The 115,343-nt window shown below is 40.6% G+C and carries 103 protein-coding genes and 1 pseudogene (1 of these 104 cut by a window edge); 49 read left to right on the top strand and 55 right to left on the bottom strand.

What is annotated here, in order from left to right:
* Positions 1-31: 31 nt before the first annotated feature.
* The 7 genes from QI031_RS04950 to QI031_RS04980 form a co-directional block, all read right to left on the bottom strand.
* Complete coding sequence (locus tag QI031_RS04950) at positions 32-496, bottom strand: HXXEE domain-containing protein (protein WP_281484097.1); 465 nt, start codon at positions 494-496, stop codon at positions 32-34.
* Positions 497-762: 266 nt separating this feature from the next.
* A complete protein-coding gene (locus tag QI031_RS04955; RefSeq protein ID WP_281484098.1) occupies positions 763-1,530 on the bottom strand; it encodes an SDR family NAD(P)-dependent oxidoreductase in 768 nt (255 codons plus the stop codon).
* A gap of 150 nt (positions 1,531-1,680) precedes the next feature.
* Positions 1,681-3,003, bottom strand: coding sequence for an alpha/beta hydrolase family protein (locus QI031_RS04960; RefSeq protein WP_281484099.1), 1,323 nt, complete (start codon positions 3,001-3,003; stop codon positions 1,681-1,683).
* Positions 3,004-3,133: 130 nt separating this feature from the next.
* Positions 3,134-3,460, bottom strand: coding sequence for an antibiotic biosynthesis monooxygenase family protein (locus tag QI031_RS04965; RefSeq protein WP_281484100.1), 327 nt, complete (start codon positions 3,458-3,460; stop codon positions 3,134-3,136).
* A 111-nt stretch (positions 3,461-3,571) separates the two neighbouring features.
* A complete protein-coding gene (locus QI031_RS04970) occupies positions 3,572-4,480 on the bottom strand; it encodes a helix-turn-helix domain-containing protein (RefSeq protein WP_281484101.1) in 909 nt (302 codons plus the stop codon).
* 443 nt (positions 4,481-4,923) lie between these two features.
* Positions 4,924-5,814 (bottom strand): M48 family metallopeptidase, encoded by an 891-nt coding sequence (locus tag QI031_RS04975; RefSeq protein WP_281484102.1) that lies wholly within the window; start codon positions 5,812-5,814, stop codon positions 4,924-4,926.
* A gap of 188 nt (positions 5,815-6,002) precedes the next feature.
* Positions 6,003-6,878, bottom strand: a complete 876-nt coding sequence (locus tag QI031_RS04980; protein ID WP_281485934.1) for an aspartoacylase — start codon at positions 6,876-6,878, stop codon at positions 6,003-6,005.
* 408 nt (positions 6,879-7,286) lie between these two features.
* Here QI031_RS04980 and QI031_RS04985 point away from each other — a divergent pair, with 408 nt between their 5' ends.
* Complete coding sequence (locus QI031_RS04985; protein ID WP_281484103.1) at positions 7,287-8,195, top strand: LysR family transcriptional regulator; 909 nt, start codon at positions 7,287-7,289, stop codon at positions 8,193-8,195.
* Between the two features lie 19 nt (positions 8,196-8,214).
* On the opposite strand, the gene QI031_RS04990 is transcribed toward QI031_RS04985, so the two are convergent.
* The 4 genes from QI031_RS04990 to polA form a co-directional block, all read right to left on the bottom strand.
* Positions 8,215-8,949 carry an amino acid ABC transporter ATP-binding protein gene (locus tag QI031_RS04990; protein ID WP_343217844.1) on the bottom strand — a complete coding sequence of 245 codons (735 nt, stop codon included), beginning with the start codon at positions 8,947-8,949 and terminating at the stop codon, positions 8,215-8,217.
* Positions 8,942-10,432, bottom strand: coding sequence for an ABC transporter permease subunit (locus QI031_RS04995; RefSeq protein ID WP_281484104.1), 1,491 nt, complete (start codon positions 10,430-10,432; stop codon positions 8,942-8,944). Before QI031_RS04995 ends, QI031_RS04990 begins: the two co-directional genes overlap by 8 nt.
* 449 nt (positions 10,433-10,881) lie before the next feature.
* Positions 10,882-11,793 carry a DUF4351 domain-containing protein gene (locus QI031_RS05000; RefSeq protein ID WP_281484105.1) on the bottom strand — a complete coding sequence of 304 codons (912 nt, stop codon included), beginning with the start codon at positions 11,791-11,793 and terminating at the stop codon, positions 10,882-10,884.
* 18 nt (positions 11,794-11,811) lie between these two features.
* Positions 11,812-14,733, bottom strand: a complete 2,922-nt coding sequence (gene polA, locus QI031_RS05005; RefSeq protein ID WP_281484106.1) for a DNA polymerase I — start codon at positions 14,731-14,733, stop codon at positions 11,812-11,814.
* A gap of 282 nt (positions 14,734-15,015) precedes the next feature.
* On the opposite strand from polA, the gene QI031_RS05010 reads away from it, so the two are divergent.
* Together QI031_RS05010 and fabG are read left to right on the top strand one after the other, a co-directional pair.
* The gene (locus QI031_RS05010) at positions 15,016-15,489 is read left to right on the top strand and encodes a hypothetical protein (RefSeq protein ID WP_281485936.1); all 474 of its coding nucleotides are present in this window, start codon (positions 15,016-15,018) and stop codon (positions 15,487-15,489) included.
* 257 nt (positions 15,490-15,746) lie between these two features.
* The gene (gene fabG / locus QI031_RS05015; protein WP_281484107.1) at positions 15,747-16,442 is read left to right on the top strand and encodes a 3-oxoacyl-ACP reductase FabG; all 696 of its coding nucleotides are present in this window, start codon (positions 15,747-15,749) and stop codon (positions 16,440-16,442) included.
* Here the strand turns inward: fabG and QI031_RS05020 are convergent, their stop codons facing one another.
* The 5 genes from QI031_RS05020 to QI031_RS05040 all read right to left on the bottom strand — a co-directional run bounded on the left by QI031_RS05020 (position 16,443) and on the right by QI031_RS05040 (position 27,438).
* Positions 16,443-22,049 carry a response regulator gene (locus QI031_RS05020; RefSeq protein ID WP_281484108.1) on the bottom strand — a complete coding sequence of 1,869 codons (5,607 nt, stop codon included), beginning with the start codon at positions 22,047-22,049 and terminating at the stop codon, positions 16,443-16,445.
* A gap of 125 nt (positions 22,050-22,174) precedes the next feature.
* Complete coding sequence (locus QI031_RS05025) at positions 22,175-25,114, bottom strand: methyl-accepting chemotaxis protein (RefSeq protein ID WP_281484109.1); 2,940 nt, start codon at positions 25,112-25,114, stop codon at positions 22,175-22,177.
* A gap of 16 nt (positions 25,115-25,130) precedes the next feature.
* Positions 25,131-25,661 carry a chemotaxis protein CheW gene (locus tag QI031_RS05030; RefSeq protein ID WP_281484110.1) on the bottom strand — a complete coding sequence of 177 codons (531 nt, stop codon included), beginning with the start codon at positions 25,659-25,661 and terminating at the stop codon, positions 25,131-25,133.
* 13 nt (positions 25,662-25,674) lie between these two features.
* Positions 25,675-26,040, bottom strand: coding sequence for a response regulator transcription factor (locus tag QI031_RS05035; RefSeq protein WP_281484111.1), 366 nt, complete (start codon positions 26,038-26,040; stop codon positions 25,675-25,677).
* A gap of 174 nt (positions 26,041-26,214) precedes the next feature.
* On the bottom strand, positions 26,215-27,438 hold the full coding sequence (locus QI031_RS05040; RefSeq protein WP_281484112.1) for a response regulator: 1,224 nt from the start codon (positions 27,436-27,438) through the stop codon (positions 26,215-26,217).
* A 461-nt stretch (positions 27,439-27,899) separates the two neighbouring features.
* On the opposite strand from QI031_RS05040, the gene hmpF reads away from it, so the two are divergent.
* Positions 27,900-29,663 (top strand): pilus motility taxis protein HmpF, encoded by a 1,764-nt coding sequence (gene hmpF / locus QI031_RS05045; RefSeq protein WP_281484113.1) that lies wholly within the window; start codon positions 27,900-27,902, stop codon positions 29,661-29,663.
* 136 nt (positions 29,664-29,799) lie between these two features.
* Here hmpF and tilS read toward each other — a convergent pair whose 3' ends face one another.
* The 3 genes from tilS to QI031_RS05060 form a co-directional block, all read right to left on the bottom strand.
* Positions 29,800-30,783 carry a tRNA lysidine(34) synthetase TilS gene (tilS, locus tag QI031_RS05050; protein ID WP_281484114.1) on the bottom strand — a complete coding sequence of 328 codons (984 nt, stop codon included), beginning with the start codon at positions 30,781-30,783 and terminating at the stop codon, positions 29,800-29,802.
* Between the two features lie 133 nt (positions 30,784-30,916).
* Positions 30,917-31,183: a hypothetical protein gene (locus tag QI031_RS05055; RefSeq protein WP_281484115.1), complete on the bottom strand. Its 267-nt coding sequence runs from the start codon at positions 31,181-31,183 to the stop codon at positions 30,917-30,919.
* A gap of 81 nt (positions 31,184-31,264) precedes the next feature.
* Positions 31,265-31,972, bottom strand: a complete 708-nt coding sequence (locus QI031_RS05060; protein WP_281484116.1) for a LuxR C-terminal-related transcriptional regulator — start codon at positions 31,970-31,972, stop codon at positions 31,265-31,267.
* An 89-nt stretch (positions 31,973-32,061) separates the two neighbouring features.
* Here QI031_RS05060 and QI031_RS05065 point away from each other — a divergent pair, with 89 nt between their 5' ends.
* A complete protein-coding gene (locus QI031_RS05065) occupies positions 32,062-32,760 on the top strand; it encodes a DJ-1/PfpI family protein (protein ID WP_281484117.1) in 699 nt (232 codons plus the stop codon).
* On the opposite strand, the gene QI031_RS05070 is transcribed toward QI031_RS05065, so the two are convergent.
* On the bottom strand, positions 32,757-33,437 hold the full coding sequence (locus QI031_RS05070) for a helix-turn-helix transcriptional regulator (RefSeq protein ID WP_281484118.1): 681 nt from the start codon (positions 33,435-33,437) through the stop codon (positions 32,757-32,759). The genes QI031_RS05065 and QI031_RS05070 overlap by 4 nt on opposite strands.
* A 102-nt stretch (positions 33,438-33,539) precedes the next feature.
* Here QI031_RS05070 and QI031_RS05075 point away from each other — a divergent pair, with 102 nt between their 5' ends.
* The 4 genes from QI031_RS05075 to QI031_RS05090 all read left to right on the top strand — a co-directional run bounded on the left by QI031_RS05075 (position 33,540) and on the right by QI031_RS05090 (position 36,340).
* Positions 33,540-34,196, top strand: coding sequence for a DUF3386 domain-containing protein (locus QI031_RS05075; RefSeq protein WP_281484119.1), 657 nt, complete (start codon positions 33,540-33,542; stop codon positions 34,194-34,196).
* Positions 34,197-34,369: 173 nt separating this feature from the next.
* On the top strand, positions 34,370-34,720 hold the full coding sequence (locus tag QI031_RS05080) for a DUF952 domain-containing protein (protein ID WP_281484120.1): 351 nt from the start codon (positions 34,370-34,372) through the stop codon (positions 34,718-34,720).
* Positions 34,721-34,757: 37 nt separating this feature from the next.
* Entirely contained in the window at positions 34,758-34,946 is a 189-nt protein-coding gene (locus QI031_RS05085) for a DUF4089 domain-containing protein (protein ID WP_281484121.1), read from the top strand.
* A complete protein-coding gene (locus QI031_RS05090; protein WP_281484122.1) occupies positions 34,943-36,340 on the top strand; it encodes an AtzE family amidohydrolase in 1,398 nt (465 codons plus the stop codon). Before QI031_RS05085 ends, QI031_RS05090 begins: the two co-directional genes overlap by 4 nt.
* A 138-nt stretch (positions 36,341-36,478) precedes the next feature.
* Here the strand turns inward: QI031_RS05090 and QI031_RS05095 are convergent, their stop codons facing one another.
* The gene (locus tag QI031_RS05095; protein ID WP_281484123.1) at positions 36,479-36,661 is read right to left on the bottom strand and encodes a CsbD family protein; all 183 of its coding nucleotides are present in this window, start codon (positions 36,659-36,661) and stop codon (positions 36,479-36,481) included.
* A 274-nt stretch (positions 36,662-36,935) separates the two neighbouring features.
* Between QI031_RS05095 and QI031_RS05100 the strand changes: the two genes are divergently transcribed.
* Both QI031_RS05100 and QI031_RS05105 read left to right on the top strand, forming a co-directional pair.
* A complete protein-coding gene (locus tag QI031_RS05100; protein ID WP_281484124.1) occupies positions 36,936-37,796 on the top strand; it encodes a TIGR02587 family membrane protein in 861 nt (286 codons plus the stop codon).
* On the top strand, positions 37,793-38,194 hold the full coding sequence (locus QI031_RS05105) for a TIGR02588 family protein (RefSeq protein ID WP_281484125.1): 402 nt from the start codon (positions 37,793-37,795) through the stop codon (positions 38,192-38,194). The genes QI031_RS05100 and QI031_RS05105 overlap by 4 nt, the downstream gene beginning before the upstream one ends.
* A 289-nt stretch (positions 38,195-38,483) precedes the next feature.
* On the opposite strand, the gene QI031_RS05110 is transcribed toward QI031_RS05105, so the two are convergent.
* From QI031_RS05110 to QI031_RS05125, 4 genes are all read right to left on the bottom strand, one after another.
* Positions 38,484-39,251 carry a ChaB family protein gene (locus tag QI031_RS05110; RefSeq protein WP_281484126.1) on the bottom strand — a complete coding sequence of 256 codons (768 nt, stop codon included), beginning with the start codon at positions 39,249-39,251 and terminating at the stop codon, positions 38,484-38,486.
* Between the two features lie 123 nt (positions 39,252-39,374).
* Positions 39,375-39,914 carry a Dps family protein gene (locus QI031_RS05115; RefSeq protein ID WP_281484127.1) on the bottom strand — a complete coding sequence of 180 codons (540 nt, stop codon included), beginning with the start codon at positions 39,912-39,914 and terminating at the stop codon, positions 39,375-39,377.
* 310 nt (positions 39,915-40,224) lie between these two features.
* Positions 40,225-40,584 (bottom strand): hypothetical protein, encoded by a 360-nt coding sequence (locus QI031_RS05120; RefSeq protein WP_281484128.1) that lies wholly within the window; start codon positions 40,582-40,584, stop codon positions 40,225-40,227.
* A 786-nt stretch (positions 40,585-41,370) separates the two neighbouring features.
* Positions 41,371-41,784: an alr0857 family protein gene (locus QI031_RS05125; protein ID WP_281484129.1), complete on the bottom strand. Its 414-nt coding sequence runs from the start codon at positions 41,782-41,784 to the stop codon at positions 41,371-41,373.
* 461 nt (positions 41,785-42,245) lie between these two features.
* Here QI031_RS05125 and QI031_RS05130 point away from each other — a divergent pair, with 461 nt between their 5' ends.
* Positions 42,246-42,368 carry a hypothetical protein gene (locus QI031_RS05130; RefSeq protein ID WP_281484130.1) on the top strand — a complete coding sequence of 41 codons (123 nt, stop codon included), beginning with the start codon at positions 42,246-42,248 and terminating at the stop codon, positions 42,366-42,368.
* Positions 42,369-42,578: 210 nt separating this feature from the next.
* Positions 42,579-42,929, top strand: a complete 351-nt coding sequence (locus tag QI031_RS05135) for a winged helix-turn-helix transcriptional regulator (RefSeq protein ID WP_281484131.1) — start codon at positions 42,579-42,581, stop codon at positions 42,927-42,929.
* Positions 42,930-42,952: 23 nt separating this feature from the next.
* On the opposite strand, the gene QI031_RS05140 is transcribed toward QI031_RS05135, so the two are convergent.
* From QI031_RS05140 to QI031_RS05165, 6 genes are all read right to left on the bottom strand, one after another.
* Positions 42,953-43,351, bottom strand: coding sequence for a salt stress protein, Slr1339 family (locus QI031_RS05140; RefSeq protein ID WP_281484132.1), 399 nt, complete (start codon positions 43,349-43,351; stop codon positions 42,953-42,955).
* A gap of 286 nt (positions 43,352-43,637) precedes the next feature.
* Positions 43,638-44,243: a vWA domain-containing protein gene (locus tag QI031_RS05145; RefSeq protein ID WP_281484133.1), complete on the bottom strand. Its 606-nt coding sequence runs from the start codon at positions 44,241-44,243 to the stop codon at positions 43,638-43,640.
* 148 nt (positions 44,244-44,391) lie between these two features.
* Entirely contained in the window at positions 44,392-44,997 is a 606-nt protein-coding gene (locus QI031_RS05150; protein WP_281484134.1) for a vWA domain-containing protein, read from the bottom strand.
* 213 nt (positions 44,998-45,210) lie between these two features.
* On the bottom strand, positions 45,211-45,720 hold the full coding sequence (locus tag QI031_RS05155) for a DUF1499 domain-containing protein (RefSeq protein ID WP_281484135.1): 510 nt from the start codon (positions 45,718-45,720) through the stop codon (positions 45,211-45,213).
* A gap of 140 nt (positions 45,721-45,860) precedes the next feature.
* The gene (locus QI031_RS05160; RefSeq protein WP_281484136.1) at positions 45,861-46,493 is read right to left on the bottom strand and encodes a transaldolase family protein; all 633 of its coding nucleotides are present in this window, start codon (positions 46,491-46,493) and stop codon (positions 45,861-45,863) included.
* A 105-nt stretch (positions 46,494-46,598) separates the two neighbouring features.
* A complete protein-coding gene (locus QI031_RS05165; protein WP_281484137.1) occupies positions 46,599-47,207 on the bottom strand; it encodes a hypothetical protein in 609 nt (202 codons plus the stop codon).
* A 214-nt stretch (positions 47,208-47,421) separates the two neighbouring features.
* On the opposite strand from QI031_RS05165, the gene rpsD reads away from it, so the two are divergent.
* Positions 47,422-48,030 (top strand): 30S ribosomal protein S4, encoded by a 609-nt coding sequence (gene rpsD, locus QI031_RS05170; RefSeq protein ID WP_281484138.1) that lies wholly within the window; start codon positions 47,422-47,424, stop codon positions 48,028-48,030.
* A gap of 178 nt (positions 48,031-48,208) precedes the next feature.
* Here rpsD and moaA read toward each other — a convergent pair whose 3' ends face one another.
* The 3 genes from moaA to QI031_RS05185 form a co-directional block, all read right to left on the bottom strand.
* The gene (gene moaA / locus QI031_RS05175; protein WP_281484139.1) at positions 48,209-49,195 is read right to left on the bottom strand and encodes a GTP 3',8-cyclase MoaA; all 987 of its coding nucleotides are present in this window, start codon (positions 49,193-49,195) and stop codon (positions 48,209-48,211) included.
* A 414-nt stretch (positions 49,196-49,609) separates the two neighbouring features.
* The gene (locus QI031_RS05180) at positions 49,610-49,999 is read right to left on the bottom strand and encodes a hypothetical protein (protein WP_281485937.1); all 390 of its coding nucleotides are present in this window, start codon (positions 49,997-49,999) and stop codon (positions 49,610-49,612) included.
* A 131-nt stretch (positions 50,000-50,130) separates the two neighbouring features.
* Entirely contained in the window at positions 50,131-50,928 is a 798-nt protein-coding gene (locus QI031_RS05185) for an MlaE family lipid ABC transporter permease subunit (RefSeq protein ID WP_281484140.1), read from the bottom strand.
* Positions 50,929-51,428: 500 nt separating this feature from the next.
* Between QI031_RS05185 and QI031_RS05190 the strand changes: the two genes are divergently transcribed.
* From QI031_RS05190 to QI031_RS05215, 6 genes are all read left to right on the top strand, one after another.
* Positions 51,429-51,725 carry a hypothetical protein gene (locus QI031_RS05190; RefSeq protein WP_281484141.1) on the top strand — a complete coding sequence of 99 codons (297 nt, stop codon included), beginning with the start codon at positions 51,429-51,431 and terminating at the stop codon, positions 51,723-51,725.
* Between the two features lie 767 nt (positions 51,726-52,492).
* Positions 52,493-53,314, top strand: a complete 822-nt coding sequence (sppA, locus tag QI031_RS05195; protein WP_281484142.1) for a signal peptide peptidase SppA — start codon at positions 52,493-52,495, stop codon at positions 53,312-53,314.
* Between the two features lie 100 nt (positions 53,315-53,414).
* Positions 53,415-53,816 (top strand): chorismate mutase, encoded by a 402-nt coding sequence (gene aroH / locus QI031_RS05200; protein ID WP_281484143.1) that lies wholly within the window; start codon positions 53,415-53,417, stop codon positions 53,814-53,816.
* A gap of 37 nt (positions 53,817-53,853) precedes the next feature.
* Entirely contained in the window at positions 53,854-54,141 is a 288-nt protein-coding gene (locus tag QI031_RS05205; protein ID WP_281484144.1) for a hypothetical protein, read from the top strand.
* Between the two features lie 150 nt (positions 54,142-54,291).
* Positions 54,292-54,927, top strand: a complete 636-nt coding sequence (locus tag QI031_RS05210) for a Uma2 family endonuclease (RefSeq protein ID WP_281484145.1) — start codon at positions 54,292-54,294, stop codon at positions 54,925-54,927.
* Positions 54,928-54,935: 8 nt separating this feature from the next.
* Positions 54,936-55,565 (top strand): Uma2 family endonuclease, encoded by a 630-nt coding sequence (locus tag QI031_RS05215; protein ID WP_281484146.1) that lies wholly within the window; start codon positions 54,936-54,938, stop codon positions 55,563-55,565.
* 289 nt (positions 55,566-55,854) lie between these two features.
* Here the strand turns inward: QI031_RS05215 and QI031_RS05220 are convergent, their stop codons facing one another.
* The 5 genes from QI031_RS05220 to QI031_RS05240 form a co-directional block, all read right to left on the bottom strand.
* Entirely contained in the window at positions 55,855-56,697 is an 843-nt protein-coding gene (locus tag QI031_RS05220; RefSeq protein ID WP_281484147.1) for a CheR family methyltransferase, read from the bottom strand.
* Positions 56,697-57,758, bottom strand: a complete 1,062-nt coding sequence (locus QI031_RS05225) for a protein-glutamate methylesterase/protein-glutamine glutaminase (RefSeq protein WP_281484148.1) — start codon at positions 57,756-57,758, stop codon at positions 56,697-56,699. The genes QI031_RS05220 and QI031_RS05225 overlap by 1 nt, the downstream gene beginning before the upstream one ends.
* Before the next feature lie 558 nt (positions 57,759-58,316).
* Positions 58,317-59,621 carry a methyl-accepting chemotaxis protein gene (locus tag QI031_RS05230; protein WP_281484149.1) on the bottom strand — a complete coding sequence of 435 codons (1,305 nt, stop codon included), beginning with the start codon at positions 59,619-59,621 and terminating at the stop codon, positions 58,317-58,319.
* Between the two features lie 16 nt (positions 59,622-59,637).
* Positions 59,638-60,096, bottom strand: coding sequence for a chemotaxis protein CheW (locus QI031_RS05235; RefSeq protein ID WP_281484150.1), 459 nt, complete (start codon positions 60,094-60,096; stop codon positions 59,638-59,640).
* On the bottom strand, positions 60,089-62,233 hold the full coding sequence (locus QI031_RS05240; RefSeq protein WP_281484151.1) for a chemotaxis protein CheA: 2,145 nt from the start codon (positions 62,231-62,233) through the stop codon (positions 60,089-60,091). Before QI031_RS05240 ends, QI031_RS05235 begins: the two co-directional genes overlap by 8 nt.
* A gap of 131 nt (positions 62,234-62,364) precedes the next feature.
* Between QI031_RS05240 and QI031_RS05245 the strand changes: the two genes are divergently transcribed.
* The 4 genes from QI031_RS05245 (at position 62,365) to QI031_RS05260 (ending at position 65,607) form a co-directional block, all read left to right on the top strand.
* Complete coding sequence (locus QI031_RS05245) at positions 62,365-62,637, top strand: IS1/IS1595 family N-terminal zinc-binding domain-containing protein (RefSeq protein ID WP_281484152.1); 273 nt, start codon at positions 62,365-62,367, stop codon at positions 62,635-62,637.
* A gap of 172 nt (positions 62,638-62,809) precedes the next feature.
* Positions 62,810-63,175 (top strand): response regulator, encoded by a 366-nt coding sequence (locus tag QI031_RS05250; protein WP_281484153.1) that lies wholly within the window; start codon positions 62,810-62,812, stop codon positions 63,173-63,175.
* Between the two features lie 6 nt (positions 63,176-63,181).
* The gene (locus tag QI031_RS05255; RefSeq protein ID WP_281484154.1) at positions 63,182-63,790 is read left to right on the top strand and encodes a chemotaxis protein CheC; all 609 of its coding nucleotides are present in this window, start codon (positions 63,182-63,184) and stop codon (positions 63,788-63,790) included.
* A 203-nt stretch (positions 63,791-63,993) separates the two neighbouring features.
* Positions 63,994-65,607 (top strand): hybrid sensor histidine kinase/response regulator, encoded by a 1,614-nt coding sequence (locus QI031_RS05260; RefSeq protein ID WP_281484155.1) that lies wholly within the window; start codon positions 63,994-63,996, stop codon positions 65,605-65,607.
* A gap of 20 nt (positions 65,608-65,627) precedes the next feature.
* On the opposite strand, the gene QI031_RS05265 is transcribed toward QI031_RS05260, so the two are convergent.
* Entirely contained in the window at positions 65,628-67,880 is a 2,253-nt protein-coding gene (locus tag QI031_RS05265; protein WP_281484156.1) for a glycoside hydrolase family 10-like protein, read from the bottom strand.
* A 308-nt stretch (positions 67,881-68,188) separates the two neighbouring features.
* Between QI031_RS05265 and QI031_RS05270 the strand changes: the two genes are divergently transcribed.
* From QI031_RS05270 to QI031_RS05290, 5 genes are all read left to right on the top strand, one after another.
* Complete coding sequence (locus QI031_RS05270) at positions 68,189-69,229, top strand: adenosine deaminase (RefSeq protein WP_281484157.1); 1,041 nt, start codon at positions 68,189-68,191, stop codon at positions 69,227-69,229.
* 212 nt (positions 69,230-69,441) lie between these two features.
* Positions 69,442-69,651, top strand: a complete 210-nt coding sequence (locus tag QI031_RS05275; protein WP_281484158.1) for a TOBE domain-containing protein — start codon at positions 69,442-69,444, stop codon at positions 69,649-69,651.
* A gap of 520 nt (positions 69,652-70,171) precedes the next feature.
* On the top strand, positions 70,172-71,002 hold the full coding sequence (gene modA / locus QI031_RS05280) for a molybdate ABC transporter substrate-binding protein (protein ID WP_281484159.1): 831 nt from the start codon (positions 70,172-70,174) through the stop codon (positions 71,000-71,002).
* A 79-nt stretch (positions 71,003-71,081) separates the two neighbouring features.
* The gene (gene modB, locus QI031_RS05285; protein ID WP_281484160.1) at positions 71,082-72,962 is read left to right on the top strand and encodes a molybdate ABC transporter permease subunit; all 1,881 of its coding nucleotides are present in this window, start codon (positions 71,082-71,084) and stop codon (positions 72,960-72,962) included.
* Between the two features lie 705 nt (positions 72,963-73,667).
* Entirely contained in the window at positions 73,668-74,192 is a 525-nt protein-coding gene (locus QI031_RS05290) for a L,D-transpeptidase (RefSeq protein WP_281484161.1), read from the top strand.
* A gap of 350 nt (positions 74,193-74,542) precedes the next feature.
* On the opposite strand, the gene QI031_RS05295 is transcribed toward QI031_RS05290, so the two are convergent.
* Both QI031_RS05295 and QI031_RS05300 read right to left on the bottom strand, forming a co-directional pair.
* Complete coding sequence (locus tag QI031_RS05295) at positions 74,543-74,827, bottom strand: glutaredoxin family protein (protein ID WP_281484162.1); 285 nt, start codon at positions 74,825-74,827, stop codon at positions 74,543-74,545.
* A 103-nt stretch (positions 74,828-74,930) separates the two neighbouring features.
* Positions 74,931-75,755, bottom strand: a complete 825-nt coding sequence (locus QI031_RS05300) for an alpha/beta fold hydrolase (protein WP_281484163.1) — start codon at positions 75,753-75,755, stop codon at positions 74,931-74,933.
* Between the two features lie 286 nt (positions 75,756-76,041).
* Between QI031_RS05300 and tmk the strand changes: the two genes are divergently transcribed.
* Positions 76,042-76,665 carry a dTMP kinase gene (gene tmk / locus QI031_RS05305; protein ID WP_281484164.1) on the top strand — a complete coding sequence of 208 codons (624 nt, stop codon included), beginning with the start codon at positions 76,042-76,044 and terminating at the stop codon, positions 76,663-76,665.
* A 140-nt stretch (positions 76,666-76,805) separates the two neighbouring features.
* Here tmk and QI031_RS05310 read toward each other — a convergent pair whose 3' ends face one another.
* From QI031_RS05310 to QI031_RS05320, 3 genes are all read right to left on the bottom strand, one after another.
* Complete coding sequence (locus QI031_RS05310; protein WP_281484165.1) at positions 76,806-78,437, bottom strand: glycosyltransferase family 39 protein; 1,632 nt, start codon at positions 78,435-78,437, stop codon at positions 76,806-76,808.
* Positions 78,438-78,494: 57 nt separating this feature from the next.
* Entirely contained in the window at positions 78,495-79,298 is an 804-nt protein-coding gene (locus tag QI031_RS05315) for a GNAT family N-acetyltransferase (protein ID WP_281484166.1), read from the bottom strand.
* A 687-nt stretch (positions 79,299-79,985) separates the two neighbouring features.
* Positions 79,986-81,269 carry an aspartate aminotransferase family protein gene (locus QI031_RS05320; RefSeq protein WP_281484167.1) on the bottom strand — a complete coding sequence of 428 codons (1,284 nt, stop codon included), beginning with the start codon at positions 81,267-81,269 and terminating at the stop codon, positions 79,986-79,988.
* Positions 81,270-81,422: 153 nt separating this feature from the next.
* On the opposite strand from QI031_RS05320, the gene QI031_RS05325 reads away from it, so the two are divergent.
* On the top strand, positions 81,423-82,487 hold the full coding sequence (locus tag QI031_RS05325; protein WP_281484168.1) for a potassium channel family protein: 1,065 nt from the start codon (positions 81,423-81,425) through the stop codon (positions 82,485-82,487).
* 547 nt (positions 82,488-83,034) lie between these two features.
* Here QI031_RS05325 and QI031_RS05330 read toward each other — a convergent pair.
* Positions 83,035-83,358 carry a hypothetical protein gene (locus QI031_RS05330; protein ID WP_281484169.1) on the bottom strand — a complete coding sequence of 108 codons (324 nt, stop codon included), beginning with the start codon at positions 83,356-83,358 and terminating at the stop codon, positions 83,035-83,037.
* Between the two features lie 213 nt (positions 83,359-83,571).
* Positions 83,572-84,261, bottom strand: a complete 690-nt coding sequence (locus QI031_RS05335; protein WP_281484170.1) for a Ycf66 family protein — start codon at positions 84,259-84,261, stop codon at positions 83,572-83,574.
* 615 nt (positions 84,262-84,876) lie between these two features.
* On the opposite strand from QI031_RS05335, the gene gndA reads away from it, so the two are divergent.
* Both gndA and QI031_RS05345 read left to right on the top strand, forming a co-directional pair.
* Entirely contained in the window at positions 84,877-86,310 is a 1,434-nt protein-coding gene (gene gndA / locus QI031_RS05340) for an NADP-dependent phosphogluconate dehydrogenase (protein WP_281484171.1), read from the top strand.
* A gap of 346 nt (positions 86,311-86,656) precedes the next feature.
* Complete coding sequence (locus tag QI031_RS05345; protein ID WP_281485938.1) at positions 86,657-86,938, top strand: element excision factor XisI family protein; 282 nt, start codon at positions 86,657-86,659, stop codon at positions 86,936-86,938.
* 64 nt (positions 86,939-87,002) lie between these two features.
* Here QI031_RS05345 and QI031_RS05350 read toward each other — a convergent pair whose 3' ends face one another.
* Positions 87,003-88,154 (bottom strand): protein kinase domain-containing protein, encoded by a 1,152-nt coding sequence (locus QI031_RS05350; protein WP_281484172.1) that lies wholly within the window; start codon positions 88,152-88,154, stop codon positions 87,003-87,005.
* A 440-nt stretch (positions 88,155-88,594) separates the two neighbouring features.
* Here QI031_RS05350 and QI031_RS05355 point away from each other — a divergent pair, with 440 nt between their 5' ends.
* Positions 88,595-89,557: a 50S ribosomal protein L11 methyltransferase gene (locus QI031_RS05355; protein WP_281484173.1), complete on the top strand. Its 963-nt coding sequence runs from the start codon at positions 88,595-88,597 to the stop codon at positions 89,555-89,557.
* On the opposite strand, the gene ilvA is transcribed toward QI031_RS05355, so the two are convergent.
* Positions 89,554-91,065: a threonine ammonia-lyase, biosynthetic gene (gene ilvA, locus QI031_RS05360; RefSeq protein WP_281484174.1), complete on the bottom strand. Its 1,512-nt coding sequence runs from the start codon at positions 91,063-91,065 to the stop codon at positions 89,554-89,556. The genes QI031_RS05355 and ilvA overlap by 4 nt on opposite strands.
* A gap of 436 nt (positions 91,066-91,501) precedes the next feature.
* Between ilvA and QI031_RS05365 the strand changes: the two genes are divergently transcribed.
* A complete protein-coding gene (locus tag QI031_RS05365) occupies positions 91,502-92,893 on the top strand; it encodes a malic enzyme-like NAD(P)-binding protein (RefSeq protein ID WP_281484175.1) in 1,392 nt (463 codons plus the stop codon).
* 76 nt (positions 92,894-92,969) lie between these two features.
* The gene (locus tag QI031_RS05370) at positions 92,970-93,179 is read left to right on the top strand and encodes a hypothetical protein (protein ID WP_281484176.1); all 210 of its coding nucleotides are present in this window, start codon (positions 92,970-92,972) and stop codon (positions 93,177-93,179) included.
* A 329-nt stretch (positions 93,180-93,508) separates the two neighbouring features.
* On the opposite strand, the gene QI031_RS05375 is transcribed toward QI031_RS05370, so the two are convergent.
* The gene (locus tag QI031_RS05375) at positions 93,509-94,855 is read right to left on the bottom strand and encodes an NAD(P)/FAD-dependent oxidoreductase (protein WP_281484177.1); all 1,347 of its coding nucleotides are present in this window, start codon (positions 94,853-94,855) and stop codon (positions 93,509-93,511) included.
* 252 nt (positions 94,856-95,107) lie between these two features.
* On the opposite strand from QI031_RS05375, the gene QI031_RS05380 reads away from it, so the two are divergent.
* From QI031_RS05380 to QI031_RS05410, 7 genes and pseudogenes are all read left to right on the top strand, one after another.
* Positions 95,108-95,515 carry a hypothetical protein gene (locus QI031_RS05380; RefSeq protein WP_281484178.1) on the top strand — a complete coding sequence of 136 codons (408 nt, stop codon included), beginning with the start codon at positions 95,108-95,110 and terminating at the stop codon, positions 95,513-95,515.
* A gap of 175 nt (positions 95,516-95,690) precedes the next feature.
* Positions 95,691-96,464, top strand: coding sequence for a hypothetical protein (locus tag QI031_RS05385; RefSeq protein ID WP_281484179.1), 774 nt, complete (start codon positions 95,691-95,693; stop codon positions 96,462-96,464).
* Between the two features lie 771 nt (positions 96,465-97,235).
* Positions 97,236-98,921, top strand: coding sequence for a potassium-transporting ATPase subunit KdpA (kdpA, locus tag QI031_RS05390; RefSeq protein WP_281484180.1), 1,686 nt, complete (start codon positions 97,236-97,238; stop codon positions 98,919-98,921).
* Positions 98,922-98,989: 68 nt separating this feature from the next.
* Positions 98,990-101,092, top strand: a complete 2,103-nt coding sequence (gene kdpB, locus QI031_RS05395; RefSeq protein ID WP_281484181.1) for a potassium-transporting ATPase subunit KdpB — start codon at positions 98,990-98,992, stop codon at positions 101,090-101,092.
* 152 nt (positions 101,093-101,244) lie between these two features.
* Positions 101,245-101,844 carry a K(+)-transporting ATPase subunit C gene (gene kdpC, locus QI031_RS05400; protein WP_281484182.1) on the top strand — a complete coding sequence of 200 codons (600 nt, stop codon included), beginning with the start codon at positions 101,245-101,247 and terminating at the stop codon, positions 101,842-101,844.
* A 71-nt stretch (positions 101,845-101,915) separates the two neighbouring features.
* Positions 101,916-102,104, top strand: coding sequence for a hypothetical protein (locus QI031_RS05405; protein ID WP_281484183.1), 189 nt, complete (start codon positions 101,916-101,918; stop codon positions 102,102-102,104).
* 114 nt (positions 102,105-102,218) lie between these two features.
* Positions 102,219-102,449: pseudogene (locus QI031_RS05410) on the top strand (adenine nucleotide alpha hydrolase family protein); the annotation flags it as partial.
* A 128-nt stretch (positions 102,450-102,577) separates the two neighbouring features.
* Here the strand turns inward: QI031_RS05410 and QI031_RS05415 are convergent.
* On the bottom strand, positions 102,578-103,354 hold the full coding sequence (locus tag QI031_RS05415) for an Npun_F0296 family exosortase-dependent surface protein (protein WP_281484184.1): 777 nt from the start codon (positions 103,352-103,354) through the stop codon (positions 102,578-102,580).
* Between the two features lie 414 nt (positions 103,355-103,768).
* On the opposite strand from QI031_RS05415, the gene QI031_RS05420 reads away from it, so the two are divergent.
* Together QI031_RS05420 and QI031_RS05425 are read left to right on the top strand one after the other, a co-directional pair.
* A complete protein-coding gene (locus QI031_RS05420) occupies positions 103,769-105,016 on the top strand; it encodes an anhydro-N-acetylmuramic acid kinase (RefSeq protein WP_281484185.1) in 1,248 nt (415 codons plus the stop codon).
* A 93-nt stretch (positions 105,017-105,109) separates the two neighbouring features.
* Positions 105,110-105,571, top strand: a complete 462-nt coding sequence (locus QI031_RS05425; RefSeq protein WP_281484186.1) for a hypothetical protein — start codon at positions 105,110-105,112, stop codon at positions 105,569-105,571.
* Between the two features lie 102 nt (positions 105,572-105,673).
* Here QI031_RS05425 and QI031_RS05430 read toward each other — a convergent pair whose 3' ends face one another.
* The 3 genes from QI031_RS05430 to QI031_RS05440 form a co-directional block, all read right to left on the bottom strand.
* Positions 105,674-106,924 (bottom strand): bifunctional folylpolyglutamate synthase/dihydrofolate synthase, encoded by a 1,251-nt coding sequence (locus tag QI031_RS05430; RefSeq protein WP_281484187.1) that lies wholly within the window; start codon positions 106,922-106,924, stop codon positions 105,674-105,676.
* 458 nt (positions 106,925-107,382) lie between these two features.
* Positions 107,383-107,508, bottom strand: coding sequence for a photosystem II protein Y (locus QI031_RS05435; RefSeq protein WP_281484188.1), 126 nt, complete (start codon positions 107,506-107,508; stop codon positions 107,383-107,385).
* Between the two features lie 264 nt (positions 107,509-107,772).
* Positions 107,773-108,303, bottom strand: coding sequence for a gamma carbonic anhydrase family protein (locus QI031_RS05440; RefSeq protein ID WP_281484189.1), 531 nt, complete (start codon positions 108,301-108,303; stop codon positions 107,773-107,775).
* A 226-nt stretch (positions 108,304-108,529) separates the two neighbouring features.
* On the opposite strand from QI031_RS05440, the gene QI031_RS05445 reads away from it, so the two are divergent.
* From QI031_RS05445 to QI031_RS05460, 4 genes are all read left to right on the top strand, one after another.
* Positions 108,530-109,039: a TIGR02652 family protein gene (locus QI031_RS05445; RefSeq protein WP_425526027.1), complete on the top strand. Its 510-nt coding sequence runs from the start codon at positions 108,530-108,532 to the stop codon at positions 109,037-109,039.
* Positions 109,040-109,245: 206 nt separating this feature from the next.
* Positions 109,246-109,689 (top strand): VOC family protein, encoded by a 444-nt coding sequence (locus QI031_RS05450; RefSeq protein WP_281484191.1) that lies wholly within the window; start codon positions 109,246-109,248, stop codon positions 109,687-109,689.
* 139 nt (positions 109,690-109,828) lie between these two features.
* Positions 109,829-112,726 (top strand): M16 family metallopeptidase, encoded by a 2,898-nt coding sequence (locus QI031_RS05455; protein WP_281485939.1) that lies wholly within the window; start codon positions 109,829-109,831, stop codon positions 112,724-112,726.
* A 3-nt stretch (positions 112,727-112,729) separates the two neighbouring features.
* Positions 112,730-113,179 (top strand): cupredoxin domain-containing protein, encoded by a 450-nt coding sequence (locus tag QI031_RS05460; RefSeq protein WP_281484192.1) that lies wholly within the window; start codon positions 112,730-112,732, stop codon positions 113,177-113,179.
* Positions 113,180-113,324: 145 nt separating this feature from the next.
* Here QI031_RS05460 and ptsP read toward each other — a convergent pair whose 3' ends face one another.
* Positions 113,325-115,343 carry the 3' portion of a phosphoenolpyruvate--protein phosphotransferase gene (gene ptsP / locus QI031_RS05465; RefSeq protein WP_281484193.1) on the bottom strand. The gene runs 477 nt beyond the window's last position, so 2,019 of the gene's 2,496 nt are visible here — the last part of the coding sequence; its start codon lies off the right edge, out of view; the stop codon is at positions 113,325-113,327.

Consider the following 115,343-nt stretch of genomic DNA (forward strand, 5'->3'; position numbering starts at 1 on the left):
AATTTGACACGACTTGCCCAGCGGCATCGTCTTACTGAACAAAGAAAGGAAGTCTTCTAGTGACTTGCAAGACGATGGGGAAGAACATCATTAAAAATCCGAGTACTCCAGATATTGCTGCACTTCTAATCGTCAATACCTTATCCTTCCAGGCTCCGTAGTAAGCCCAGACCGCGACTGGGAGAAATAGAATAACGGCAGTGAATAGCCCTGGCGAAAAAATCTGCGTCAATAGAACTGGAACAATATGGAACAGAGTGGCATTGACTAACATAAAAGCTGGAAAAGACAGTGCCATCTCTGGCTTGCGCCAGCCGATAGCAGCGCAGGATACCCCTAGAATGATGACGAAAGCGTTGACTAAATAAAATTCGTTCCACTCGACAGGCAACTGTAGCACCTTCCCTACCCAACCTCGCCAGTCGTACATATACTCTTCAAGCATATGGAGTCCGTAGGAAATTGTAGCTATCCACAAGATATATTCACGAGACATAATCAAAATGGTTACTCTGTCGATTTTTAATCAGGTTATTCAAGTCGCTTTTAAACATTCATTCGTAAGCAGTAAGCGTGCTTGAGCCAGACATTGGGTGATACGTCTTAATTACTTGATGTTTGTTGGAATAATAGGCAGCATTGGTATTTGAACTTCTCGCCGAGTCAGTGGGTAGAAGCGATTCGTTGTCTCGTCGATTAGAGTAGCAGTCATAATTTATATTCTCTCTGTAAAGTTTGCCTTTAAAAAGATCTAATCGATCTTTAAAACATTCCGCCGTCAGCAGCCAGGGTACTGCCAGTGATATAAGAAGCATCATCGGAGACTAGAAATGCCACTACTGCGGCGATTTCTTTTGGCTGAGCCAAACGTTGCAGTGATGCCGTGGTTTTAAGCACAGTATTAGGTGGTAAATCTCTAAGGGCTGGATGAGTGTAAAACTTGGCATTCTCTTCCGCCATATCCGTTGCCGTACCGCCAGGTGCGATCGCATTGATGGTAATTCCCCGCTCTCCCAATTCAGGAGCTAGATTAAGCACCATTGCCGAAACGGCAGCCTTGCTAGCAGCATAGAGAGTATGATAAAAAACAGGAATTTTAGCACTGACAGAAGAAGTCAACACGATATGTCCACCAGAAGAGAGATGACGAGCAGCAGCCTGGGTGACAAACAATTGACCGGCAACATTCACGCTGAACACCCGCTCGAAATCTTGGGGAGCGATCTCCTCTAGCTTTCCAAAATGCTCAACTCCGGCATTACTGACCAGAATATCGAGTTGACCGTATTGCTCAACTGCTTTTTCGACTAACTGCTGAATTTGGTCAACCTGACTTATATCTGCCTGGATTGCTGTAGCTTCGCCGCCCTGCTGCTGGATTTGGTTGACAACTTCCTCAGCCTTCTCAGGGCTACGATTGTAATTGATGACCACTCTAGCACCTTCCTGAGCTAACTTCATAGCAATCTCTTTGCCGATTCCCCGACTCGATCCGGTAACAATGGCGACTTTTTTTGCTAGCTTTTTCATTGATAACTCCTTTGTTCATTTGAATGTGTTGAACTGAAATTATCAGCCCTGAGTTTATAAAACTTGAGTGAGTAATACCATTGATCGGTGGAAAGCTATCGATCGTCTTCTGCCATCTTGAATCTCCTGGCTAAAGGTTGACCATTGCAACTAGCTGCCAAAGATCAGCTTCTTCCTAGTCTGCGTGATGCCATAGGTATATTCACGCTGGTTTCCCCACGGTTCGACGTGAACCATGCCAGTTGCATCCACCTCGGTGTACATAGACTGAGCCTCAATACCTCGCACGCGATCGCTCAACCAGTCCGCCACCATCGTGTACGCTTCCGGTCCTAGCTGTCCGGCACGGCTGGCGTGTATACCGTGGTCTTCGCCTTCATAGAAGATCAAAGATTTAGCACCCGTCAGGCTGTTGAGAAAGTCGAAGGTATAGTGGGCATCGCTCAACTGGTCGTCCTCACCCGCCGCGACCAGGAATGGACACTTGATCTGCGGAGCCAGCTTGAACACGTCGAGTTTCTGAGCGATCCGGTCAAGTTCCGCTTCGTCTGTTGCGCCAGTCATGTACATGAACCGCAGTTTGAACGTTGGGCTTGCCGTTTCAAACTGCGAGAAGCCGCCGGCTTCAAAGCAGGTCATGGCGACGCCGCAGGCGAGAAAACGCGGTTCAGCCGCCGCCAGCGTGGTCGCCCAGTAGGAGCCGAAGCTAAGACCATGCACAACGATCCGACTGGGATCGATCTCTGGACGAGCAGCCGCCAAGTCGAACGCCGATGAACCCAATTTGCCGTAGGTGTCCGGGTCGTACCAGACTTCCCGAATCAGCGCCTCGCCCTGCCCCGGACCATCGATCGCCAGAACCGCAAAGCCTCGCTGCAACCACTTGTCCCCATCCATCGCCACCGACAGCTCTTTCCAGCCGTCCATACCGGAGACGATCGCAACACAGGGAACGTGATCGCCCTGCTTGTATGTTGGTGGCAGGGAGAGTATTGCTGGCACCGATCGATCCTCAAACGGCACGTCGATCTGCTCAATGTGCCGACCCGCAAGCTGGATGAACTTGGCATAGCAATCCGTCTTCTTTTGATTCAGATCGAGATTCAGAGGTGTGTTTGCCTCGATCGACCACTGCGCTCCGCCATAGAGAATGCTAGCTGTAAAAAAGTTCTCACGGGCTGTAGAATCATGTCCCTGCTTTAGTTCGGCTTCGGCGCGCAGCTCGCGGCGTCGCGCTGCGAGCATGAACTCACGTGTCATGTCGTTGTAAGTCTTGATTCGCTGGCGCAGTCCGATGAAGTCACCCTGCGAATCGTGTCCGCAAGCACTGGACATATAGCCCAGACGACCCTGATCCCAATCGGGTCCCAACAAGCTGATGATTGCATCTAATAGCCAGCGTTGTTCACAGAGCCGTTTCGCGCGGCGGGTAATATTGAGAGGCATTGTAGGCATGAGGAAAGCTCCTTTCATCGAGGGTTTTCAAGGCGTAGAGCCTTCGGCGGTCTCCTTCATGGACTGCGAACACATTTGCGGCGAACTTGTAATCGCTGTAAATAGGTTTTTAAGACTCAGGGTATAGATTCAGCAGAATTAGCGGTTGCTATAGAGGGATTCGCCAATTCACTTCGCGTATACTCTTAGAAGCGATAACTTCTTGAAAGATGCCAGGATGGTGCTCGACACCAGGAATGGTTTCTTCACCTGGTTTGTAGCTGCCGTGGGTCGCATTCCAGGCATCTGCACTTTCCCAAAGTGCAATGTTGATATATTGGAAGGTTCCATCGCCGACACCTGCGTTTTTGTGCAAGTGAGTTTCAATAAAACCGGGTGCGCTAGAGAAGACTCGCGTAGTCTCATTCCAAGCTCTCAAGAATTCTTCTTCTTTGTCTGGGGGAACGACAAAGGGATTAATTAGAGCTACTGGCATGTTTTAGCTCCTCGTTGAATGTGCATTAATTACATAACTTCTATAGCTTATGGTCGGCTATGGTGAGTTGGCTTGGATAAACTTGCTTTTGTATCGGTACGTTCTTGCGATTTAGCGAAACTGGCTAGGAGTCACCCCCAACTGACGCTTAAAGTGGCGGGCAAGATGGCTTTGATCGGTAAATCCAGCTTGCGCTGCAATCTCGGCAATCGACAGCTTTGTTGTCGTCAGCAGCCGTTTGGTTTGTTGAATACGGTGAGCGATCAAATACTGGTGCGGACTCAGCCCTGTGGATTGTTTGAACAAGCGGCTAAAGTAATAGGGACTCATTTGAACTTGCTGAGCCATTTCAAGTAGGCTGAGATTTTGGTCAGCGTATTCGTGAATGTACTCTAGCACCGTACCCAGGTGAGCCTTTGATAGACCGTCAGATGATAGCTTGGCGGTGCGCGTGTCAGCGTTTGTTTTTTGAGTTGAGTAACGCTGCAACAAGTGAACGCAAATCGCTGTCACCATCGATTCTAAGTAGAGACGATTCCATATTTCTTCTGAAGACTCAATCTGTGCTTTTAGCGCGATCGCCATTTGATGAATCAGCGGATCTTTCAGCTGAAACTGGGGTATTAATTCGAGTCCTTTAGTGTCTACTATTTCAGCAGAGGTCTGAACAAAAAATGTAGGTTCAATATATAGAGCTACCAGTTCGCTAGGCTCTTGTATCCTGATGGATGATACTGGTGTTGCTGCTGGTGTAAGACAGATATCACCCGCACCAAAGCTACCACGCTGAAGACAACCATTAAGCTTTAGCTCTTTGACAGCAGGATCGTGGTTAAGATGAACTGTCATAAAATGCTGTGTAGAGAAGTGCTTAGGCGTTTCAGCACAAGCAGACAACCGACAATACACCACCTGCATCATAGGCAAAAACACTTTCTTTTGAGAAAATCCCTCATCTGAACTTGTCAATGTATTTGACATTTCACGAGCATTCATCTGTAGGGATTTGCGTTTAGCCATGACGCTTTATAGTTGCAATTGTATATTCATGACAAATATTACCACTAAAGAAATTTTCGAGCAGGGAAAAGTTTCGTCATGAATACAAATTTATAACTTAAAGATCACTCTGTTTTTCTTTTTCTATTCCTCAAGGAACAGATTTAAGGAGTGCAACGCGAAAAAGTTGAGTCAAGCAGGATAAACCAGGAGGTAGAAAATACTGGTACTTATACTAGTTAAGAAGTACTATTATTTTGCTGCTGAAGTTCTGGATGGGTGCGCTTATATTTCATGTACATCAATTGCCGTAAAGGTTTGAAGTTTCGCACCAAGAACATACTTTTCTCAATTTCCTTTCAGAAGTTGAAAACCGTAAATTATAACTCTACGTCTCTAAAAAATTAAGCTTCATACCCCTTACTTATGTACTAAGTAGGGGGTATTGCTTTCTTCAGATTCATTTATCGTGAGACAAATCTGGAGTTTATTCGCAAAGATACTCCATCTTCTGATATATCTAATTTTAGTGATTGAGGATTATTTTTTAATCGCTCATTGCCTTCTATCCACAAAGAAAACCACAAATATTTATTCATCACTTGTTTAAGTGCATTAATTCGTTGTTGTGTTGGTGGATGACTACTATTTTCTGTATAGTCAGAAGGTAAACGCAAAAACAGATTCAAGACTCGCAGACCTGCATCTATCTCATAGCCAGCCTTAACCATATAGGTGTAACCGATTTCGTCTGCTTGAAATTCATGCTGGCGACTTAATGCTTGCATGGTGCGCTCAAATTCTTGTTTTTTCTGAATAATAATTCGTTGTTTGATTACATCTTTAGTAGCGGGTGATAGGGGAGTGTTCGATTTTCTCCATTCCTGTACAATCTCTGACTTTGCTTCTTTGAGTAATTTCTCTTTTAAATTAGTTTCTGCTTCTTCTTGCTGTGCAAAATGGCGTTGAGTATGGTGAGCTAATTCATGACTGATAATAAAAGCTAAAGCTGCATCATCACCATGTATTTGGTCTAACAAGCCTTTGTAAATTACAATTTTGTTTAACTCATCTGCGTATGCATTGGGATCATATTCATCACTAATTTGAAAGCGCCAGGGATAGTCATCAAGTCCATTAGCACGAATTACTCTTTCTGCTACGCTGTAAACCCATTGCAGATTATTATTTTTCGGTTGTACTAGTGGAGTGGAAGTTGATAAATTTGTAGTAGTTGAAAGTGATGAAAATGTAGTTAGTGCTTGTGTGACTCCTGGTGTGTTAAGGTTTAGTAAAACACTGCTGCTAACACCTAATGTAGTGATAACAAATTTGCGAATGTGTGAGGATGTCATAATCGTAAACCTCTATTTGTTTTGTTTGAATGCATTTGACTGATGTGATTTCGGCAGAACTAAAAATATTAGGAGGTAGAGCAGACAAGTCTTTGGAGGAAATATCAATGGGGGAGTTTTGTGGAAGATAAAGAGATCCCTTCGCGTAACTTTCAGCATGTATGCTACTCAAACCCCAAATCACTGTTTTAAAATATTGCCTGCTGCCGCTGAGTTATGCACATAGCAATGCCTTTTTCGTAATAAGCCGCTTCGTTAATAAAAACTGGATAGACTGTTGATGCTCCTTCGTAAGCAATGGCTTCCCCATCAAATGTTAAAAACATCGGTGCGCCTGGAGTAAGTGACTTATAGTCTTGAAAATGAAGTTGTGGATGAATCATTGCTTGAATCTCACCCGATTCATTTCTGGGATAGTCAATCGTTCCATGATGCTGATAAAAGGTGAGTTTGCTATCAAAGGATAAAATTTCTGCCTGATTATATTGCTCTAAGTAATTCAAAGCAGTGTCAATCAAAGCTTCAGTTTGCCTAAATAGATCTGCTTGCAACAGTCCTTGAGCTACTGCTCCCACCTCAATAGTGCAGCCAAATTTACAAATTGATGGTAAAGAGTATTCTTGCTCTGACTGAGGTAGGACATAAACGTTTACCAAGGGGTTTATACTTTGCAGATAAGCAGCCAGTCGCAGATTGAAAGGATGCTCGTCAGTAATAACGGTTAACCCCATATTTGCAGTCGTAGTATGGATATCTAAAATTGCGTCCACAGGAGTTTTGCCATTTGCACCGAAGAAATAATTGATTTCCTTAGCTCGGATATCTTCATAACTAGAAAGGGTCAAATCTTGCAGTTCGACTTGTTGGAAGCAACGATTGAGGTCTTTATCGATGTATCTACGTACTGCTAAAAAGGCTTTGGGGTTTGCTAACAACGTTATTGTTTCAAAGCTGGCTCGATGTACTAGATGAGGATGCTGTTCAAATTTTTTGATGAGATAAGCACCAGTAAACTCGTTTCCATGAGTTCCCCCAACAATCATAACTCGTTGAATTAAAGGTATTCTATTTGTATTCAATTTCTTGTCTCCTAGTAGTTAACGCCACGAATATAAGGATGTCACAGACTAATCGATAAATCTAGACATGGCTTAATACCTAAATAGATAAAAAATTAATCTCAAATAAATGAAAAACTGTAGTAAATTTAATCACGCCTTATAAGCACCAGTAAACTCGTTTTCATGAGTTCCCCCAACAATCATAACTCGTTGAATTAAAGGTATTCTATTTGTATTCAAATTCTTGTCTCCTAGTAGTTAACGCCAGCCACAAACATAAGGATGTCATAGCCTAGCCAATAAATTTAGACATAGTATTATGCCTAAATAGATAAAAAATTAATCTCAAATAAATGAAAAATTGTAGTAAGTTTAATCATGTCTATCTATTCATAAGGAATCAGGTTTAACATGAATCTAAATATAGAACGTCTAAGACGTTTTGTTGTTGTTGCTGAACAAGAAGAGATTAATATCAGCCGTTGTGCAAAAAAACTCCATATTACTCAGCCGGTTCTTACTAGACAAATTCAAGAACTAGAAAAAGAACTAAACGGACAACTGTTTTTCCGAACTCCTAGCTGGAAACTAACACCTTATGGCGAAGTAGTTTTCAAAGAAGCACAACACCTTCTTAGACAAGTCGAGAAATTTAAGACATTACCTCAACAAGAAGATAAAGGCGAGATTGGAAAATTAACTGTTGGCATTAATACTTCGATATCTAATGGCTTATTGCCAGATATCATCCGTGTTTTTCGCTCCAAGTTCCCAAATGTGGCTTTAGCATTTGAAGAACTTTTGTTTGAAGAAAGCTGGCGCAGACTTAAAGACAATACAATAGACTTAAATTTCGAGAATTTTTACAATTTGGCAGATGTAGACAAATCCCATTTTCTTACATATAAATTATTGAATCCAGAACCACTGGTAATGGTACTACCAACAAACCATCCCCTAGCCAATCAATCACAAGTTCAACTCTCAGATATAAAAGAAGAAAATTTCATAATTCCTTGTCACAAAAGAGCGCCAGGATTACACAAACTGATTAAGGAGGCTTGTTTACAAGTAAAATTTCCCCCGAAAGTGTTACAGGAAGCCGCATGGATGACAACAATTATCAGTTTGGTTGCAGGTGAAATAGGGGTGGCATTGCTGCCTGCCAATGTAAGGAATCTTCAGCGAACAGGTGTTGTTTATCAAAACATCTCAGGTAATTTACCTATGTTTCAAACAGCGATTGTTTGGCGAAAAGATAATCAATCGAAAATCTTGTCTAATTTTCTCAAAGTAGTCACAGAAGTTTCGTGCAAGTAGCGAGATATTCTAACTATGTTTAAAGCATTTTTTCCAAGAACTGCTGAGCGCGATCGCACCGCGGATTTTGAAAAAATTCCCTAGGAGTAGTATCTTCGGCTAAACTGCCTTGATCGAGGAACATAATCCGACTGGCAACTTCTCTAGCAAATCCCATTTCATGAGTGACAATTGCCATTGTAATCCCCGTCTCTGCTAAGGCTTTCATAACTTCCAGTACATCTTTGACCATTTCTGGATCTAACGCAGATGTTGGTTCATCAAATAAAATCATCTCCGGTTCCATTGCCAACGCCCGTGCGATCGCTACTCGCTGTTTTTGTCCCCCCGATAATTTAGATGGATAAACACCTGCTTTTGGTTCTAAACCAACTTTAGTTAATAATTCCAACCCTTTTGCTTGCGCTTGCTGCTTCTCTACTTTTTTCACTTTCATGGGGGCGTAGGTGACATTTTGCAGCACTGTCATGTGAGGAAACAAATTAAAATGTTGAAATACCATCACTAAATGTTGGCGAATTTTAGCAATGTTGACTTGGGGATGAGTAATTTCTTGTTCATGAAAGTAAATCTTTCCTTTTGTAGGGCGTTCTAGCAAATTCATACAGCGCAAAAATGTAGATTTACCCGAACCAGAAGGCCCCAAAATCGCCACCACTTCCCCTTGATAAATCTCTGTAGAAATATCTTTAAGTACTTCCAACTCACCAAAGGACTTACATAAAAATTCCGTGCGAATGATTGGATTATTCACTTTGTCTTAACCTCCTTTCTAAAGCAGCAGCACTCATAGTTAGACCCATCACCATAACGTAATAAATCAATCCTGCAAACAACAAAGGTTCAAAGTAAATATATTTATTTGCGCCGACAATTTGGGCGCTGCGTAAGATTTCAACTACACCAATAGTTGACACTAAAGCAGAATCTTTCAACAGTCCGATAGTTTCATTGACTAAGGCAGGGAGAATATTTTTTAAAGCTTGGGGTAAAATTATGTCCCACATCATCAACCAGTAGGAAACACCCATAGACATCGCCGCCTCACTTTGTCCTTTATCCACTGCTTGAATCCCACCCCGGATGGTTTCTGACATATAAGCCCCAGAATTGAGGGTAAAAGTTAATACTCCCGCCTCTAAAGCTGAAATATCATAACCTGTTAGTTGGGGTGTGGCGTAATAAACCAAAGCTAATTGCAATAGTAGGGGTGTGCCTCGAAAAACTGACGTATAAGCATTTGCAACCCAAGTCAGGGGCTTAATTCCTGTAATTTTCAACAAAGAAAGGACTGTACCCCAGAGTAACCCGAAAGTTACAGATAAAAGAGTGAACAATAAAGTTATGGGAACTCCCTGAAGAATAAAAGGAATATCAGGCAGGATTCTGGTAAAGTCTAAATTTAGTCCGCTTTTAGTAGCTGGTGAAGATGCAGTATCGGTGGTGTTATTTTGTGAAAACCACTTGGTTGCGAGTTTTTTTAGTTCACCATTGTTCTGCATTTGTTGCAGAACTTTGTTGAACGGTGCAACTAAAGCAGAACCTTGAGGAAAAGCGATCGCTGATCCACTTCCCTCTTCTGAAGCAATTACGTTAAACTCTAAATCAGGATTAGCTTGGGCGAATCCTTTAGCGACAGTATCTTCAACAATTGCCGCATCAATGCGCCCAGATTTGATTTCTTGAATTGCTTCCGGTACTTTGTTAAGTTGCTTAATCTGAATACCCGTAACTTTCTGAGCAATTTTCTTGGCATTTTGCTCTTGGATAGTTCCCAGTTGTACTCCGACTTTTTTTCCTAAAAGATCTTGCGGTTGTTTGAGGTTACTACCTTTGGGAGCAACAATCGTATCTTTAGCCTCGTAATAGATAATTGAAAAATCAACATTTTTCTGGCGTTCTGGGGTGGGAGTCATCCCAGCCATGACAAAATCTGCTCGATTTGCTTGCAGTGCTGGAATTAATCCATTGAAATCGGATTCCATTACTTTTAGTTTGAAGCCTAGTTTTTGAGCCAGAGTATTAGCAATATCAATGTCAAAACCCACAACTTGGCGATCGCCCCCCTTGGTATTATAAAATTCGTAGGGAGGATAATCTGGTGAGGTAATCATTGTCAGTGTGTCTTTGCCGATAGAAGAGGCTGCTTGCAGGGAATTACTATGATTTGAGATCACACTGATTGCCACCATCGCCGCAAACAGTAGCGTCAATAGCCATACTCTTCGTTTTTTCATAGACTTGCTAAATTATTTGAGATGCACCTTAATATTGAAATAATTTTGGGAACTATATAAATGTAACTTTTGAGCTTTTTTTCCGGAAGGAGTCAAAAGCAAGCTGTATCAACCTATATACCGAATCACTTATACAGAAAATGGGGCATAACGATTATGAAGCCCCGATGCAAATACAACTCTCGTCGAGCCGTTCCAGGATGAATCTAGAACGGCTTTTGCCTTTTGTCAGGAATTTAGCGATTTGAGAGGCTGCGAGGATTGGAGGATTTCCAACGCCAGTTGCTCATGGGGGAAACCCCCTTGGAAGAAGACCGCACTAGCTCCTTTGTAACAAACTTTTCAAGACAGAGGACGCAGAGAGAAGAAAAAATGCTTAACTTAACTGTATTGAGATAAATAGAGTAATTAGGGCTTGCTGAAAAAGTCGTGAAGAAAGAACAGAAGAATTATGTAACTTGCTGTAACCAAGCTGCTAAATCAGACACCGAGGAGAAATCCAGCAGCGCCACAGCCAAATCTTCTAACTGAATCAATGATAACTGCTGAACACGTTCTTCTAACTCAGGGGTAAGTGTACCGACTCGTTGAGGAAGTAAGCGCATTACTAATGATTTTGTTGCTTGCTGTTTTCCCTGCTCAATTCCTTCTTCCATCCAACTTGTAACTATTTGCATAACCACCTCTTGTTCTTTTGATTCCATGCTAGCAATATCGGCTTGCAACAGTCTTTGTTCTTCCGTACTCAGGCGTAAATAGGTATCAATAAAACCAGAAATTAATCGCATTCGCGCTGGATCTAATTGTAATGTTGCTAATAGACGTAAACATTCAAACTTCACTTGGCGACGTTCTGTTGATGCGATATTCATTTTTGCCATTAATGCAGCCGCTAACGGATTTTGTTGACTCAAAAAATCTCGCCAATTCAAGCGATTTAGCTGAATGACATCATAATTAAACTGTAAAATAACTTTGTTAGGAAATGTTATTTGATGCACATTTGATTCTGGAATTTTGGGAGAGTCGTAAGAAAATATCACCACTGGATATACAGGTAAGTCAAATTTTTCATACAAGCGGGCAAAATAACGAAACATCCGCTTGTCAAAGCTTGGTTGCTTATAAGATTGATTTTCAATATGAATTAAAAAATAAGACTCCTGGGTGCGAAATTTGACTTTAACAATTAAATCAGCTTCGTAACGTTCCCCAGCGGTAACATCAGTAAAAACTTCTTTATCTATAAACTCTATAGAATCATTTTCCAGATATGTTAGTACCTCTGGTAAAAACAACTCTAAGAACTCTACAAAAAAGGTAGTGAGGAGTTCCTTAAACAAGCGATCATGATCAATCATCCAACAGCCAAGTTTAACTTATTTCATCTCCATCCAATTCTCACCGGCACGCACATCTACCAATAAAGGCACACTCAACTGTACCGCATTTTCCATCACTGATTTAATTTGTGGTTGCAATTCTTCCCATTCTTGAGGAGGAACTTCAAATACTAATTCATCATGAACTTGTAATAACAAACGCGCTTGATATTTCTGTAAAACTTCATGCAATCTCACCATTGCAATTTTGATAATATCAGCGCTGGAACCTTGAATTGGTGCATTGGCAGCAGAGCGCAGTAATCCAGCGTCGTAAACACCTAAATTTTTTAATTTACTCAAGTCAATATCTTCTGGATTATTATTTTTTAGTTTGCGTAAACTATTATTAGTAAATTCAAAATAACGACGACGGCCAAGAATAGTTTCTACATAACCTTGAGCGATCGCTTCCTTTTTCATTCCCTCTAAATATCTAAAAATTTGTGGATAGCGTTCGTTAAATCGCTTGATAAATTCGTTAGCAACACCTTTATCTATACCAGTCGAACGTGAAAATCTCAGAGAACCCATACCATAAATCACACCAAAATTAATCGTCTTGGCTAATCTGCGTTCATCTGATGTGATATCTGATTTTTCAAATATTAATCTTGCTGTGACTGTATGAATGTCTTCATTTTGCTGATATGCTTGCACTAACAATGGTTCTTGACTTAAATGAGCCAAAATTCTTAACTCAATTTGGGAGTAATCAGCAGCTACCATTAACCAGCCTGGTTCCGGCAAAAATGCCTTACGAATTTGACGACTAAAAGCTGTGCGAATGGGGATATTTTGTAAATTGGGATTAGAAGAAGATAACCTACCAGTTGAGGTTGCAGCTTGATTAAAGTCAGTATGTATACGTTGCGTATCTGGACGCACCAATGCTGGTAAAGCATCTACATAAGTAGACTTTAATTTAGATAAAGTGCGGTTTTCAATAATTGCATCAACAAATCCAGTTGTATCGACTTCTTGAAGCTTTTCTAATGTTGCCGCATCTGTCGAGTAACCTGTTTGAATTTTACGAGAATATTTGGTACTCAATCCCAACTTTTCAAATAATATCTGGCTTAATTGTTTAGGAGAACCCAAGTTAAATTTCTCTCCAGCTATCTTAGTAGCTTGTGCTTCTAAACGTGCTAAATCTGTTTCTAACTGTTGTGATAGTTCTTGCAGATAAGCAGAATTAATGCGGACACCAATATATTCCATTTCTGCTAAAACTACTTCTAATGGCTGTTCTACTTCCACTAAAAGCCGATTTAAAGCAGGAACTTGTTGCAGTTCTTCACGCAATTTATGTACTAATCCAAATGTAGAATAGACATCCATCCCACAGTAATCTGCTACAGATGCAATGTCTATATCAGCAATGGTTTTTCCTTTGGGAACTAAATCCAAGTAACTTTTTGCTGACAAGCCCAAATATCGCCAAGATAAATCACTTAAGTTATGGCTAGAATCTGGATTTAGTAAGTAACTAGCCAGCATGGAATCAAATACTACTCCCGCTAACTTAATTCCTTGACAACGAAAAACTAAGCGGTCAAATTTACCATTTTGGAATGCTTTGGGATAATCAGCACTTTCTAGAATTGGGCGTAATGCTTCTAATGCTAAATCTTTATTTAAATTTTCCCCAGTTTTGTGACCAAGAGGAATATATGCAACTTCATCGGGTTCGGTTCCCCAGCAGCAACCAATTCCTACTAAGTCAGCATCTCGTGGCTCTAAATCACTTGTTTCAGTGTCCCAAGCAACGGGTACTTCGGGATTAGTCAATGTCTGCAACAGATTAACCAATTCAGTGAGTTGAGCTTCAGTGTTGATGATACGTGGTTGAATTGGCGATGCAGTTGACTGTTGTGCAGCTGCTTGTGTGTCAGCAAAACTGAAAAATGAAATATCTGCGTCTTCAAATTCTGGTTCTATATCAGTTGTTTCTAGTTTTGGTAATTCTGCAACTTTGCCACCAAAACGTTGCTGGAGTTCATTAATTTGGCTTAGAAAACGATTAAATTCTAACTTTTCTAAAATCGGAATCAGGACGCTTTCATCAAATCCTGTGAGTTTGCAATCTTCTAAATCAAGTTCTAAAGGAACATCTAAAACTATTTTGGCTAGATATTGAGATCTATCAGCATCTTCTTTACCTTCAACCAGTTTTTTATGAGTTGCTCCTTTAATTTCATCTAGCGCTGCATATATCTGTTCCAGAGAATTATAGGTACTAAGTAGCTGCACTGCTGTCTTTTCACCAATACCCTTGACCCCAGGAATATTATCTGATTTGTCGCCACAAAGAGCTTTAAAATCAACAATTTGCGTTGGTAGTACACCCAATTTTTCTTTAACTTGTTCTGTGCTAAATTCAGTGATGCTATTTGTAGAGCGCTTGAGAGCATCAGGACTGAAATTTAAAACAGTGATTTCTTTCTGTGGATCAATCAGTTGAAATAAATCGCGATCGCCTGTGAGAATTTTCACTTTATACCCAGCCGCAGTTGCTCTTTGGGATAATGTTCCCAAAACATCATCTGCTTCGTAACCAGGAGCCGTCAGAACTGGTAAATTAAAGCCAGTTAGCAACTCTTGCAGATTTTTCAAGTCTGGCACAAAATCTTCTGGTGTTCCGGGGCGATCGGCTTTGTAGGTATCGTCGGCTTCGTGGCGAAAAGTGGGTAAACCCAAATCGAAAGCTACAGCCATTGCTTGCGGCTGCTGTGTCGCCATGACTTCCAGCAGACATTTGAGAAAACCAAAACAGACACTAGTAGGAATCCCTGTCTTAGTGCGTAGTCCACCATCTCGCCCTTTGGCAAAAGCGAAGTATGAACGAAAAGCGAGGGAGTGTCCATCTACTAAGATGAACGTGGGGCGGGTTGTAATGACAGCAGAAGTTTGAGACATAGCCATATTGTAGCTACTTACTTCTGTCGCGGGAATAGTTCAGCTGATGTCATTTTATGCTCAATACCGCTAATCTACAATTTTTAGATACCGAAAGAAGTCTGATCGGTAGAAGCGCTATATATGCTTTTAGGGCTTGCCACAGGCATCAGAACTTAGGTAGAAATAAGAGATTGAGAGTTTTTGTGTTTAATTCCTAATTTTATATTGCTTGGCAAACTACACCCAAATCACTGAATTATTAGCTACTATTGTTTGGGTTTTATTACTGGTAGGGTTTTAATATCTGTGTGGTGTAAATATAGCGTTATTGCTTGTGTTAGTCTCAGTACGGCTTTATTGATAACTGGCTGTGTTGAAAAAAAAGCTTCCCAATGTCAGCGACTGATTCAGGTGGTGGATGCAGGAGATTCTCTAATTGATCAAAAAAAAGGACAGCAGGTGATCACGAGCTTTCAATTATCTAGAGATTTGGAAGCTATCACCACATCTTTAGAAGAACTAAATCTAACAGATCCCAACCTGAAAGAATTACAGAGCCAATTCTCAAAGGTGTTCGAGAATCTTAGTCAAGCGATCGCCAAAGCTTCTAAGGCTCTTGGTGCAGCTAAAACAGCTGAAGCTTCCTCATCTGGTAGAGAAAAATTACAAAATGCCAGAACAGAAATCGATACGGCGCTAACAGCAGCTAAAACTGCTGCTAAACAGTCGGATGCATTAATTAATCAACTAAATAAGTACTGTTCTCAACCATAATTTTTCTAGTCAAACGACATTTTATGTTGTTGAGGAAGAGGGAAGAAAACTCGAAAAAACTCATTCATCCTTCTTCCTTATTGATTAAATACTTTTCATTTATTTTGTGTTATCTGTTCTCTTTTAACCAAAAATTTATCTCGTTGGCTACCCAAAAAGGCAGACGAAAGGCCTCTTTTTGATTCAGCTAAATAATTGTTACCAAAACTTGGCGATCGCGTTATCTTGAAAAATGAACTTTCAGAAGTGCATCTTTCATGAGAAACAAGCAAGTTTTACTTACAGGCGGTACTGGTGGACTAGGTTTAGGGGTAACACCAGCAGTTCTCGCTCAAGGTGCAGATGTAACAGTTACTTATCGCAATTCTCAAGAAGTTGAACGCCTGAAAGGAATTATTTCACCTGCTGATTTTGCTAGACTTCATTTTGTCTACACTAATCTAGAAACAGAAGCTTCGGTAGAAGATCTCGTCAATCGTATGGGACGAGTAGATGTGTTGATTCATCTGGTGGGTGGCTTTTCGATGGGGAAAACTCACGAATATAGTTTTGATGACTGGAAACATGAGTTTGATATCAATTTAAATACAACTTTCTTGACTTGCAAATATAGCTTGAAAAGTATGTTAGCTCATGGTTATGGACGTATTGTCACTGTAAGTTCTAAAGCTGCCGTGGAACCAGCTGGACAATTAGCGGCATATTCTGCGGCTAAAGCGGGGGTGATAGCTTTAACGAAAGCGATCGCAGATGAAACCAAAGGTACTAATATTACCGCTAATGTTGTCTTACCGACTGTGATTGATACTCCTGCTAATCGCCAAGCTATGGGTACAGAAAATGCAGACGAATGGGTAAAACCTCAATCTCTGGCACAATTAATCTGCTTTTTAGCCTCTGAAGCCGCTAAAGATATTCGTGGAGCAGCAATCCCGATATATGGCAATGTTTAGTTATCCATTACTACTATTCACCAATTTCTCTCCTTTGAGCATTCGTACTGCCGCTTCTAATAAAGCTTCTTCTAAGTATGGTTTAGTAAAGTAACCGCTAGCACCTAGTTGAATTGCCATCTGTCTATGTTTATCTGCACCTCGTGAAGTTAGCATAGCAATTGGTAAATGATTGAGGCTGGAGTCTTTCTGAATGCGAGAGAGTAATTCTAGACCATCGCAACGAGGCATTTCAATGTCACAAAATACGATATCGCAAGGTAAACCAGAGCGGAGTTTATCCCAAGCTTCCTGGCCATCGCGCGCCTGTTCAACGCGATAACCTGCTTTGTTAAACGTCAAGGAGAGCAATTCTCGTACTGTAATTGAGTCATCGACAATCAGCACTGTCGGATCAATTTTCACAGCCGGGATTTCTATGACATCAGGAGTACCTTTTTGCTGCCAAAGAGTACCACCGCTATGTTTAGAAATCCGTCCTTGGAAGATATCAATGATTTCTAACACATCAGCAATTGGCATAATTCGACCATCACCCAGAACTGTTGCACCAGCTACACCAATGGGTTTAGGTGCTGGCCCTTCAAATTGCTTAATTACTATTTCTTGCTCGCTCAGTACTAGGTCAATTTGTAGAGCAATTAAAGTGTTTCCCGATCGCACCACAATAACCGAAACCATGTCATCATCTCTAGTACCGCCATAAACGCTGCCGCGAATGATTTGACGATTAAATGTCAGAAGTTCTTTGAGAGGACGGAATGGTAATACAGTATCGCGCCAAGAAATAAATGATTGTCCATCGGCGCTATGCTGGATATTTTTGACTGGTATATCAAGGGTATCTTCCACGCCGTCCATTGGGAATGCAACCCTAGCTTTATCAGAAACGCAGCACAGAGCTTTGCAAATACTTAGGGTTAGTGGCAAACGAATCGTGAATGTGGTTCCTTTATTGATGATAGAATCGGTGTTTACTGTGCCGCGAATTTCGCTAATCTCGGAGCGAACTACATCCATCCCCACACCGCGACCGGAAATCTCATCTGCTTTATCTTTGATACTAAAACCAGATTGGAACAGCAGGTCATAAACTTCCATGCGCGAAATAGTTTTTGCTTGCTCTGCTGTAATCATGCCTAGCTTGATTGCTTTAGCTTTGATTCCTTCTGTATCAATACCTGCACCATCATCACCTACAGAAATGATAGTTTGGTTTCCTTGGTGGAAAGCACGGATGGTAATCACTCCCACTGGTTGTTTGCCTGCTGCTTGCCGTACTTCTGGCATTTCAATCCCGTGAGCGATCGCATTGTTGAGCATGTGAGTCAGCGGATCGGTAAGATGATCTAAAATCATCTTGTCAATTAAGGTATCGCCGCCTTCAATAATTAACTCTACTTGTTTGCCGTACTTGATGGCATTGTCCCGCACACCTCGCCGTAAGCGATCAATAGTTTGGGAAAAAGGAACCATTCGCGCTTTTGTTAGTCCTTCTTGCAACTGGGTAGTTACTTGGCGGAATTGTCGCGCGACTCGTTCAGTTTCTTCTGTGACGAAATCAATGTCACTCGCTGACTCCCGCACCCGTACAATTAGTTCAATCATTTCCTGGGATAGGGTATGGAAAGGCGTAAACCGATCCATTTCTAATTCGCTAAAACCCCTATCTGTATCAGCATCATCAGCAGGTAAGCTTATTTCTTTAGGAGATTCTTTGGTTTTGCGACTAGCTAAAAGAGAGGCTTCCAATAGCGATCGCTCATACAATTCTTGCATTCTTGCTCCCACATCTGAAAGCTGTTGCACCTGAACCAGCAAATTATCTAGTGACTGTCGCATCCGTTCATGATCTTGCTCTAAAGTGTTACGGTTAACGACCAACTCCCCAACTAAATTGCTCATGTCGTCCAGTTGTTTAACTGGCACTTTCATCGTTTCTTCAAATTTGGCAGTCCGTCGAGCAGAAGGACGGGGGATTTTACCGATGTTTTGTTTTGCTGGTGATGAGTGGGATATGGTTTGATCTGCTTCTGCTAGCAGTTTCTCTAAGTCGCCAAATTCATCGGTTACTGGTGATGCAGTTGTCTCTGGCCGCAATTGTGGCATCTGGGAGAGCTGATCATGAGATTTCGCTGTCACTTGCTCATCATCGTCTGCACCCAATAATGCTTCTAGAGCAGCAAAATCTTCTTCTGCAATGAAACTAGGCTTAGTGTTAGGACTTACGTCTTCTTTTAGTAATGCTTCTAAATCTGCAAACTCATCCTGGATATAAGTTTCATTTTGTTGACTAACTTCTGCTAAATTTTCATCAGTTTCTAGGTTTAAACCAAATTCACCAAAATCTAAGTCTGCTAGTGCATCATCTTCAGTAGTGTCTGTAGCTAATTCCGACGTTAATAAATCATCAATTTCTGAAAAATCAGCGATCGCCTCTAGGCTATCTTCTATAATCTCTGAAGAATCACTGTTATTTTCTAAAGTTGCTGGTTGTTCAGTGTCCGACGTTAATAAATCATCAATTTCTGAAAAATCAGCGATCGCCTCTATGCTATCTTCTACAATCTCTGAAGAATCACTTGGATTTTCTTGAGTTGCTGGTTGTTCAGTGTCCGACGTTAATAAATCATCAATTTCTGAAAAATCAGCGATCGCCTCTAAACTGTCTTCTATAATCTCTGAAGAATCACTTAGATTTTCTTGAGTTGCTGCTTGTTCAGTTTCTGGTAAATCAGCGATCGCCTCTAAACTGTCTTCTATAATCTCTGAAGAATCACTTAGATTTTCTTGAGTTGCTGCTTGTTCAGTTTCTGGTAAATCAGCGATCGCCTCTAAACTGTCTTCTATAATTTCTGAAGAATCACTGCTATTTTCTAGAGTTGCTAGTTGTTCAGTTTCTGGTAAATCAGCGATCGCCTCTAAACTGTCTTCTATAATTTCTGAAGAATCACTGCTATTTTCTAGAGTTGCTAGTTGTTCAGTTTCTGGTAAATCAGCGATCGCCTCTAAACTGTCTTCTATAATCTCTGAAGAATCACTGTTCTTTTCTAGAGTTGCTGGTTGTTCAGTTTCTGGTTTGAATAAATCATCGAACGGCTGAATGTAAGTTGAATGATCTGTAGTGGTTTTTTCCTCAAGATTCTCATCACTACTATCGCCTAGAGGATGGAACAAATCAATTTCTGACTCAGCCAATGTTTGAGAAGAAGCTACAACAGATTCGTCTGTAGACAGGTTAGTAAATTCGGGGATGAAATCTAAAGTTTCTGGCTCTTGTGAAAAATTAGAAATCTCCTGCAAAGAAATATTATCATCGCCAACGGTAGAAGAAATCGTTAAGTCGCTTGTTGTTGAATCGCCAAAAAAATCATCTCCAGTATCTGGAGGTAATATCAAATCTAGCGGCTGCTCTGGCTGCTCAAAAGAGATATCAAACTCTTCTAGGTCAAAATTTGCTGTTGGCGAGGATGTGGACTGCTTATCGTCAAATATCTCACTAGAAGATGTTGCAGCAAATAAACTCTCTTCTAAGGCTTTTGCTATATCCTGCTCAAGGACGAGATCAAATTCTGACTGTTGTTCTGCGTCAGTTTCCTGGTTCCAGAAGTTGCTCAAATCATCATCTGTCTGAGAAAATTCTATTTCTGTAGTAGTTGGTGCATCAAATAAATCACCAATTTCTGACTCATTCGTAGGTAAGATGGTATTTTCTTCTGTAGCAGCAAACAGATTATCTAAAGAAAAAGCATCTGACTGAGGAACATTAGGCTTTAATTCCAGAGAATTATTAGCATTAATTTCCTCTAAATTCTCTATATTTGTAGTTTCTATAAATAAGTCATCTAAACTACTTGGTTGGTTAATAGATATTTCAATACTGGCAATAATTTCAGTTTCTGGTTGAGTAACTTCTTCAGTAGGTAGTGCTAGATTTTCATCTAGTCCTATTGCCAATAAGTCATCCATTGTATCCTGTTGATTTATCTCTTCAGGAGACTGTGGCAATTCGCTAGAGATTTCAGCTAATTTTTCTAAAGCATCAGTAGATATTGATAAATCTTGTGATTTTAAGTTCTCTTGTTCTAAAATTTTATCGCCAAATAGTAGATCTAATTCTTCTTTTTTACTTGTGCTTATTTGAGACTCATCGCTGCTTATATCTTCATCCAAGGATAGAAAATCAGCTAAATCGCTATCAACTTCATCATTATCATGATCGCTGAGTTCAATACCTAATTCACTGACATTTTTAATATCTAGAACTTCTTCTTGTTGCCAAGTTTCATCAAGTTCAGGAGTTTCACCTTCAAACAAGTCAGCTAAAGTATTTAATTCGGCTAATCCTACTTCTGGCCCGTTGTGATCATTATGTTTATTAGTAACAGCTACATCGTCTTCATTACTAAAGAACAGACTAACACTGGCAGCTTCAGAAATGTCATTTTCTGCAATATGTTCTATATTAAGCTGCTCGGATAGTTCTGTGAAACTAGTTACACTATCTGTTGGCTGTAAAACCGTAGCATCACTAACCAAATTATCTGTTTGAAGCGGCAATATTGGCTCAGATAAGTTTGGCTCAGACGTAATTAATGGTTCTGTAACAGTAGCAAGCCGTTCTTCTAGCAAATCTGTAGTTATTTCTAACAAATCGATTTCTGGAAAACTCAAAAGTGCTTCTAATTGCTGACTAATGGCAATCTCGGCTTCCCTACTTTGGTGAACTAATTCTTGAGCTTGCTTAATTTCGGTAATGACAATTTTTGCTAAAGTCAGATATGTATTTTCGGGATTAGCGATCGCACTAGCCGCCGCTTGACATAAACCACACCAGTTGGGTAAATTCCATTTCTCACCCAGAGTAACCAACTGGTGACAACATTGCTGAAGTTTTTGTCGAGATTCAGGTGTAGCTTTTTGCTTAAATAGCTGCAACATTTCCCGTAGTGCCTGTAGCACTTGGCTTTGAAACTCACCCCAATCCTTTTCTCTGCTAGCAACTGGCGTACGTGTTTCTTGAGATGGTGCAGAAAAGTTAATTTCTGTTGTAGTTGTCTGGGTATCTTCCTCCAAAAGGGGAATATCTTGGCGGAGGAAAATTTCTGTGAGTGTGCTGACGCTATCAGCAGAGGCTGGTTGTAATTTCGCTGTCGCAGTACCGTTGACTACTCCATTACTACCTTGTTGTACTAAAGTTTCCAGATGCTCATACAGCCATTTAAAAACCGGCTCGGCTTCTGACATGAGATTGTTAGCAGCTTCTTCCGACAAACCGAACGGCCCGCTTAAATGTTCTAACAGTGCCTTGAGGGTGTCGGATACACCGAGAAATAAAGACTCTAATTTTTGATCAATTTTAACTGGATGCTCTTTGAGAACTTTAAAACAATCTTCTAGACGGTGGGAGGTATGCTGGATGCTACTCAGACCAAGCATTGCCGCCCCTCCCTTGATGGAATGAGCCGCCCGGAAAACTTCGTTAACCATTTCCGGGTCGTTTAAGGTACTTTCGAGATTCAGCAACCCCTGTTCAATTGTGTTCAGGTGGTCTCTTGCTTCTTCGATGAAGTAGCCTAAAATCCGCTGTTGTTGTTCCGGCAGCATAAGCAAGGATGAAGGATAAAGGATAAAGGATTAAAGATAAAAGATGAATGACAGGGGATAAAAGCTAAAGCATGAATAAATGTTCACACTTCACACTTCATACTTCACACTTCATACTTCATCCTTTACCTGGATTCGAGGGTTTCCACGCGGAAACGCTCAACAGAGGAGATCAAGTCGCGGGATACACCTACTAGATTTTGTAAAGCCCCGGAAACTCTTTGTGCTTCCTGGGACGTTTCTTGTGCTGTTAATTCTACTGATTGCATGACGTGAGCAACGGCACGGGAAGTTTCCGTCTGTTCTACTGTGTCGCTGGTAATAGAGCGTACAAGAGTATCAATTCGATTCGCAACTTGAATAATATTTTCTAGCGATCGCTTAGCTTCTTCTGCTAATTTTGTACCTTTAATTACCTGTTGTGTGCCTTCTTCCATTGCGGTCATTACAGAGCCTGTTTCGCTTTGGATTTGCATTACAATTTGTTCAATTTCCTTCAGGGATTTCGCAGATTTATCTGCTAACTGGCGCACTTCATCTGCCACAATGGCAAATCCACGCCCAGCTTCTCCTGCCCGTGCCGCCTCAATACTAGCATTGAGTGCCAGCAAGTTAGTACGGGAGGCAATTTGGGAAATTAACGCCACAATTTTAGAAATTTCTTGGGAAGATTCCGCTAATCGCTTCACTTTGCGAGTAGTTTCAGCAACAGTTTCGCGGATTTCTAAAATACCTGCCACAGTATTTTCCACGGCCTCACCACCTTTGAGAGCAATGGTACTAGCATCGCGAGCAACTGCTTCAGCTTCTCTGGCTGCTTCCGCTACCCGCTGAATCGAGTCGGTCATTACCTGCACAGAATTTAAGGTGACACCTAACTCTTCTGCTTGGCGCAAAGCATCACTAGATAAAGCTCTAGCAAAAGTTTCAGAATTAGTTGCACCTTTTGTAACTTCTTTGGCTGCTACTTTTACTTGTTGGACAATATCCCGCAGGTTTTGAATTGTCAAGTTAAAGGCATCAGCAACGGCTCCGAGTACGTCGGCTGTCACTTCAGCTTGGACTGTTAAATCTCCTCTAGCAGCGCCTTCTACGTCGTCTAACAAGCGAATTACTTGGCGTTGCAGGTTTTCTTTGGCTTCTTCTTGTTCATCGGCTTTACGTTGGGCTTCATGGGTAGTCGTAAAAATTACCCGCGCCATTTCGTTAAAGCCAGTAGCCAACAGCCCTAATTCATCTTCAGAGTATACTGTGGCTTGCACATTCAGATTGCCTTGACGGACTGCATCAAATTGAGCTTGTAAATCCTTGGTTGTGCGGCGAATTTGTCTGAGTGTGAGACTTCCCATAAAAGCAGCGGTGGAAAATCCCGCAATGCCAGCGGCTAAAGACATTGCCCAACCTGTATTTCTGATAGATTCTCGCTGTTGGGGCAAAGAAAAATTGGCAGATGCGAAGCTGACGGTAGCTACAACCAAAGCAGAGAAAACACCCACAGTTCCAGCAACAAACCAAGGTTTCGTGTCCAAAGGAGCATTTTCTAATGGTGCTAACCAACCTTGCTCGACGCTGACGGTAGGTTCTAGCTTTGAGACATCAGTTTGAGTAAAAACTGGAACTGCTTCTTGTGCGCCTGTATGAGAGCCAGTAATTGAAAATAGTTCGTCATCGCGATCGCCTGTTTCATTTTCTGGGGTAGCATCTTTAGTCTGAGCGCGTGGACTGCCTGTTTCCATCGTACCTGAAAGCATTACCACATCACCGAAGCTAGAATCTACTTCTGCTAAGTCAAACCCAGGAATACTTCCTAAATCATCAAATTCGTCAAAGTCGTCTAAAAACTCTATATTACTTTTAGATTTTTCCCCGTTTAAGATATTGTTGTTTCGGTTGTCATCTAAGGAAAATTCTTCTGAGCCGAAAGCAGACTCAAATGCCTCAAAATCAAAACCTTCATCACTATCAAAGCTGTTTGGTTCGACTGTTATATTTTTTGGAAGTTGCTGTTGGTTTGGCAAAGCAAAATTTCCGTTCACAGATGAAAGCGTTTCTGGAAAATTTTCTTGTGCTTTTGATTGCTGTAACCAATTACTTGATTTTGATTGTGATAAATTATCTTGACTACTGTATTTTTGTGTGGAACCATCATCTGGTTCCGCTTTGCCCATTAATAAGGTTTCACCCTCTAGGCTATTTATTGGCAAGTCCAAACTTGGAATATCTGAATCTTGTTGGTTTTCTTCTACCAAGACTTCAAAAGTATTTTCTAAGCTATTGCTTGTGGATGAATTAAATTCTCCAAAAGGTGAATCATTACTATTATTGGAGTAATCTTTACTGTCAGAACTGGCATTACTATCTAAGAAATTACTATTAAATTTTGGTTCCTCAAGACTTTCTTCTAAACTATCTTCCTGCCAGAAAGCTGGTAACTCCAAGTCTGATTGCTTTTCCCAAATGTTGGCGTTTGACTCTGGCTCATCTAGATTTTGATTTAAAGCAAAAGGATCATCGCTCAAAGGCACTGAGGAATCTGAGTTTGTATTAAATGAAATACTGTCTGTAGGAATATCAAATGGACTACTTGAAGATATTTCTTCTAGGTCTACAGTTTCTGGTTCTGGGTTAAAGCAATTCAAATCAAAACTGTTATTGCTATCTGAGTCCGCAAATATCCCCAAGTCTTGCAATTCTGGTTCGTTAGATTCCAGATTATCGGCTATTCTTGAGGAATTTGTTGACTTTTCTTCGCTATTATCCTCAGTAGAAAAGTGTCCCTCAAATGGTTGTTGGTATTGACTGATATTTTCTAGACCATTATTAGCAAAACCAATAATTTCTTGATCATCAGTCAACTGCAACACTTTTTGATATTCTTTTTGTGCTACATCATATTGCTGCAAAACATAGTAAATATGACCCCGCAACAAATGACAGTTAGGGTCATCTGGGACATTTTGCACTACCTGATCAACCAAATTAGCTGCAACTTCATATTTCTGTTGCGCGTAGGCTGCACAAGCCTGTTTATATGTTTCGAGGTAATCATCTATACTTGCTGCCATTTCCTCTCTCCCAATTTCATCCTGCCCATCTTGCACTCCGTAAAATTGCCATTTGATCAAGCAGTTTTAGACACTGATTATTTTTAGCACCTATTGACCACTCTCCACGTAAAAAGGGAGCCATAGTATCGGGTAAATTAGTTGGTGGCATCAAATGCTGCACATCCAGCCAGTCCATACCACCGACTTCGTCTACCGCTAAACCGACAATTGTGTCCTGTTCTTCAATAGCAATCACCGGAATTTCAGCTCTATCTGTGTTTAACGGAGTTGCTTCACCAAGAAATTGACCCAAATCAGCCACCCAAATTACTCGACCTCGTAAATTTAGAGTACCCAAAAGTAAAGGAGAAGCATTAGGAATCGGGGTAATTCTGTCAGGACTTAGTTCCATAACCTCTCGGATACCAGTTGCTGGTAGTGCAAACTCCTGATGCGAGGGTATATAAAACCGCAAATGTAACTCACCTTCAGGACTTTCTACTTGTAATTCAGGACGGAAGTGGTCTTGACCATTGCCACTTAAAAAGTCCGGTAACTTGCCCATATTGTTTTCATCCTTATCCTCGCAGCAGTTGTTTGACTGTTCCTACCAACTCAGTTGGCTGAAACGGTTTAGCTATATAAGCATCCGCACCTTGCTTCATACCCCAATAGCGATCAAATTCTTCGCCTTTAGAAGAACACATGACCACAGGCACGTTTTGGGTTTTGGGATCGGATTTTAATCGACGGCAGACTTCATAACCGTTCATGCGGGGCATAACGATATCTAAGACCACCAAGTCAGGAGGTGTGGTTTGAATTGCTTCCAATGCCTCTACGCCGTCACTAGCATGGGTAACTTTTAAGCCAGTTGCTTTTAGGAGATCTGTAATCATCTCTCTTTGGGCGATACTGTCTTCCACGATCAGAACTGTACTCATAAATGGTTATCTACCTCCTGATGTAGACGTTCCTTTTTGGAACATTCTTTGTTCTCCCTCGTAAGTAGTTAGTGTATAAATTAAGTTTATTGATTCACTAATTTACTAGATAGTAAAGTTGTCCTGAAGTTGGCTGACTCTGTGATAACATCTTTTACTCTATCTTTTGTAGAATCAACAAGTCTTATATCTTGTCTCGGTTCCTACGCAAGTTTGTAAGTCTACATATTTTTCTACGAGCATGAGTAACTCAGTATCACCAAACGGCTTGGTTAAATAATCTGTTGCGCCAACCATACTAGCTCTGACTCGGTCAGTAAATCCATCTTTACCAGTCAGCATAATAATCGGTATGAGCCGAAATGCTGTAGATTGTCGCAGCATGGCACAAATCTCATAACCATCTAATTCCGGCATAGAAATGTCGCATAAAATCAGATCTGGCTGGAGTCGAAAAATCAAACTCAGCGCCTCCAAAGGATTACTGAGAGCGATCGCATCGTACCCTTGTTGCTGCAAGATAGATTCTACAGTTTCACAGATAGTAGTTGTATCGTCAATACATACTATCCGCACCTGATGATTTTTTTCTGTCTCCTTGTCTTCTATTTGTATCTTTAAGTTAGTTGTACCCGAATATACTAATTGCAACCAACCCTGCTGTACGTATGGATATATCACTTTAGCGACTGTCAAAATATCTCGGTTGAGATAACGAGCTAGTTGGCGTAGGGAGGTTTTACCATCCGCCCATTGTTGTAACTTACTCACAGTTGCTGCTGGCAGTGAAGAACTTAGCTGAACTATGTCAGCTATTATCGGTAATTGTTCTGGAGACTGAATATGTGGATATAATTGCTTCCATTCTTGGCGTTGTTGGGTAATTTTAGCTACTAAAGGAGCAATTTCTAAGCTGGTTAGTTGAGGGGCCAGTGCCACACCCTGAAGAAAAATGAAATTACCCTGGTGTAAACTCAGTAAGTCAAAAAGGGTCTCATGTATTAATTGGTGAATAATATTATGAGCTACTTTCGGACTAATCATATTCCGTTCTAAAAGCGCCCAGAGATAGCCATATTCTGTAGCGTGATCTAAACCTAAGGAAGCAAGTTGCTGTTCATCGAGTTGCATTTCAACTCGGTTATGTTGTAAGTAATCACTAATCCGCAACAAATTACTATCACCTTCTTGGCAATAGATAATTTGACCATTGAGGAAAAAGACAAACCAAAAACGTTGTTGACAGTTCCTAGAATGGCGATGTCTATTTGCCTTATCTTTTATTGTTTGTTCGCTGTTGTGAAAGTCGGCTTCCACTAAAAGTTGTCCAGTTCGCTGTCCCAATTCAATCAGTTGCAGGATACTGCGAATGTCAATTTCACTTAAATTTCCCCGCATTTAGCTCGAAAGCACTCCTGGTAAGTTAATTTTGTCCGTCAATTTTTTGATGTTTCTAGAAACTTCAAAAAATAAATTATCTAATATATTCAGATTCTATTTTTCTTACTTCCTCTGCTCCCCCTGCCTCTTCCCTAGTCGATGAGGTATGGGTACTCAAAATCTTATTTCCTTTACAGCTAATCCTCATCAGGGGATACATTCAGATACAATCTGTAAATTTTCGTAATAGCTTTTGACAAAGCTAGTGATACCACGGAAGTCATCATTACTGTCATCAGTAGAAAATATAAAGACGCGATTCAATCGCTTCTATAAATATCAAGTCGTGATAACTCACGTCTATAAATAGTTTTGTCTGTCTTGTTTTGCTCAACAGGGGTGAAATTAAGACAGGTTAGCAGAATTATCTCAGGTATATCTCAAGTCACAGACATTAAGTACACAAGAGGACGAACGGTGTGCTGTATTTAGCAGAATTACAAAAGCAGAAAGGCGGCTTACTGGGTGGTAGTTCCAAAACCGAACTAAAACTGCTAGCTTGTCAGCGAACCGACCAGAATTGGAGTACTGTGTCGGAGGAAGTAATTGCAGCTGAGGAAGCTAGCAAATTAAATGATGGTGCGTTGGTATTAGTAGAACTAAATCCGAATCGCCAAGTACAACGGATTCAAGAAGCGGGTCGCCCATTAGTTAATATTTTGCAAAATTTTTCTCGCCAATTAGAAAAATTTAAGCTGAAGGAAGATGAGATTGATCAGTGGAAGGAATCATTGACATTTCAGGCGCAAGAAATGAATCGCCGCGAAATGGACATGGAAGTACGCTTAGAGCAGCTGCAACAAATGGAGTCAGATTTTCAGCAACTGGAGTCCCAAAAACAGGAAGTTGAAACATCTCGTGAACAAATTGAACAGTTGCAAGCAGAAATTGAGCGCAATCGTCAAGAACTAGAAGGAGCTTGGGAACATTTACGGGGAGAGCAGCGCCGCCTTGAAGAACATCAAGCAGATTCCCAACAGGGAACAGTTTTAGATGAAGAACAAAGTCGGGTAATGAGTGAGTTACTTGAGCGCTTATCTAATCGTGTTGCTCCTACAGAAGCAGTCAGAGAACATCTTCGTTTAGCGTTTGAATTAGTCGAAACCCAGCAAGCTACTCTCAACCCACATTGGCAACAATTAGAGCAACAAAGAACTCTCGCAAATCAACAGCAAGAAGAAATTGACCGCCTTTTACAAACATTAAGCGATCGCCAGAACGCGTGGCAACAAGCACACAATTCTTTAGAACAACAAACAGTCCAACTGAAAGTAAATACGGCAACTCTTGCCAGCAAGCAAGAATACGCTCAAATAGTCAAAATACACTGGCAATATCAGGAAGATTTATATCAACAAATTCGCTCTTTTGCTGCAAGTTCTGGTAATGTGGTTTTAAGTCAAAAAATAGATGTGGAAGCTTTGCAGAGAATGCCTATAGAAGAACTGCAAAAGACTATACAAGATTTAACTAATAAGTTAGAAATAGACTCTAGCTTTGTTCATGATCAAGAACAAGAACTCAAATATAAGCAAGAAACTATCGAAGAATTACAAAATAAAATTCGCCAAGCACCTGACCAAGATCAAATTAATTTAGAGATGGAACTAACAGATGAAAAAGACCTCTACCAAATGCTTAATGAAACTTTGGTAGGTCAACGCCGTAATTTGCTACAACGGCAGAAATTTGTTAAGCAACATCAAAATGTCTTGTTAAAACGTCAAGGACAGACTGTTTCTGATACAGAAGAAGAGAACAACAATATTGATTTTAGACCAATTCTTTTACAAGTTGATACACAGCGGCAACAACAGTCCCAAGAACTCCAAAAGTTAGAACATGAAATTGAGCAAATGCGTTCTGCTATTGAGCTTGATCAAGGAATGATTGATAATCAAATTCATGAACAAGAGGAAAAGCAGCAAGAAATAAAAATGATGGAAGAAAACTTGCTGTCTTTAAGGACTGCAACGGCTGAATGCTGGGGTCGAGTGAATCTTTATCAAGAAGCATTACAACCTATTCAAGATTCCTTAGATGGGTTGCGGCAAAAGTTGCAAAATATTGGAGAATCTTTGGCTCAAGTTCAAGAAACTGGTGATTACCAACTTCAGACTATTAGCGAAATGCGTCAGACTCTGCAAAATTTGATGTCTCAGCCAGAATTATTAGCATCTTAGAAAATATGGAAGATAAAGGATGAAAAAACACTTTATACCAATTCGTAATTCGTAATTCGTAATTATGAAAGTTGGACATAATCTAGGTTTATAGGTTTGAATCTATTGCTCAATTTTAGAGAATTAGTATTATACTTCACCCTTTGTGTTTTATGTAAATCCAGTTTTCTTGTACTTGGGCGATCGCACCACCAGGAAATGGATCGGTTTGTGAACGATTAGGCGCTACAATTAAAGCTGTTAGTTTTTCAATATGTTCAAAATTAGGTGCGTCAGGAAGTATTTGTTGTAATACCTGACGCATAGTGCGGCGTTGCAATGCCAATGGTGCTGTCTGTAATATCCGCCGATTTAACCTCATGAAATCATTTTCCCCCTGTTCTGTCGCTGCTTCCCGCAACTGTTGAGCAGCTTGTTCTAAATATTCCACTTCCGCTTGCAGAAGTTCTGCTGTTTGGGCTAAGGCTGATTCGACATTGGGGTTAAAATTTGCTTGTAAATAAGGTATTAACTCTTGGCGGATACGATTACGGGCGTATTTTACATCTTGATTGGTGGAATCTTCCCAAATTGGTAAATTAAACTCTTGGCAAAACTGCTGTGTTTGTTTGCGAGTGACTTCTAAAAGTGGACGCACTAACATCATGCCTGTTTCTAATTGACGTTGCCAAGTTAAAGCTTGTAAACCATCAGCACCAGTACCGCGCATTAAGTTGTAAAGTAGGGTTTCGGCGCGATCGCTGGCTGTGTGTCCTGTAATAATATATTGATAATTATGGGTTTGGGCGATCGCACTTAAAGTTTGATATCGCCAATTACGTGCTTTAGCTTCACTATTTAGAGGTTCATTTGCTGTTTCTAAATAAAAAGATATGCCCCAATTTTGAGCTAAGTTTTTGACATGATTGGCATTAGCTTCAGAATCAAAACGCCAGCGATGATCGCAATGGGCAATACCTAAATTCCAGCCCCATTTTGCTTGTAAATCTAACAGTAATTTGATTAAACATAGAGAATCTTGTCCACCAGAAACAGCTACTAATAGGCGCTGGTTATGTTCAAATAAGTGGCGCGATCGGATGGTACGATGTATCTGTGCATGTAGGGGAGTCCATACCATTGGGGGGATAGGGGGAGATTCTTAGTTATTAGTTAATTACTATACTTTGGAATCGGACAGCAAGCCTGATATATCTAATACTCGTTCCGAAAAAATACTAGATTGTGTTGCAACTTCTATACGTTTTTTATCATCAGACCAAAATATTATCAAAATTCAATTTCCATCGTGCTAGTTGAACTTGAATGTTAACTAGTTCTTCAGCATATTCCGGTTCAATTTCTGCTGCTGTCCACTCAATCAGCCACAGAGTTTCATCTGTCACACTCTGAACAGCTTCTTTATAAGCAGTGTTACAAAATGTTTTAATTCGCGCTAAATTGGAGGCTACATGTCCTAAGCGGGTTGGTATATTATCAAATTGAAACTGTGCTTTTTTTTCATCTAAATTCTGGTTCATATCCACCAATCAACTCTTGAGTTATTTTTTTAACACGTTCTCGAATTTCTAGTTTTTGAATAATCATCGAACGTTTCTTATTCAATTTAAAATATCCTTGATTTGTGCCACCATTTCAGCACGATTTGTAACTTCCAGCTTGCGAAATATCCGTTTTAATGCTTGCTTGACTGAATTTTCTGTAATCCATAAAGTCGCACCGATTTTAGCATTAGTTAATCCCTGTGCTACTAATTCAGCAATTTGAATTTCTCGTGCTGTGAGGCGATTCTTCCCAGAATATTTTATTCTAATTTGTTGTATATCCAACGTGGCCAAACAAGCTGACAGATGAGTGCAAACAGCGCTGAGATGAGCAATATTTTGATGATGGAATGCTGGAGTTTCACCCACACGAGCAAAATAAATTGCGCCAATGAGACTACCACCGCCAACTATTGGCCCAGTCATAATGTGTTCGTGGTCATAGTATGCACAACAATTCTGATAAAGTTCGCTTTGCTTCCATCCTCCTGGAGGTAACACCATTTCCTCATGTGCCGGAGCATGATGCTCAACTACGTAGCGCAGAACTGGATCAACGGCTCGACCAACTTTTTCATAAAGTTCTACAAAAGTATCAGCATAGGGTACACCGTGGATATCAATTGATCGCTCATTGAAAAGATAAATTCCCCAACGTTGGACGCTAAAATGTTCGCCAACTCTATCCATAAAGCATAGTCTGAGTTCGCGCTGATCGCGAGCAGAGGCTAAAGCTTGGAATAGCTCATGAAGAGAATTAGCCATTGAACTGAAAATGTACCCGATTGAGGACTAGGCGGTTTTAATACTCACTTCTACCATATTTCATAATTATCATTAAAAAGAAGTTAGTAATGACAAATCCATCTAAATATCACATCGGTCTAGTTATTTTCCCCGGTATGACTCAACTTGATATCACTGGGCCTCATCAAGTATTCGCTTTGATGCCTAATGCTTCGGTCTATTTATTGTGGAAGACTTTGCAGCCAGTAACTAGCAATGAAGGCATGACAATATTGCCTACAACTACCTTTGATGATTGTCCATCACTTGATGTTTTGTGCGTTCCTGGTGGTGCGGTGGGACAGGTAGAAATGATGCGAGATGCCCAGGTGCTGGAATTTCTCCAGCAACAAGGTAAAACTGCAAAATATATTACTTCTGTTTGTACTGGCTCTTTGATTTTGGCGGCGGCTGGCTTACTACAAGGCTACCGTGCTGCTTGCCATTGGGCATTTCGTGACCAGTTAGCGATGTTGGGGGTTGAAGTTGGAACTGAAAGAGTAGTAATTGACCGCGATCGCATTACAGGCGGTGGTGTAACTGCTGGTATTGATTTTGGATTAGTAGTTGCTGCTCATTTGTGCGGGGAGGAAGCAGCTAAGTTGATTCAGTTATTGTTAGAGTACAATCCTGCACCACCTTTTAATGTTGGTTCTCCAGACAATGCTGGAGACGTTTTAGTGGCACAGGTAAAAAAACTAGGCGAAGATTTGATTGCGGCATCCCTTGCCCAGACACAGCAAACAGCTAAACTACTGAATGTTTAAACAGACTCAGAAGATATCAAATGTAGTTTTGCTACCATCTCGGTACGAGCAGAAACTCCCAACTTGCGGAACATTCTTTTGAGGGCTTGCTTGACGGAATTTTGAGTAATCCAAAGTTTTCCGCCAATTTCGGCATTTGTTAAACCCTGTGCCACCAATTCGGCAATTTCTAACTCACGGGGCGTTAGAGGACTTGGTAACAGAGAATTTGATATTTTTGGTGGTTTGGCTCTTAAGGTTGCCATTCTGGCTGATAGGTGAATGCATAAAGCACTTAAATCAGCCAAGTCATCGCCATCAAAAGCCGCAGTCCCGCGATCGCGGGTTAAGTTTAACGTCCCTACAAGTCGCCCATCACAAACAATCGGCCCAGTCATCACATGTTCGTGGTCATGGCGTGAGCAAAAATGCTGCCAATCTCCTGGGGATAAGATCGATTGTTCATGGGCGGGGGCGTGACGTTCGACTACATAGCGCCCGATGGGATTGCCTTCCATGCATACTGCGGGAATAGCCTGAGTATTAATTTCAGCTGTTGGCTGTTCATCTAGGAGATAGATACCCCAATGTTGTACGCCAAAATGCTCGCCAATTTTATCTGCTAAAGCTAGTTGTAATTCTTGCTCATTGCGGACGTTGGCGATCGCTTCAAATACGGCGTGGAGAGAATTAGGCATAAGTGTACCCAGTTGGGGTCTATGCGAGACTCAGCATTTACTTCTATGCTAATACCAGCAAAGATAAAACGCTAATCTAACTGATAACGCTAGGAGAAGCACATGACAGTTACAAAACTCTCTGCTCAGGAACTTTTCCGGGCTGCTTATGAAAACCGCTACACTTGGGATCAGAATTTCCCCGGTTATACCGCAGATATTACTTTTAAGCATGACGATCAAGTAATCACAGGTAAAGTTGTCGTCAACGCTGATTTAAAAGCGGAAGTATTGAATATAGATGATGAAGAAGCCAAAAAAGCAATTCACGGTCAAGCATGGGAAATTGCTATTCACCGCGTCCGTCGCTCTTTTGCAGACACTCACGGCGCGAATACTTTTAGCTATGGGAATACTGACGAAACTGGTGCTGTTGAAATTTTAGTTGGTGGTAAGTCTGAAGGTGATAAATACAAAGTTCGTAATAACGAAGTTTGCCATGTTCACCGTTTAATTCACGGTACTTTTGTGACAATCGACACTTTCAGCAGTCATGACACTGGGGAAGGTTATTTGTCCCACACTTACGACTCTGTGTATCATGACCCCAAAACTGGGGAACAAAAAGGTGGTAGAAGCGAATTTACCGATGAATACGAAAAAGTTGGCGACTATTTCATTTTGAATCGCCGGGAAATTCGCACTGAAACAGCAGGACAACTCTCAACTCAGGAGTTTGTGTTCTCGAATATTAAATTGTTGGAACCTGTTGCTGCTTAAGCTGTATTCTGCAATATAAATAAAAGCGATCGCCTCTTGAATTAAAGAAGCGATCGCTTTTGTTTTGATTTCAATCAATAGACCTCTTGCATAAATATCTTTTTGTCTCACGCAAAGACGCAAAGACGCAAAGAAGAAGCTAAGAATAAGGACTTTTGTAAGAAGTTTAATTTATGAACACGATCTTCCACATTACCCAACGCCAACAATGGGAACAAGCTAACCTCATCGGTAGTTATCGCGGTGATACGCTAGATAGTGAAGGTTTTATCCACTGTTCCCAAGCTAACCAAATAGTCAAAGTTGCCAATAGATTTTTCCCCAATCAATCAGGATTGGTACTACTGGCTATTGATTCTAATCAAGTTCAAGCAGAAATTCGCTATGAAGCTGCTGAAATAGGTGAACTATTTCCCCATATTTATGGTGCTTTAAATATTGATGCTGTTTATCAAGTAATTAATTTTGAACCTCAAGAAAATGGCTTTTTTGAGTTACCACCAGAAGTTACAGATTTAAAATAACAAACCGCCAAGACACTAAGAACGCAGAGGAGTTGAAATGGAAAGTCAGAGTTTGAATGTGGGTGAGTATGTTGATCGAATGGCGTTACTGTTAGATTTGCAGATTACAGATGAGTATCGAGATGGTGTAGTGGCAAATTTTGAGAAAATAAAAGCGATCGCTCATCTCGTCAATTCCTTCCCTCTACCAGAAGATATTGAAATTGCACCAGTATTTGAACCATGAATGATGCTGTATCAATAGCTGCTGCTGTCCGTGCAGGTAAAGTTAGTGCGGCGGAAGTTACCAAAGCTGCGTTAGCACGAATCGCAGCACGAGATCATGAACTCAATTGCTTTACGGCTGTGACGACAGAAACGGCTTTAGCAGATGCAGCCCAAATTGATCAAGAAGTTGCCCAAGGTAATAACCCTGGTTTGCTGGCTGGTGTGCCTTTTGCAGTCAAAAACCTCTTTGACATCGCTGGTTTAACAACTCTAGCAGGTGCAAAAATCAATGCAAAAAATCCCCCAGCAACTCAAGACGCAACCGCAGTAACGAAGCTGAAACAAGCAGGTGCTGTGTTAGTTGGCGCTTTAAATATGGATGAGTACGCCTACGGGTTTGTCACGGAAAACTTCCATTATGGCGCTACCCGTAATCCCCATGATTTACGGCGTGTAGCTGGCGGTTCATCGGGTGGTTCGGCGGCGGCTGTTGCTGCGGGTTTAGTACCGTTAACTTTGGGTTCTGATACTAATGGTTCAATTCGTGTTCCCGCTGCTTTGTGTGGGGTTTTTGGTTTTAAACCAACTTATGGACGATTATCGCGTGCTGGGGTAGCTTTATTTTCTAGTAGTTTTGACCACATTGGTCACTTTGCTCGTTCGGTACAGGATATTGCTACCGTTTTTGATGTGCTGCAAGGCGAAGACGATCGCGATCCAATTTGTACAAAGCGTCCACTGCAATCGTGTTTACCTCAACTTAACAAAGATATTTCTGATATTAGAATTGCGATCGCCGATGATTATTTTATCAAAGGTGCAGAAGCAGAAGCCTTAGCAGCAGTGCAAAAAGTAGCGGATGCTTTAAATGTGACTGAATATGTAACGCTACCAGAAGCCCATCGCGCTCGTGCGGCGGCGTTTATCATTACAGCTAGCGAGGGGGCAAATCTGCATTTAGACAAATTGCGCTTGCGTCCTCACGATTTTGATCCAGCTACACGCGATCGCTTTTTGGCTGGGGCGTTAATTCCTAGTAGTTGGTATTTACAAGCACAACGCTTCCGCCGATGGTACCGCGATCGGATTCGGGAAGTGTTTCAGAATGTGGATGTAATTCTTGCGCCAACTACACCAATTTCAGCACCATTAATTGGTCAAAAAACGATGATGTTAGATGGTGAAGAAATTCTGATCCGTCCCCATTTAGGATTATTTACTCAACCCTTATCTTTTATTGGTTTACCTGTTTTATCAGTACCAATTCAAAGTCTAAATGGTCTACCTTTAGGTGTCCAATTGATAGCTGCACCTCACAATGAAGCTTTAATTTTGCGGGTTGCATCTGTAGTAGAGGACAAAGTTATGAAAATTTCACATCCAAAAGTTTGTAGTGAGGATTTTAGTCCTTAATCTTATAAAGTGCTAATTTATATACAAGTTATCCATTCTTATTAATAAGAATGGATAACTCAACGAAGTATTCTTAATATTAAATCATTTGTAAATGTAAATAGATGTCACCCTAACATTAACTCTGGAGAAGTTAATTTAGTCAATCACTTTCTTGATTTCATCTTTGATGTTTTCTGTTGTGTGAATAACTTGGGCTTCAGCTTGCTTGGATTGCCCTTCGGCTTTGTCTGCTGGATTCCCACTTACTTCACCAATTACCTCTTGTACTTTGCCTTCAATGTTTTTGGCAGTGGCTTCTACTCTTTTTTCAACACTCATCTTTTTATTCCTTAGTTTATTTGATACACTAAACTATTAAATAGACTACCAATATTTTATATATTTTCATACTATCTTAGGGTAGAATAAGTTATGATGCATATCATTACTTTAGACAGATGCAAAATTAAATAGTATAACTGCGCTGAAAACTACCTTATTTTTATATTATAGTTTTCAGTTGTAAAGTCTATCATGGATAATTAAACCTGTTTAATATCTATTATTAACCTCAAGTTAAAAGCAAGTTTAATGGATAAGGGAAACATCAAGAGTGGTTATAAAGCATCAAAAAAATGCCTGGAAAAGCGAGATAAATGACATTATCAGGGGTGCTTGTGGAGGTTTTTTATTTGGTATTCCTCTACTGTACACAATGGAAGTTTGGTGGATTGGCTCACTTGTAAAACCACGACTAATGATGATGGCGATCGCATTAATGTTTAGTGTGGTTTTTTTACTTAACCAAACAGAAGGCTTTCGCAAACGCAGATATAGCTGGCGAACTTATGAAGCACTGATAGATACTGTAGAAGCGATGGCGATCGGATTAGCTTGTTCAGCCTTTATATTACTATTGTTACGAGAATTAACCCTTGAAACTTCTCTAAAAGAAGCCTTAGGCAAAATTATTTTTGAAAGTGTACCCTTTGCTCTTGGTGTTGCCCTAGCCAATCAGTTTTTAGGAGAAAGCAATAATAATAGTAGTGCTGAAATTTATGATGAACAAAATGGTTTAGATGCTACCCTTGCTGATTTGGGGGCAACTTTAATTGGTGCAACTGTAATTGCATTTAATATTGCTCCAACTGATGAAGTGCCTATGTTAGCAGCAGCTGTTTCTGCACCTTGGCTTTTGGCAATGATTGCCGCATCTTTAGTAATTTCTTATTGCATCGTATTTCAAGCAGGCTTTTCAGACCAAAAAAAGCGTAGACAACAAAAAGGTATATTCCAACGACCATCAAGTGAAACAATAATATCTTATTTAGTGTCTCTACTAGCAGGTGCTTTGATGTTGTGGTTTTTTCAAAAGATAACTTTCAGCGATCCCTGGACAATGTGGTTAGAACATACTTTAATACTAGGTTTACCTGCAACTATTGGGGGTGCAGCTGGTAGATTAGCATTATGACTAAAACCGAATCAGAAAAACCAAAGCGCTCATTTGCCGAGTGGGTAACATTCAGCATAGCTTTGTTAATTTTAGCTGTAATTATGAGCTTAGTGGGCTACATTTGGCTCAATGATAAAAATCAACCTCCAATCGTTTCAGTTACGAACAAACAGACAATTCGGGAAATAAATGGACAATTTTATGTTCCTTTTGAAGTTGTCAATACAGGAGGAGATACAGCCGAATCAGTTCAAATTATTGCTGAATTACAGATTAACGGCAAAGTTGTAGAGACAGGAGAACAACAAATTGATTTTTTATCCCGCGATGAAAGGGAAGAAGGGGCATTTATATTTAGTCAAAATCCCAGACAAGGTAAGTTAACTTTGCGCGTTTCTAGTTACAAGCTACCCTAAGATATTAGCTACAAAAAATTGGTCATTGTAACTAATGACCAATTACCAATCAATCAACAAAATACATAACGTAGGACTCCTATTTGAGTTTTGAACAAGATTCAGTACATATTTATAAGATTCATATTTGATTTTTGAAAAACTAAATTGGTTATGAGCTTAGCATACAGAAATTTATTTCTCAGTATACTTAGCAAGATTCAAGTACGATTCCTATATCTTCTATTAACTGTTCCTTGTTCCCTATCTACACAAATAAATTCACCGAATCAAACCAGATTACTATAGATTAAACATTTACTTTAGATTTTGACCAAACACCTTTTTCATCTTCATCATATTTTTGGTGAATAGTTTCCCAAGCAGCTTGTTCAGCAGTAAACTCATCACTTGTTTCACTTAAAACATTGTTATAACGCTCAATAAATGTGTTTTGAGCTGCTTGAGAAAGATGAGAGCGAACCTCAGGAGATAAATCTTCTGCACTGCTGCAAGGACCGGAACAAGGACGAGACAATGTTTTGTCTACTGTATGGATTTCTTCGCCACCAGCACTTTCGAGCAACAATTGAAATTCACCAGCGCGATCGCCTGGTACTTCTGCCATTAATAAAAATTCGCCAGCTTGTAAGCGAGTTTGGTAAATTGCAGCTTTATCTTCTGGCATTCCCCAAGTAGTCAGAACCGATACCAAACCTGCACCAGCACTACCTGCGATCGCTCCACTAGCAGCACCTAATAGCAAAGCACCAATCGGTCCTGCTGCTACAATTGGCCCAACAAAGGGAACAAACAGTACACCTACACCCGTAAGCAAGCTGAGGAATGAACCAAACAAAGAACCAAAAATGGCTCCTGTTCTCAATCCTCCCAAAATCACATCTTTCTTGGTAATGAAGCCAGAAATTCGAGTTTCCGACTGAAAATTTCTGCCCATTACCGAAATATGATCTCTTGGTACACCCCTGTCAAGTAAACGTTTGATAACGTCATCAACTTGCTTTTGCTCTTTGAATAAGACAGATATGGTACGTTCTGCTTGATACACTTCTGGCACTTCAATACTCCTTCAAAATCTGGTTTTTTATAGTTGATATACCCAGGAAACAATTGCAGGGAGATTCAATCTCCCTACAGACTGTTATCTCAATTCAAATTTGTGTAGTTGGCTATATATAAACTACACACCTACAGGAGCTTTAGTTCCTGCTGCGGGTTTTGCACCATTTGGCTCTACTGATTGCCCTTCTATAAATGAGCGCAGCATCCAAGCCATCTCTTCATGCTCTTCCATTAATCCGGTCAAAAAGTCAGCAGTTCCCTCGTCATGGAACTTCTCGCTAGAGTGATCGATATGCTCTCTGAGATTGCGAATAACTTGTTCGTGATCTTGCACAAGATTAGCAACCATTCCTGTGGCTGTAGGGACATCTCCAACATGTTCCTTGAGGGTAGCCATATTGAGAAATCCATCCATTGTACCTAGCGGATAACCACCCAAAGCACGGGTGCGTTCTGCTAAAGCGTCAATATTCAGAGTCAGTTTTTCGTAGTGTTCTTCCCAAAGCTGGTGCAAGCTGCGGAACTGAGGCCCAACAACGTCCCAGTGGTACTTTTTGGTTTTCACTAACAGCAGATAAGAATCTGCCAAATCTTGATTCAACAGGTTAATTACACCTTGACGCTGTTCATCTGTTAAACCAATGTTTATCGGACGCATTGCTTTCTATTCCTAACTGAACTTATATACTAAGTTCACAAAATTAGACATAATACACATCAACCAGAGGAAAGATTCTTCAAACACAAATATTTACAACTCAGGTTTCTCTTTATCTGTGTCTTCTAATAGATAAAAGCAGCTTAAGAGCGTATTTCTAGATAAACTTGTCTATAATTTTTTTCTATTTAATCATATATGACAATAGACATCTTGATTATTCATATCAAGATGTCTATCTTCAAAAGAGAGTAAATCTATCTACAAAAAGGTTTTGTGGATGAAGAGTAATTAATTCTTGGTATTATTACTACTTGTTGCCTGTGACTTTTTCTAGAAAACCCTTTACTTCTTCTTCTACACTAGTTGCACCTTGAGAATTTTCAGGGCTTTTCATCTTATCAATATCAGCATCACCCTGAACTTCATTAAGTCCTTTGTTAGACTCTTCTTGAACCTTTCTCAATCCAGGTGGTTCTGATTTAGCTAGTTCATCAGTTTTTTTCTGGGTTTCGAGTAATTGTGTAGGACCTTCATTAGGGCTACTTTGATAGCTATCGATTGCAAAAGCAGGAACCGCATTAAACAAGAACATTAATGCACAGGTAAAAGCTACAAACAACAAACGTACTGGACGTAAGGCAGATAAAGCAACAGTAAAAATCTTCATTTGCAATCCTCAAATAACAGCTTCAACAACACAGGACTAGTAAATTATAGATAGAAGCTTAAGTATTGATTAGGGTAAAAAATTAAATTACCAAACTAACAATTTATACTTCTATCACTTAGTCCTATCACAGTGAAATTTCAGTCGAAATCAATATTTTTGGTGTTTTCGCTTTGCTATAAGTAATAAACTAGAATATACTAATAAAATACTTGTTAGACATGAGCTGCGTCTTAACAAAAATATATTTTTCAATCAGATCTCACCTAAATCCATTTTTACTTGTAAGAGACTAACACCTGCATCAACCTGTGGAATGAAGTTGATTTTATTGATATTTTCTACAAAATCATTCCTTAGGCGTATCGACTGTACATAATTGAGTCTGCTTAACAACTTCGCTAGCAAAACGACTCAAAAGTATTCTTGTTATGTATAGCAACAGACACGTTATTTAGGACATCGTGTTTTGATTCAATGGGAACAGGCAACACTTCGACTACTTCGACTACGCCCTTCTCTACGAGAGGCTGCGCCAACGGCTTGCTTCGACTGCGCTCAGCAACCAACGCTCAGGCTAAACTCAGCACAAGTACGCTCAGTGCATCGCAGGCAACAGATAAATGTCTTAACAATTGCAGCTACTGTTATATTGCAAAAGCGATCGCTTAAATAATACTTTTATCTTAAAAAGTATCTTTTAATACTTAATATGCAAGTGTGTGTGTATTTATCAGAGGAGGCAGAAGTGAAAGAGCAGTTTTCCTTTTGCCTCCTTCATCTAATTCATTCGCTCATCACAGAAGCACAGGCTTGAGCTTCCTGCCAAAGTTTGTGCAAAAAGAACTCAACGCCTGAAGCGAAGCCACTGTTGGGTGCTGAGTTTATAGTAGTGACAAATACACCCATAACGCTTTCAGAACTATCTGATAACCAAGACCCCCTCAAGGTGACTTCTATATATTCGCGATCGCAAGCACACAAGGTAATGATTTTACTATCATCTCGCTTCACTTCATCTCTAAGCAAATCTACTCCTGGCAAATCTACTGGTAGTAAAAAAGAAGCCGTGCTGGGTTCAACGCACAAAATTTGCCCAACGCGCATTGCCAAAATCACTCGCTGTGCCACCCATTCCTCTGGTGACTGAGTGAGATACTCTAAATAAAAGCTCCCTTCGGTATAAGTTAATTTCAGCATTCTTTATGCTCTCCTGTTATTCCAGGTTTGCTTGCACATCTTCATAAAAATCCCTGCTTCTTGTTTAAGTGAAGCAGGGGTTAAAAATTGACCAAAAATTTTCTGGTCTTATATCGGTACAGTATTACTTCGTCTGTACTTCCCGCTTCTTTGATCCAGTTTTGGTTTTCCATTCAGCACACCAATACTGAGTGAGATATCTAAAATCATAATTACCTTTTTTAATTGGCCAATAATCTCGGCTACAACCCATAAATAAATACTCCACTTCCAAAATGGCTGATTCCCGACTGTTTCGGCATTAAAGAAGTAGAGATGTTTGCTGCGATGCGATCGCTATGTCAACATAATTCGTAATTCGTAATTACAATCAATGGGGGCTTGAACCCACAACTGATAGCGTAGCGGTAGCAAGCTTGTGAGCGTCTTAAAGACCACCAATTTTTAATTTGGTGGGGGCTATGACACCAAGTAATTACGAATTACGTAAAGCCTGCGGCATAGCTGCGCTTAGAGCGCAAGCGGTAGTAACGCAGGAGCGTCATTACGAATTAGTAATTATTTTGTCACTGCAAATCACTTGAATGTGTTCAAGTTGAAAGCCACTTTCTATTTTAACTTTCTTTTGTCAGAGTGGGAAACCCCAATAGCTGAAAGCCTTTTGGCGCTTTAGTTTTCGTTTTTTAACTAGAAATTTTAGTTATTGTTATAAAATAAAGCTTGAAAGCTTGATCAATTAACATTCTCAGAATTGGGCTTCAATTATTGTTTTTTGAGAGTGACAAAACAGGGATATGAAAGTTGAAGCAGGAAACGATAGTAGACTGACTTGTGAAGTAGAAACCACGCTCAAGGTAATTGGTGGACGCTGGAAAGTTTTGATTATTAGAGAATTAATCGCAGGCATAAAAAGATTTGGGGAGTTGCAGCGAGCCTTACCTGGAATTACACAAAAGATGCTCACTCAGCAACTCAGAGAAATGGAAGAAGATGGGATTGTCCATCGAGAAATTTACGCACAAATTCCTCCTAAAGTTGAATACTCATTGACACCTTTAGGAGAAAGTCTCAAACCAATTCTTTATGCAATGCATGATTGGGCTACTCAGCATGTGTCTCAATTAAATAATAAGCACAAAAGTTAAGTTAATTTTAAGTACTTTAGAGTTCATTCGTTACTTTGCAAATATTCAATTGCTGCCTCTAATTTTGACGGGTAGCCTTCAGCAAATCTTTCAAACCAAAGTCCTTCCGGGGAAAATGAATCTAATTTATCTAACCATTCTTTGGCACGAACTTTCAAAGTTTCTAGTTGTTTGGCTTTGATTTGTGCTTGTCGAAATTGTTCTTTCTCTAATTCTTGTTGTTTTTTCAACTCCTCAGTTTCATCTTGTGCTGCAAAATCAGCCTTAACTTCAGCTAAAAGATTATCTACTAAAGATGCAGACTTTGGTGACGATGAAATAAATTGTTTTGCCGCTTTGGATTTGGGTGGCTGTTGCTTTTCAGGTTGTACTTCATCATATTCAGCTTTGATCTGAGCTAATAGTTTATCAATAGCATCCATAATGTTTTAAATCTAATATAGCGGTTTTCTGATGAATGAAATCACCACTCTAGTCCCTAACTCTTATAGTAATCCGGTTTGATTCGGTGAATTTATTTGTGTAGGTAGGGAACAGGAAACAGGAAACAGGGAACAGTTAAGAAGGGATAGATATGTACTGAATCGTGTTCCTTAATCAAATAGGAGTCCTATAGTTCCTGACCCCTTTTCTTTAAAAAACGTCTAAACAAATGTTAAAACAGCAGACAATACAAGTCTTTTGACTTTTGCTTGATAAGCAGCGGTGCTAGTCATTAATGGCATTCAGCAGTACTTCAGATAAACTAAAATCTTCCATATCTTCCATTGTAACTGTGTCACAAATATCAAACTTAGCACCAGCGCTTTCGAGTTCATCATCTAAAACTTTTAGAAAGCGGGTTGCTTGTTGATCTGTGCCAACTTGAATAAATGAAATGCCTAGTTCTTCATCTCTATCCATGCGGCGAGAAGCTTCAATAATTACTTTCATTACCGCTTTGCGATCGTCTGGTTCACCATCAGTAACAACTAAAATTATTTCACCATTAGGTTTAGTTGTACCTGCACTTTTACGTTGAAAATAATCATCAGTTGCATGTTTTAACACAGCAGCTAAGTCTGTAGTTCCAGAAGGATCATTTTCTTGAAAAATTTGTCCTACCTTGCTGGTAGTAACATTGTCATAGCGTTTGAATCTACCAGAAAATAAATAAACAGTTATGCCATCTGGATCAAACTGCTCACACTTACTCGCTAAGGCTAAAGTAGATTCTTGGGCTGTTACCCATCTGCTTCTGCCACCCTTTTGATCTGGGGTTGCCATGCTACCGCTTTTATCAATAATTAAGGTATAGTCACGATTTTCTAGCATTTCTCAATTCTCCAATTATTTAGTTAATGGGCATTGGGCATGGAGCACTTGTACTGAGCGTAGTCGAAGTATGGGGCATGGGGCATTGGGCATGGGTAAAATTTATTTTTTTTGCTTGCCATCTCACTTGTGAAACATCCAGGATTAGTTAGTCGGTAATGGCATTCATTAATACATCTGCAAGACTCATGTCTTCTAAATCATCTAAGGTGACGGTATCGCAAATATCAAATTTAGCACCGACACCTTGTAACTGATCGTCTAAGGCTTTGAGAAACTTAGTTGCTTGGGAATCTGAACCTACTTGAATCATCGAAATTCCCAATTCTTCATCACGCTCCATTTGGCGAGTAGCGTTAATAATTACTTCAAATACGGCTTTGCGATCATCTGGTTCGCCATCTGTAATCACTAAAATTGTCTCGCCATTGGGTTTAGTTTTACCAGCAACTTTGCGTTGAAAGTAATTATTGAGGGCATCTTGGAGTACACTTGCTAAGTTTGTCGTGCCAGCAGGGTCATTTTCTAAAAATATCTGGGCGACTTTGGCTGAGGTAACATCGTCATAGCGTTTAAATCTTCCAGAAAATACATATACAGTAATGCCATCTGGGTCAAACTGTTCGCACTTTCTGGCTAAAGCAAGAGTAGACTCTTGAGCTATTTCCCATCGACTCCTGCCACCAACTTGGTCAGGGGTAGACATACTACCGCTTTTGTCAATGATTAATGTATAGTCGCGATCGCTCATCATAAGATTCCTTGTAGTAATACCCTGTGGTTCTAGTCTAGTCTAGGGTTCCATTGTACTGACAGAGGATTTAAGCTTCTTAATGACTTTTGTTACTTATTGGCTACTCAAGATTATCTCTGTGATATAGGAATGGGGCATAGGGCATAGGGCATTAGGCACTTGTACTGAGCGTAGTCGAAGTATGGGGCATTGGAATAGTTCAGCTGTTTTTAATCAAATATTTAAATCACGCAGAGCTAAACGAATTTGTTCCAAACGCCTACGGTTGACACCAAGATCTGATTCTCCCACGCGAGATGCCGATCGCAGATGAATAACTGACTCATCGTTAGGTAAATAAAACTCTACATCATCAGTAAATTTGAAGATGCGGCTTTTAGAAAGAGCGTGAATGTAATTATCTTTTTGTTCTATAACTTCTGTACGAGGAACAACGCTGAGAACTTTGAGTAAGGTTTCTCGTGCTGTCTTGTGGTCTACATGATAAGTAATCGGATCAATGGCATGTTTAGAATCAGCATCTTGACTGACAACACAGTTGTTTGAAGCTGGACAAGAACTCAGATGACCATTGTCAATTCCCAAGTTAGAAGAATCAGCCCAAGCAGCAGGAAGTATTAAACTATTAATCAAAGTTAGCAATATAACCAAAGTTATACTCTGTAAAAGCCGTTGCGCGTAGGCATAGCCCGCACTAGGCATCGCTGTCAGCAAATGAGACATGATAAATTTACTCCTAAAGTTTGAATAGCACTCAACTATCTTCTGTCATTTCGGTGCTAATTAATGAATGCCTTCCCATGCCCCATACTTCGACTACGCTCAGTACAAGTGCCCCATGCCCAATGCCCCATGCCCCATACTCAAATCCCACGTCCATTTTTGGCAAACTCATCAATAGTTTGCTGCGAGAGTTCATGAGTGGTCATTGACTGCAACATCTCCAAAGGTAAAGTGAGATGATGAGCGCCAGCTTGTAGAGAGGCCGCTGCTTCTTCAGGAGATTTGATACTAGCTGCCAGAATTTCTGTGCTGCTACCTGTTAGGACACTGGCCATTTCTCGTACTAAAGCTATACCATCACCTAAAAGTCTAGTGGCACGATTGACATAAGCGATCGCATATTTAGCCCCCGCTTCTTGAGAAACAGCCGTTTGAGCTGCGCTATATATTGCTGTCACTGCACAAGGAATTTCTGGTGACAAGGAAGCAACTGCTTGAAAACCAATTAGAGAAGCCGGAATTTTCAATACAGTCTGTTGTCCAATAATTGCAAAAGCTGCTCGTCCTTCTGCCACCATCTCATCCAATTCAGACGACATCAATTGATAAAATACTGGCCCTGTAGTTAGCTCTGCCAATTTTTTAAGTGTAGTTTGCACTGGTAAATTCGTCTTAGACAATAAAGTTGGGTTAGTTGTAATACCTTTGACCCAACCTAATTTTCTAGCAATTTCAGCTTCAGCTGCGATCGCTGAGTCGAGATAAATACTCACTTTTCTATTCTCCTGTAAATCTTCAATTTGGCTAAGCAGTCCCAAAAAAATTGCTCCATTAGTACTGGAGCAATTTTTTTGCAAAGTAATTTTAGTATTGTAAATCTATCTACTTTCTGGATTTTCAGGAATTGGGTTAGTCTCAAAAGTTGGACTAAATTCCGTGGAACGTCGAGTTGGAAGTAATATAGATGAAGGCGGTAAACCACCAATGCGATCGCTGCCATCAATACAAGTATTCAATGCTTGAATTGGTGTCAAGTCTGTTTCACTACGCAAGCCTACAACACACTGAGCAAAGCGCACGGGTAATAAACTACGATTACAGTAAGTTAAAACGTCAGGATTAACTGCTCCTTCGGTATTCTTACTAATACCAGCCACACAAGAAGCATAATCCTTAGGACGGCGGGCTTGGTTACAAGCAGAAAGGGCATCTGGTGCTGCAATTTCTGTATTTCTCTTAATGTAAACCACGCAAGCAGCCAAATCTCTCGGACGCAATGCCCCAGCACAGCCTTGTGATGCTGCTTGTGCAGTTACGCCCTCACCTATAACTCGACCTGCACAGACACGATAATCATTATTATAGGAAGCAGCCATACCAGGAGCGATCGCTAACAACCATCCAGCTACAGCTAAAACTGGTGCTGTCAACCGAATTGCTTTATTCTTGAATGTCGCAGAAACTGAACTACCTTTGTCACTGTTCATCCTGCTAACCTCTGTTTTGCACATTGCCGTTCTCCAAACACCCAAAGTTATGCTAACTCAAATGTGCAACAAGTCTCCTCGAAAACAGGAAAATTGGTAGATCCTGGCATAAATTTTTGATGATTAAATTTATGATTTTTGGCAATAATCATTTCCAACTATTTATAATAGTATGTCTGAGTAAAATTTAAACAGGATTAGATTAAGGAAACTCATGTCCCGATACAGAGGGCCACGCCTCAGAATTGTCCGTCGCTTGGGCGAATTACCAGGATTAAGTCGTAAAAGTCCCAGACGCGCTTATCCACCAGGTCAGCACGGTCAGAACCGCAAGAAACGCTCTGAGTATGCTGTTCGTCTAGAAGAAAAGCAAAAGATGCGTATGAACTACGGTCTGACTGAAAAGCAAATGTTACGTTATGTGCGTAGAGCCAGACGTGTTACTGGTTCTACTGGACAAGTGCTGCTGCAACTCTTAGAAATGCGCTTAGATAATACCGTTTTTCGCATGGGAATGGCTCCCACCATTCCCGCTGCTCGTCAGTTAGTAAATCACGGTCACATTACAGTCAATGGTCGTACAGTGAATATTGCCAGTTACCATTGCCGTCCCGGAGAAGAAATTGCTGTCAGAAACCGAGAAGCATCGCGCGAGTTAGTGGAAGCCAACTTGCAATATCCAGGTTTAGCCAATCTCCCCAGTCATTTAGAATTTGACAAAAACAAGTTGACTGGAAAAGTTAACAGTGTTATCGAACGGGAATGGATCGCGCTACAAGTTAATGAACTGTTGGTAGTGGAATACTACTCACGGCAAGCTTAGGTCAGTGGTCAGTGGTCAGTGGTTAGTGGAGCAAAAACAACTAGCAACTGACCCTGCGGGTAACGCTCTTAATGTTGCTTTAAGGGTATCCTTACAGGTAAGCAAGCTATACGTAGCGTCTCTTTTGGGAGAAGAACTGTTAGGGAAAAGATCGTACTGATTGACAACTAACGACTGACTAACCGCCAATTTGTGACATAGTACGACTGTATGCAGCCGCTGTACCAGAATCGCGTTGTTTGAAGTTGATTTCTGGCTTGAGTGCCAATAACTTTTTAACCTGTTCTTGTAATTGCATAGTGCTAACACCAGAACGTAAAGCAGTTTTTAAGTCAATTTGACCAGTCTCATTTAATAAACAAGGACGCAGCCAGCCATCGGCACTTAGGCGCATTCGGTTACAGCGATCGCAAAAACACTCTGACATCTGACTAATAAACCCTAGTGTTCCCTGCGCCCCCGGAATTTTAAAGACATCAGCAGGGCCAGCACCGCGAACTTGAGATTCTGACAAGCCCCAACGCTGGCAGATTTGTTGACGTAATTCGGCTGAAGATACCCAACCGCGATCGCCAAATAATTGCCAGTTACCAATAGGCATAAATTCGATAAACCGGACATGCCACTGTTTATTAATTGTCAAAGCAGCTAAATTTAAAACTTCGTGGTCATTAACACCGGGAATAATTACTACGTTCAGCTTGAGTGGGTCAAATCCTACATGATAGGCAGATTGAATCCCATCCCAGACTTGTTGCCAACGAGAACGACCGTTGTTACCAATAATTTGGTTAAAGATGTCTGGATCGAGAGAATCTAAGCTAATATTAATCCGCCGTAAACCAGCATCGTAGAGACTTTGCGCCATTGGAGCGAGTAAAAACCCATTGGTCGTCATTGAGAGGTCTTGTGTTTGAGGAAATGAGGCGATCGCTTTGACTAAATCCACCACACGAGGACGCAGCAGAGGTTCTCCACCAGTCAGACGAAACCGGGTAAAGCCTACAGGGATAAATACTTTTTGAATTAAGGTGAGTAATTCTTCGTCAGTTAATAATTGTTGCTTGAGGATATAGTTGAGTTCTGCCCCCTCTGGCATACAGTACTGACAACGGAAATTGCAGCGATCAATGAGGCTAATTCGTAGATAATCTACTTGATTCATTTTTGTTATGGGTTTTATAGCCTGTACACAAAAGATAAGATTTTTATTAATTGCTTGCTATATTAATTTTTCTAGGGTTCTTCTAAATTAACGCGCCTAGAATATATTTGCGAATTTGATAGCGATCGCACCGAAGAGGCAGAGGGAAAGGGAGCAGGGAGCAGAGGGAACAAGCCCTTGTTCCCCGCTTCTTTTGACCCAAACTGTAATGACTTAAACCCGGATAATCAAAACCTCAGCTAGCTTAGAGGGTTAACTGAGGAATTGATTAACTATATAAATCTACAATTTGCTTATACCATTTCACAAAATTACTGATACAAATTACTTTTCTTACTCCCCCTGCTTCCCCTGCTTACCCCAATGTATCAACTTTAAAGTAAAACGGTATTAGACGTATTTTTACAAGAAAAATTAGAATTTTATTCCTAGTTGACCGTTGAATCCTCGAACAGAATTATAACCAGCACCGACAAAAACGTTATCTGTAGCGCTTACTTGAACACCGCCTGAAACTGCAACACCTTTATCTTCTGAATAATATCCAAGTCCTACATAAGGTGAAATTACTGGCAAACTCAGAAATTTGAGAACATCTACTCCAGTAGCACCATCAGCCCCACTTCCTACCTCAACCCCCAAATCTAAAGCTCTAGCTCCCACAGCATAAGTTATATCACCATCTATTCCACCGACTGAAACCCAAGGCTGTGGTATGAGTTGAGCCGAGACTTGATTTGGAGTCAATGCAGCTACCGAACCTAAGAATGTCATCAATATTTTGGCAATAATTGCTTTTTTCATGCTTTTTCTTAATACCTTTGTTGCAGCAAATTTGATAATGTTATCAGTCCAATCTTGGGGATTTCTCGATTTGAGGCAACTGTTTTTGAGTTTCCGTCTAGTGGCGACTTGTTCATCGTGAATGAAGTTTTTCATAACCCTTGCACAAATGCGCTGCCAGTTCCCTGAAACATTATCCATGAAAGAAAAAAGTTGCTAATAAATATAATTAGCAAGGCAGTAACTACGGCGGTAGTGGTTGATTGTCCTACACCTTTGGCTCCTCCCGTGGTCGTCAAACCCCAACTACAACCTATTACAGCAATTAATAACCCAAAACAACTGGCCTTAATCATGGCACTGAAAATATCCCAAGTCCCTAACAGGTTACGAGCTGAGTCTAGAAATACCGTATCGGAAATACCGTATATATTTGTCGCAATGATCAACCCCCCAGAAAGCCCTGTTACTAAAGACAGAAGGGTAAGAATGGGCAACATTAAACAGCAAGCAAGTAGGCGAGGAATAACCAGATAATCAATGGGATCGGTTTTTAAAATCAACATAGCATCGATTTGTTCTGTCACTCGCATAGTACCGATTTCCGCTGCAAAGGCAGAACCAACTCGCCCTGCCAAAACGACTGCGGTTAGTACGGGCGCTAGTTCTCTAGTCAACGCTACTGCTAACACTCCACCAACTAAATTTCCCGCACCAAAGTTGATAAACTCCCGCGCTACCTGAATGGTAAATACTGCGCCCACAAAAACAGCTGTTAATAAAGCAATAAAGAGGGAATCTGGGCCAACGGCTGCCATTTGCTCTGAGGTATTGCGCCAGTGGATTTTGCCCTTCATTAGGTGAACTATAACTTGTCCACCCAAAAAAATTGCCGCCAGCAACCGTTGACCCCATAGTCCTAAACTGGATTTGGATGTAGTCTCACTCAATGTTCTGTAGCTAACTCGGTAACTGCCTTAAGAATAACGAAAGTCAACCCCTTCAGGGAATTAAAAATTAAAAATTAAAAATTAAAATCCCTCTAAAATTTATTGAAAGCGGCGGGAAACTCCATCCCTTCATGGGTGGTTAAATCAGTGAACAGTGATAACTGGTAACTGATAACTTCTTCCCATTTCTTGATTTCACTTGGGTTTGCTTAAAACATTAACTTACTTTAAACGGATTCTCAGAAAAATCAAGTTGTGCTTAAACAAGCTTAAATATAACAAAACAGAATTTTATGGAATTAAAGCTTGCTTTTTCAAGGGTTTGATAGATTTTTTAACTGATTTTCGCTTAAAGCATCTGGTGTAACAAGTAACGGTTTATTTTAACGAAAACTTAAGATTTTTGACATCTTGGTTGGAACGGAGCGATCGCACGTATTGTAGAAGGTGAAATATGGCTGCTGAGCCATTGTTTATGTTATTCACGGAGCCTGTTCTAAATGAACCTTTTGACTAACTTTCTCCGTTCCTTGGTACTTACGATTATTTTCAGCTTTGCTGCTCCTATGTTCTTAGTCGGCGGCGTACTGCTTCTTTTACCTTTAATGGGTCATATTCCTGTACTACAAGGAGTGACTGAAGCAATAGCCCATAAAATATCGCATTTTCTCTCCATCTTTGGCAGCGGAACTGCTTTACGCGGATTATTGGTGATTAGTTTAACTTGTAGTTTTGTTGGAGGACTGTTTGATACTTACGCTTATTACCGTTGTCAAATCTTACGTATAGATTCTTAAGTGGTAAAGAATGTATTCAGTTGGCGTTGATGAACTGAATCAAGAGTCGAAAATACTGTTAAACCTTGACACAGCGAAGAAGCAGCATTGCTGAATCTTCACTTATCGAACTGCGCGAATAAATATTTAATAATTATCTTAGTTCTTAAAACTACAGACTGTGCTAGGACAGCATGGACTGATTTAGGTGCAATTTTCTTGAAGTTATGACAGTCCAACTAATATTGAGTTGTGTATCAACTTTTATAGTTTTATATATTTGTTTACTTTGATAGGTTTGAATAATTTACTAACGTTCAGAAATAATAACAAATATACATCTACGCAAATCTAAAAACTTTGTTAAATTCCCAGATATTATCAATTTTGGGTACTTTCTCATTAGCTTGCTGCTTTAAGGTTGGTGCAGAGAGCAGGAAAGACAAGCAGACAGTGAGAAAGAGGTAAGTACCTAAGCAGAATTAATTACACAGATTGTTTCTCTGTTAAGAGTTCCCTCTCTCCACAAATGAATTTAATTTTGCACGACTACTTAATTTTTCTTCATCCCCCTTGCGCCCTGCCCCCCGAAGTTGCTCCACTTGGGGAGCCAGCGCTGTGGGCGGGTTTCCCGACTTGAGGCGACTGGCGTGAGACCCCAAGACCGCACTTCTCTTCTGCCCCTCTGCCTCTTCTCTCCATGCCCCATGCCCTAATTCAGCAAAGTTAGATCGTTTGATTGCTGGGCATTTTATATTGAGTGTATTATAGAGGTTTTTGAACTGCTCATGGTTTGGCCTTTTAAGTCCAAGTTTCGTAAACAAATTGCCCGGATTGAGATTACTGGTGCGATCGCCAGTGCGACTCGTAAACGTGTTTTAGAAGCCCTAAAAACCGTGGAGGAAAAGAAGTTTCCGGCTTTATTACTACGTATTGATAGTCCTGGGGGTACAGTCGGAGATTCCCAAGAAATTTATAGCGCCCTGAAGCGATTACGCGAAAAAATCAAAATTGTTGCTAGCTTTGGTAACATTTCGGCTTCTGGCGGTGTGTATATCGGCATGGGAGCTGGGCATATCGTGGCCAACCCTGGTACGATTACAGGCAGCATTGGTGTAATTTTGCGTGGGAATAACTTGGAACGCTTATTAGCGAAAATTGGTGTTTCCTTTAAGGTTATTAAGTCAGGGCCTTACAAAGATATTTTGGCATTTGATCGAGAACTAACCGAACCAGAACAAGATATCTTGCAAGAGCTGATTGACATCAGTTATCAACAGTTTGTACAAACCATAGCCGATGCGCGTTCTTTGGGGGTAGAAACTGTTAAAAGTTTTGCTGATGGGAGGATTTTTACAGGACAGCAAGCCCTAGAATTGGGTGTTGTAGATCGCCTGGGAACCGAAGAAGATGCCCGTCGTTGGACAGCAGAACTGGTTGGTCTTGATCCTGAAAAAACCCCATGTTATACCCTAGAAGAACGAAAACCCTTGTTGAGTAGAGTTCTACCAGGGAGTCGTCAGATAACATCAGGTGTAGGATCTGGAATTGATTGGCTGGAATTTGAAATGTCTACTAGTGGTTTACCACTGTGGTTGTATCGACCCTAATATGAGTGAGGAGTTAGGTGTGAGGAGTAACTCTCAAGTTCTCTTAAAACCTAATTCCTAACTTTTCTGTTTTAAGGAGGATTTTGGCGTGGACTGGCAAATGCAGGCTATACGTGGAGCAATTACTGTTTCAGAAAATACTGTGGAAGCAATCCGAGAAGCGGTGACAGAATTACTAGATGAACTAGAAGAACGAAATCAAATCCAGCCCAAGGATATGATTAGTGTGACTTTCTCAGTAACACGCGATCTTGATACTATTTTTCCGGCGGCGATCGCCAGAGCGCGTCCTGGTTGGGATAATGTAGCTATGTTGGATGTGCAGCAAATGCATGTCAAGGGAAGCTTACAACGTTGCATCCGGTTTCTCATCCACGCTAACCTACCCACCTCGTCTGTAATTCACCACATATATTTGCGCCACGCCGCTAACTTGCGTCCAGACTGGAGTTTACCCCAGTCGTTACAAGCATCACAGCAAGTAGTTAAATCAAAAGTGTAAAATAGCTACGTAAATAATACGTAAAAATAAGCACAACATGAGCTATTACGGTGGTGACGCTGCTGCTCAACCGACTGCTATTGGTGGGAAAATCTTCACTGGCCGCGGAACTGGTGTATATGTGAAGTTAGAGGATTTTCTGGCAATTATTTCCAAATGTGAACAGCCGCTTGTAATTGTCACGAGTGAAGGCTTTTTTACAAAAATCTACAAGTATGTGACAGCATACAAAGGTTTTGTCTTTTTTACAGAATCTTTAGATAAATTACAATTTGGTAGCAATGTTGAAATTATCTACGCTCAAAGCCTAAGCGCTGACATTTGAAGTCAACAGTTAGCAAAAATCCCTACCCCATTTCGTTGAGGGTGGGGGTAATTAATATTAAAAATATGAGTAATGAGTTTATATTTAAATATAAGTAAAATATTCTATTAAAGCATAGTAATTTCAACTTTATGGAAGTTAAAGATAATTATGATAGCTATTAAAAGTCGAGCCGATAGAGTAGTACTTTACAACATTAGTTGGCAACAATTTGAAAATATTTTACAAGATTTTGGAGAGTGTCGTGCTGCCAGAATAGCTTATGATTGCGGTTCTTTAGAAATTATGACACCTTTACCAGAACACGAACACTATAAAGAGGTCATTAGTGATTTCGTTAAAGATATTGCTGATACCCTTGATTTAGATTACGAAAGTTATGGTTCAACTACCTGGAAGCACGAAAGCCGCATGGCTGGTTTAGAACCAGATAACTGTTTTTATTTCCAAAATGAAGTGGTGATTAGGGGTAGGCTAGATTTAGATTTAAGCCAAGACCCTCCCCCAGATTTAGCATTAGAAATTGATCTTACTAGTAAATCTTTAAATCGATTTCCTATTTATGCGCGGTTAGGTGTTCCTGAAATTTGGTGTTATGACTCAGGAGAATTGAAGATTTATCTCTTACAAAATGATGAATATATAGAGTCAGAAACAAGTTTAGTTTTTCCTAACTTACCAATTCGGGAATTACCAAGATTGATTAAAGAACATCGTACCGAGGGCAGAAGGGCAATGAGAAAAGCTGTGAAAGAGTGGGTCAGTTTCAATATTTATGGAAGTTAAAGATAATTATGATAGCTATTAAAAGTCGAGCCGATAGAGTAGTGCTTTACAACATTAGTTGGCAACAATTTGAAAATATTTTACAAGATTTTGGAGAGTGTCGTGCTGCCAGAATAGCTTATGATTGCGGTTCTTTGGAAATTATGACACCTTTACCAGAACACGAATACTATAAAAAAACTATCAGCATTGCCATTGAAGATATAGCTTTAGAATTAGATTTAAAATATGAAAGTTATGGTTCAACTACCTGGAAGCGCGAAAGCCGCATGGCTGGTTTAGAACCAGATGATTGTTTTTATTTCCAAAATGAAGCTGTGATTAGGGGTAGGTTAGATTTAGATTTAAGCCAAGATCCGCCCCCAGATTTAGCATTAGAAATTGATCTTACTAGTAAATCTTTAAATCGATTTCCTATTTATGCGCGGTTGGGTGTTCCTGAAATTTGGTGTTATGACTTAGGAGAATTGAAGATTTATCTCTTACAAAATGGGGAATATATAGAGTCAGAAACAAGTTTAGTTTTTCCTAACTTACCAATTCGGGAATTACCAAGATTGATTGAAGAACATCGCACCGAGGGCAGAAGGGCGATGAGAAAAGCTGTGAGAGAGTGGGTCAGTTTCAATATAGAATAACCCTGTTTTGTCACTTTGGGAGAAGCCAATCTTTAAAAGCCTTTCAGAGTTATAATCTTCAGGGTTAGGCTACAAATTTTAGTTACTGTTAGAAAATAAAGGCTCAAAGCTTTATTCAATCAAAGTTTCAGAATCTTGCTTCGATTATTGTTTTCCGAGAGTGACACAAGAGGGATAATTTTCTCTAGGCAACTCTAGAAAACTTGTGTGTACACCATAGTCCCGCGTTGGGGAGATGAATGGAAGCAGGGTTATTCCAAATCCATCGAACTTACGTTACTTAGCACAACTACTTAATGCAATCGTGCAATTGATAGCAGATACCCTTATCAAATGAAACTCGCCGGAATGATGTATCTAAGTTGATGGTTGTTTCACCGCTACCGAGAAACAAATAACCATCTGGTCTTAATTGCTGTTTAACTTTTTTTAGCAAAGCTTTTTTGGTGGCGATATCAAAGTATATTAAAACATTGCGTAAAAAAATCACATCAAATTTTGGCAGAGATGACCAAGATTGCACAAGATTGAATTGACGGAAATCAACCATCTGACGAATTTCGTCTTTAATTTGCCAATCACGATCTAACTTTTGAAAATACTTATCACGAATATTTTGGGGTAATCCCCGCTTAATTTCTAGTTTGTTATATTGTCCTTTTTGGGCACGAGCTAAAACTTTGGTAGAAAAATCACTAGCAATTAACTGTACAGGCCAGTTAGTAAGCAGAGGAAAATGTTCTTTAATTAAGATGGCGATGCTGTATGGTTCTTGTCCATTGGAGCAAGCAGCACACCAAATATTCAGCGATCGCTCGACTGCTCGGTTTTTGACTAACTCTGGGATTATAATTTGTCTGAGCGCTTCAAAAGGATAATGATCGCGGAAAAATGAGGTTTCGTTGGTAACTAAAGCCTCGATTGTCTGGACATGAAGACTGTTGAAAGGGTGAGTCCGCAAATAATTAATCAGTTCAGTAATGGAAGCGAATCCTACTGATTCAACAATTGGTTGTAAATGTAACTCTGCCAAATAAGTTTTATCACCATACAACATCACTGCTGAATGTTCGTGAACTAATTGTCGAAGATATTCAAAGTCATTCGTACTAACACCCATAGTCTGTTTCATTACAGACCTGAAATAGAATTTCGATTATAACTAATTCGGTACATAATCTCATCTGCCATTTGGTCAAGTGGAACAATCTGATTAGCAAGTCCGGCATTAACTACAAAACTAGGCATTCCCCACACTATGCTACTAGCTTTGTCTTGTACTAGCACCTGTCCGCCAGCTTCACGGATACACTGACAACCATGCAATCCATCTTGCCCCATCCCCGTCATGATGACTGCGATCGCTCTCGCACCATAAACCTGCGCTAGCGATCGCAACAAAACATCAACTGAAGGGCGACAGAAGTTTTCGGGGGCTGCTTGATGGGTATCAAGTCTAACCACATCTTTGTCCCTTTGCACAACTAAATGAAAATCTCCCGGTGCAATCCAGACATGTCCAGGTTTGAGTGTGACTCCGGGAACTGCTTCATCCACTGGGATTTGACATTTAGAGGATAATTGCTCAGCTAACAGCTTTGTAAACATTGGCGGCATGTGTTGCACAATTAAAACTGGTACTGGTAAATCTGCTGGAAGCTTTTTGAGTACTACAGTCAAAGCATTAGGGCCTCCGGTAGAAACTCCAATTGCGACAATATCTACTTGCTCTATATTGCTGTGAACAGGAAAAATAATCGGATGAGCATTGGTGATTGGTGTAGAAAATGCACCAAATACCTTAATTTTGGGAATTAACTCCTTTTGAATGTGTTGGGTTGTCGCCTCTACACTTCCTAAATTACTGGGTTTGGTCGCATAATCTGAAGCCCCTAAAGAGAGAGCTTCAAGAGTTGCGATCGCTCCTGTACGAGTAGAGGTGCTAAACATAATTACTGGCAGATGCGGATAGTTTTGGCGAATTGCAGACAAAGTTTGTAAACCATCCATCTCTGGCATCTCGATATCTAAAATGACGACATCGGGATTAACCTGAGGAATTTTGGCTAAAGCAATGCGCCCGTTAGCCGCGACTCCTACCACTTCTAATTCGCGATCGCTCGATAAAATTTTACTGACGCGACTCCGCACCACTACTGCATCATCAACAATGAGTACCCGGATTTTAGGCATTGGGAGTTATACCATTTCCTAATTTGTAATTAACGTGAGTTCGACAAACCTCTCCCTCTCCTAAAAGGCGCTGCGATACACACAAGTCTTTTAGAGTTAGTCGATACATTCACAATGTCAAGCTATACATTCACAATGTCAAGCTATACATTCACACTGTCAGGCGATGCATTCACAATGTCAAGCGATACATTCATAATGTCAGGCGATGCATTCACAATGTCAGGCGATGCATTCACAATGTCAGGCGATACATTCACAATGTCAAGCGATACATTCATAATATCAAGCGATGCATTCACAATGTCAATGCAGCAACTTGTGTGTACACCGTAGCTTTTCAAGGGGCTACGATGTACACATAAGTCTTAAAATCTTACTTAAAACTAGGTTTCATCGTTTAGCTCTCGGCTGTTGAATTGTGCTGCAACGCTGTCATTGGGAGGAGGAACGACGTTCACGAAGTGTTCCCGTAGGGTAGCAATCGTAAAAACTACGAGATTACGCGATTACTTTGCTTCGCTCGTAATGACACTGGAAAGGGCTACTTTGACTAAATTAATACTTGAATTTGTTGACAACTTTCTGTAAATCTGCTGCCATGCGTGATAGTTCTGTAGCTGCCTCTAAGGTATTGCTGTTAGCAGTAGTTGTACTTTGAGCATTGAGTGCCACAATTCCAATATTTTTAGCAATAGCTGATGTTCCTTTAGCTACCTCAGCAATATTTCGACCAATTTCATTAGTAGTTGCGGTTTGCTCTTCGACAGCACTGGCGATCGTGCTTTGGAGGTCATTGATTTGATTAATAATACTAGTAATCTCGGTAATGGCTTGAACAGCACCTTTAGTATCAGTTTGAATTGCCTCAATTCGCTGGCTAATATCTTCAGTAGCATTTGCTGTTTGTTTAGCTAATTCTTTGACTTCGTTGGCGACTACAGCAAAGCCTCTACCAGCATCCCCGGCTCTCGCCGCTTCAATTGTGGCATTAAGCGCTAGTAAGTTTGTTTGCCCAGCAATTGAGGTAATAACTTTAATGACTTTGCCAATTTCAATACTGCTTTGACCGAGTTTATTAATTGTTTCGTTAGTGCGATCGGCGGTTTTTACTGCCTCGGTGGTGATTTTTGCACCTTCGGTAACAGTTTTAGCAATTTCTCGAATGCTAGCATTCATTTCTTCAATCGCAGTCACGATTGTACTGGTATTCAGACTTACCTGTTCCGCAGAGGCAGATGCAGAGGTAGCTTGTTCAGCTGTTTGTTCGGCGTTATCAGTCATTTCTTTGCTGGCTGCGGTCAGTTCTTCCGAAGAAGATGCTACGGCTGTTGCTACTTCTGCCATTTGTTTGATAGAAGATTTGAGACTGCTAATCATTTGATTGGCATTATCTGTAATTTCCTTAAATTCTCCGGCATTGTGTGCTTCGATTTGCTGGGATAAATTTCCTTGAGCAACAATTAGCGTCACCTCGTTAATACTTTTGATTTGCTCTTTGAGATTTACAGACATTTGGTTTAAATTGTCGAGCAATTCTTGCCAACTTCCACCTGCTCCTTTGACAACAGTTTGAAAACCGAGCTTTCCTTCTGTACCAATCTCGGATGCCAAACTAGTAACTTCGGTAGTAAAGTTTTGATTTAAACTTACCAATTCATTAAAGACCGAGGCAATTTCACTTAGTCCATGATTCTCGACTGGTAAACGGACGCTAAAATCACCATTTTTTACCGCTTTCAATGCTAATAGTAATGGTTGCAGTTGCTCTTTTGTGACATGATCATCCGTTGGCTGCGGATCTGTACTATCCACCGAGGAAGATTTGGAGTTGACTGTTTTTCCAGCCCGATTTGTAGTCATTGCAAAGCCTCCTCAATTACTCGGTTAAATTAACATTTAAAGTTTTTTTAGGGTCTAGAACTAACAAAAACCCATCTGAAAGAGGATAAGCTCCTGCTAGCATCTGACGCATTCTACCTTTTAATGTGGCGGGCGGAGGTTGAAGTGTGTTTTGAGGAAACTGCAAAACATCTCCAACTTGATCGACAAGCAGACTAACTACTTCATCGTCAGCACATACAATCATATTAAATCCCTCTGGCTGATCTACAGGTTTTGTAGTTAGTTGCGTCTGCGGTTCGCTCATTTTTAATCGAGCTTGTAAATCGATCACAGCAATAATCTGTCCGCGTAAATTAATTAGCCCACAAATATCTGAGGGGGCTAAAGGTATATGAGTAATTGCTTGGGGGCGAATTACTTCTTGAACATGTTGCACGTCAATACCAAAATAAACTTCTTTGAGAAAAAAGGTGCAAATTTGTTGTTCAACCATGAGTAGTCAATTGCAGTAAATGAGGGTTAGCAATGCGAATTACAGCCTCAATATCAAGAATTTCGGTAATTTGACCTCGAATTACAGCACAAAAAGCAATGCCTGGTCTACTAGCAACACCTTTAATTGTTAGGGGTTCTTCGACAATGTCGAGAATGCGATTAACTATTAGCCCTACACTCAGTTCTGAATTGGGGGAGACAATAATTATCTGGAGTGTCTGGGCAACTTGATCATCCAGGTAATGCTGATGGTTATGGGAAAATACTTTGTCAAGCTCAATCAGTGGCAGGACTCTACTATATGATTGCACGAAATACTGATTGCCCACTTTCTCGACAGCAGAACTAAGAATATTTTCTAGCCGAAAAGCGATCGCCAGGGGAATGCCCATAGGTGCATTTTCTGGCCCTGCAAATAATAAAATGGTTTGGCGATCGCTTGTCTGTTCTTGGTTATTTGTGGTGTTCTCACTCAATAATTGTTGCTTTTGTTTTGCTGTTATACCAGATACATTTCCTAAACCACCAACATCAATAATTAACCCGACTGTGCCATCTCCTAAAATCGTCGCTCCAGCAAATAAAGATAAGGCTTTTAACTGTTTTCCCAGAGGTTTGACTACAATGTCTTGGATGTCTTCAATGGTGTCTACGACTAAGCCAAATCGATAGTTATCAACTTGCACTATTACCAGACTAAGAATTTCCAAGTCGGTAACACTATTTTGGTGCTGCAACACTTGATTGAGGTAAACCAATGGCACAAGATTACCCCGTAAGCGATATACAGGTACGTCATAAAACATCTCAATCGTATTTTGTGCTTGGGCTTCGAGGCGTACTAGTTCTTGTAAATTGGCTTGGGGAATAGCATAGCGATCGCCGCCACTGGTAACAATTAAGGCGGGAATAATGGCTAAGGTTAGCGGAATTTTAATTTTGAATGTTGTTCCTTGTCCCTGCTGGCTATCAATTTCAATTGTGCCGTTAATTTTTTCAATATTGCTCTTGACAATATCCATCCCTACCCCTCGTCCAGAAAGGTGAGTCACCTGTGGTGCTGTGGAGAAGCCGGGTAGGAAAATCAAGTTGATGGCTTCAAAATCACTCATAGCCGCAGCTTGGGCAGCGCTGACTAAACCAAGTTGCTGCGATCGCTTTTTGAGTTGTTCTAAATCTAAACCACGACCATCATCGCCAATTTCAATATTGACTTTGCCGCTTTCGTGAACAGCTTTCAAAAATAGTCGCCCTAGGGTTGGTTTACCAGCAGCTACACGTTCTGCTGGTAACTCAATGCCATGATCGATGCAGTTGCGTACTAAGTGAGTTAAAGGATCTTTAATGGCTTCAATGATACTTTTGTCGAGTTCTGTATCTGCTCCCTCCATTTCAATCTGTACTTGTTTACCGGAGGCAGTTGCTAAATCTCGTGTGACGCGTGGAAACTTTTGCCAAATAGTACTAATTGATTGCAGGCGAGTTTTCATCACTTTTTCCTGCAACTGAGAGGTAATTACGCTCAAATGCTGGCAGGTAGCAGCAAAATTATTATCCTTAAATTTGGTACTAAATCCGATTAGTTGGTTACGGGCTAAAACAACTTCACCCACAAGGTTGATTACCTGATCTAGCAAATTTACATTCACTCGAATATGAGGAGATGCTGTCAGGTTGGAGACTGGCGAAAATTCGCTATTAAGATCAATAAACTCATCAGTTGTTGCTGCTTGCGTATTCTCTCCCTGTGACTGCAATTGATTCAAAATCGTGATCAGTACAGAATAATCGCGATCGCCTTCCTGTTTTGTAGTGGCAATTTGCGATAGTATCTGCCGAATGCTGTCAACTGTTTGCAGTAAAGCACTGATGATTTGCGGGGTAATTACTAGCTGGCGATCGCGCAAACATGACAGCAAATTCTCCCCAGCATGAGCAATTGACTCCAATTTTGGGAACGGTAAAAAGCCGCAGTTTCCTTTTAATGTGTGGAGCGATCGATAAGTACGAGCTAATGCTTCTTTATGAACTGATGCTTTTTCTAAATCAATAATATCTCGTTCAATTTGATTCAGATTTTCATAGCTTTCAACTAGGAATGCTTCTATATCATCATCAATTTCGGTTAACTCCATTGTGCAGATATTTATATTTTATGTTTATGCTAATCTAATTTTATCGTCCACTAATATCTCTCTTAGGATAGATGTTTAAGTTTTTCAATGCTGAAAGGATAATGGTTATCTTCAATTAGAAAGTAAGAGATATGCAATGTCCTCGTTGCCATTCAACTCAAACTTTCAAGAATGGTCGTCGTCAAGACAGGCAATGCTACAAGTGTAAGAAATGTGGCCGTCAGTTTCTCGAATTTTACCAACCCTGGTGTTATTCAAACGATGTCAAGCAGATATGTATGAAGATGCATCTCAATGGTATGAGTCTGCGAGAAATTGAGCGAGTGACAGATATTCATCACACTACAATTTTGCACTGGCTCCGTAAAGCTAGAGAGGGACTAGATAGTATTTCCAATAAGTAATATTCTAAATTTTACCTATACTATAATGTCATTATAGTTTCAGCAAACTTAACTATTTTTGCATCATTCTTAATTAGAATGTGGTTGAATGATATTTAATTTTATTAAAAAAATAAGCTATCTGACTTAAAATTAACAATTGCTGAATTATACAAAGTAAAGGGCAAAGCCGATGGCATTGGTTTTGATTATTGATGATGCAGCCTTTTCTCGCAGAATGATTCGTAAATTTCTGCAAGTCGATGGTTATGAAATTCTAGAAGCTACTAATGGACGTGAGGGATTAGAAATGGTTTACAAACACAAACCAAATTGTGTATTAGTAGATCTTCTCATGCCAGAAATGAATGGGTTTGAATTTCTTAAATCTCTTCAAGAAAAAGACTTAAAAATTCCTACAATTATCATCTCAGCCGATATTCAAGAAGGGGCACGCAATCAAAGTTATCAGTTAGGGGCAGTCAACTTTATTAATAAGCCGCCAAAAGAACAAGAATTACGAGAGGCAGTCCAGCAAGTTCTTAATACCAAGGAATAAGTATTCATGAATGTAACAGCAGAACAACTGGATGCCTTACAAGAGTTAATTAATATTGGAGTTGGTCGAGCAGCAAGTTTATTAAATGAGATGGTAGACTCTCATATTCATCTGAAGATTCCGTTTGTGAAAGCGTTAACTGCTGAAGATGCTTATCAAGAATTAGCAACACGTTTTCATGATGATACTTTGGCATCTGTAAAACTAGGTTTTACAGGCTCTTTCTATGGTACTGCTGGCTTAATTTTTCCAACTGATAGCGCCTCAACCCTGGTTGCAGTGCTTACAGGCGAAGAGCCTGGCTCGGCTGATTTAGATGCAGTAAAAATTGGAACATTAAGCGAGATAGGTAACATTGTGATTAATGGAGTGATGGGTTCGCTCAGTAATGTGTTAAAGCAGCATATCAACTATACACTGCCTGTTTATCTAGAAGATACAATTAAAAATTTATTGTTATCTGCACATGAAAGCCAGTCAAAAATTTTACTAGCACAAGCCAGATTCACAATTGAACAACTAGAAATTATTGGAGATATTATTTTAATTTTTCAGGTAGGCACATTTGATGCACTCATCAATGCGATTAACGGTGAAATGGGAGTAATATGGTAGATATAGAAATTAGTATAATTGACTGTATCAAAGCAGACATTACTCAAACTATACGTCAAGCATTATTTAGGACTGATTTTTCAGCAGTTTTCAACTTAAATATAACTATCTCATCAGCTTTTCTTTGACTGAAATGTACTGCCGAACATAAGATTGTAGTGAATTAGCATTTGAGTGATTAGTTAAAATTTTATGTAAAAACAATGAGTATAATTGAACAGGCTCAGGAAAAATTTAGTCTTTTAGATAAAATTCCTTTAGGAGCTTTTGTTCTACAGTCTGATTATATTGTTTTATTCTGGAACTGCTGCTTAGAAGAATGGACAAAAATTTCCAAAAATAAAATTTTGGGAACTTCCATTTATGAGTACTTTCCTCATCTGAATCAATCACGTTATTCTAGTCGTTTGTCTCAAATTTTCCAAGGTGGACCTCCCACAATTTTTTCTTCCCAACTGCATAAATATGTCATTCCTGTACCTTTGTTCCAAAATAAATATCGCATTCAACATACAACTGTAACTGCTGTACCTGCACTGGATGAAGATGGGTTTTATGCTTTATTTTCAATTGAAGATTTAACAGATTTAACATTCCGAGTTCATGAATATAAAAACTTACGAGATCAGGCTTTAGCAATAGCTCAAGAACGTCAACATGCAAAAGAAGTTGCAGAAAAAGCAAACAGCATTAAAGATGAATTTTTGGCAATTGTTTCTCATGAACTTCGTTCTCCTCTCAATCCGATTTTGGGTTGGGCAAAACTATTGAAAAACCGTTCATTAAATGAAGCAACTACTCTGCGCGCCATTGAGACTATTGAACGAAATGCCACACTCCAGGCTCAGTTAATAGAAGATTTGTTGGATATCTCTCGGATTCTCCAAGGTAAACTAGCGCTGAATTTAGAAACTGTTAATCTTGCTTTGATTATTGAAGCTGCTTTAGAGACAGTACAATTGGCAGCAGAAGCAAAGTTAATTCAAATTAATCTGCATTTAGATACAAGAGTTGGTCAGGTAAAAGGTGATAAAAACCGTCTGCAACAAATTGTTTGGAATTTGCTCTCGAACGCCATTAAATTCACACCATCCGGCGGAGAAATATCAGTAGATTTAATAGAGATTGATTCTCAGGTACAACTGAAAATTACTGATACGGGTAAAGGTATTAGTCCTGAATTTCTACCTTATGTATTCGAGTATTTCCGTCAAGCTGATAGTAGTACAACCCGAAGTTTTGGTGGATTGGGATTGGGCTTAGCGATTGTACGCCAACTTGTCGAGTTACATGGCGGTACAGTTCGGGCGCAAAGTCCTGGAGAAGGACAAGGTGCGACATTCACGGTTTGTGTACCAGTGCTACAACAAAATCTGGAATTAGAAAGAGAAAATAGCAATTTATCTGACTCTTATCCATTTTGTATGCTTTATGCTCCACTTAAGGGGATAGAGGTGTTAGTTGTGGATGATGATATTGATACTCGTGAGTTTTTGTGTTTTTTATTGGAACAGCAGGGAGCAAGCGTAAACATCGCTGCATCGGCGAATGAAGCACTCGCGGCAATTGCCCAGTCAAAACCAGATATATTATTGAGCGATTTAGGGATGCCAGAAGTTGATGGCTACACTTTGATTAAAAAATTACGGGCAATGCCTGCTAGTGAAGGTGGACAAATTCCGGCGATCGCTTTGACTGCTTATGCTGCCGAAACAACACAAAAACAAGTGTTCACAGCCGGATTTCAAATGCACATAGCAAAACCGGCCGATCCTTCAAAACTGGTAACTGCGATCGCTACACTGATGAAAATCTAAAGTCCACTAGTTCTCATTTGTTAAAGACTACGAAAACCCTGCTTACCATTGACTGGGTCAAAAAGTACATCATATTTATCAAAAAATGCGATGCCAGAATTGACAAATATAGGAAGTTCTGCCTGTGGTGAAACACTCAAACTCCAGCGATTAAATCCTTCGCGTGTTCCTGGGGTCAAATTATAATCAAAAACGCCATTAATTGCTATCTTCACAGCATTTGCTGAACTTAATACTCCTGGTTTGAGTTTACCTGCTGTAGCTGCTGTCTTAAATTCAGCTAAACCATTAATGGTTGCAGTATCAACGATCATTCTGCTATTACAAGAATTTTTCGCAGCACTCCCAGCAATAGTTAAACAAACTTTGCTCAGTCGAGAGTCCCATCTGTTACCGGGTACACCACTAATTTCGCTTTGTTGACTCCAAGAAGCCGTTTTGAAACCTGCTTGATTTTCAGCAGTTAAACCAAGAATGAGACTACCATTTTTATTATTACCACCATTTACAGTCACGATAAATCCGTTACTCAGATTACCCGGTAATTTTCTCAACGGATTGTAAGGAAGGGATTTTTCAAAATAGTTGACACCAATAATGCCAGAAAATGGCACACCACTTTTTGCTGAACACTTAGGTTTTTGGGGAGTACATTGGCGACTAGTAACAACCTGTATCGGCACTGGTTCTGTGGCGGGAAGCAAACCAAATCGGACATTAGTATAAACTAATTCCCCTTCTAGAATAGTACCATCACTTAATACCTCCTTGATGTTTTGTCCTGTTCTGCGGATAGGAGCATTACCTAAAAACTCCTTAGGAACTCGCAACCCTGCTGACCCTGTATCTAATAAAATCCGCTTTGGTTGACCATTTGCTACTGCTACTTCCAAAAAATAGCCGCGAACACGTTTACCTAAAGAAGGTTTTGGATATAAAGGTAGGGATATGGTATCAAAAGTTGGCTGGCGGGGTGTATTTTGAGAAATATCGCGCAACGCTGGTTTTTTAAAAAGAGCCGCAAATGCTGATTGTCGTTGTGCTACTTCTTCGGGTGCGATATCCCAAAGGCTTTCGTAGTAGAAAAAGCCGATACCTAAACCCCGTTGTTGCGCTGCTTGCACTTGGGGTTGGATTTGTGATAGAGAAACTGGGCGATTTCGTAACCCCGCTAAAATACCGATACCAGTTGGGATGATTTTTTGGGTTTCTAAAATTTCTGGGCGGGTGATTTGACCGATAAAACTGTCCAAATCATTTCGGTACACCTGCATGACTAACTCATCAACAATACCCAACCTTACCCAGTTGAGCCAGTCTTGCATTTGCACTTTATAGGCGTAGTCAGAATCAACAGGAGAAATTGAAAAGATAGCGTTCGGTTTTTGAGCTTTCACGGTTTGGTAGAGATCTACCATGAATGCAGTAATTTTATCAGCCCGCCATTTTTTCCATGCTTGGGCTTGGGGATTAGGTGGGGGAGGATTGCCAGTTTCTTGAGTATATAGATTAATTGTATACTTATCGTAACCAAAATCTACGGGTAAACTCGTATGGTCGTCCAATTGAATGCCATCAGCATTGTATCGAGTAATGACTTCCATCACGAGTTCGGTGATCAACTTTTGTACTTCAGGGTGAAACGGATTCAACCACGCCACTTCACCCGCAGCACTAATTGAAGTCTGAGTACCGTCCTGCTTTTGTGTCAGCCAATCTGGATGCTGGGATGCAAGTTCCGAAGTTAGAGGAACCATGAAACCAAATTCAAACCAAGGTATTGCTAGTAGTCCTTGGCTACGGGCTTGACTGATAATGTCTGCAATTACATCTTGTCCATCTATTCCCTTGAAAAAAAAGGGAATACCCATTTTTTGCATGATGGCGCTGGGGTAATGTGTATAGCCATCGTTCCAGACGACAGGATAAACAGTGTTAAAGTTTAGCTGTCGCAGTTGGCTCATGGCCGCTTGCACTTTTGAGCGATTTCTAAAAACACTAAAATCGTTACCACTCAGCCACACCCCCCGAATTTCCTGACGAGGTTGCGGGGGTAGTTGGGCAACGATAGGGGCAGAAGTATGGAGTAGCAATACCGCAACAAATGATATAAGACACAATGATTGCAGTAGACGTTTCCTTGAAAGCCACCAACTTTGATCCATAAAAAATGATGGCTGGCAAAAACCTGTGATTTTACTAAACACTAGGTGTAGCAAGTTAGTTAGAGTTACATTAATTTTTCTGCTTTTTTTCCAAAACTGAGTTGTCATTACTTCTGCTTACTAAATGAGGATGATTGGTTATATTTAATTCCATATCAAGGTTATAGAAGAAAATATAAGTCTATTTGTGTCAATAAAATAAAAAACTCCACCCACTAGGGGATGTAGTTTTTGGGCATAGGGAATAGGGAATGGGGCATAGAGAAGAAGTTACCAATGCCCTATCCCATAAGCCCCAAGGTTGTTGCTAACCCCTTGAAAATTTAATAGCTTAGATAGAATCTTTCTTGGAGTGTAGATTTTTTCTAATTTTGTTTTTGTTACAATTAATAAACTTTTTATAAAAAAACATCATTATGGCTTTATATGCTGAATTACATCGACACCTAGGCGGTTCGGTTGTGCCGCGTGTATTATGGCGATATTTCGAGAGACACTCATCTGAGTTGATTTCTAGTTTTGCAGACTATCCAGCATTTGAAGATTTTTATACACGATCGCGCAATACTCTCGATGAATATCTAGAATTACATACCTTAGTAGAAAGTGTACAAACTGTAGAGACGTTGCCTTACTTTATCTATCGTTTGCTACGGGGTGCTTATATTTTTGAAAATTTGGCTTATCTGGAACTGCGCTACACTCCTTATTTACGGACACCTGATCATCTCAGTCAGTCTGAACGCATTGATCAGATGGCAGAAATTGTAGAAGTTGTCGGAAAAGCTAGTCATCTGCCAGAATATCCTATTGTCACTAGCCAAATTCTCTGTATGCACACCCGCTTACCATTAGAGGTAAATCGGGCAATTATTGATTTGGCAGCCCAAAATAAACAGTATGTCTGTGGGATAGATGTCGCGGGAGGCGATCGCTATTATGCTGAACGTTTAGACGAATGGATCAGCTTGTATGATTATGCGCGATCGCTAGGTGTTAATACTACGGGACATCTTTATGAAACTACGGCTGGTTGCTACCCGCAATTGTTACCTTATCTGATGCGAATCGGTCACGGCATCCAAATTCCTCTGTTATATCCAGAGTTATTGCCAGATGTGGCAAAACGCGGCCAATGTTTAGAAGTCTGTCCGACAACTTACCTCAAAACAGGCACTTTAGAAGATATCCGTCAACTTAAGTTAGTGTTTGACCGTTGTTTTGATGCTGGGGTAGATATCGCTATTTGCACCGATAACGCTGGTTTGCACAATGTACGTTTACCTTTTGAGTACGAAAATCTCTTGACTTACGACATTATTAGTTTTGGACAGTTGCAAGCTTGTCAAAACGCAGCTTTCCGTCATGCTTTTGCTTGGCCTTATAGTCAACCTCCTGCATCCCTTTTAAGTGGGTTGCTGAAACCTGAAGCACCTAAAGTTTTGGCAGTCAATTAGAACCAGTATCACAAGACGAAATTAAATGGTATTTTGATGTGCGATCGCTGTTGGGCAAAAAAAGATCTATTTTGTTGAGATTCATATTCTAATAACATCATATCTTTTTCATGTGAAAACTACCAACTTTTAAGGTATTCACTATAATTTTAAAAGTTGGTAAATGCTACCATCAATTTTAAGTCACGAAATTACCAGGGAAGCTCAGTAATATGCAAATTAGCGCTCGTAACGCTCTCAAAGGTACTGTCAAAAAGATTCAAGTTGGCTCTGTCAATGATGAGGTAGTCATAGAAATTGCATCTGGAGTAGAGGTAACTGCAATTATTACCAAGTCATCAGTAGAGAATATGCAACTGAGTGAAGGCAAAGAAGTATACGCTGTGGTCAAATCATCAGATGTAATGGTTGCCATCGACTAAAGACATTTTTTTTAATCATTTAAAAACGGAGCGATTAAATCGCTCTTTTTTTAATTTTTAAGGTTATTTCACTCAATTTCTGAGATTTTAATTGTATAAAATACCAACAATATACCAAAAAAAGCATTATTTGTCTTGCTTTTAGTAGACATTTCTACCAAAATAATAGGTAAAACGGTATAATCGGCTGAGATTTCAATCAATCACCGAAAGCGGCAGGAAACCCATTTTTTCAAGGAGTGTCCGGGATAGCCGCCCCGCCACTGTCCTGTGTCAGTAGTCAGTGGTCAGTAGCAAAACCAACTAACTACTGACTACTGACCCTTCGGGTTCGCAGTCGCCTACGGAGGGAAACCCTCCTGCAGCGCTGCCTCACCACTGACACGAAATCCCATCCCCTTTTAGGAGTGGGATGAGCTTAATCAAAGGCATTATTTAGGAAAGTTTAAAAGTCCAATCACAAAAGGACAGCATTCTTTTCTCTTGTGTCTCAGTCGTTGTATCCCACCGTTAAATATAAATGAAGAGAAGACGTTTTTTTGCCTTAATTACTTGGATATCTATTTCATTTTTAGCAGTTGTTGGTTGCAGTCAACTTACATCAAATACTCCTGCCAATCAAGCTACACAGTCGCCAAATACACAGTCACAAGCTGCACAGTTAACGGTATCAGCTGCTGCCAGTATGCAAGATGCGATGAAAGCAGTCGGACAAGCTTATCAACAAGAACACTCAAACACTAAAATTACCTATAATTTTGGTAGTTCAGGTACTTTGGCTCAACAGATTCAACAGGGCGCACCAGCGGATATTTTCATATCAGCGAACGAGAAATTTATGGATGAGTTAGATAAAAAAGACCTTTTACTTCCAGGAACTCGCAAAGACCTGTTAAAAAATGATGTTGTCTTGATTGTACCCAACAAAGCTAATGCTCCCAATATCTCTGACTTTCAACAGTTGACAAGTTCAAACATTAAAAGGTTTTCCATTGGAGATCCAGAAAGCGTACCTGCTGGACGATATGCCAAAGAAGTTTTGACGAATGCGAAAATTTACGATCGCCTCAAATCAAAGACTGTCTTTGCTAAAGACGTGCGTCAAGTCTTATCTTACGTAGAGTTGGGTAACGTTGATGCAGGTATTGTCTACGCTACAGATGCCAAAATTTCAGACAAAGTTAAAGTTGTAGCTACTGCACCAGAAAATACTCACAAACCAATTGTTTACCCAGTGGGAGCAATCAAACGTACTCAAAATCCAGAGGCGGCTAAGGAGTTTATTCAATTTTTAAAGAGCGATCGCGCTACAGATGCCTTTAAAAAATATGGCTTTCAAATCGCTAACTAAGTAGCTAACCCTTATAAAACCGTTGAGGCTTTCAGCAAGTTAAGCGAAGCCTCGACGTTTATTATCAGACATAACTCCTATGGAATTTGACTTATCTCCTTTATGGATTTCTCTGAAAACTGCCTCAGTCGCTACAATCTTCGCCTTTTTTGCGGGAATTGCCGCAGCAGGTTGGATGAAAGAATACAAAGGCAAAGCCAGAGGAGTCCTTGACGGGATCTTCACTCTTCCTTTAGTTCTACCGCCAACAGTAGTGGGTTTTTTGCTGCTATTGTTGTTTGGAATTAATAGTCCGGTGGGAAATTTTTTGATGCAAATAGGAATTACTGTTATCTTTTCTTGGCTGGCCACTGTTATTGCATCAACAGTAGTTGCCTTTCCTTTAATGTATAAAACCGTATTAAGCTCTTTTGAACAAGTCGATAGTGATTTGAGTAATTGCGCTCGCACTCTAGGGACTTCTGAGTGGAAAATTTTTTGGTTAATTGTTTTACCATTAGCTTGGCCAGGAGTTATAGCGGGAACAATTTTAGCTTTTGCCAGAGCTTTGGGAGAATTTGGTGCTACCTTAATGCTAGCTGGCAGTATACCAGGCAGAACGCAAACAATGCCGATCGCGATTTTTTTCGCTGCGGAAGCCGGTAATATGCGGAAAGCTTTAATTTGGGTATTGGTAATGGTGGCAATTTCTCTAGCTGTGATTGTTGCTATTAACTATTGGGATCAATCGCAACGTCTTTCTAAAAATAGAGAACCAAAAGGTGTCAATTTGATTAAAAGTCTGAGCAACTTCGTCATTTTCGCTCAGTTTGCAGACATCAAGCTTGCTGATACCCAGACTTCATCAAGACAAAGAAATAGAATTTTGGAACATCAAGTTAATGGGTGTAGCAAAGAACTTATAGTTAATCTCGAAAAGAATTTTCAAAGTTTTCAATTAAACGTTAACTTTACCGCAGATAAAAACACTTTAGGATTATTAGGTGCTTCTGGTTCTGGTAAAAGTATGACCTTGCGTTGTATCGCCGGATTGGAAAAGCCAAATCAGGGATGTATTGTTTTGAATGGACGAGTTTTGTTTGACTCCCAACGAAAAGTTAATGTTCCTAGCCGTCAGCGCCGCATTGGTTTTTTGTTTCAAAACTATGCGCTTTTTCCTCACATGACTGTGGCGCAGAATATTGGTTTTGGTCTACAAGAACTACCAAAAAACGAACGGCGATCGCGGGTGCAACAATATATTAATATGATGCAATTGCAAAGTTTAGAAAACCGTTACCCCCATCAAATATCCGGTGGACAGCAGCAACGAGTCGCCCTCGCTAGAGCTTTGGTAATTGAACCAGAAGCATTATTACTAGATGAACCACTTTCAGCACTTGATACTTACCTACGTAACCAAATTGAAAAATTGCTGAGAAAAGTTCTTTCCTCCTATGAAGGTATAACTTTATTTGTGACACATAAACTAGAAGAAGCTTATCGTGTTAGTAACAATATTTTAGTGCTGTCACAAGGAGAAGTGGTTGCCAACGATTCTAAAGAAAACATTTTTGAGCGACCATCAAACTTAGTCGTCGCTAAAATCACAGAATGTAAAAATATTTCTCGCACCCAAGCTGTTGATTCTCAACAAGTCAAAGCTTTAGATTGGAATTGTAATTTAAAAGTGGTAGAACCTATCCTTAATTCCTTAAAATATGTGGGAATACGCGCCCATCACCTCACCTTTTGTGACGAACCAAATCAGGAAAATACTTTTCCTTGTTGGGTTGCTGATATAAGTGAAACCCAGCATCGAGTGACTGTATATCTTAAACTACATTACCTTCCCGGTGACTCTGAAGATTACGATTTACAAGTGGAAGTTTATAAAGAAAAATGGACTAATCTCAAAGATAGCCCCTTCCCTTGGTACATTCATTTAGATCCGCTACGTTTGATTTTGATGGAAAGTTAAGGTTTTTTCTAAGACGCTGGCTGAAGTTTCTACCGCAAGTAGATCTTATGGATGTTGTTGAATAGGGGTATAAATTCAACAGAATGCGTGGCTTTTTTCTCCGTAGTAATACGTTAACATACAGATAGTAAGATATTGAGATAAAGATAATTTAAAAGAAATTATAAATAACTGAAACTCCAGACAATTGAAGGATTTGCTGAAATTTTCCCGGAAGTAGAAGAACTTAACTTGAAATAAAAAATAGAAGAGGGGACTAATATGATTTACCCCAAAGAAGAAGCGTAAATCCTGACAAATCCTGTTGGAAATTACAAGTAAAAATGTCATAAGTGCGGCAGAATCTTCCATAAAACTACAAGCAAATGCCAAAAAATAGAGTCGCACAACTTTCTTGGTCAGATATACCAAGTTAAAATCTCTATTGCTATAGCAATTAAGAGTAAATGCTAATCACAGTCAAATCTGCAAGTGAAAAAATGCAAATAATAATTGCATGGGACTTGTCTTGGGAAGCATTTGTGTAACTAGATTGTCAGTCGTTCTAGAAAATTTGTAGTTTTCAAATCGGCAACTTTTTATTAGCAGATGTGCTTTTGTAGCGCATTTTGAACAGACGCGATTAATAGCTGTAGAATCAGCAGACCTTCAGATTTCTTTCCATTTGTCGAAACGAGCAAACTAAATTATAGAAGGTAATGCAACATGCAAAGTTGGATACGTTGCTCAGGAACTTTCTGCACAGGTGTAGCGTTAATGATGGCGACTCTAACTTCTTGGTCGCTACCAACTACAGCTGACCCCAGTTCTTTTATAGCTAGAAGTGCATCAGTTAATGACAAAAGCATTACTATATCCGATACTCGGCTAGCATCTTTACCTCGCCGGATTGAAATAGACTTGTCTGAGCAGCGCTTACGTGCATGGGAAGGAAAAAGATTAGTATATTCATTCCGAATTTCCACAGGAAAGCGCTCGACTCCTACACCCAGAGGAAAGTTTTTGATTAATTCTAAATATCGCACTAACAGAATGCGGGGCAGAGGTTACGACATTCCCGATGTTCCTTATGCAATGTATTTTCATAGAGGCTATGCTATTCATGGCGCGTACTGGCATAACCGATTTGGGGTTCCAGTTAGTCATGGTTGCGTGAATTTGCCAGTTAAACAAGCCCGCCAACTATACAACTGGTCTTCTGTGGGAACTTTAGTAGTAGTGCATCGGTAAATAATATTGTTTCACTTTTAAATTGGCTACAAATAGACCGTAGAAAAGGCTATTTGTAGCTTTTATCAAAAGGCGATCGCGTTACCCACTTCTTCTCTTTCAGAGACGCTGACGCGAACAAGGAGTGTCAGTAATAGTACTTAGGCTCCGCTCAGTAACCATCGCCCCGTCGCCGTCAGGTGTTAGTAGTCAGTGATGCACTGAGTTTCGACACTTCGACAGGCGCAGCGCGGCAGTTGAGTTTCGACTTCGCTCAACTACCGCGATGCAAATTAGAGGGCTTTACCCTTGATTCGCTAGCTGTATCCTTTAAGGCAGGAATGAGCTTTCAGGGTAACTGAAACTTTTCCTTATAAATACTTGCTCAGCATTTGCTCTAATTGCTGCACACTAGCACGCGGAGAAGGACGTGGCAAAGGCATTTCAATCAAATCTTCTGACTTGGCGCTCTTGGCATCTTGGCGGTTCGATAGATAAAGTACTGGCACTTCATACTGATACGCTTGCAACCAGTCTTCACGAGTCGTAATATCTCGAACTTCAAGCTCAAAATTAAGATTTTGGATTTGTTCTAGCTTTTCTTGTAAACCTTCACACAAATGACATCCTGGTTTACTATATAAAATCAATCGCATTTTTTCTCTTTCTACAAGTCAAAGATATATCCAAAACAGGTGCAAACCGACAAGAATGCACCTATTTAGATTTTTAATGATGCCTCACATCAGTTCATCCGCATCAAGATTTAACAAATTCCAGCAGGTCGGCGTTGACCTGTTCCTTGCTCGTATCGCCCAGACTGTGCGCTCCGCCGGGATAAATCTTCAAAGTCGAGTTTTTGACGAGCTTCGCAGATAAAGGGGCAGAAGCACCAATCGGCACGATTTGATCATCATCACCATGAATAATCAACGTAGGTACATCAAACTTTTTCAAATCCTCGGTGAAATCTGTTTCTGAAAACGCCTTAATACAGTCATAGGTATTCTTATGACCAGCCATCATGCCCTGCATCCACCACGAATAGATTAGCCCTTGGGAGACTTTTGCACTAGGTCGATTGAATCCAAAGAACGGGCCACTGGCTACATCCAGGAAGAACTGCGAGCGATCAGCCAAAAATGCCGCACGAAATCCGTCAAAGACTTCAATGGGTAGCCCATCCGGATTCGACTCTGTCTTGAGCATAAGTGGCGGCACTGCACTCATTAGCACTGTCTTGGACACACGTTTGGTGCCGTGGCGGCCGATGAAGCGCGCCACTTCACCGCCGCCGGTAGAGTGTCCAATCATTACTGCATCTTTAATATCCAGCGCCTCGAAGAGTTCCGCTAGATCATCGGCGTAGGTATCCATATCATTGCCGTTCCAAGGTTGGCTCGACCGGCCATGACCGCGACGATCATGCGCGATGCAGCGGTAGCCGTGGGAGGCGAGAAAAAACATCTGCGATTCCCAAGCATCGGCGCTTAGTGGCCAGCCGTGGCTGAAGACAATAGGCTGTCCTGCACCCCAGTCTTTGTAATATATTTGCGTACCATCTTTAGTTGTAATTATGCTCATCTGACTTTTATAGTAAATTGTGAGAGTTTCCCAATCTATAATTTGGTTCCAGCCATAAAAATAACTGTATCCGTAATCGGTAACTGATCGATAAGTTGATGTATAGCTGATTTCAGCAGTCTTATTTTAATGACTTTTGCAAAGCGGTTGACCTGATTGCTTGCAAAGGTGACTTATCTATTTTTAAATTCTTCAATTTTGGTTTAACTTAGGACTTACGCACATCGAGTAACAATAAAAACAGCTAGAGCGATCGCATACACGATAAGATTTGAATAAAAACAGCATGGTTGGCAAATTAATTGTATTTGAAGGGGTAGAAGGCTGTGGCAAAACTAGCCAAATGCAACTTTGTGGTCAATGGTTAGAGAGTCTAGGTATCTCTGTAATCGCCACTCGTGAACCAGGGGGAACAGAGTTAGGGCTGCATCTGCGTCGCTTGTTGCTAGAAAAAACAGATAATCAACCAATTGCTGAGGTGACAGAATTACTGTTGTATGCTGCTGATAGGTCGCAACACATTGAACAAGAACTCAAGCCTAATTTAGCAGCAGGAAAATATATTTTATGCGATCGCTACACTGACTCTACTATTGCCTACCAAGGTTATGGGCGGGGCTTAGACATAAATCTAATCAACCAACTTAACTTCATCGCCACTGGTGGGTTAGCAAGTGACCTGACTATCTGGTTAGATGTCGATGTCGAGGTAGGACTAGCCCGTAAAAGAGGAAGCAAAACAGGCTTAGACCGCATCGAACAAGAGACAATTGCTTTTCATCAACGTGTTCAACAAGGATATGCAAAATTAGCCGCATCTTATCCATCTCGGATTGTGCGAGTAGACGGCAACTTGAATCAAGAAACTGTACAAAAAGTGATTCAGGAAATTTTGCGCGTACATCTGTAGCTTGTATTCTGTATCCTATCTTGAAAATACTTCAATGTAGATTGCCCCATGCCCACTTGCCCTGAGCGAAGCCGTTCGACGGAGTCGTTCCCGAAGGGTAGGGATGCCCCATGCCCTATGCCCCATGCCCATTTTCATACTTAACCTTGGCGTGAAGCACGAGGCTTAACTAACTTCCAAAGCGAGTAATATTCATCTTGGTAAACAATATTTGTCTGGGACTGATACTTGTTTGCTATTTGCCTACGCCAATTATCGGCAGGATTCAAGAGAAAAATATCACTGAATCCATCAGGAATCTGAGGAATGTTTTGATTTTGCATCAATTGAAATCGCACTTTTGGCTGTGTAAGATAACTCAAAGAAAAGACATTTCCAAAATTAATACCTACAGAATTAGTGATCAAAAGTGGTCGTTTTGATTGATTGATCATCTTTGCAACTTGTGGATTACCATAACTAACTCCCTTACTCCACCAAGTTTCTGCTTGATAACTGACTCTACAAGAAACTAATCCACAAATAACTATTAATAGCAGGATCATGTGCCAAATGCTTCGGCGTAATAAGTTGCCATTATACAGTTGTGTAGCTAGTAAATAAGCAACAGCTATTTGAATACCTAGATAAGATGGCATCAAATATGGTTCAGAATTTAAACGTATATCCCCAGAAATTATATCAGGCAATATTAAAGGTAAGGCTGGTATTATAATTAATGCCACAACAAACAACCAGATTTTGTAATTTGTTCTTAGGCAAAGAGAATAAACAGCATATCCCACCAAACTTACAAAAACTGGCGAAATTAAATATATCCAAAGATTGTCTAATTTTAAGCCTAAATCAAAAAAAATGCGGCTAACCTGCATCAGCCAAAATGGAATTAAAGGCGTTTGTGATACCTGCACTGCCTTGACATCTGCTGAAATTAAAAATTGAAAAAAATCAGCCGTCACAATTGTGATCCAAGGCATGAAGGCTAAAAACCCTACCACTGATGCTAACAAATAAGCTCTGACAGTCTCATTTAGTTGAAATTTTGCTGTTGTTAATATATAAATTCCATGAGCAAATGCGACAAATACAGTCCACAAAGATGTATAAAGACTCAATATTAAAGTTATTGCATAAATTCCCCAAAGAGCAAAGCGGTCTGGTAATTTTTGCTGTTGTTCTAACTCGTTTTGCTCTTTGAAGTCTATACAAACTGCTCGTAACAGTGCAGCACTGCATAAAATTATAGTGACGAACCAAAGAATATATTCTCGTGCTTCTTGGGCATAAATTATTTGCATAGGGGAAATTGACATCAGTGCGATCGCTACGGTAGGCATCGATAACGGCACATTGAATAATTCTCGACATAGCCAATAAGTAGCAGGAAAAACTAACAAACTAATCAAGGCAGACAAACTTCTAATTGCTGATACTGAACTACCAAAAGTTTTTACCCAAAATCTAGCTATCAAGTAATAAAGTGGCGGATGTTGCGAGTCTTCTTTTATCAAAGACATAATAGTATCATTGATGCCTGTTTTTAAATTAGGACTTTGAAATTTTTTAAAGTTATCTTGACTAATTACCTGACCATCAAATATTTCTCGTTTAACTTCATTGGCTGTATAACCATAAATTCTCAATGAGGTATAAATTTCATCGTGTGAGTAAACTTTGCTATCAAGATTAACAAAGCGAAACAATGTACCCATCATCAACAAAAAAATCATTAAAAATCGCAACCAACTCGGAACAAGAGTAAGATGCCGCATAACCTATTATAGGTAAAATTTAATACGTTTTAATTAAATAAAAATCTAAGTATTTATCTACTTTTTCTCACAACCTGGAGAATGCCACCTAGTAAAATCTTCTATATTAGACATAGTTAAAAAATCAATGGTTTTGAATTGGCGATCAATTGCTGGTAAGCTACATATTTTAGCTCCAATATTTAAATATGCCTGCAAAATATTAGGAATTTCTACATGACATGTATCCAAACTTTCTGAAGAAGTTTCTAGATAATATTGTAAGTTGGGATTAACTAAAATACTCGAATGCATCAAGTTATTTTGCTGGAAGTAGAGATAAGCACAAGTAGCTTCTTTGGCGCATTGAGTGAGTAAGGATGCACAACCAAAAAAATATTTCTTTTGACTCCAGATAAGATAATTTGCTAATCCTTCCCAAAGTAATAAAAGCGTCTGAATGTTGCGATATTCTTTAGCTATACATGCACGTCCAACTTCTACAGATGCTTGTAGTACAGAATCAGGAATTTCCTCTAAATTAAATATGTCAGCAGCATCAAAACCCAGCCCTTGCATAGCCATTGTATAAGTTTGCATCCGATAGGTTCCAATTGTTTGGCCAGTATGTTTGCAAATGAGCATTAAATGATCGCAGACAGCATCAAACTGATCTTGATCCATCTGGTTAAAGCTAGAAGTAGAAAATCCCAAGCCTAACTCTAGATTAAAAACTTCAAACCTTAAACGAAAAATTGAGTCTAATTCTTCTTCATTAGAGGCAAGTTGTAGGATGTATTTGTCAGTTTCAAGGACAGGAAAGTCTGTCAAAATAGAAGGAGGACTAAGTGGGTAATTGATGTTGCGGTAAGAAATTTCCATCTGTCTTCCAACTTTAAGATGTGCGAAGATATCCTACTAAGATTTACACGCTGCATGTAACGTGTGAAAACGTTATTTGTGCAGTTTTAGAGACCAGATTTACGGAAAGATGATTTAATATAAATCATGGTTTGGTAACATGTCGATTGATTACCGACAATTCCCGCAAAATCTTTCCCCAAAGCAGTAGTAATCGTTCTCCAGCCCCTAAAATAATCCTGAAAAGAAGAGAACTTTGGCATTTCCTGGTAAAAGAGATTTGCAGTTAGGGGTAAATAGGGGATGGTGTTCTTATTATGAGCTTGAATTATAGAAAAATCTGGCAATAAGATACAGAATTGACTCAATGCACATATCTATTTTTCTGTCAATTTTAGTCAGCGAAAACTAACAATTACCAACTTTATTAATCTCGATAAAAAACCACCGCCTTATACCAATTCACAATTCGCAATTCGCAATTGAAAAACCTAGATGTACCAAAGCTTTCAGAGTTTGGATCTGTATCAGATTTTTCGTGAAATGGTATTAGTATGTAGGTTGGGTTGACGTAAGGAAACCCAACGCCAAAAACCTCGATTTTGTTGGGTTTCACTGTGTTCAACCCAACCTACGCATCTGACCACTGACACGAAATCCTATCCCCTTTTAGGGGTGGGATGAGCTTAACCGTTTTTAATAACAAAACTAAGCTGTGACAGTTGCGATCGCCTGTTCAACGGCTTGCAATGCCATGTCCACTTCTTTTTCTGTAACAATCAGTGGCGGTACAAACCGGACGACTTTTGGCCCTGCTGGTACAAGCAATAAACCCTTATCTATCGCAGCTTTGACAATTTCAGGTGCAGTCAGAGCAATATCTGCTTGCAACTCCATCCCATTGATTAAACCCCAACCCCGAACTTCAGAAATGTAATTGGGATATTTGGCGGCGATCGCTTTTAGCCCAGATCGCAACTGTTCGCCCCGTGCTTCCACGTTCTGTAAAAGGTTTTCTCGTTCTAATGTTTGACAAACGCTCAAAGCAACTCCACAAACAAAGGGATTGCCGCCAAAAGTACTAGCGTGTTCCCCTGGTTGAAAGACATCGCAGAATTTTTTGCTCATCATCGCCCCAATGGGAATACCACCGCCTAAACCCTTAGCGCTGGTAAAAATATCTGGTTCAACACCAAGATGTTCATATCCCCATAACTTACCACTGCGTCCCATCCCCACTTGCACTTCATCGAAAATCAACAAAATACCAGTTTCGTCACAAATTTCTCGCAGTTTTTGGAAGTAGGCAACATCTCCAGGACGCACACCGCCTTCTCCTTGCAATGGCTCTATTAAAATTGCTGCTACGCGGTAATCACCTTCATCCAACTCGCTAATTGCTGCTTCTACAGCATTAATATCATTGTAAGGTACGTAGTGGAAACCTGGAACTAGGGGATCAAAGTATTTTTGATACTTCGGTTGGGCTGTAGCTGTAATTGTTGCCAAAGTCCGACCGTGGAAACTGGCATTAGCTGTGATGATTATAGGCTTTTCAATGTCTAGAACTGTGTGGGCGTATTTTCTTGCCAATTTAATAGCGGCTTCATTCGCTTCAGCACCGGAGTTACAAAAAAAGACGCGATCGGCACAGGAATTTTGAATCAGCCATTGGGCTAATTCACCTTGTTCGGGAATGTAGTACAAATTAGAAACGTGATGCAGCTTGCGGATTTGGCGTGTCACCGCTTCTACCATCGCTGGGTGGGCGTGTCCTAAAGTACAAGTAGCAATTCCCGCTACAAAGTCCAGGTATTCTCGACCCTGTGTATCCCAAACCCGGCATCCAGCACCTCGTTCTAAGGCTAAGGGAAAACGGGCATAAGTTGACATGACAGCTACATCAAAGCTATCAGCGTCAAAAGGGTTAGATGACACAAAGCCTGACTCTGGGGGGATGGTGGCTTGCTCAATTAGAGTTTCTATGCTCACTACCGCGCCTCCTGAAAAATTTTCATCGTATACTTACATACTAGTTTGCTAGAAATTTCTCAAAATTTCTTTTTATTTTTCTCGGTGCATAACTTTACTCTATAGATTAACGCTTAAATATCCTCAAACGAATGGCAATGGTGAGAAAAAACCTTGTATTCAACACTTGAGAAGAAATACAAACTCATTCAAAAAGAGTTAACAATCGGGACGATCGCCCTTGGCGGTGTTTTCCTAATTGGTACTTTATGGTATCGATTTGTAGAAAATTGGTCATGGGAAGACGCAGCCTACATGACTGTCATCACCTTAGCGACTGTAGGATATGGTGAGACCCATCCATTGGGTAGCCGAGGACGGTTGTTTACTATTGCTTTGATTTTATTAGGTGTAGTCAATATTGGTTACATTGTCAATAGATTTACAGAAGCAGTGATTCAAGGCTACTTTCAAGAAGGTATTCGACTACGGCAACAGAGGCGGTTAATGGAATCTCTATTAGAACATTACATTATCTGTGGATTTAGTCGGACTGGTCGTCAGATTGCCAAAGAGTTTTGGGCAGAAGGTGTACCTTTTGTAGTCATAGATTCTGAGGTGGAGTCTGTACAAAAAGCCCAAGGAGAAGGTTATATGGCATATCAAGGTGATGCCACTCTTGATGACACACTTTTAAGAGTTGGCATTGAACGAGCAATTTGTATTGTTGCCGCATTACCTTCGGATGCAGAAAATTTATATACAGTTTTATCAGCAAAAACTCTGAATCCGGCAATCCGGGCGATCGCTCGTGCCAGTACAGAAGAAGCTCTGCAAAAGTTACAGCGCGGCGGTGCAGATGCAGTAATTTCACCTTATATTACTGGTGGCAAAAGAATGGCTGCGGCTGCCCTCAGACCCCAAGTCATGGATTTTGTAGATGGGATTCTCACAGGTGCAGACCGTCAGTTATATATGGAAGAATTTTTACTTGACCCGGCTTTTTGTCCCTTTGTAGGTCAAACTTTGCAAAAAGCCAAACTGCGATCGCAAACCGGAGGATTGATTTTAGCTATTCGTCGCATTGACGGCAACTTGATTGGCGGCCCCACTGGTGAAACGGTTTTGATGCCAGGAGATACTTTAATTTGTATGGGTACAGCTGAACAACTGCGTAGTCTCAATCAAATTCTAGGACCAATTCGTTCTCAAAAATTGCGTAAACCTAAAAGTAGCTGACCAAATGTATCAATTTTAAACTTACAGGTATAGAAACGATGCGATCGCCTTTACAAAAAAATTCCCTGTATTATACACAGGGATATTATTACAAATTAGGTAAAAACTTAAAAATTAAGATTTAGGCAGTAGAGAAAGTGATTGATGTATTTTTACTCCTCAACTCCTAACTCTTTAAGAGACTTCCAGAAAATAAATTATCCAATTTTTTCAGATAATATTTTTCTTTCTCCACTTGCCCTCTTTCGGGTTCGCCAGTCCAACACCAGTCGCTCCTAGGGAGCCACTGCGTTGCGGGGGTTTCCCCCGAGTCCCGCAAGTGGCATGGAAACCACGGCAGTTCCTACAAGTCGCCGGCACTTTCTACAAGTCGTCGGCACTTACTACAAGTCGGGAAACCGCAAGGGCGGAGTGCCTTGGAAACCCGCAAGGGCGGACTGCCTCCCCATGACCGCGCTGACTTCTCTTTGTTGAAACAACTTTCTGCGGGCTGGCTCACCTGCCCCCTGCCTACACAGCGATGGGATATTTTTTTAGTTTGAAGTCCCTAACTACTAGCCTGCACAGGTTTTTGTTGAGAAACATTACCGGGTATAGGTTCGGTTTCAGTTTTGGTTCCTGGGTCTACAGCCGTTAATTCAATATGATTTAACAATGTAGTGACAAATGCAAACAGCAAAAAAGGCAGTGATAGCAAAACGACGAGACCTACCGTTGCTAAGGCATATACTGGTCGTCTTGCACCCATCAATGCCAAGGCTGAGGCCAAACTGATAGTGATTGTGATTAACCAAACAATTATTTGACCATAAATATCGCCAAAGGTCAGGGTGCAGACAAACTGATAGTTTTGATTATTACTCTTGTTCATTTGCCTCAAGTCTCTCCTTATAGGTTCTACGTTAAAGCCGTATGTGGCTTTCAGACAATTTCTAAATATTTTTGCAAGGTTTGTAATATCGCTTAATATTAGCCAGTTGATCTAGGTTTTTTAGCCAATTTGTGGCAAAACATTAAGATAGTTTGATTGAATCCCAACATCGTGTTATGAAACGCTGGGTTTCAATCAATTTAACTAACTAACTTAGTTTGATCCTTCTGCTGGAGGAGCAAGTGAAGCATCTGGAGCAATTTCTTCTGCGGGAATTGGTTCTTTCTCCTCAGCATGAGGTTGTGCGGCTGACACCGATTCAGGAGATGGAGGGTTTGGTGGAGTTACTTTTGGCAAGCTCTCGGTTAGAGATTCGGTTTCGCTAATAGCGATATCCTCTTCTATCGATTGTTCTGGTGTGGCAGTGGTTTCGTCGATAATCTCAACAGCAGGCTGCTCTGCTAATACAGAGGTAATATCTTCCGGTTTAGAAGTTGGTTGCTTTTGTACCTTGTCTTTCACACCACCGAAGGTGCTACTTAGACCCTTTTGCCATTGAGTCAGCCGTTCTGGAATGGACAACTTAGTTGCTTGCTGCTGAATACCAGTTTTCACCGTCTCAGAACTGGGTACTTGGGTTTGTTGTGCCTGTGGGGTCAATTGGCGACGTAATGAAAGAGTTTGCCAGCCAAACCAAACTAAAAGCGCCACACTAGCTACATGACCTAAAAGCAAACCTCCAGAAATGCGTGGTGCAAAAATCCATAATACTAAGGCGTAAAATAGCCCTACACCACTCCAAACAAAATCATTCTTGCGGTGGATTTCGGGAAAAAAGAAAGCTGCTATGTAAATGGCTAAACTACCAAGTCCGACCACAAAAGCTAGAACAAATGCCAGCATTTTTTGGTTACTCCTTAACTGCGTCTTTTTGATTAGGGGCTAGGGGCTAGGGGTTAGGGGTTAGAGGTTAGGGGCTAAGGGCTAAGGGTTAGAGACTGTTTTCAAACCCAAAATAGAACTTATAGTAGGTTGGGTTAAGCATAGCGCAACCCAACATTGACGTTGCTTTGTTGGGTTTCCTTACGTCAACCCAATTTACAGTTCGAGTTTGAAAACACGCCCTAGGTGTTAGGGTTTTACAAGAAGATTCTAGTCCCTAGTAGTCCACCAAATAAACTCTACGGGGTTATGGTCAGAAAATTAAGTTTTTTTCTTCTCCTGCCTCCCCTACTCTTTTTGCCTTCAACTGTTATTTTTTTTGGGTTAGTTGATTACTAGTCCCTAGCCCCTAGACCCTAGCCCCTAACCCCTAGTCCCTAATTCCCTTTGACTATTCCAATTTTGCAAATTTTGCCAGTTAATTGTTGATTTAGATACAAATTAAAATTAATTCCCCGTGTTAATTGTGGATTTTTGTCATTTATATTAACTCTTAAGGTCTTCTTTAGGAGAGAAGCGAAAATCTCGGACTACCCTAAAGATAAAAGGATCTGCAAGAGTTAGCCAAAACAATTTATGACACTACAAAGCTTTGGTGTGATTGGATTAGCCGTTATGGGTGAGAACATCGCTCTTAATGTTGAGCGTAATGGCTTCCCAATTGCAGTTTACAACCGCTCCCGCGAAAAAACGGACGCGTTTATGGCGCAGCGTGCGCCAGGAAGGAACGTCAAAGCCGCCTTTACTTTAGAAGAATTTGTCGCAGCATTGGAACGTCCCCGCAAAATCCTAGTAATGGTGCAAGCTGGTAAACCAGTAGATGCGGTGATTGCTCAACTCAAACCTTTGCTCAATGAAGGCGATATCATTATCGACGGTGGTAACTCTTGGTTTGAAGACACGGAACGACGCACTCAAGAATTAGAACCGACTGGACTTCGGTATCTTGGTATGGGTGTCAGTGGCGGTGAAGAAGGGGCGCTGAACGGCCCATCACTGATGCCTGGAGGTACACAAAGCTCTTACGAGTACTTGTCACCAATTTTCAACAAAATTGCTGCCCAAGTCGATGATGGCCCTTGTGTAACTTATATTGGCCCTGGTGGTTCTGGTCACTACGTCAAAATGGTACACAACGGCATTGAGTATGGCGATATGCAGCTAATAGCTGAAGCCTACGACTTGCTAAAGAATGTTGCTGGACTTGACCCTAAGCAGCTGCATGAAGTCTTCACCGAGTGGAACACCACCGATGAACTCAATTCGTTTTTGATTGAGATTACCTCAAATATCTTCCCCTACATTGACCCGGAAACAAAAAAACCTTTAGTCGATTTGATTGTTGACGCAGCAGGTCAAAAGGGAACCGGACGTTGGACTGTGCAAACTGCATTAGAGTTGGGAGTTTCCATTCCTACAATTACAGCCGCAGTGAATGCCCGGATTATATCTTCCATTAAAGAAGAACGGGTAGCAGCATCCAAGATTTTGACAGGCCCTAATAGCAAGTATGACGGGCAAACCAAGGACTTTATCAATAAAGTACGCGATGCTCTTTATTGCTCAAAAATCTGTTCTTACGCTCAAGGGATGGCACTGCTATCTACAGCTTCAAAAACATATAATTGGAATTTGGATCTGGGCGAAATGGCGCGGATTTGGAAAGGTGGCTGTATTATTCGTGCTGGCTTCTTGAATAAGATTAAGAAGGCTTTTACTGAAAATCCAGCATTACCTAACTTGCTTTTAGCGCCTGAATTTAAGCAAACAATTCTCGACAGACAAACAGCTTGGCGCGAAGTCATAGCGACAGCAGCAACACTGGGCATTCCAGTACCCGCATTTAGTGCATCTTTAGATTATTTTGATAGCTATCGCCGCGATCGCTTGCCCCAAAACCTCACTCAAGCCCAACGCGATTACTTTGGCGCACATACTTACCAGCGTCTTGACAAGTCTGGAACTTTCCACACCGAGTGGGTTCCCATTGACGAGGCTAAGAAAAAATAAACTCTCACGCCTCTAAATTTTCAGTCTATTTGTAGGTGACTCTAGATACTAGAGTCACTTTTTTTTCAAAATCACAATAAACACTGAGAATCTTAAAACAGTTTCCGTTTTCCTCTCGCCTCTTCTTATTCAATTAAAGCTGATTATTGTAGATTTAGAGAAAAAGGAAGTAAACCAATGGATACCATCACGACCTATCGAGAAATAGTCAAACAGGTAATATCATGTCCACGTAATTAGTTATAATTCCCGCATCTATGCAAAAAGCATGAAACCCTGTTTACCCCTGCTCCCTGCCCCCTGCCCCCCGCGGTCTTAATGACAATATTTAACCGGACACGATATAATTAGTGATTACGCCAAACTACGCCCATCTCACGGCAACATTCCCTTAGATGCCATATTTGACGAGATGCGCGATCGCTATTCTCTGATGCAGGTTGGTTGGAATAGAGGAAAGTGGGTGCGTGGCAACCTGATCTATGTAATTATCGATAATGATCAAGTAATCATTGAATACGATGGTATGGAATATGGAATTACTCAGGACTTAGTTAAAAAAGGTATCCCTGAGAGTGATATGGTGCTGGCTTTTCTACCGGATTCGCGGACTGTTTCCATCGCTTGAAAAAGTGAATACAAAGCATTATGAGGTTTATTTCATCTTTCAAGGCTTTTGATATTTCGCTTTCTCATTGATTTGGTATATTATTCTTCCCCATAAATTTAGCTTTTACTTCTTCTAACTCTGTATCTATCTTGCTTTTACTAGTAGGCTGAGATAGAGGATTTGATGGCTGAACTTTATTTGGTTGAGGTTTACCTCCGACTAGAAATTGGGTTTTTAATTCCTCTAATTCCAAATCAACTTGGCTAGGTGTCTTACTGACAACTGTAGGCGGCAAAGTGGGTGCTGGTTTAGCTGGTGTAGCAACTGCTGATGATTGTTGATTTAAGTCTTGCAAAACTTCTGCTATTGTTTGGTAGCGTCGCGCTGGAATACTTTCTAGCATCTTATGAAGAATAAGGCTCAAATTATTGCTGATAGGAGTTTTGAGATATTGCTGCCAGATCCAGCTATCGTTGTTGGTGTCATAGGAATCGAAAGGCGATCGCCCAGTTAATAGGTTAATACAAGTAGCACCCAAACTGTAAATATCGCTGGCAAAACTAGCTCTACCTCGAATTTGTTCAGGTGCAACATATTCTGGACTACCAATACTAGTTCCAGTTCTATTTGAAGCAGCACCTGCTGTAGACTTAGAAGCACCAAAATCTACCAAAACTAGTCTGTGTAAGGCTTTATGTTTACCGTAGGCATCGCTACCACGTAAAATAATATTTTCTGGCTTAATATCGCGGTGAATAACTTGGCGCTGATGGCAAAATTGCAGTACAGGCAATAACTCATTAAGTAACTGCCATATCTGCGTTTCATTGAAAGCCCCATTTTGGCCTAATTCCTGGGCTAAATTTGGCCCATCAATAAATTCTTGTACAAGATACTGTCGATCATCTTGAGTAAAATATGCTAGCAGTTCTGGAATTTGGGGATGACTGCCTAATTCATCTAATTGAACCGCTTCTTGATTAAATAACTCCACGGCTTTCTGCACTGTGTTAGTGCCTTGTGCTTGGGGATAAAATTGCTTGATTACACAGCGAGGTTTAGAAGGTTTATCCTCATCTACTGCTAAAAAAGTTCTGCCAAAACCACCTTGTCCTATGGGTTTGATAGCACGGTAGCGTTCCTTTAGGAGTAACTTATAACCACAAGTTAGGCAAAACTTGACATCATTGGGATTTTCTGGTTTTAGACAGCGGGGATTAAGGCAGTAGCTCATGGAAGGTGGCACTCTTACTTATCTTTATTGTGCCTTGTCCTCAGCAGAAACGAATTGATTTTTGCTAATTATCTAGCTTTGCGGTTTTAATCCAGTGATTCATTTCCACACGAAATTAAAATTATAAATGCAACTACTAGTAGTCTGGCAACCCAAAAAGGGATAAAGCAAGGGAGCAGGGAGCAGGGGGAGAAAGCGTTTGAGCCTTATTTACTTTTATTCACGGGTAACAGGGAACAGGGACTGTCTGTGACGGAGGGCTGTTACCCCCCCTATACGACTTTCCACCTATAGGTGGGGGACTCAGACCCATTGGTGGGGAGAGGGAACAAACGGACGAACTGTTGCCCATTGCCTGTTCCCTGTTCCCTCTCCCGAAGGGAGTTCACATAGTTTAATTTTATTTCACCGACTTACTTACTACAGCCAAGGAAAAGCTTATGTCGTTGATGGAATTGAGCCTTGATACAACAGATGAGGCTGTTGATTGGGTTTGTACGCTGCTGGCTGAAATTATTGATATCAATGATATTCAGATTACAAAATATATTGAACAAAGCCAACCTAAATTAGCTAAACAAGATTTAGCACACTCCCCTTGGACATTTACGATTCGCTTACACATTCCCTATGATCTGCATTCGCGGGTAACTATAGAAAAAATTGTTAATTTGCTGTCACCTTTGCATCGTACAGGATTAGCGACTACGATTCAAACAACTGTGATTGAGGCAAAATCAACAGGCACAGATATCCATAATCCTTTGATTCACCGCATTGGTAAACGATTTGTTGTGCTTGCTCCTGATACATCTTACCAATCTCAAACCACAGACGAAGTAATCTTGAGAATGCAAACCAGTCTGGCTTTTGGTAGTGGTTTACACCCAGCGACGATTCTCGCTCTTCAACTACTTGAACGTTACATTATTTCTACAATGAATGTTCTTGACCTGGGATCGGGTTCTGGTATTTTGAGTGTAGCGATCGCCAAACTAGGGGCAACGGTTTTAGCATTAGATAATGACGCTATTGCTGTACAAGCAACTCAAAATGCTGTAGTTCAAAATCAGGTAGAGCAACAAGTAAAAGTAATAGAAGGAAGTTTAGGAGTTGGCAGTGATTTGGGGCATTGGATGGGTGGAATTACAAGTAATCATGTATCCAAAATTGAAAGTCAGCCAACTTTTGACTTAATCGTGGCGAATATTTTCGCACGAGTGCATATCGCCCTTGCCAATGATTTTAAGCGATCGCTGCGTCCAGGTGGAATATTAATTACAGCTGGTTTTACCAGCGACCATGAGGAAAATGTGGTTACAGCTTTAACAGATGTAGGATTTGAGATGATCGATTGTGAACGAATCAATGAATGGGTTGCACTTGCTTATCGCCTCTGTTAACCCAAAAATAGCTTATATGCCATATTCTGGCTTTCATCCCAATAGCGATAGCCAAGGGTATCTAGAAATGCTTGCCATTCTTCCATTTCGTGGGGTGGTACTTGCATTCCTACAACAATGCGCCCATAATCTGCTCCATTATTACGATAGTGGAACATACTAATATTCCAGTTGGGACTCATAGAACCGACAAATTTCATCAACGCACCAGGACGTTCGGGAAACTCAAAACGGTAAAGTAACTCATTATGCGCTAAAACAGAGTGTCCTCCAACCATGTGACGCAGATGTAATTTTGTCAATTCATCATCTGTCAAATCAATAGTTTTAAAACCGCAACCCTCAAAAGTATCTACTATTTTGACTGCATCAGCCCGGTTTTGAATTTGCACACCCACAAAAATATGGGCTTCTTGTTGATCGGCAATGCGATAATTAAATTCAGTTAAATTGCGATCGCCGATACATTTGCAAAACTTACACAGGCTACCTCGTTCTTCCGGAATTGCCACTGCAAAAATAGCTTCACGGCGTTCACCAAACTCTGCTCGTTCTGCTACAAAGCGGAGGCGGTCAAAGTTCATGTTAGCACCGCAAGCAACAGCAATTAAGGTTTGTCCCTGGATTTTTTCCCGTTCTGAATAGACCTTAGCAGCTGCGATCGCTAATGCACCGGCAGGTTCTAAAATTGAGCGCGTATCTTCAAATACGTCTTTAATTGCAGCACAGGTAGCATCGGTATCTACCAAAATAATTTCGTCTACGTAATTTTGGCACAGACGAAAGGTTTCTTCGCCTACTTCCCGCACTGCTACCCCATCGGCAAATAAACCCACTTGAGGTAATCTTACTCGATGTCCAGCTTGCAGCGATTGATACATCGCATCGGCATCTACTGGTTCTACTCCAATAATCTTGATCTCTGGACGTAATCGTTTCACATACGCTGCAATCCCAGAAATTAATCCACCACCACCAATTGCGACAAAGATGGCATGAATAGGTTGCTGGTATTGCCGCAAAATTTCCATGCCAATAGTTCCCTGTCCAGCAATCACATCTGGATCATCAAAGGGATGAATAAAGGTTAATCCTTTTTCTTTTTCTAGTTCACGAGCGTAAGTATATGCATCATCGTAGGTATTGCCATGTAATACTACCTCTCCTCCTCGCGTTTTCACTGCATTCACTTTAACTTGGGGTGTCGTTACTGGCATCACAATAATTGCCCGTGTTCCCAATCGATTAGCAGCCAGAGCAACTCCTTGGGCATGGTTGCCAGCAGATGCAGCAATAACACCCACTGCCAAGACATCAGGTGGCAAGTTCACCATCTTGTTATAAGCACCACGTAACTTAAAAGAAAATACTGACTGCATATCTTCTCGCTTCAGTAGAAGCTGATTATTCAGTCTTGCAGAAAGATTCGGGGCATACTCTAGTGGTGTTTCCTGGGCAACATCATACACACGGGCAGTCAGGATTTGTACCAAGTAGTCACAATACATGGGATTAATGAGTTAGCAAATGCCAGATGGAGTAAGATTTTATCAGTTTCTTTGTGGCGATCGCTAAGAGTTGAGATTCGTGCAGTAATGACCAAAAGAGGCAAGGAGCAGAGGGAAGGAGGGATAGGATACCGAAGAGGCAGAGGGGCAGGGAGCAGGGGGAGCAAGCCTTTCTCTTCTGCGCGGAGCGAAGCGCAGCATGGGTAAGAAGCCTTGCCATTCCAGGGCGCTTAACTGGGGCAAGCAAGCTCCGTCCCAGCCTCTCCCTCTTGCTCCCTGCTCCCTGCTCCCTGCTTCTTTTGACCGCTATAATCTTTAGTGGAAGTTTACGTTAATATTTGTTGCTAATATCTGCAAATATTCAGATTTAAACCTTTGTCTAGATTTTTACCTAGCAATTCAATATAAAATCTAAAACTTAAAATCCTCAATCAACATGGCAGACCTAACTCCCAATTCTAGTTTTAGTTTGACGTTGCGCTTGCAGATTCCCAATCGTGTAGGGATGTTAGCGTCAGTAACCCAAGCGATCGCAACTAGCGGTGGTAATCTGGGTCAAATTGATTTAATTGAGCAAACCCGCCAAGAATCAATTCGTGATATTACTGTTGATGCTGCTAGCACTGAACACGCTGAAACCATTGTGCAAGCAGTGAAAGCGTTGTCAAACATTAAACTGCTGAGTGTCTACGATCGCACCTTTAATTTGCATCGTGGTGGCAAAATTAGCATTGCTAGCAGAATCCCCTTAAAAAGTGTTTCCGATTTAGCAATGGCATACACCCCAGGAGTTGGTAGGATTTGTACCGCGATCGCTCAAGATCCAGAAGAAGTTTACAACTTAACCATTAAACAAAACACCGTTGCCATTGTTACCGATGGCAGTGCCGTCTTAGGATTGGGTAATCTTGGCCCTGCTGCTGCTTTACCAGTTATGGAAGGTAAAGCAATGCTGTTTAAAGAATTTGCGGGGCTGGATGCTTTTCCTATTTGTCTTGCTACCCAAGATACAGATGAAATTGTCCGGACAGTAAAAAATCTCGCGCCAGTATTTGGAGGGGTGAATTTAGAAGATATTGCTGCGCCTCGTTGCTTTGAAATTGAACAAAAATTGCGGCAAGAATTAGATATACCCGTTTTTCATGATGACCAACACGGTACAGCAATTGTTACTTTAGCGGCCTTGTTTAACGCCTTGAAACTGGTACACAAGTCAATGGCAGAAATACGCATCATAATCAACGGTGCTGGGGCTGCTGGTGTGGCGATCGCTCGCTTACTCCGCAAAGCAGGAGCAGAAAAAATCTGGATGTGTGACTCTAAAGGTATTATCTCTAACAGTCGTACCGACCTCACAGAAGAGAAACGAGAATTTGCCGTCAAAGCTCAGGGTACTCTAGGAGGAGCGATGCAAGGAGCAGATGTTTTTATTGGTGTGAGCGCACCAGGAGTCTTGACACTAGAAATGGTGCAATCAATGGCTAAAGATCCAATTATTTTTGCTATGGCTAATCCCATTCCTGAAATTCAGCCAGAATTAGTCAGTAAAGATGTTGCTGTGATTGCTACTGGACGCAGTGATTACCCAAATCAAATTAACAACGTCCTGGCTTTTCCTGGGGTATTTCGTGGTGCTTTAGATTGTCGGGCGCAGACAATTACCACTACCATGTATTTAGAAGCTGCAAATGCGATCGCCTCTTTAGTTAAACCTTCGGACTTGAATCGAGAACACATTATTCCTTCGGTGTTTGATGAGCGCGTCGTCACCGCTGTTGCTGCGGCTGTGCAGCAAGCAGCGCGTCAAGAAGGTATTGCTCAAAGTTAAGACATTTACTACTAACCACAAACCTAGAAAAAAGTAAGTGGGTTTAGGCATTCGCTGTATACAGAGATGGAAAATTATGGCAGATCGCACCTTTCATGACCAACTGAGCTTGGAAGAACAAACCGAAAAACTCGGAAAAAAAGCAGTAGCACTAGGTTTAATTCCAAGTTTTGTAGTGCATTACTTTCCCGATACTTGGGTATTTTATGTCCCCAATGAAAATCAGTCAGAAGCGCTGACACCAGAAGAGGCATACTTTCGTTTAAAAAAATTAGTTGAACAATAGATTTTGGGATAACCAGTTTTTGAAGATAACGGCTAATTCACTGCAATTGTTGAGTAACAGTAGTTATGACGAAACCTACAATTTTAACTGTTGATGATGATCCAGAGGTGCTGCAAGCAATGTCACGAACTTGAGGCATCAGTACGGCGATCGCTTCCGCATTGTTCGAGCAGATTCAGGTATTACTGCTGTAGATGTACTAAGCTGATCGGCATCTAAATTTCTGAAGTGATCTAAGCCAGACAATGGTTTCAGTGCCTAAAATCCCCACTTTAAATGCTGAACAGCTTAATGCCAAAGAAATACTAATAATGATATTGACACAAAAGTTACAGGGGTGTACTAGAAGGCTGTTGCACAATATTATTAACAGTTTTTATTCCTACAAACTCTTCTCGACCTGTAATCAATCTAGAGCGACGATTACGAGTAATATAATTCCATCCCCACTGAATTGCTACTACTAATTTAGTGTCAAACTCGATTAAGAAGTAAATGTGAATTATTAGCCAAAAAGCCCAAGCAATGAAACCTTTGAGTTTAACTAAACCTAAATCTACAACAGCTAAATTTTGCCCAATCATGGCCAAAGTACCCATGTCGTTGTAACGAAATTGTGGCAAAGTATCACCTTTAAGCCTGCGTTGAATGAGTTTAGCTACATACTCTCCTTGTTGTTTGGCTACAGGCGCAACACCAGGTAAGGGTTTACCATTTTGATGAGAAAAGTTGCCTAAATCTCCCACAACAAAAATGTTTTTATAACCCTTGATAGACAAGTCTGGTTCTACAATCACACGTCCAGAGCGATCGCACTCTACACCTGTACTTTTTGCTAGGGCTTTCCCCATCGGCGAACCTTGAACACCTGCTGCCCACAAGATAGTTTTTGAGGTAATTTCTGTCAATTCATCGCCTTGCTTGAAAGTAACGGTGTTATTTTCAACATTTGTCACTCTGGTTTTAGTATGGACAGCTACACCCAACTTTTGCAAAGATTCTGCGGCTACTTTTGATAATTCTGGTGAAATGTGTGGGAGGATGCGATCGCCCCCTTGCAATAATAAAATTTTCGCTTCTGAGGTGTTAATGCTGCGGAAATCTTCTGTGAGAGTTTGGTATGCCAATTCCGCGATCGCACCTGCTAATTCTACACCGGTCGGACCACCTCCCACAATCACAAAAGTCAGCAAAGCACGACGTTTTTCAGGGTCAGTTTCTTTTTCAGCTGCTTCAAATGCCGAAAATATCTGGCGACGCATTTCTATGGCATCTTCAACAGTTTTCAAACCAGGAGCAAATTTTTTCCAGTTATCCTTACCAAAATAGGAATGATTAACACCTGTGGCGACAATTAATGTATCGTAAGGTACTACTTCATCACCCAAAATAACTTGTTGTGCCTTAGGATCAATATCATTTACTTCTCCCAATAACACTTTTGTATTCTTGCTTTTGCTGAATACAGATCGTAATGGTGCAGAAATATCAGCAGGTGATAGCGTACCTGTGGCAACTTGATATAAAAGCGGCTGAAATAGGTGAAAGTTACGTTTATCAATGAGAGTAACATTGACATTTGCTTTCTTGAGAGCTTTTGCTGTATACAGTCCACCAAAGCCACCACCAACGATCACAACCTGATGTGGTGCATTATTCTCAAGTGAGGCTACCATAAGACATATTTCCTTGTGTTAAGAAGTTGTAACTATTCTTAACAAAGATGTAACAGCATTATGATATGGTTTGCTGTTTGTTTAGAACAATTGAAAAATAATAAAAGTAGCCAAAGTTATTTATTGTCCCTCAGTTGTGGGTTGCCTTTAGCAAGAATTTAACTTTTAATTTTTAATTTTTAATTTTTAATTCCCCGAAGGGGTTGACGCGTCTACCGTTATACTATCGCTGGAGAGTGGTGGATAAAAAACATGGTGCGACTCGTTTTTACGGCAATTTTACTGGTGTTGTTAACAGCTTGTGGCAGTATTGGACTGTTACCGAATAGCCAGTTAGTGCAAAAAGCGATCGCGCTGAGGCTATCGCAAACTCAACAGCAGCTGAACCAAAAACTAGATCTCGATTTTCAAGGATTTGAAATCAAGCATCTCTCAATTACCCAAGAAAAGCCCCTGACGATTCAAAATTTACCAGCTTTTCGTGTCCGAGGAACCTACGATCTAATTGTCAAGCTACCGAAGAGACAGTTGACGCAACCGCAACAACCATTTGAAGTTTTCCTCCAAATTCAGCAAGAAGGCAAAACCTGGCGATTATTGCTTCCAGATCAGGATGGTAAAGCTACTGTACCTACTTGGCGTAGTTATCTGATCGAATAACTGACATGTGCAATTAGAAAAACCATCACAACTATCTCCGTATAACTGCTAAGGGTCGCCATGATTGAGGTGATAGCTGTTAATTCGTAATTCGTAATTCGTAATTAAGAAAGTCAAATTAAATTTGGGTTTCATTAGTTGTACATGTAGTCTTATTTTGGAGAATTGATACAAGATGTACATCAACTTTTTCATCAGTTCCATTGTAGGAATCGTAACAGTAGTACTAGTGGCTTTTGGTCTGCTGCAATGGTTGCATATACCGTCTGGCAACTTCCTCGACTGGGTAATTGGTGGTGCTAGCTTTTGGTGGTTGCTAGTAATTGTTACCGTCCCGTGGAATGTACATTTTCAGGCTAAAGAAGTTTTAGCAGAGGCTGCACAGTCTACTGAAAAGGGTATTCCTGTAGATGAGAAACAAGTCAAATATGTCACAGTTTTAGCAAAGCGATCGCTGTGGGTGGCTATTGCTTTACACTTGTTCTCTGCTGTTGGTCTTTATACCCTCGCCGCCATTGGTATTAGTGCTGTGGGATATATTAGTTCCGGTGCAGCTTTATTATTAACTATCCTACGTCCAGCTATTCGTGCTTACGAGTATTTATATGCGCGATTGACGATGATTCGCCAAGAATGGAAATATCCCCGCGAAGATATTGTTGAACTCCGCAATCGCTTTTATGACTTAGAGCAAAAAGTCCAACAAATAACAGAACAACTAGATCCAGAACAGCCCTACTCTTTACCTATCACTCAACAACGCTTTGCCGAAGAAACGCGCCAAGATCTAGCCCGAATTACTGCTAAGTTAGAAGAATTAAGGGCTACGAATCAAGCTGAACATGAACGTTTAGCCAGAGAAGCCAGAAATGCGATCGCCCAACTTTCTACCGATGGGCAATTTCTCGATCATGTCCGCGAGATTATTAGATTTTTTAAGACTGCATAAATGACAGCAGATTTCAAGTTGGGGAAGGATGTACTTCATTTACTTGCAAAATACTGTAAGAGGGGAAAAGGATGAAAAAACAATTTCCCCTTACCCCCTTTCCCTTTAACCTTCTTCCCTATGCCCCATGCCCCATAACTTATAACTATTTTTCCCCAAAACTTTGAATATGCAATATAATCCTTGGCTAATTCAGTTTAAATTAAGGACACAGATAAAATGTATCAAAAGATACTATATTTATATATGTAGGAGCAAAACATCCTACTTAATGATGTAGTTAAAAATTGTTAGTTTCGAGAAAATTTTCCTATAAACGAATAATATTAATATCCAACATAGATGACTAAGAGTAAAATTTAAACATTCTTGACAGAAACTTTAAAAAGTACCTAAAAAATAGTAGTGACTGAAACAGGTAAATCCAGATAAATGAATTGGGTTTATATGAGATATTGCTAAAGCCTCGATTACATTCAGGGCTAAATATAGGATTAGTATTTGATGTTTGAACAAAACTCAGTACATTTCAAAGAAAAGTTCTGCGCCCGGAAACCGATACGCACAGCACCAGTTCTCTCAAGTCGGTAAAGCCGCCCACGAGACTGGCTTAACTTTTCGCTTTATTCTCTGTTCCCTGTTCCTTACCTCCACGAATGATTCAGGAATTAAATTGGATTTCTATATCTGGCAATTAGATTGCCAAGTAGTTAATTCTTATATCTAAATAATCGGCTTTCTATAACTGCACTTGGATAGAGCGCAAACTAAATGGCACAAGGTTTTTTACAAATTGGCTTGACTCTATGTATCGTGATCGCAATCACTCCTATTTTAGGGAGATACATGGCGCGTGTTTTCCTGGAAGAAAGGACGCTCCTTGATCCTTTGATGAATCCTATAGAACGGAGCTTGTTCGTCCTTGCAGGTGTCCATAGGAAAGATGACATGACGGGTTGGCAGTATGTACGGGCAATACTGTACAGCAACCTGTTAATGGGTATTTTAGTATATTTACTGATCTATTTTCAGAGATTATTACCTTGGAATCCCAACGGCTTTGGTGCGCCTACCTGGGATACACTATTACATACCGTAGTTTCATTTGTGACAAACACTGACCAGCAACACTACACAGGCGAGACAACTTTAAGTTATTTTAGCCAAGTAGCCGCTTTAGGTTTTTTGATGTTCACTTCAGCTGCAACTGGTTTAGCTGTGGGAATTGCCTTTATTCGAGGATTAACAAGTAACAAACTGGGTAATTTTTACGTTGATCTCACTCGTGCCATCACTAGAATCTTACTACCGATTTCTGTAATTGGCGCGATCGCCTTAGTTTTATTAGGTGTACCACAAACCTTAAGCGAAACCTTGGTTGTGGAAACCTTAGAGGGAGGAACACAATATATTGCTAGAGGCCCAGTGGCATCCTTTGAGATGATCAAAATGTTGGGTGAAAACGGTGGTGGTTTTTTTGGTGTTAACTCTGCACATCCCTTTGAAAATCCCAATGGTGCTTCTAACTTAATAGAAATGATAGCCATGATTTCTATCCCAGCAGCCATGATTTATACCTACGGTATATTCGCCAAAAACATCAAACAAGCTTGGTTGCTTTTCTGGATGGTGTTTGTGGTTTTTGTCATTCTGGTTTGGGTTGCAGCTGGTGGAGAACAACAAGGAAATCCCTTAGTCAATCCCATATTCGGATCAGAACAACCCAACTTAGAAGGCAAAGAAGTGAGATTTGGCTGGGCGCAAACAGCACTCTGGGCAGTTATGACTACCGCTACTATGTGCGGTGCTGTCAACGGGATGCATGACTCTTTAATGCCATCAGGAACATTTTCCACTTTATCTAACTTGTTTATCCAGATGATTTGGGGAGGTCAAGGAACTGGGACAGCTTACCTATTCATCTATCTAATTCTCACTGTATTTCTTACAGGGTTGATGGTGGGACGCACCCCAGAATTTTTAGGGCGCAAAATTCAAAAGCGAGAAATCCTCCTCGCTAGCGTGGTGCTGCTGATTCACCCCATTGTGATTTTAATTCCCAGTGCGATCGCCTTAGCTTATCCTGTCTCTTTATCTGGAATTACTAATCCTGGCTTTCACGGTATTTCTCAAGTAGTTTATGAGTATGCTTCAGCAGGAGCAAATAATGGTTCTGGCTTAGAGGGATTAGCGAATAATACCCTTTGGTGGAATCTCAGTAGCTGTTTTAGTATTTTGGTAGGACGCTATATCCCCATTATTGCCATCCTACTCTTGGCAGATAGTATATCTGGCAAACCAACAATTTTAGAAATTCCTAGTACTTTAAAAACCGATTCTTTGCTGTTTACTACTATTACAGCTGGAGTCGTTCTCATTTTAGGGATGTTGACCTTCTTTCCCGTTTTAGCTTTAGGCCCAATCGCCGAAGGTTTTAAACTCGCCTCTGGCAGCTAATAAAAGGATGAAGCTCAAAAACTAGACTTGACAATTTATACTTTATCCTCCACACTTCAGCTTTCATTATGAATCCCGTTGCATCTACCTCTAAAGCTAGACTCCGTTCTCGTCCTGGCGATCGCCGCCAATCACGCAAAAAAGCTAAGATTAATACTAAAGGCATCTACCTCAGAGCTATTAGGGATGCTTTTATTAAACTCAATCCCAAGAATGCCATCAAAAATCCGGTGATGTTTTTGGTTTGGCTAGGAACACTCATTACCTTATCAGTAACGATTTATCCCAACTTATTTGGCCTAACCCAACAGAAAAACCCGCAACTTTTTAACGGCTTATTAACGGGGATTTTATTCTTTACTGTTTGGTTTGCTAATTTTGCCGAAGCTTTAGCGGAAGCGCGAGGTAAAGCTCAAGCCAATGCTTTGCGGTCAATTAAGTCAGAGACGATCGCCAAAAAACTGGCCTCAGATGGCACAATAACTGAAGTATCTTCGACTAACCTTCAACAAGGTGACAATATCTATGTAGTAGCGGGTGATATTATTCCTGCCGATGGGGAAGTAATCATGGGTGTTGCTTCAGTCGATGAATCGGCAATTACCGGAGAATCAGCACCAGTCTTAAAAGAATCAGGCTCAGATATTGCCAGTTCTGTAACTGGTGGTACACGAATTATCTCAGACGAGTTGATTATTCGCATCACCGCTGACCCAGGTAAAGGCTTTATTGACCGGATGATTGCCTTATTAGAAGGGAAAAAACGTAGGAAGACACCGAATGAAATTGCCTTGACGGTTTTACTAGCAGTTTTGAGCTTAGTATTTCTATTTGTTGTCGCAACTTTGCCTGTATTTGCCTACTATGTCAAAAGTCCTATCAGTGTACCAATTTTGATTGCTCTATTAGTAGCGCTGATTCCCACAACCATTAGCGGTTTACTCAGCGCCATCGGTATTGCCGGCATGGATAGAGTCGCCCAATTTAACGTCATTGCTACCTCTGGACGAGCAGTAGAAGCTTGTGGAGATGTCAATACCCTAATTCTCGACAAAACAGGTACAATTACTCTCGGCAACCGCTTGGCAGAAGATTTTATTCCAATTAACAATCACTCCATCGAAGAAGTTGCTTATATTGCTTTGGCAGCTAGCGTATTCGATGACACACCCGAAGGCAAATCAATTGTTCGATTGGCACAAAGATTAGGGGCGCGATTTGACTTTGATCCCAACCAATCAGAAGGAGTGGCATTTTCCTCCAAAACACGTATGAGTGGCACAAACTTGTACGGTGGACGGGAAGCCCGCAAGGGAGCAGTAGGAGCAATCAAGGATTTTGTGCGTTCTCGTAACGGAGATGATACTCCAGAACTGGATGCAGCTTATGAACAAGTTTCCCGACAAGGAGGAACACCCTTAGCAGTCTGTCTCGATAGCGAAATTTACGGTGTTATTTATCTCAAAGACGTAGTCAAACCTGGTATCCGCGAGCGTTTTGACCAGTTACGACGAATGGGAGTCCATACAGTTATGTTAACTGGAGACAACCGAATCACCGCTGCGGTGATTGCCAACGAAGCAGGAGTAGATGAGTTTATTGCTGAAGCCACACCAGAAGACAAAATTAGCGTTATTCAAGAAGAACAGGCAAAAGGCAAACTGGTTGCAATGACAGGAGACGGTACTAACGATGCTCCCGCACTAGTACAAGCAAATGTGAGTTTAGTCATGAATACAGGAACTCAAGCTGCCAAAGAAGCAGCCAATATGGTGGATTTAGACTCTGATCCTACAAAATTGATTGATATCGTTAGTATTGGCAAACAATTACTGATTACTCGTGGAGCATTAACTACATTTTCTATTACTAATGATATTGCTAAGTATTTTGCGATTATTCCAGTGATATTTACTGCTGTTAATTTGCAAAGCCTAAATATTATGAATTTAACCAGTGCTAATTCTGGTGTACTTTCGGCACTGATTTACAATGCTTTGATTATTCCTGTTTTAATTCCCTTAGCTTTGAAAGGAGTACAAATTAAACCTCTGAAAGCTAATCAACTGCTGCAACGTAATATCTTAATTTATGGATTAGGTGGAGCGATCGCACCGTTTATTGCTATTAAATTGATAGATATGCTAATTACCGCTGTGGGATTAGCTTAGATTATTAAATTTTCCCAAATAAGCTCATCGTCATTCATTTTTCCAGAATGATTCGCTTGTAGTCAGGACTTAAGTCCTACTTAAATGCTCATTAACTTAACTGCCATATTGGTAAACAAAAACTTATTCTTAAAGCAAGTAGAAAATTATTTATGTCTTTTATTCGTGAAACTCTTAGAGCAATTCGTATTACTCTTGTGCTTTGGTTGCTGACAGCAATCATTTATCCCCTCGCCATTCTAGTAATAGGTCAAGCTGCCTTTCCCTTTCAAGCTAACGGTAGCGTCATGGTAAATATCAACGCTAAACCGATTGGTTCAACTTTGATTGGTCAGAGTTTTACATCTGAACGATATTTTCATGGTCGTCCCAGTACAGTGAGATATAGCCAAGGCAAAAAAGCTAGACCAACTGGTATCTCTGGTGCTAGTAATCTCGCTCCCAGCAATCCAGAACTATTAAACCGAGTTATTGAACAAGCAAATAAATTTGAAGAAGAAAATATTCAACCCTCAGTAGATTTAATTTATACTTCTGGCTCTGGATTAGATCCACATATTTCCTTAAAAACAGCATGGCAACAATTAGAACGAGTTGCTAGCGCTCGTGGAGTCAAACAAGATGAAATAGTACCTTTAGTTAATAAGTATACTGACGGAAGATTTTTATGGATTTTTGGCGAGCCAGGAGTCAATGTTCTGCGGTTAAATTATGCCCTTGATTTACAAGATATTAATCGTCAACAAAATTAATAATATGGGGCTTTGGGCATGGGGGAGGCAGTGCGGTCTTGGGGAGCCACTGCCGTCATTGGGCATTGGGCATGAAGAATAATGATTCTATTTTCTATGCAGCTAATATCGTGTTCGGTAAAAGACTTATTATTAAAACCGCAGGGGTGCATACTTCGACTCCTTTCGACTGCGCTCAAGGCAAGACGCTCAGTAACCAGGGAGCAAGGAGCAGGGGGAAAGAGGGTTTCCTGGTTTTTGCACAGATGCGGGAATTATAACTAGTTACGCGGACATGATATAACACGACGAGGTAAACGCAAAACTTTTGTTGTTATGGCTCCAGGGATAGGTAAAATATACCAAATGTTGGAAGAAGCGATCTCTTTCAATAATTTGCAGGAACTTTTCTGCTAGTTAATCATAATGATATAGTCCAAGCGATCGCTCAAGTTGCAAAAAAGTACCACATTACTCAGATTGTAATTGGAGAAAGTCAGCGATCGCCCTGGCAAATCTTTTTCAAGGATTCGTCAAGTCAAAAATTGGTGCGCTTACTTAAAAATATTGATTTACATCTCATTGCTAGTGAAAAGATGATAACCCCATTTTCTTTTATAAAATGAGATTATGACATTATATAAATAAAAATTATCTCCAGACACTTAAAAAGTATCATGGAGAGATAATTATGCCTATTTTAAACTAAATAATCTCTCTGTTCTAGCCTAATCTAAGGTAGTTCAGACGAAGATTAATTGGCTTTTTGCAGCTTTTGTTTGCGGCGTTGGCGTAAGAACATACCACCCACAGCTAGCATCCCTAAAGTAACACTAGGTTCAGGTATGTCTTGAGGATCGGGGTTAAACTGACCAGTACCAAGGTGAAATGTATGGTTATCACTTTCAAATCCACCGCCTCCAACTTGGGAAAGCCTGATTTCATCAAAGTTGTCAGTCAAGCTGTCGGAGAAAAATTCAAAGAAGCCATTTTTTTGATCGCTCATGTTTATACCCACAACCGTAGCAATATCGTTCAACTGGTTGTAGTCCCATTTGCCAATTGTTACCCCTCCCTTGAGTAGTTCAAAAGTATTGCCAGTGCTTAAAGCACCTGCATCAAGACCAAAATAATTGAAGATTCCACCACCTCTGGCTTTGATGCTTACATAATTACCGTCAAAGACTGCTAAATAATTGCTATTATTTACTTCCCCACTAGCGCCAGCAGGAGCCCATTGATCATTAAAAATGCCTGTTCTTCCAGGGCTTGTAGCATAGCTACCTTGAGAAAAAGTGTATTCTACTTGGCTATTACCATTAAACGAATTTTGTATGTTATTGAAATCAATAGTTGTAAATTCGCTATTGTTGACATTTTCAGAGAACGCACCTTCATTTGTTACACCTGGTGTACGGTAAGCACCAGAAGTGTAATTCAAGCTAATAGCGTGGGCAGAACCAGTGTAAGCAAAAGGAGCGATCGCAGATGCAGAAAGAGCAGTAACACAAGCAAGTTTTTTGAGAAACATCTTTTTGAATTTCCGTAATTGGCTTTCTATAAATGATTCTGTAACTATTTTTTACTCAAAAACAGGATGTAACTACTAGATTTTTAGCAATACCTTTCAGACATAGTTTGGTATACTTTAAGCAGCTTTATGACTTTAAAATGGTATTATTACTTAAAAGATATACAAAAGCAATATTTATTTTGCAGAATAATTGTAAAATTCTTATCAAATCATGTTTTGTCTTTAAAAATAATGTATTTTAGTCAACAGCTAAATGAAAAATGCATGAACAATAAAGGCACTGGAAGACGAAAACTACTCAGAATTTGTTACTATTTGATACAGAGTCGATAAAGTCACAGGTTTATTTTTTGACACCAACAGTAGCATAAATTAAACTAACCATTGCAAGACACAAAAAAGTCTCTGTTTATGCACCCAGTTGGACAAACTACTGCTCCCATACGCGTTATCGGTTTAATCAGTGGCACATCTGTAGACGGTATAGATGCTGCATTGATAGAGATTTCTGGTACAGAGTTAGATCTGAAAATTGAACTGCTAGCAGGAAAAACATATTCTTATCCTGCTGAGTTGAAAGAAAAAATCTTGGCAGTTGGCGCTGGAGAAGCTATTTCAATGCCAGAATTGGCAGAATTAGATGATGCGATCGCTTGTACCTTTGCTCAAGCTGCCCAAAATATTCAACTCAATCACCAAAGCGCTAGTTTAATTGGTTCCCACGGTCAAACTGTCTACCACCGACCACCGAAGAAAGCAGGGGAAGCAGAGGAGCATACTTCGACTACGCTCAGTAACCAGAAAAGCAGAAAAGCAGAGGGGAAATTTAGCGCTGACTTGGGTTACAGTCTGCAACTTGGTCGCGGTGACTTAATTGCTCATCTTACGGGGATTACTACTGTGAGCAATTTTCGTGCTGCTGATATTGCAGTTGGTGGACATGGCGCACCTTTAGTGCCTAGAGTAGATGCTTTTTTACTCAGTCATCCTCAAGAGGGACGCTGTGTACAAAATTTGGGGGGAATCGGGAACGTGGCTTATATTCCCCCTCGTCGTGATGACTGGCTTGTTAAAATTCGCGGTTGGGATACTGGCCCAGCTAATAGTTTGTTGGATTTAGCAGTGCATCATTTAACTGCTGGTGCTAAAACCTATGATGAAAGCGGTGAATGGGCAGCCAGTGGCACTCCCTGTAATCCATTGGTAGAACAATGGCTCAGTCAAGATTACTTTCATTTACCACCGCCTAAGTCTACTGGTAGAGAATTATTTGGTGTGGCTTATCTGCATCAGTGTTTACAAGATGCCAAAGCATATCAACTCAGCCCAGCTGACATATTAGCAACGCTCACAGAACTTACAGTAGCTTCAATTGCTCACAGCTATCAAACTTTTTTACCGCAAATGCCGCAGCGGGTACTACTATGTGGGGGCGGTAGTCGCAACCTGTATTTACAACAAAGATTACAGTTATTATTACCATCCATACCAGTTTTGACTACAGATGAAGTCGGCTTGAATGCAGATTTCAAAGAAGCGATCGCCTTTGCAGTTTTAGCTTATTGGCGGCAATTGGGTCTTCCTGGAAATCTACCTGCTGCTACTGGCGCACCTCAAGAAATGCTTTTGGGAGAAATCCATCCAAGTTTTGTTAATTAATTTACACAGTACTTATATTACCGCCTGACATTTTGACATTTCAAATATATCTTTAAGTCTTGGCTGTACTCGATCAAGACAAGGAATCAAGAAGTGGCTCACACTTTTTTATTAGAACCAGGACGCTGGACAATACAGGGAAGTTGGCTAGAGCGTCATGGTATGCCAATCAACGTAAAGGGTATGACCTTGGTTGCTTGGAATCGAGATGACTGGTTTACTATGGCTACAAAGTTGATATTTCCAGGTAGCGATCGCTCTGAAATTTCGCTGCAATACAAAGGACGTTTGCATGAAGGAGCGCGTCAGTATACCTTTTTACTTCAGCATAATCTTTTGGGTCAGGTTGAAGGCGAAGGCTGGATTGGTTTAGATACCATTGTGCAGCGTTATTGGGTGCTGGGCGATCGTCAACGTCGTAGTGGCTTTGAAACCATGCATCGCATCTCAGATGATGTATATTATCTCAGTAGTGGCGTAATGGCAGGTCATTTATTAACTGATACAATCGAAGCCAGTCTAGAGCGTCAACCCCTACGGGGAATTAAAAATTAAAAATTAAGAACTCTCCGCAAAACTTTTTAGGAAGGGGCTTGTATCCTTATTTTTTTCAATCAAAAGAACTGAGGTTACAAGCGAATATGATCGCAAAAATGTTTATTTTGTGCTTAAAAAATTTCCTACTAAATAAAGAGAACCACATAAAATAACTAAATTATCTGTCAAATTAAAAGCTGATTCCAGTGCTGATAATAAATCTGGATATGGACTGCAAAAATTTAGTTCTGGACAAATATCGCTGGCTAACTTTGCTAATTCAATTGGATCAGCCGAACTATGATCTGGTACTGGTACTAAATATAATTGTTCATTTGACCGCAGTAAAACTTTAAAAATATCAGCATGTTCTTTAGTAGAAAGCATACCGATAATCCAAGTTAAGCTTTGAGGATTTAAGCTATCTACATAATTTCGCAACGCTTGGGCTGCGGCTGGATTATGAGCGCCATCAATTAATAATTTATGGTTTCTCCAATTAGTCCATTGCATTCGACCCGGCCATTTAGTTTTAGCCATACCACTGACAATGGCAACTTCGGGAATTTGCCAACCCTGTTTTTGAAGAACTTCTAAAGCAGCTAAAGCTAAAGCTGAATTAGTTAGCTGAATTTGTCCTTGTAGCGGTAGTGGGTATTTAATGAATTGTGAATTTTCAATGGTTTGATATTCTGCCCATCCTGATGCTATTAGACGAGCAGGTTGAGGTGTGATCATTGGACATTGTAATTCTTGAACGCGCGATCGCACAACTTTTTGGGCATCTGGTGGCAATGAACCAACTACAGTCATACATCCGGGTTTGAGAATACCTGCTTTTTCTCTAGCAATATCGGCAATAGTAGGGCCTAGTTGCTGCCAATGTTCAAGACTAATAGAAGTAATAATCGTCACTAAAGGATGGGAACAGACATTAGTAGCATCCAAGCGTCCTCCCAATCCAACTTCTATCACTGCTACATCAACTTGCTGTTGAGCAAAATATAACCAAGCTGCGGCAGTAATTACTTCAAATTGAGTTGGATACTCATCATCAAGACTAATCGCGGCTTGGACTTGTTGTAATATTTCGCTTAATTCTTCAGAGGAAATTGGCTGTTCATTGCAGCAGATACGTTCCGTCCAATCAACTAAATGAGGAGAAGTATAGCGCCCTGTACGATAACCAGCCTCAGTTAGCACCGAAGAAAGATAAGCACAAACAGAACCTTTGCCATTAGTACCAGCAACATGAATCACCGGAACTTGGTGATGAGGATTGCCAAGATTTGCTAACAATTTGACAATGCGTGAGAGTCCTAGATGGACACCGAAGCGTTGAAAGGGTTGTAGTAAAGAATTGATATCCACAGACAAAAAGGCAGGGACAAAAGGACAAGGGAGCAGGGGGAGACAAGGATACAAAGGGATGGGGAGACAAGGAGAGCAGCGCGGTAAGGCAGCGCGGTCTTGGAGGTTTCCCCCAGGAGCGACTGCCGCACCCCTTGTGGGTCTTGGGGTCTCCCCCTCCAGGTGACGCTCGCAAGCTCGCTATCGCTACGCTAACGGCAGTCCAACGCCAGTCGCCTGCGACGGGAAACCCGTCTTCAGCGCTGGCTCCTCTTTGTTGGAACAACTTTCTGCGGGCTGCCTCACCAAGTGGAGCGACTGCGGGAGGCATTTCTTTTCCCAATTCTCAAATTCTCCTTGTCCCCAATTCCTTTTCTTCCCTATACCCCATGCCCTATGCCCCATGCCCCATATTAATAAAACCGACTGCCTTTGTAAAAATAAACAGTCGGTTGAATATTGATTATTTTAACTATGATTTAGGCTTCTCTGTCCAAAAAGCCTTGAACTTGTCTTAAAGCAGCAGCGCCAATATTAAACACAGCCCAACCAGCAGCAATAGCAATTGGTGCTAAAACGACTGCTACACGAAAATCGATATCCATATCTAGAACCCCTCTGTTTTAGTAAAAATTAAAGTTTTGTCAACTACTCTCATTTTTATTTTTAGCTGAAGTGGGCAATTTTTCCAAATTTATGTGTAAAGAATGTTTAAAATATTGATCAATAGTTACTGGTCAACAACGAAGTCAGAAGGAAGACTTTTCCTGGCTTGGACAAAAAAACGAGGTCACAAGTCAAAAATATCTTTCCCTCTTCCTTAAAAGGCGAAGCCCTAGTCAAAAATCAGTAGTTATTCTCCTCTACCTTCATCTTGCTGAATTAAAGCCAATATCAGTACCCTTGCCAGCATGAACCAAGGCTAACTTTTGGTAGCGCTTAGCGTGTTCAATGAGTTCTGCGGCTTCGGGGTTTGTAACTTGGCGCACCACTCTGCCAGGAATGCCAACGACTAAAGATAAAGGAGGTACATTTTTAGTTACTACTGCACCAGCACCAATAATGCTACCAGTACCCACTCGTACTCCATCTAAAATGATCGCGCCAATGCCAATCAAACTACCACGTTCAATGTAAGCAGAATGTACTACAGCGCGATGCCCTACAGTAACGTGATCTTCTAAAATTGTTGGCGTACCAGGATCGCCATGTAGAATTGCTCCATCTTGAATGTTTGTACATTCACCAATGTCAATGCGTTCTACATCTCCCCTAATCACTGCTCCATACCAAATGCTGACTCCTGCTGCGATGTTGACTGAACCAATCACAACGGCGTTAGCTGCAACGAAGGCTGCTGGAGAAAAATCGACAGATGGCCAGTAAGAAGCGGTAGACACGATAGAATATGAATATGGTACCCAGGAACACTGGAAAAACTCCAACCTTTGAGGCTGGTTGCACAACCAGAATATCACGGTGTCAAGCCTCTACAATGAGGAAAAAACTAGTGAATATCGTTTCCGGTGCAACGGTGAGAAAATTCTCCAAAGTAACGGAGCCGAAGTGTAAAATATAACCCAATGGTGCTGGTAAAGACTAAACTATGTTTGTATGCACTTCATGATGAATCCAGGCTTGCAGTACCCCATATTTGGCCCCGAAATTCAGTGTCCCCACTGTCGTCAGACTATTCCGGCACTGACACTAACAGATACTTATCTATGTCCTCGTCATGGCGCATTTGAAGCTAATCCTAAAACGGGGGAATTGATTCATCTCCAGTCTGGCCGTCATTGGCGGAGGTGGAATAATGAATGGTATCGGCAACATACTCATCCCGATGGTATTCGCTTTGAAATTCATGAAGCACTAGATAAGTTATATACTCAGGGCTACCGAGCAACAAGAGTAATAATTGCTAGACGTTATCACGAATTGATGGGTGGCTATTTAGAGCGCAGCACGCCTTGGCGTTCTGGACAGCCAGAAGTAACATCTGCAAGGTTATATGGCTTACCTGTAGATTTTAGTCCTGATCCGTCAGAAGATCCCTGCTGGGAAGTGATTAATTTTGATTTGGAAAAAGAGCCGGGAGTTCCTGTGCGCTACCCTTATTTCAGATTGTTTGAGTAGATAGGTTAGGGGCTAGGTCTTAGTGCCTTAGTGTCTTAGTGGTTAAAAAATTGGGCTAGAGACTAGAGACTAGAAAGCCAACAAATTTTGGAGATGTTGGTTTATCCTATGGGAATACCAACATTAAGCTAGTAGTAAATTAAGCTTGCCGCGCTACTAATATTCCATACCCTAGTCTCTAGCCTCTAGTTCCTAGTTCCTTTTTTATGCATCACGCTTCTATTCGGACTGCGAATATTCATCGAGCGATCGCCTTTTATGAACAATTGGGGTTTACAGTTTGTGAACGCTTCACTACAGGCTACACCCTGGCTTGTTGGATGGAAGGACTAGGCGGCAGAATTGAACTAATCCAAATTCCCGAACCAAAACCAGCCCCAGATGCATTTGCAGATGAACATTACGTAGGATATTATCATCTCTCATTTGATGTAACTGAGATCACAGCAGATTTGCCCAGCTGGTTGACAAATGTGAAAGAACGTATGGAATTGGCATCAAAAAGTCAACCACAACAGTTACAACCACTACAAGTGCTTTTAGAACCAACACAGCAGCAGATAGGCGATCGCATCTGGGAAGTCGCTTTTATCGCTGATGCTGATGGTTTACCCTTGGAATTTATTCGATTGTTAGCCAAGCTTAATTAATTTAGTTTGTCTCTTTATATACTTTTATTAAAGTCATTTTTCTTTGGTAATGTCGCCGATGTTACAAAAATCTCAAAGTATTAAACTATTGTTATAAACTGCAAATAAATATATAGATTTGCATACATCTACTAAAATCATGGCTGTGTTTCCTGTTAGGTATCGATATCGTTTTTCGTTCTTACTATTGAGTCTTTGGATGATCGCGGTATTTTTCCTCAGTGATCAGCGTGTTTATAGTCAGTATGCAACCACATCTAGACGTGAAAATACACAAATAAAATTGGTTATAAATAATGTAAAACATTTGTCAATCACAGAAAAAGTTCATAAGACAGTGTTGGAAAATGGTTTAACTGTCTTAATAAAGGAGGTACGTACTGCGCCAGTCGTGAGTGTGCAGATGTGGTATAAAGTCGGCTCACGCAACGAAGAACCAGGAGTAAATGGCATTGCTCACCAGTTGGAACATTTGATGTTTAAAGGTACAAAAAACCGTCCAATTCAATTTGGACGATTGTTTAGTGCTTTAGGCAGCGATTCTAATGCCTTTACCAGCTATGACCAAACTGCATATTACGGCACTGTAGAAAAAGACAAGCTTAAAGCATTGTTGGTGCTAGAAGCAGATAGAATGCAAAATGCTTTGATTGATAATGAGCATCTAGCAAGTGAAAAGCGGGTAGTAATTTCTGAATTACAAGGTTACGAAAATAGCCCTGAATATCGTCTTAACCGCGCCGTGATGCGGTCGGTATTTCCCAATCATGTTTATGGTTTGCCTGTGGGGGGTACTAAAGCAGATGTGGAAAAATTTCAGGTTGAGCAGGTTCGGAAGTATTATCAAAATTTCTACAATCCTAATAATGTTGTTTTAGTAGTTGTCGGAGATTTATCGGCAAGAAAAACTCTTAACACAGTTAAAGATATTTTTGGCAAACTGCCAAACAGAGGTAGGGGAGCAGGGAGCAGGGGGCAGGGAGAAAGATTAAGATTAGTCACAGCAAATTCAAGACATTTTCTTAACTCCCCTCTGCACCCCGCGCCCTGCCCCTCTGCCTCTTGTTCCCCATGCCCTACTCCCATAATTTTGCGAGAACATGGAGCCGCAGCGTTATTACAAGTGGTGTATCCGCTACCGAATGTTAATCATCCAGATATACCAGCATTAGATGTAATGGATTACATCTTGACAGAGGGAAGAAATTCTTACTTGTATCAAGAATTAATAGAATCAGGTTTAGCAAATGAATTGACAGCTCATGTTGCCACCTTGCGAGAATCAAGTTGGTATGAGTTATTAGTGAAAACTGCTCCTGATCAAGATTTGACAAAAATTGAGGTAGTAGTAAATAATGCGATCGCTAATTTGGCTAAAAAAGGAGTCAAACCAGAAGAAGTAGAGCGAGCCAAAACACAATTAGAAGCTAGTATTATTTTGAATAACCGTGACATCACCAGTCAGGCGATGCAATTGGGTAACGATGAAACAACAGCTGGTGATTATCGCTATACAGACCGTTATTTAGCAGCTATTCGTCAAGTCACGGCGACAGATGTTGTGGATGTGTTAAACAAACATCTCAAAATAGAAGCTCGGACAGTAGGCTTTTTTGAACCAACTCTGAAACAAACAAAAGAGACAAAACAGATAGACGACGAACCGCAACCAGCACCGACTCAAGAACATTTATCTGACAAAACAACCATAGCTTCATCAGAGGTAGCGAAGTATCTACCAAGTGTGGATTTACCAACAGATACTGTTAAGCACTCAATACCACAGCAATTTACATTAGCGAATGGTCTTCAGGTATTGCTTTTACCAGATAAAAGTACTCCCACTATTACCCTAAACGGTAACATCAAAGCAGGTAAAGAATTTGACCCCCATGAGCAAGCCGGACTGGCATCTCTTGTGGCAGATAACTTGATAAGTGGCACTAAAACCAAGGATGCCTTAACTCTTGCTAGAGCATTGGAAGAACGCGGAGCGACTCTTAATTTTGAGGTTTCCCGCGAAGGGATGCGTATCCAGGGTAATAGTTTAGCAACAGACTTACCTGTTTTAATTCACACCTTAGCGGATGCTGTCAAAAATAGTACGTTTCCACAAAAAGAACTAGAATTGAGTCGCCAAAAAGCTTTAACAGCTCTCAAACTAGGATTAGATGACCCATTGGAAGTAGCCAGAAGAATATTTGTGCAATCGGTTTATCCGAAAAAACATCCCCTACACGCCTTTCCTACAGAACAAAGCCTACAGCAGATTAAGCGTGAAGATTTGATTACTTTTAAGGACAAACATTACCGCCCGGATACTACAGTACTTGTATTAGTAGGAGACTTTGATCTAGCTAAAGTGCGATCGCTTATGAAAACAGCGTTTGGTGACTGGAAAGTTAATGGTCAACCACCAAATTTAAAATATCCTACTGTATCAATGCCAAAAAGTGTAGTGCGCGTGAATCCAGTCTTACCGGGTAAATCCCAAGCGATTACTTATATGGGTTATACGGGGATTAATCGCCAAGATCCCCGGTTTTATGCAGCTTTAGTCTTGAATCAGATTTTGGGAGGTGATACCTTATCCAGTAGGCTAGGAGCAGAAGTACGCGATCGCCAAGGTTTAACCTACGGAATTTATAGCTACTTTCAAGCAGAAAAAAGCGCTGGCACATTTTGGATTGAAATGCAAACTAACCCAGAAGATGCGAATCAAGCGATCGCTAGTACCCGTCAAATATTACAGCAAATTCATCGCCAAGGTGTCACTTTACTAGATGTCAAAACAGCTAAGGATACTATCGTTAGCAGCTATAACGTCTCCCTAGCAAATCTAGAGGAATTAACAAATAGAATTTTAAAGAATCAGGTATATGGATTAGATGCAACAGAACTGAGTGATTTTTCTCAAAAAATCCAGAAAATCACCCTTGCCCAAGTCAACCAAGCTGCTCGTGAGTTACTCCATCCAGATAAAATTATAGTGGTAACGGCTGGACCAGCTGTTGTGGCAGACCAAAGTATTAGGTAGAAGATGAAAGCATTTATCCTTCAGTTTTTATTATTGCTGTGTATAAGTTTTATCGGTGTCACTCCTGCAATGGCAGCAAATTTATCTGGTGATTTGCTCAAACAACCAGCAACAAAAATCACAGTCAATTTAGGTAATACTGCCAACGAACTTAAGTTTGAACCAAATCACCTGGAATTAGAGGCTGGTAAACGTTATCAAATTCATCTGGCCAATCCTAGTCAATTGAAGCACTATTTTACTGCTAAAGATTTTGCCGATGGCATCTGGACACAAAAAGTTGAAGTTGGCAAAGTAGAAATCAAAGGAGCCATTCACGAACTAGAACTAAAGCCAGGCGGTGAGGCAGATTGGGTATTTGTACCACTGAAATCAGGAGATTATAGCTTACGCTGTTCAATAACAGGACATACAGAAGCAGGTATGACTGGAGAAATTTTGGTAAGCAATTAAATCAGTTACCAGTTACCAGGGGAGTGTCAATGTAAGCTAATCATCATTTAAATTGCACAATGTTCATGGTAGTAAAAGCTGCAAATCCTCTCCCCTGCTCCCTGCTCCCTGCCCCCCCTGCGGCCTCAATGTGCAAATTAAATGCTTAACAGTTTACTAAGGCTCTGACGTGATTTGCAGAGTCTTGTTGCAAGGCTAAAGTAGCGATCGCCTCAGCCTCAGTTACGCTCAATTGAGTTATCGCTTGTTTAAGTATCGGTATACTTTGAGGATTCACACTCAATTCATCTAGACCCAAACCTAGCAAAATTGGTGCTGCTAATGGGTCTGCTGCTAGTTCGCCACATAACCCTACCCAAATCCCCGCTGTATGGGCAGCTTGAACAGTTTGTTGTATCATCCGCAACACTGATGGGTGTAGAGCATCTACTAACGTTGCCACTCGCGGATTGGTGCGATCGCCTGCCATGACATATTGAGTCAGGTCATTCGTGCCAATACTAAAAAAGTCTACCTCAGCAGCTAGCTGATCGGCGATCGCTACAGCTGAAGGTATTTCTATCATGATGCCCACTTGTAGATTTTCATCAAAAGCAATCTTAGCTTGTCGCAGTTCGTTCTGCACATCATTTAGAATTGTCTTAGCCGCGCGTACTTCCATCACACTTGCAATCATCGGTAACATGATTTTAAGATTATGTCCCGCACTAGCTTTTAAAATTGCCCGCAATTGAGTTTTAAAGAGTTCTGGATGATCCAAACAAAAACGGATTCCTCGCCAACCTAAAAAAGGGTTAGCTTCTGGAACACCTATTTTGAAGTAGGGGAGTGGCTTATCACCACCGACATCTAAAGTCCGAATAATTAACGGGCGATGATTTAAAACTTGAGCGATCGCTTGATAAACTATAAATTGCTCATCTTCAGTAGGGGCGCTGGTTCTACCTAAATACAGAAATTCGGTACGGAGTAGTCCTACTCCCTCTGCACCGTTGGCAACAGCCACTTGCACATCATTGATGCTACCAACATTGGCGAAGATGTTGATTTGCCGACCATCACGAGTTATTGCTGGCTGATAGGCTTTAGCTTTTGCCTCTTTGAGTGCAGTTTGCCATGCCTCCCGCTTGGCTGCTAGGACATCAAGGATATCTGGTTTTGGTTCCACCCAAGCTTTACCAGTTTCGCCATCAAGTGCCATGAGTGTACCATCTTCTAGATGTAACACCTCTCCACCTACGCCCAAAACTGCGGGAATACCTAATGTCCTAGCAATAATAGCGCTGTGAGAAGTCGCACTGCCAGCAGTAGTACAAATGCCCAGCACCTTTGTCGGGTCTAAACCAGCAGCATCCGAAGGAGCCAAATCAGTTGCCACCAAAATCGCTGGTTCCAAAAGATGCAAATCGGCAGGAGCATTTCCTACTAATAATCGCAGCACTCGTTGTCCTACATCTGCAACATCATTAACTCGCTCTTGCAGATAAGCATCCTCTAATGTTTGGTAGGAAGCCGCTACTTCATTAATTACAGCTTGCCAAGCAGCCTCTGCATTCAGATGATGTTCTAAAATGCGCTGGTGAGCAGCTTCCAGTAACACTGGATCTTCTAAAACCAAGAGCTGGGCATCAAAAATGGCGGCTTCGGCATCACCAATTTGAATAGATGCTTGTGCGAATACCGCCTGAATTTCTAGGCAAGCTGTGTGTATCGCTGTTTGTAAACGTTGCCACTCTGCATCTGAATCATCTACGTGATATTGCGTAATATTAATAGCGGGTGGTTGATAATGAATAACAGGAGCGATCGCCACCCCTGGAGAAGCTGCAATCCCTAACAATTCACCGGAAGTTGTGGGACTAACTTCTTGGTTGACTGTTTGTGCAGGTGCAAAAGTGCTATCATCTTCACCAAAATTAGTAGCAAATAATGCTTGTAATGCCTCTAGTGTTTGCTCTGCATCCTTGCCTGTGGCAGTAATTACTATTTCATGTCCTTGACGTACACCTAAAATTGCCACTTGGTTAATGCTATCACCCCGAACAGCTGCTGTATTTCTAGTTACATTTCGTACTTGAATTTGAGATTGAAACCGAGCTGCTGTAGCGACAAACAAAGCCGCAGGACGAGCATGTAATCCTAGCCTATTGCTGACAGTCAGCCG

It is taken from the genome of Halotia branconii CENA392 (assembly GCF_029953635.1).
Classification (GTDB): domain Bacteria; phylum Cyanobacteriota; class Cyanobacteriia; order Cyanobacteriales; family Nostocaceae; genus Halotia; species Halotia branconii.

Coding starts and splice junctions, on each gene's coding strand:
- QI031_RS05405 (WP_281484183.1), top strand. CDS start 101,916: ATGAAGAATAATGATTCTATTTTCTATGCAGCTAATATCGTGTTCGGT.
- QI031_RS05445 (WP_425526027.1), top strand. CDS start 108,530: ATGAATCCAGGCTTGCAGTACCCCATATTTGGCCCCGAAATTCAGTGT.
- modA (WP_281484159.1), top strand. CDS start 70,172: ATGAAGAGAAGACGTTTTTTTGCCTTAATTACTTGGATATCTATTTCA.
- QI031_RS05310 (WP_281484165.1), bottom strand. CDS start 78,437: ATGCGGCATCTTACTCTTGTTCCGAGTTGGTTGCGATTTTTAATGATT.
- QI031_RS05270 (WP_281484157.1), top strand. CDS start 68,189: ATGGCTTTATATGCTGAATTACATCGACACCTAGGCGGTTCGGTTGTG.
- QI031_RS04960 (WP_281484099.1), bottom strand. CDS start 3,003: ATGAAAGGAGCTTTCCTCATGCCTACAATGCCTCTCAATATTACCCGC.
- QI031_RS05165 (WP_281484137.1), bottom strand. CDS start 47,207: ATGAACAGTGACAAAGGTAGTTCAGTTTCTGCGACATTCAAGAATAAA.
- QI031_RS05235 (WP_281484150.1), bottom strand. CDS start 60,096: ATGGTTGAACAACAAATTTGCACCTTTTTTCTCAAAGAAGTTTATTTT.
- QI031_RS05190 (WP_281484141.1), top strand. CDS start 51,429: ATGAACCTTTTGACTAACTTTCTCCGTTCCTTGGTACTTACGATTATT.
- QI031_RS05130 (WP_281484130.1), top strand. CDS start 42,246: ATGACACCAAGTAATTACGAATTACGTAAAGCCTGCGGCATAGCTGCG.
- QI031_RS05085 (WP_281484121.1), top strand. CDS start 34,758: ATGGAAAGTCAGAGTTTGAATGTGGGTGAGTATGTTGATCGAATGGCG.
- tmk (WP_281484164.1), top strand. CDS start 76,042: ATGGTTGGCAAATTAATTGTATTTGAAGGGGTAGAAGGCTGTGGCAAA.
- QI031_RS05225 (WP_281484148.1), bottom strand. CDS start 57,758: ATGCCTAAAATCCGGGTACTCATTGTTGATGATGCAGTAGTGGTGCGG.
- tilS (WP_281484114.1), bottom strand. CDS start 30,783: ATGGTATGGACTCCCCTACATGCACAGATACATCGTACCATCCGATCG.
- QI031_RS04965 (WP_281484100.1), bottom strand. CDS start 3,460: ATGCCAGTAGCTCTAATTAATCCCTTTGTCGTTCCCCCAGACAAAGAA.
- QI031_RS04955 (WP_281484098.1), bottom strand. CDS start 1,530: ATGAAAAAGCTAGCAAAAAAAGTCGCCATTGTTACCGGATCGAGTCGG.
- QI031_RS05095 (WP_281484123.1), bottom strand. CDS start 36,661: ATGAGTGTTGAAAAAAGAGTAGAAGCCACTGCCAAAAACATTGAAGGC.
- QI031_RS05450 (WP_281484191.1), top strand. CDS start 109,246: ATGCATCACGCTTCTATTCGGACTGCGAATATTCATCGAGCGATCGCC.
- QI031_RS05115 (WP_281484127.1), bottom strand. CDS start 39,914: ATGCGTCCGATAAACATTGGTTTAACAGATGAACAGCGTCAAGGTGTA.
- moaA (WP_281484139.1), bottom strand. CDS start 49,195: ATGAATCAAGTAGATTATCTACGAATTAGCCTCATTGATCGCTGCAAT.
- QI031_RS05380 (WP_281484178.1), top strand. CDS start 95,108: ATGGTGCGACTCGTTTTTACGGCAATTTTACTGGTGTTGTTAACAGCT.
- QI031_RS05245 (WP_281484152.1), top strand. CDS start 62,365: ATGCAATGTCCTCGTTGCCATTCAACTCAAACTTTCAAGAATGGTCGT.
- QI031_RS05370 (WP_281484176.1), top strand. CDS start 92,970: ATGGCAGATCGCACCTTTCATGACCAACTGAGCTTGGAAGAACAAACC.
- kdpA (WP_281484180.1), top strand. CDS start 97,236: ATGGCACAAGGTTTTTTACAAATTGGCTTGACTCTATGTATCGTGATC.
- QI031_RS05145 (WP_281484133.1), bottom strand. CDS start 44,243: ATGCTAGAAAATCGTGACTATACCTTAATTATTGATAAAAGCGGTAGC.
- QI031_RS04985 (WP_281484103.1), top strand. CDS start 7,287: ATGAATCTAAATATAGAACGTCTAAGACGTTTTGTTGTTGTTGCTGAA.
- QI031_RS05055 (WP_281484115.1), bottom strand. CDS start 31,183: ATGAACCAGAATTTAGATGAAAAAAAAGCACAGTTTCAATTTGATAAT.
- QI031_RS05080 (WP_281484120.1), top strand. CDS start 34,370: ATGAACACGATCTTCCACATTACCCAACGCCAACAATGGGAACAAGCT.
- QI031_RS04950 (WP_281484097.1), bottom strand. CDS start 496: ATGTCTCGTGAATATATCTTGTGGATAGCTACAATTTCCTACGGACTC.
- sppA (WP_281484142.1), top strand. CDS start 52,493: ATGGTTTGGCCTTTTAAGTCCAAGTTTCGTAAACAAATTGCCCGGATT.
- QI031_RS05385 (WP_281484179.1), top strand. CDS start 95,691: ATGTACATCAACTTTTTCATCAGTTCCATTGTAGGAATCGTAACAGTA.
- QI031_RS05455 (WP_281485939.1), top strand. CDS start 109,829: ATGGCTGTGTTTCCTGTTAGGTATCGATATCGTTTTTCGTTCTTACTA.
- QI031_RS05035 (WP_281484111.1), bottom strand. CDS start 26,040: ATGAGTACAGTTCTGATCGTGGAAGACAGTATCGCCCAAAGAGAGATG.
- QI031_RS05255 (WP_281484154.1), top strand. CDS start 63,182: ATGAATGTAACAGCAGAACAACTGGATGCCTTACAAGAGTTAATTAAT.
- QI031_RS05250 (WP_281484153.1), top strand. CDS start 62,810: ATGGCATTGGTTTTGATTATTGATGATGCAGCCTTTTCTCGCAGAATG.
- QI031_RS05180 (WP_281485937.1), bottom strand. CDS start 49,999: ATGAAAAAAGCAATTATTGCCAAAATATTGATGACATTCTTAGGTTCG.
- QI031_RS05265 (WP_281484156.1), bottom strand. CDS start 67,880: ATGACAACTCAGTTTTGGAAAAAAAGCAGAAAAATTAATGTAACTCTA.
- QI031_RS05020 (WP_281484108.1), bottom strand. CDS start 22,049: ATGCTGCCGGAACAACAACAGCGGATTTTAGGCTACTTCATCGAAGAA.
- QI031_RS05215 (WP_281484146.1), top strand. CDS start 54,936: ATGATAGCTATTAAAAGTCGAGCCGATAGAGTAGTGCTTTACAACATT.
- QI031_RS05155 (WP_281484135.1), bottom strand. CDS start 45,720: ATGTCTCATTTGCTGACAGCGATGCCTAGTGCGGGCTATGCCTACGCG.
- QI031_RS05060 (WP_281484116.1), bottom strand. CDS start 31,972: ATGGCTAATTCTCTTCATGAGCTATTCCAAGCTTTAGCCTCTGCTCGC.
- QI031_RS05210 (WP_281484145.1), top strand. CDS start 54,292: ATGATAGCTATTAAAAGTCGAGCCGATAGAGTAGTACTTTACAACATT.
- QI031_RS05040 (WP_281484112.1), bottom strand. CDS start 27,438: ATGCGGGGAAATTTAAGTGAAATTGACATTCGCAGTATCCTGCAACTG.
- kdpC (WP_281484182.1), top strand. CDS start 101,245: ATGTCTTTTATTCGTGAAACTCTTAGAGCAATTCGTATTACTCTTGTG.
- QI031_RS05065 (WP_281484117.1), top strand. CDS start 32,062: ATGACAAATCCATCTAAATATCACATCGGTCTAGTTATTTTCCCCGGT.
- aroH (WP_281484143.1), top strand. CDS start 53,415: ATGCAGGCTATACGTGGAGCAATTACTGTTTCAGAAAATACTGTGGAA.
- QI031_RS05135 (WP_281484131.1), top strand. CDS start 42,579: ATGAAAGTTGAAGCAGGAAACGATAGTAGACTGACTTGTGAAGTAGAA.
- QI031_RS05030 (WP_281484110.1), bottom strand. CDS start 25,661: ATGGGCAAGTTACCGGACTTTTTAAGTGGCAATGGTCAAGACCACTTC.
- QI031_RS05375 (WP_281484177.1), bottom strand. CDS start 94,855: ATGGTAGCCTCACTTGAGAATAATGCACCACATCAGGTTGTGATCGTT.
- ilvA (WP_281484174.1), bottom strand. CDS start 91,065: ATGTATTGTGACTACTTGGTACAAATCCTGACTGCCCGTGTGTATGAT.
- QI031_RS05365 (WP_281484175.1), top strand. CDS start 91,502: ATGGCAGACCTAACTCCCAATTCTAGTTTTAGTTTGACGTTGCGCTTG.
- QI031_RS04975 (WP_281484102.1), bottom strand. CDS start 5,814: ATGACATCCTCACACATTCGCAAATTTGTTATCACTACATTAGGTGTT.
- QI031_RS05355 (WP_281484173.1), top strand. CDS start 88,595: ATGTCGTTGATGGAATTGAGCCTTGATACAACAGATGAGGCTGTTGAT.
- QI031_RS05300 (WP_281484163.1), bottom strand. CDS start 75,755: ATGAGCATAATTACAACTAAAGATGGTACGCAAATATATTACAAAGAC.
- QI031_RS05315 (WP_281484166.1), bottom strand. CDS start 79,298: ATGGAAATTTCTTACCGCAACATCAATTACCCACTTAGTCCTCCTTCT.
- rpsD (WP_281484138.1), top strand. CDS start 47,422: ATGTCCCGATACAGAGGGCCACGCCTCAGAATTGTCCGTCGCTTGGGC.
- QI031_RS05090 (WP_281484122.1), top strand. CDS start 34,943: ATGAATGATGCTGTATCAATAGCTGCTGCTGTCCGTGCAGGTAAAGTT.
- QI031_RS05075 (WP_281484119.1), top strand. CDS start 33,540: ATGACAGTTACAAAACTCTCTGCTCAGGAACTTTTCCGGGCTGCTTAT.
- QI031_RS05025 (WP_281484109.1), bottom strand. CDS start 25,114: ATGGCAGCAAGTATAGATGATTACCTCGAAACATATAAACAGGCTTGT.
- QI031_RS05240 (WP_281484151.1), bottom strand. CDS start 62,233: ATGGAGTTAACCGAAATTGATGATGATATAGAAGCATTCCTAGTTGAA.
- QI031_RS05330 (WP_281484169.1), bottom strand. CDS start 83,358: ATGAACAAGAGTAATAATCAAAACTATCAGTTTGTCTGCACCCTGACC.
- gndA (WP_281484171.1), top strand. CDS start 84,877: ATGACACTACAAAGCTTTGGTGTGATTGGATTAGCCGTTATGGGTGAG.
- QI031_RS04970 (WP_281484101.1), bottom strand. CDS start 4,480: ATGGCTAAACGCAAATCCCTACAGATGAATGCTCGTGAAATGTCAAAT.
- QI031_RS04995 (WP_281484104.1), bottom strand. CDS start 10,432: ATGAAAAAACGAAGAGTATGGCTATTGACGCTACTGTTTGCGGCGATG.
- QI031_RS05335 (WP_281484170.1), bottom strand. CDS start 84,261: ATGCTGGCATTTGTTCTAGCTTTTGTGGTCGGACTTGGTAGTTTAGCC.
- fabG (WP_281484107.1), top strand. CDS start 15,747: ATGAGAAACAAGCAAGTTTTACTTACAGGCGGTACTGGTGGACTAGGT.
- QI031_RS05220 (WP_281484147.1), bottom strand. CDS start 56,697: ATGAAACAGACTATGGGTGTTAGTACGAATGACTTTGAATATCTTCGA.
- QI031_RS05275 (WP_281484158.1), top strand. CDS start 69,442: ATGCAAATTAGCGCTCGTAACGCTCTCAAAGGTACTGTCAAAAAGATT.
- kdpB (WP_281484181.1), top strand. CDS start 98,990: ATGAATCCCGTTGCATCTACCTCTAAAGCTAGACTCCGTTCTCGTCCT.
- QI031_RS05140 (WP_281484132.1), bottom strand. CDS start 43,351: ATGGATGCTATTGATAAACTATTAGCTCAGATCAAAGCTGAATATGAT.
- QI031_RS05460 (WP_281484192.1), top strand. CDS start 112,730: ATGAAAGCATTTATCCTTCAGTTTTTATTATTGCTGTGTATAAGTTTT.
- QI031_RS05105 (WP_281484125.1), top strand. CDS start 37,793: ATGACTAAAACCGAATCAGAAAAACCAAAGCGCTCATTTGCCGAGTGG.
- QI031_RS05290 (WP_281484161.1), top strand. CDS start 73,668: ATGCAAAGTTGGATACGTTGCTCAGGAACTTTCTGCACAGGTGTAGCG.
- QI031_RS05000 (WP_281484105.1), bottom strand. CDS start 11,793: ATGATTGATCATGATCGCTTGTTTAAGGAACTCCTCACTACCTTTTTT.
- QI031_RS05415 (WP_281484184.1), bottom strand. CDS start 103,354: ATGTTTCTCAAAAAACTTGCTTGTGTTACTGCTCTTTCTGCATCTGCG.
- modB (WP_281484160.1), top strand. CDS start 71,082: ATGGAATTTGACTTATCTCCTTTATGGATTTCTCTGAAAACTGCCTCA.
- QI031_RS05295 (WP_281484162.1), bottom strand. CDS start 74,827: ATGCGATTGATTTTATATAGTAAACCAGGATGTCATTTGTGTGAAGGT.
- QI031_RS05205 (WP_281484144.1), top strand. CDS start 53,854: ATGAGCTATTACGGTGGTGACGCTGCTGCTCAACCGACTGCTATTGGT.
- QI031_RS05150 (WP_281484134.1), bottom strand. CDS start 44,997: ATGATGAGCGATCGCGACTATACATTAATCATTGACAAAAGCGGTAGT.
- QI031_RS05350 (WP_281484172.1), bottom strand. CDS start 88,154: ATGAGCTACTGCCTTAATCCCCGCTGTCTAAAACCAGAAAATCCCAAT.
- QI031_RS05435 (WP_281484188.1), bottom strand. CDS start 107,508: ATGGATATCGATTTTCGTGTAGCAGTCGTTTTAGCACCAATTGCTATT.
- polA (WP_281484106.1), bottom strand. CDS start 14,733: ATGTCTCAAACTTCTGCTGTCATTACAACCCGCCCCACGTTCATCTTA.
- QI031_RS05125 (WP_281484129.1), bottom strand. CDS start 41,784: ATGCTGAAATTAACTTATACCGAAGGGAGCTTTTATTTAGAGTATCTC.
- QI031_RS05260 (WP_281484155.1), top strand. CDS start 63,994: ATGAGTATAATTGAACAGGCTCAGGAAAAATTTAGTCTTTTAGATAAA.
- QI031_RS05420 (WP_281484185.1), top strand. CDS start 103,769: ATGCACCCAGTTGGACAAACTACTGCTCCCATACGCGTTATCGGTTTA.
- QI031_RS05120 (WP_281484128.1), bottom strand. CDS start 40,584: ATGAAGATTTTTACTGTTGCTTTATCTGCCTTACGTCCAGTACGTTTG.
- QI031_RS05230 (WP_281484149.1), bottom strand. CDS start 59,621: ATGACTACAAATCGGGCTGGAAAAACAGTCAACTCCAAATCTTCCTCG.
- QI031_RS05070 (WP_281484118.1), bottom strand. CDS start 33,437: ATGCCTAATTCTCTCCACGCCGTATTTGAAGCGATCGCCAACGTCCGC.